Genomic DNA, 115,343 nt, shown 5'->3' with positions numbered 1-115,343 from the left:
CCGCTGGTAATGACATTTTGGATGCTTTGGAGGACGTCTGGATGGTTATGACCCAGAGCCAGCGTACCCGCACCAGCCAGGCAATCAAGATATTGATTATTCTCAACATCAGTGATCCAAACGCCTTGGGCTTTCGCAATTGCCAACGGCAATTTACGGGGGTAACTCCTGACATTCGATTCAAATTCAGCTTGTCGCGCCAAATATGTTTCGTTATTTACATTTTCTAAATTCACACCGAAATTATCAATACGGACTTTATCCGTCATCATATCTCTCCTACAACTGGGGGTAACAATGACGCCCTAGTTGAATTATTGAATTGAACAATTAACTACCGTGAGAAAAACGGGCCCAATATATGGCTTTTTACCCCCCGGCTCAATAGTTATTTGGCCGGGGGAGATTTATGGTTTTTTTAATAAAAATCAATAAATTGCTTGTTTTGTGGCCAATAATGGCACGATTTAAGGGCGATTGCGGGCTTGACACGGCACAAAAAACCTCCTCAAGAAAAGTAAGGGTACCGGCCCAATACGTTTATTTTGAAGGTAATTTTCAAACAAAGGCCAGGAACATGCGGAAGGAATTTTGAAACAATGTCTTAATATAAATAAGGCATTGCTTAGACATTAACGGACTTTAGCGGAAAAGGGTGTGCCATTGGCGCATTACCAGGGAATTTCGCCATGACGATCAAAAAATCCTCCCGTTGGGCCATCGTTTGCGATGGAGGCCAGGGCCACGATCGCATCAGTACCCTCGGTTATCGTCTGGCAACCCAGAGGGTTGAGATCGGTTTGGGTAAAGCCCGGGTTAACGGCGTTAATCTTGATTCTCGGTAACGCCTTGGCGTATTGCGTTACCAGCATGTTGAGCGCCGCTTTTGAAGAGGGATAGGCCAGTTGCAATATTCTGGACTCGAAGGTGCCGCTTTTGCCGGTCATGGTATGAAACGAGCCCAGCGAGCTGGACACCATCACCACTCTGGGGTTGGCGGCGGCTTGCAGCAGGGGGAGAAAGGCCTGCATCATGCGAACTACGCCAAAAACCTGGGTTTGGTAGATTTCCGTCAGGGCTACGGCGCAGGTTTCCCTTGGGTGTCCCCAGGGGCCAGAAACGCCGGCGTTATTGATCAGAACATCAAGGCGATCGTGCACCTTGCTGAAATCCGCCGCCGCCTGACGCACTGACTCCTCGGAAATCACATCGATTATCAGCAATTCTGCATGCAGGCCCTGCTGCGCCAGCTCTTGAATGGCCTGTTCGCCGCGCAGGGGATCCCGCGCGCCGAGGACTACGTGCCACCCGCACCCGGCAAGACGCCGGGCGGTTTCATGACCCAGGCCCCTGTTGGCACCCGTAATCAATACGGTGGTTGTCATGGTTATGCCTTGCTCGACAAAATCATGTCTGCGGCTTTTTCACCGATCATAATGCTGGGAGCATTGGTGTTGCCGGTAGGAATGACCGGCATCACCGAGGCGTCGATCACGCGCAGACCAGACAGACCGTGCACACGCAATTGCGGATCAACCACTGCCATGTTGTCGGTCCCCATACGCGCCGTACCGACCTGATGGTGGTAGGAAGCCGTCATTCGGCGAATGTAATCGCGCATTTTATCGCGGTTATTCACACCCTCCATGCCCATCTCTTTGCCGCGCCACGGTGCCAATGCGGTTTGCTTCATCACTTCACGCAACAGCAGGGCCTTGTCGGTCATGACCTCAAGATCTTCGTTTTCAGAATAGACTCGCGGATCCATCAGTGGGGCTTGCAGCGGGTCACGTGAGTTGAGCCAGAGACGGCCACGACTTTTCGGTGCGACCAGACCCGGAGTGACAGTGTAACCCTGAGCGACGCCCGGCATGAACGGCATGGTGAACAGCAGGGACTGGGTGTCCGGCGCTGAAAGCTCCGGGGCTGACTTATGGAAAATCTGCGCTTCGATGCCGGAGGCCAGACCGACGGCCACCGGCTGCGGCGAAGACCAAACCATAGGACACACCAGATGATCGTGCAGGTTTTCACCCACGCCTGGCAGGTTGACCAGGGTCTTAATGCCCATTTTCTCCAGCTGCTCGGCCGGGCCGATACCGGAGTGCAGCAGAATGGAAGGGCTCATCAGTGAACCGGCGCACAGCAGCACCTCATGACGGGCCTCGATGCGATAATCGGTGCCACGATGTACAAAGTGCACGCCGGTAATGTGATCGCCCTGGTTAAGCAGCTTCAATACCCGAGCTTCGGTGATCACCGACAGGTTATCCGCTCCGCGGATGGCATCGCCGTAACAGACCCAGGCGCTGGCCCGTTTGCCGTCTGGCGTCATGGTGTACTGCGGGAAACTGACGCCGGTGGAATCCTGGCCGTTGTTGTAATCCTGCACCAGCCGCAATCCGGCCTGTTGTCCGGCCTCAACAAAGGCGTGGGCCAATGGTGTCATGGCGGGACGAGATACCTGCAGCAGCCCTCCGGTAGCATGCAGGTTAGACAAGCCATCGATATTGCAGTTTTCCGCTTTGCGGAAATAAGGCAGCACGTCCTTCCAGCTCCAGCCGGTGGCCCCCATCGCCGCCCAGTTGTCGTAATCGGAGGGCAGGCCACGAACGTACATCATGCCGTTAATAGCGCTGGAACCGCCCAGGGTCTTGCCGCGCGGCCAGTAAATATCCTGTTTGCCGGCGTAAATCTGCGGTTGAGTCGAAAACCCCCAGTCAACGGCGGAATGCCACAGCGCCATGGCCTCCGGCGGGTTATGAATGGCCGGCATATCGTCGCGTGGCCCGGCTTCCAGCAGCAGGACCTTTAATCCTGCATCAACCAGCCGACGGGTCACCACCGAGCCGGCCGAACCGGCGCCGATTATAATGTAGTCGTATTTTTTGTCGTCGCTTCCGGTCCCGGTGCTGCGAGGGGCCGGCTGGCGGGCATAGCCGGAGAAAGGCAGTGCGGCTGCAGCGCTCATTGCCAGACTGGCGGCAATGAACCGACGGCGGCCGGCGTCGGTCTGTAGTTTATCTTGTTTCATGACGATCCCTTTTTATTGGTTTGGACGCGCGGGCTTAGTGAGCGTCGACGTCTTTCAGAGCAATCCAGGTGGCTTTCATTTCGCCGTATTGCCGCATCGCATGTAACGACAGGTCGCGGCCGATGCCTGACTGTTTGAAACCGCCGAAAGGCGAGAGAATATCGCGGGTCAGGAAGTGATTGACCCAGACGGTTCCTGCCTCCAGTTGGCGGGCAACGCGGTGAACTTTGGCGATATCCGGCGTCCAGAAGCCGGCGGTTAAGCCGTATTCGCTGTCATTTGCCAATCGGATGGCGTCTGCTTCGTCTTCAAACGCGATGACCGAAGCGACCGGGCCGAAGATTTCGTTTTGCGAGGCGGTCATGGTCGGGGTGGCGTTGTCGATAACCGTTGGCCAGAAGAAATGCCCACCCGGTACGATGCTGTCGTCCGCATGGCCACCACAGACGATGCTGGCGCCTTCATCACGCGCGGAGTCGACATAACGCAGGACATTGGCCTGATGCCTGGCATCAATCATTGGCCCCATCATGGTTGCGGGATCGAGTGGATGCCCCGGCTGCCAGCGGTTCACTTCTTCAATCAGCAGCGCGACAAACTGCTCCTTGATGGATGACTGCACCAGCAGGCGGGTCCCTGAGGCACAGACCGCCCCCTGGTTGGCGCAAAAGCCCAAGGCGGCAAAACGCGCTGCGCGTGCCAGATCTGGCGTATCGGCAAAAATGATATGCGCGTTCTTACCGCCGCCTTCGAGGTAGGTGCGTTTCATGTTGGACTGGCCGGCATAAATCAGCAGCTGTTTGGCCACCTGGGTGGAGCCGGTAAAGGCCATCACCCGCACGGTGGGGTGCAGCGCCAGTGCCTGTCCGACCTGAGCGCCGCCGGTCACCACGTTGAATACGCCATCGGGAATACCGGCCTGTTGCGCCAGCTGCGCCAGGCGGATGCCGGTTAACGGTGCTTTTTCAGAAGGTTTGAACACCACCGAGTTACCCATCGCCAGCGCCGGCGCAATCTTCCAGCAGGCAATCATCAGCGGGTTGTTCCACGGCGTCATCACCGCTACCACACCCAAGGCCTGGTAGGTGATCATGCCGTGGAAGCTGTCGCTGGTAGGGGCGATTTCGCCGGCAATCTTGTCGATCGCCTCGGCGTAATAACGCAGTGCGATCTGCACGTCCTGCATATCCATATCCAGCGACTCATGGATGGTTTTGCCGGTGTCCAGGCTTTCCAGCAGCGCCAGTTCCTCTTGATGCTGACCGACCAAATCGGCCAGGCGCAGCAGGGCGTTTTTGCGCTGTACCGGCGATTTGTCGCGCCAAATTCCGGATGCAAATGTTCGGGCCGCCGCCGCAACGGCTCGATCCACGGTGGCGGCATCGCAGTCGGCAACCGCCGCTAGCAGCCGACCGTCGATCGGGCTGATATCGGCAAAAGTGGCACCGTCGGCAGAGTCCTGATACTGACCGTCGATATAGGCACGCCCTTCGATCTGCAGTGCGTTTGCCTGCTGCTGCCATTGTTTAAAGGTTTTCGTCTGGCTACTCATAGGGAGTCCTTGTTTCAGTCTGTGGGGATCCTCTTTCGAGGGATAAAGCTAAACTAGCTGTGGTCAGGCTGAACAACCAGAGGGCTTGCCGTATCACACTGGTGACGAACAGGCACCAATGGATGACGTATATTGTGCTAATGACGAGCGTGCTGAAAGGACGTGAATGTGGACATGATGAATGCATTACGCATATTCAATGCGGTGGTAAAAGGCGGCAATTTTACGGCGGCTTCAGAGGCGCTTGACCTTTCCCGACCACGCGTGAGCAAGAGTATTGCCGAGTTGGAACAGCATTTTGGCGTGCGTTTGCTGCACCGTACCACGCGGTCGATGACGCTGACGGAGGCCGGGCGGGAATGTTACGAATACAGCCAGCGAATTGCCGGCGAATGCCAGGCGTTGGAAGCCTATATGGGCAACCAGGGGCAGCCCGCAGGCACCTTGCGTATCAGTGCGCCACACCCCTATTGTCGGGCTGAACTGGCAACCATAGTGGCCGGTTATCAGCGTCGTTATCCGCGGGTGTCGGTGGAGTTCTGCCTCAGCGACCAGTTGATCAACCTGATCGATCAGGGATTGATGTGGCGATCCGCGTGGCCAATCTGTCGGATTCGTCTCTGGTGGCGCGCAAGCTGTGTGAAATACCCCGAATACTATGTGCGTCTCCCGATTATTTAAAGCACCACGGGACCCCGGACAACCCACAGGCACTGCGGGAGCACAATTGTCTGGTCTACTCACTGTTGCCCCGTGCGGAACAATGGGAATACCTGGATGAGGAGGGGCGTCTGATCGAGGTGCCGGTATGCGGATCGCTGCGCGCCAACAGTGGCGATGCCTTGTTGGCCAGCGCGCTGGAGGGCAGAGGCATTATTCTTGAGCCGGAGTTCGTGGTGAGAGAGGCGTTGGCCAGCGGCGCGTTGATCAGGTTAATGAGGGATTACACCTGGAGCCATCGATCGCTGTACGTGGTCTATGTTAACCGGCGTTATCTGCCGGTTAACATTCGCAGTTTTGTCGATTTTGTCGCGGAGTATTATCGGCAATCCAGATTACCGCCGGGGCAGAAACTCACGGACACCCCGCCGGCGGCCTGAACGCAGGGCTACTCTGCGTCGAACTTAAAGCGCGCGGCTTCGACTATCAGCTCCCGCGCCAGCGTTTCATTCGCCAACGCGTCCAGCAACAGCAGGTTAAGGCGAGTCAAAAATAGCGCCAGAGGTTCGCCGGTAAACGGCTCGGCGGCCAGATAGAACTGGCTGTACAGCTCATCGAGCTGCTGTTCGGTCAATTTAGCCTTCATCTTTTGCTCCTTGGTTATCGTTCTGCCAGCCGCTGGCCCGCAAGATGGCCTGTTCGATTGCAGCAGAGTCCACATCATCGCTCTGCGTCCAGCGCCAGCAGACGTGCCCGTCCGGTCGGATCAAATAAAGCGCGCCGGCGGGCCCGCTGTAGGCCGCGTGCACCTGCCCATCAGGATCTTCCACCCATCCGGCAGCGCCAGCCTGCGGTTGTCCAGGCCGCCCCAAAGTGACCACGCGCAGCAACGGATGGTCGCTGATTTCCACAGCGCTGGTGGCGTCCTGCGCCGGGAAGCGCAGCAGGGTGAAGAGTCGCGTATCCAGCAATCGGGTCAGGTGGGTTGGCTCACCATTCAGTAACAGAGGGAACTCCGGCAATACCGCGCCGAGCTTGGGGCCTACAGCCGCGGGGGCCGTCACCGACGGGGTATTCAAAGGCGAATCCGCGTAACAAATGCTGTGGGTCTGACGGGGATTGATCAGCGTGGAAAACTGCGGGTGGCGAGCCGCCAGCGACAGCACCGCATTACGCAGCGTGCTGCCGGCCGGGGTCGCCGGGCACATAAACTCGGCGCTGCGGCTGGCTTGTCCGGCATTTTCACGCCAGGCCTTCTGACGTTCGCTGGAATAACTGGCCAATAGCGACGGTGGCGCCAACCCTTTCAGCACGTAGGCCAGCTTCCAGCCGAGGTTATAGGCATCGTCCAGCCCGCCGTTAAGCCCACGTACGCCGAAAATCGGCACTACGTGCGCCGCATCGCCGACGAACAGCACCCGGTCGTGATGATAGTTGTCCAGCGACAGCGCTTTGGCGTTGTACATGCTGATCCAAATCGGGCGCCATTTCCCTTTTTCACCGACCATATCGAGAAAACTCTCGACGACCGGCAGCACGTTTTCCGGCTTCAGTCCTTCTTCGTCGCTGACGCCGTCTTCCAGCAGGTAATCAATGCGCCAGATGTTGTCCGGTTGGCGGTGCATCCACATTGGGCCAGGGCGCAGGGCGGTTTCGAACCACACGCGCCGTTCTGCCGGGGTCTCGCTTTCCAATTCAATATCTATGATGGCGAAGCGTCCATGATGCACGTCCCCCTGCAGATGCAGGCCCATTTGTTCCCGCACCCGGCTGCGGCCGCCGTCGCAGGCAATCACCCAGTCGGCTTCTGACTGGTAATCGACCCCTACAGCATTCAGTGACAATGTCACGCCTTCGTCATGATGCACCAGGGTCTGGAGCTCGGTACCCCAACGCAGTTCGATCAAATCCTCATGGCGCAGCACCTCGTCCAGCAAAAATTGCTCGATATAATACTGCTGTAGGTTGATCATCGCCGGAAACTGCTGGTTATCATCCACCAGCATGTCGAACTGCATCACCATCTCGCCCTGATAAAAGCTGCGTCCACGGGTCCAGGCGAGACCCTTGCCGACAAAGGTGTCTGCCAGCCCCAGTTTGTCGAGGATCTCCAGGCTGCGGCGGGAGATGCACGCCGCCCGGCTGCCGGTGCATACCTGGGTATCATTCTCTACTATCAACGAAGCGATGCCTTGTTTCGCCAATGCCAGCGCCAGCGATAAGCCCACCGGTCCACCGCCGACAATCACCACCCGATGCCGACGCTGTTCGCGGTTATCGTGCAGCGACGGTAGCTTGACCGCATATTGTTGATAGCGGAATTCACCAATCACGTTTTCTTGTTGCATAAAGATTCTCCTTGTCGTTGCCGGTTACTCCGCCACAGGGGCGATCAACTCAGAAAAGGGATGCCGGATCTGGCCCGCCTGCATCGGCATTACCCAATCGGGAAGTTGCTGCGTGATTTCCACGTCCATCAACACCGCTTTTTCAATAAAATGCGCCAGATGCTCCATCGCTTCGGGCCGGGCATCGTGCAACACCATCACCGTCCAGGGCTGATTGGCGATATCTTCCAGCGCACGCGCCACCCAGGCGTCGGTCGGCAGTTCCCAATCCCGCGGTACCGAGTTCCACAACACCAGACTGAATCCTTGCTGTTGCAGCACCTCAACCGCCTCTTGATTCAACACGTGCGGTCCGAGGATCCCTTTACCGGCATAGGGGCGAAACAGCGGCGGCGACTCGGCGTATTGACCCAGTCGGGCCTGGCCTTCGGTAATTTCGTGACGGGCAAAACCCGGTGCCCCCAGCCCCAGCGGCAGAGAGTGGGTCAGGGTATGAATGCCGACCCGGTGACCGGCGTCTTTCACCGATTTAACCAGAGCTTCACCGCCAGGCGCGGAGATCTTTTCGCCGATAGGGAAGAAGTTGGCCAGAATGCGGAACTCCTGCAGCGTCTTCAGCACCAGCGGGGTTCCCTGGGGATGGGGACCGTTATCAAAGGTCAAAGTGAGTTTTTTATGCATGTTCCTGCTCCTGAGAAGTGGCCAGCATCAAATCAACTGCGCGCTCTGCCACCATGATAGTCGGTGCATTGGTATTGCCTGCCGGGATGCGCGGGAAAATCGACGCATCAGCGATACGCACTCCCGCCAGGCCACGCAGGCGAAGTTCCAGATCCACCACGGAAGTCGCGGGATCTGCCCCCATGCGGCAGGTACCGGTAGGGTGATACTCCGTTTTGCCATGCTCACGCACGAACGACGCCAACTGTTCATCGCTGTTCGAATTCGGCGCGGGCAACAGAACCCGATCAATCAGTGACGCCAACGCCGGGGCCTGGAACAGCTGCAAGCCAAGACGTACCGCTCTGACCTGCGCAGCGACATCTTCCGCTGTCCCCATATAGTTGAGGCTGATGCGCGGTAACGAACGTGGATTGCCGTCGCGCAACCGGACTTCACCCCAGGCCTGTGGCCGCAGGTGCGCCAACTTGAGGGATAGGGCATGTTGGTTTTGCGCCTGTTTTCCCTTATCGTCGACGTTATCCGACGCCGCCAGCCCCATCAGTTGCACATCTGGCCGATCGTCGTCGCCGGTGGCGAAAAAACCGCCGCACTCCAGCAGGTTGGAGGCGCAGATACCGCGTTTGAACAGCAGCCATTCCAGACCGTTCGCCAACGCCTTCAGGCCTTTGTCTTGCCCGAGCAGGCTAATCGGCTTTCGCAGGCTGGCAATCAGCGAAAAATGCAGATGATCCTGCAGGCGTTGGCCGACCAGAGGGCTGTCGACCTGGAGTTTGACGCCGACTTCGCGCAGATCCTCTGCTGGACCGATGCCGGACAGCATTAACAGTTTTGGGGTCCCGATGGCGCCGGCGCATAACACCACTTCCCGGCTGGCCAGCGCCTGTTGGCGTTTCCCCTCGGCGTCGGTAAATACCACGCCGGTGGCACGATCCTGCTCCAGCAACAGGCGCTCAACCAGGACGCCGGTCATCACCTGGAGATTCGCGTGTTGGCGCACCGGTGCCAGATAGGCTACTGAGGTGCTGCAACGGTGCCCCTGATAGGTGGTAGTTTGATAGAAGCCTATGCCTTGCTGGCTGGCGCCGTTAAAGTCATTGAGATAGGGATAACCCAGCTCCTGACCGGCTTTGACGATGGCGTAGCTGAGCGGATGGCGATAACCGGAGTCGCTGACTTTCAGGTGGCCGCTATCGCCATGATAGTCGTCGTGCAGGCTCTGGTTGCATTCCGACCGGATAAAATAGGGCAGCACATCGCGATAGCCCCAGCCGGTACAGCCGTCCTGGGTTTCCCAATCGTCATAATCCCTGGCATTGCCACGCACGTAGAGCTGTCCATTCACCGAGCTGCCACCGCCCAAAACACGGCCCTGCGGTACGTTCATCGACCGATTGTCCATATGGGGTTCGGCATCGCTTTGATAGGGCCAGACCAGCTTGCCGACAATTTCCGGAAATCCGGCCGGCATGCGGATGAAGATCCCTTTGTCTTCTGGCCCGGCCTCCAGCAGCAAAATGCGCGCCGAGGTTCTTTCCGCCAACAAACCGGCAACCACGCAGCCGGCAGAACCACCGCCGACCACAATGTAGTCGTACCTTTCATTCTCTTTCATGCTCTCTCCGTGCAGATGAGGGTGGAAAATTTGCGATGGAAGAAAAAATATATTTTTTAATATAAAGAATATTTTTTGTTGATGTCACTATTTTTTGTCGATAGCATGACATTTATGCAACATCGCACGGCTCAGTCATGAGCTGCCTCGCTAGAAGGAGAGAACGGTTATGGATGTGAGACTGGCTGATAAACGCGCCCTGGTATGCGCTTCCAGCAGTGGTTTGGGTTATGCCTGTGCCGCAGCCCTGCTTAGAGAAGGGGTCAGCGTCTGGATTAATGGCCGCGACGAAGAGCGCCTGCTGGCCGCGCAGCAGCGGCTTAAGGCTGAGACCGGCGGGCGCGTTTTTACTGTCGCCGGTGACATAACCACCCTACAAGGGCGCGAAGCCTTACTGGCTGCCTGCCCGGATGCCGATATTTTGGTCAATAATAACGCCGGGCCACCGCCGGGGAATTTCTTTGAGTTTGACGAGCAGACCTGGCTGTCGGCGCTGCAAGGGAATTTGCTGGCACCGCTGATGTTGATCCGCGCCTTGATACCGGGGATGCGCGAGCGGAAATTTGGCCGCATCATCAATATCACCTCAGCCATGGTCAGTACGCCGCGTGCGCACATGACGCTTTCCGCTGCGTCCCGCGCCGGTCTGACGGCCGCCTGTAAAGGGTTGTCCCGCGAATGCATTGTCGATAACGTCACCATTAACAATTTGCTGCCGGAACGTTTTGATACGCCTCGCCAGCAGCAGATGGCGCAGGTGGCGATGAAACAGAGCGGCATTACCTTCGAACAGGCGCGCCAACGACAGATTGACTCGATCCCCGCCGGTCGCATGGGCCAGCCTGCCGAATTCGGCGCGGCCTGTGTTTACCTGTGCAGCGACCTGAGCGGATTTATTACCGGGCAAAACATGCACCTGGACGGCGGCGCCTATCCAGCGTTGTTATAACCGTACAGCGAGATAAAACAGCGAATGAACAGCAAACAAACAGAAAACCTGCAATTGCAGAACGGAACTTTCAAAAGCCTGAGCGGCGCCGCCGTGGCGCTGATCCGCCGTCGGATTATCAACGGTGAATACTCGCCGGGCAGCAAACTGGTGATCGGCAATATCGCCGGTGAATTGGACATCAGCCCAGGGCTGGTGCGTGAGGCGCTGTCGCGGTTGGTGACGGAAGGGCTGGTGACCGCCCACGAGCAACGCGGTTTTCGTGCCAGTGAGGTATCACTCAGCGAACTGAAAGACATTACCGCCAATCGACAACTGATCGAAACCCATGCTTTGCGGTTAGCGATTGCCAACGGTGATGCCGAATGGGAAGCGGGGATTATCGCCGCCTTTCACCGACTGACGCGCTGCCCGCGCATGGATGACGAAGATCACTCGGCAAACTGGAGCCAGCTCCATTACAGCTTTCATCGCAGCCTGCTGATGGCCTGCAATTCACCGTGGATGCTGCGCTTTTCCGACTTGCTGTTCGATCAGTCGGAGCGCTATCGCCGCCTGCGGTTCGGTTATGAGCTGGAAGGGATGGATGCGCCACGTGATGTCGACGGTGAGCATCAGGCTATCATGGATGCGGTGCTGGCGCGCGACGCCGACCGCGCCGTCGAGCTGCTTAGCCAGCATTATCAAAGCACCGTGCAGCGAATTATCAACCAGGCCGACAGCACCATATTCAACGGCACGGCTGCGTCCCCGGAGGCCAAATGAAGATCGTCAGTTTTATCAGCCAGGGGCGTGCAGGTTATGGCCTGCTGCGCGGAGTCGACGAGATTGTCGACTGCAGCCAGTCATTGCCCTATCCGGACGTGCGCGGCGCGTTAGCCGCCGGCAGTTTTAACGTGTTCCTGCCGTTTGTGAATGCGCCCGCCACCCTGAAAGCCAGCGAGGTCAGTTGGTTGCCGCCAGTGCCCAACCCGGACAAAATTATTTGCGTGGGGCTGAATTACCGCCTGCACCTGTTGGAAACCGGCCGTGCTGAGCCCGATCGGCCAACGCTGTTTTTGCGGCTGCCTTCTTCACAGGTCGGGCATCAGCAGCCGCTGCTGGCACCGCCGGAGTCGTCTCAATTTGACTATGAAGGTGAGCTGGCCGTGGTGATTGGTAAAGGGGGGCGCCGCATTGCCCAACGCGATGCCATGCAGCATATCGCCGGTTACGCCTGCTACAACGACGGCAGCGTGCGCGACTGGCAGCGGCACAGCTCGCAATTCACTCCCGGTAAAAACTTCCGCCACACCGCGGCATTTGGTCCCTGGCTGGTCAGTGCCGACGACATTCCCGACCCGCGTGCGCTAACGCTGGAAACCCGTCTGAACGGACAGGTGATGCAACAAGCCTCTGTCGATGACCTGATTTTCTCGATTCCGGCGCTAATCGAGTATTGCTCGGCATTTACCGATCTGCTGCCCGGCGATGTGCTGGTGACCGGTACGCCCGGTGGCGTTGGCGCATTCCGACAGCCACCGGTCTGGATGAAAGCGGGGGATCGGGTAGAGGTTGAGATTGCCGGTATCGGCACCCTGAGTAACCCGGTGATTGACGACGCCTGAGGGCGTTAAAGGACTCTTTTCCGACAAACGAGGTGGATTACGATGGCTGATATCAAAGTGCTTCCACAGGTTTCCGCCTTTCTGGCGCAGGAACATGGGCAGTTTATCGATGGACAACTGATCCCGGCGGCGGGCGGACAACGCTTGTCGGTAGTCAATCCGGCCAATGGCCAGACGATCGCCAACGTGGCTGGTGCCACGGCCGACGAAGTGGAGCAGGCGATGCAATCGGCTGACCGGGCGCTGAAGGGCGAATGGGGAAAAAGCCTGCCGGCCCAGCGTCAACAGATACTGTTACGCTTTGCCGATCTGCTGGAGGCCCACAGAGAGGAGATTGCCCAGTTGGAAACCCTGACCAACGGTAAGCTGATCGGTTCCTCCAGGCTGTTCGAGGTTGACCATACCTGCGTTTTCATCCGGTATTACGCCGGTTGGGCCACCAAACTGCATGGTGAAACCCTTGCGCCGTCAATCCCTTCGTTTAACGGCGAGCGATATACCGCGATGACTTACCGCGAGCCGGTGGGCGTGGTGGCGGCCATTATTCCCTGGAATTTCCCGGTGATGATCGCCATTTGGAAAATTGCAGCCGCCTTGTGCACCGGGTGTTGCATCGTGGTCAAACCCAGTGAGTTTGCACCTTTGACCCTGCTGCGTTTGGCGCAGTTGGCCCATCAGGCCGGGGTGCCTGCGGGCGTGTTCAACGTGGTCAATGGCGAACGCCAGGTGGGGCAGTGGCTGATCGAGCATCCACGGGTCAATAAAGTCAGTTTCACCGGTTCGGTTCCGGCCGGTATCGCGATCGGCCAGGCGGCGATAAAAGCCGATTTGACCCGCATCACCCTGGAGTTGGGCGGAAAAAACCCGGCGGCGTTTCTTGCCGACGTCGATACCCAGCGGGCGGTGGACGGCATTATGCTCGCCGGGCTGGTGCATCAGGGGCAGGTTTGTTCCTCTGCCGAGCGGTTTTATATTCATGCGTCGCGCTTCGACGAGATTGTCGAGCAGGTTATCGCCCGGGTCGAGGCGCTGCAAATAGGTTCGCCGATGGACGAAGCCACGCAGTACGGTCCGTTGGCTAACCAGGCGCATTTTAACCGCATCAAGGCGATGTTTGATCAGGCGCACAGCCATGACCAGGTACTGAGTGGGGGTACGGTGCTGGACGGAGAGGGGTTCTATGTGACCCCGACGGTGATCCGTGCCACCGGTCAGGACGATCCGCTGATGCGTGAAGAAGCCTTCGCCGGGGTGCTGAGCTTTATGCCGTTTGAGGATGAAGAGCAACTCTTGCATTTGATGAATGATTCGTCCTATGGCCTGTCCGCCAGTATCTGGACCAATGACTTCAGCAAGGCGATGGATTTGATGCGGCGGATTGAGGCCGGGATGGTATGGGTAAATTCGCACACCATTATGGATCCGGCGGTGCCGTTCGGCGGGATGAAAGCCTCCGGTATTGGCCGCGAGTTCGGCAGCGCGTTTATCGAGTCCTATACCGAACTTAAATCCGTCATCATGTGCTACTGAATCCCACGGAAACGGGGCCACGGCCCCGGTAAGGAATCACAATGACCACATTGCCCCTCACCGAATACGATCCGCCATTTTCTATTACCCGCGCCAGCCATCTGGTGCTGACCTCGCGTGATCTGGCCGCCAGTGAGCTGTTTTACACCCAGGTGATCGGCATGGTGCTGACCCATCGGGAAGAGGACCGGCTCTATTTGCGGGGGCTGGAAGAGGCTTGCCACCACAGTCTGGTTATCAAGCTCAGCAAGGCGGAGCCCCAGTGCGAACGCGTTGGCCTGCGTGTTTTTCGTGAAAAAGATCTGGAGTTGGCCAAGCTGTTTTTGGACCGGCAAGGGTTGGAGAATTGTTGGGCGGAGGTGCCGTTTCAGGGGCGTACTCTGCATTTCACCGATCCGACAGGTACGCTGATCGAACTGTGCGCCTCAATGCCCGTGGTGCCGCGTTTGCACCATCAGGTGCATCTGTACCGTGGCGGCAGCGCCCAGCGGCTGGATCACTTCCAGTTGCACACTCCCCACGTACAGCGGGCAGCCGAATTTTACATGACGAAGCTGGGATTCCGTGCGACAGACATCTATTTCAATGAGGGTGGAATGGGGGCCGCATTCTTACAACGCAAAGGCAATACGCAGGATCTGGTGTACTTGCATGGCCCCGGCCCGCGTCTGCATCACTTCGGTTATACCATCCCCGATTCGCAAGAGATCCTGCGCGCCTGCGACACTGCCGGCAATCTGGGCTTTGGTAGCAGCATTGAACGCGGGCCGGGCAGGCACGGGATGGGCCATGTCCTCTATGTTTATCTGCGGGATCCGGACGGGCATCGTATCGAGCTGCACAACACCCCTTATCAGATAATCGACATTGAGCTGGAAACCAATATTCTTGCACCCGATCAGCGCCAGCAGTTACTGCCCTGGGGGCTGCCGCCGCAGCGCAAATGGGTCACCGAAGCCAGTGCCTTTGCCAACACGCCGGTAGAGCCGACCACCGAGGGCTATCCGCTGGTGCTGGAAGAGTACTTATCCCGCCAATAGGGCTTGATGCCCGAACCATGCCAGGGCAACCCTTGGATAACCTTGTGCCCGGAAACTCTCCGGGCAATAACATCGGCCTTTACTTCCGTTTTTTTTCAACCAATATGGTCCGGCTGAAATGACAGTCGGAGCCGCCATGGCTCCGTTTATCCACAACGTCGTGGTTGTGGCACAAGGCATCGATACGGATATCCCGCCACGATGCCGAATGACGAACTGGAGAGGTTATGGCTAATCCCTATCGCGAACTTCTGACCACGCCCGGCGTCGGGGGGTTAGTGATTGCGAGCTCGGTTGCCCGTTTACCGCAGGCGATGATCGGCATCGGTATTATCACCATGTTGGTACAGCAGAGCGGTCACTATTGGTTGGCTGGTGCGGTAGCCGGTATATTTACGCTGGCGAACGCACTCATGGGTCCGCAGGTATCGAAGCTGGTTGATCGGCTAGGCCAGAACAGGGTGCTTCCATGGGTCACCGCGTTTAGCATTACCATGCTGCTGGCGTTGATAACCGCTGCGCATATGCGTGCCCCAGTCCCGTTGCTGTGTATTCTCGCCATGCTGGCCGGCACTATGCCAAGCATGCCGGCAATGATAAGAGCGAGATGGACACAGCTTTTCCGGGGCAAGCCGCAACTCCACACCGCCTTCTCGCTGGATACGGTGCTGACAGAGCTGACCTTCGTTATTGGCCCCCCTTTATCTATTGGCTTGAGCACCGGTATTGCCGCCGAAGCCGGGCCCCTCGCCGCGATAGTGTTGCTGGTGATTGGCGTCACGGCTTTTCTTCTGCAACGACAGACGGCGCCCAAAGTCATCAAAAACACGACTGAACACCGCGGCTCGACCCTGCGTATCCCAGGCCTCGGCACCATCGTGCTGGCACTTTTAGCCATGGGGGTGATTGGCGGATCTATCGATGTGGCGGTAGTCGCTTTCGCCAACGCACAAGGGTGGCCGACGGCCGCCAGTTTGATTCTTGCTGCCTACGCGCTCGGTTCCATGGTTGCCGGTCTGGCTTTTGGCGCGATCAGGGTTAGCTTGCCGATAGAGCGTCAGTTCTTTATTGGGGTGCTGCTAACGGCGGCAACGTCGGTGTTGCCGCTCCTGTCTGCGGACGTTTACATTCTGATGGCGACCATTTTCGTGGCCGGTATGTCCTTTGCACCCACCATGGTTGTCGTGATGAACCTTGGCACTATCCTGGTACCGCCGTCCAGGCTCACCGAAGGGCTGACATGGATGACCACCGGCATCAGCATTGGCGTGGCGCTGGGTGCCGCGCTGGCGGGGCTGGTCATCGACGCTTATGGTGCACGCGCCGGCTTCGGCATCGCCATTGCTGCAGGCGTTGTGATGACGATTATCGTGCTTCTCGGTCGACGCACGCTCCACGCTGCCTCGATGCCCCAGGGGGGAGCAACCTGCTCTTAATGCGGCGGCAGCCAGGGATGACCGGGCTGCCGTAAGCGGACTAGACGCTTAACGAGTCATAATTTTTGCGGCGGTAATTGAGCGCGGACAGGATCCACAGCACCACAAACAGCACGATAGCGGCGTATCCGACGCTGCCCAGGTTGTCATTGAGCACCTCAACACCCCGACACAGCCCGCCCTGTAGCCCCAGCTTATCGGCCAGCAGCCCCAGGCCTTCCAGCCCGCCGATCACCACAGCGATAACCACGCTGGTGGCGGTGATGGTCATGTTGTAATACAGCTTGCGAATCGGTTTATTGAACGCCCAACCGTAAGCGCCAACCATCACAAAATTATCCAGTGAGTCAATCAACGCCATGCCGCTGGCAAACAGCAGCGGGAACACCATGATTGACCAGACCGACATGCCGGATGTAGCACCGGTCGCGGAGATCCCGAGCAGGCCTACCTCGGTAGCCGTATCAAAGCCCAAGCCAAATAAAAAACCGACTAAATACATATGCCAGCTTTTATTTACCAGATTAAAAGCAAAGCGATACAGCCGCGTCATTACGCCGCCGCTGCCGCTCACCAGCAGGGCTACGTCCTGTTCGACCAGGGTTTCTCCGCGCTTCACCCGACGGAAAATGCGGTAAACGTCGCGGAAGATCAGCCAGTTCAACAACGCCATCACCAGTAAGAACAGCGAGGAGATCAGCGTGCCCAAAGTGGCGCCATACTGATGCAACCAGCCGATGCGATCGCCAAATGCCAATGAGGTGGCGGCAATCGCGATGCAGGCCAGTACCACAATGCTGGAATGCCCCAGGGAGAAGAAGGCCCCGACGGAAACCGGGCGTTGGCCTTGTTGCATCAATTTGCGGGTGACGTTATCGATGGCGGCGATGTGGTCGGCATCCACCGCATGGCGCAGTCCGTAACCGTAAGCCAGCAGCGCGGCGGCAATCAGTGCCGGGTGATGATGAAAGGCAGCAAAGGCCGCCCCCCACGCCAGCAGGTTTAGCGCCACTAACGTCAACAACAGCCAAAAGGCGCGGGTATGGGTATGGAAAAACTCGCGGTTTAACATGTTACGTCCTGTTGGGTTTTGAACGGGAGACGCGCCATGGGGATATGCTGCGCACAGGCGACCAATGCCTGACCGAATGCCAACCCTCCATCGCCCGCTGGCAGCCGTTGTGGCAGCAGCACGTGCAGCGGGGCCAGATGATGCTGCAGCCGTTGGCGTAACAGGCGGTTGTGCAGTACGCCACCGCTTAACGCCACGTGCCGGAGGTTATGCTCTGCGGCAAAATGTTTGGCCAGGCCGGCAAATCCCTGCGCCAGGGCATCATGAAACGCCCAGGCCCGTTGAGCGGCCGGCGCTTGCCAGGCCAGCCACTGCCGCCAGAACACGCCCAAATCGAGCTGCTCTGCGCAACGTGGCAACGTCACCGGGTGAGAGCAAGGGCCACTTTGGTGGGCCAGCGCCTCAAAAATACTGGCGGCTTCGCCTTCCCAACTTTGCCGTTCGGGCGCACATCCCAACGCGGCGGCGGCCGCGTCAAACAGACGGCCACAGGAGGAGGCGAGCGGCGCATTGATGCCGGCGTTAATGGCTTGGAGCAGGGGGCGCCAGGCGCGCGTCAATAGCCGTTCGGCCTGTGGGCTGTTTTGCCAGTCAGACACGAAGCGTGCAAAATGCGCCAACTGATTGCGCCAGGGTTGTTGCGCGGCCAGATCGCCGCCGGGCAGTGCCACCGCAGGCAATCCCCCCAGATGACGACAGCGGCGGTAATCGACCCACAGGCATTCGCCGCCCCACAGCGCGCCGTCCTGTCCGTACCCCAGCCCATCCAGCGCCAGGCCGATAACCGCTCCGCCTTCCAGTGGCCAATGGTGTTCGGCCAGGCACGCGGCCAAATGCGCATGATGGTGCAGCACCGGGGTCACCGGCAGCCTCTGTCGGGCGGCCCATTGGTGGCTGACGTAACCCGGATGAGCGTCGCTGGCTAAGCGCTGTGGCTGGCAATGGTACAACGCCATAAAATGCGCCATGGCCTGCTGCCACTGTTGCTGAATATCCTCCTGTTGCAGGTCGCCAAAATGTGAACTGAGTACGGCTTTATTTCCCTGCAGCAGGCAAAAGGTATTTTTGCGATCCCCGCCCACGGCCAATAGCGGAGGCTGTGAAGGGAAGCCCGGAGGCAATGGCAGGGCATCCGGAACAAATCCGCGCGCCCGACGTAGCATTTCATGGCCTTCAGGCAGCAGACGCACCAGCGAATCATCGGCGCGCTGCAAGATTTCGCGATCGTGCAGCAACCACAGGTCGGCAATGCCGGCCAAATCAGCCAAAGCCTGGCTATTGGTTAATGCCGGAGCTCGGCCGGTGGCATTGCCGGAGGTCATCACCAGGGGCCGTTGTATCTCCTGCATCAGTAAATGGTGAAGGGGATTGGCGGGTAACATCAGGCCCACTTCGTTCAACTGCGGGGCGATAGCCTCAGACAGCGGCGAGTGGGACGAGTGGGGCACCAGCACGATAGGCGCTGCAGCGGACGCCAGCAAAGCCTGTGCGCGCGCCAGATCAATACCACGGGTGCAGCACGTCAGCCAGTCGATATTCGGCAGCATCACCGCCAGAGGTTTGCCGGGACGCCGTTTGCGAAGCCGCAGGCGTTGTACGGCCTCCGTCTGGGTAGCATCGCAAGCCAGGTGAAAACCGCCCAGCCCTTTGATGGCCACAATCTGCCCGGCAGCTAATGCGGCTACCGCCTGCTGCAGAGCTTCTTCCCCCTGATGCTGCGGTTGTCCCTCAACGGTGAAACTGAACAACCGAGGGCCGCAGTCGCTACAGGCGACCGGTTGGGCATGAAAGCGCCGATCGTGCGCCGAACGGTACTCTTGGGCGCAGGGCGAACAGAGCGGGAACGGTGCCATGCTGGTTGCCGGGCGATCGTAAGGCATGGCACGAATAATGGTGAAGCGTGGGCCGCAGTGCGTGCAGTTGATAAAAGGGTAGCGGTAACGCCGATCCTGCGGATCGTTCATTTCCTGCAGACATTTTGGGCAGGTCGCGGCATCGGGAACAATCTGGGTCGTCATAGCACCGCGTTGGCTGGCGCGGATGCGAAAATCATCGGGCTTTTTCAGCCAGGTAAAGGGCCGTTGCTGAATGTTGTCGATCTGCGCCAACGGTGGCGCCTGCTGGCACAACAGATGCAGCAACAGCTCAAGGTCGACAGGGTTCACCAGCCGAATCTCCACCCCGGCGCTGTCGTTCCAGACTTCGCCACGTAGATTGAGCTGGTTGGCCAGTTGCCAAACAAAAGGCCGAAAGCCGACGCCCTGTACTTTGCCGCTGATACGCAGCAGCAGCCCCGGATAGGACATGGTTTATTATCCTCTTTGGGTTTTTATAAATTATCAGGAGGCACAACCCTGCGTAGCCTCCTGTCAATTTATTCCCTGGTATTCCCTAAATAATTGGAGTTGCATCAAGGCGGCAAGAGCGGGGATCCCCAGGAGCTTACTTAAGTAAGTGACTGGGGTGAGCGCTTGCAGCCAACACAGATGCAGCTTCAAGTATGACGGGATTACATCACGTCTTCTGCGGCGCGGCGCAGGCGAGCTTTCATATCGCTGTAGCTTTGCTGCGCATAGTTCTCCGCCCAGTGCTGGTCGGTAATCGCCGCCAGTTTTACCGCACAGTATTTGGTTTCCGGCGTTTTGGAGATCGGATCCAGGTTTTCCTGCGTCAGTTCGTTACAGGCGCCAATCCACCACTGGTAGGTCATATACACCGCACCCAGGTTAATACGCTCGTTATAGTTGGCTCGGCTGATCACTTTGCCGCGGCGAGAGGCAACCCACACCAGTTGCTGGTCGGCAATGCCCAACGCGGCGGCATCCTGAGGGTTGATCTGCACGAAGCCGGGCTCATCCGCCAGCGTTTGCAAGGCGGCACAGTTGCCGGTCATCGAACGACAGGAGTAATGCCCAACCTCACGCACGGTACAGAGCACCAGTGGGTAATCTGCATCCGGGATCTCGGCCGGCGCACGCCAGGTGGTGGCGAACAGTTGACCTTTACCGGACGGCGTTGTGAACTGGTTACCCTGATACAGGTACGGCGTCCCCTGGCTTTCCAGCGAAGTGCATGGCCATTGCACGTGACCGAGCTCGCCCATTTTTTCGTAAGTGGCGCCGTAAAACAGCGGGCAGAGTTCACGCATTTCGTCCCAGATCTGCTGGTTATCCTCATAGTGCATCGGATAGCCCATTTCGCTGGCCAACAGGCTGATGATTTCCCAGTCGCGCTTGACGTTGTACTGCGGCTCAATGGCTTTTTCGAAACGCTGGAACCCGCGATCGGCGCAGGAGAAAACGCCGCCATGTTCGCCCCAGGAGGTGGCAGGCAAGATCACATCCGCCTGTTCGGCGGTTTTGGTCATAAAGATGTCTTGCACCACCACAAATTCCAGCGCTTCGAACGCGCTGCGCACCAGGCTCAGATCGGCCTCGGTCTGCAAGGGATCTTCCCCCATGATGTAGTAGGCTTTCACTTTGCCTTCATGCACCAGGTGCGGGATTTCGGTGATGCGATAGCCGACGTTGGGATCCATTTTTGTGGCGTCGATTCCCCAGGCTGCGGCGAATTTGGCGCGCACGGCCGCATCGGTAACCGCTTGATAGCCAGGGAATTCATTGGGCAGCACGCCCATATCGCAGGCACCCTGTACGTTGTTCTGCCCGCGTACCGGGCCGACACCCACGTTGGCGCGACCCAAATTGCCGGTGAGCAGCGCCAAACTGGCGAGGCCTTTGACCACGTCAACCGCCTGGCCGAATTGGGTCACGCCCATGCCCCACATGATGGTGGCCGAAGGGGCGCTGGCATAGGTGCGCATGGCCTGGCGGATCTGCTGTGCGGTCACGCCGGTCAGGTGTTCCACCGCTTCTGGCGCATAATCCGCCAGTTGCTGCCGGTAGGCCTCGAATCCCTCGGTGTATTTGGCCACGTAATCGCGGTCATAAAGATTCTCTTCAATCAGCACGTAGGCGAACGCATTCACCAGCGCCATGTTGCAGCCGTTCTTGATCTGCAGATGCTGGTCGGCAATACGTGCAGTTTCTATCCGGCGCGGGTCGCACACGACGATCTGCGCGCCTTTCTCTTTAGCCTTCAGCACCCGGCGCGCCACGATGGGGTGCGAGTCGGCACAGTTGTAACCGATGATCAGCAGACACTTGGAGTTTTCGATATCGCCAATCGAGTTACTCATGGCACCGTTACCGAGCGTGGCCTGCAAACCCGCGACCGAAGGCCCGTGGCAGACGCGGGCACAGCAGTCGACGTTATTGGTGCCGATCACCGCGCGGGCGAACTTCTGCATCACATAGTTGGTTTCATTGCCGGTCCCGCGAGAGGAACCGGTGTGCATGATGGCGCTGGCACCGTGCTGGTCTTTAATCTGCTGCAGCCGCTGTGCGGTATAGCTGATCGCTTCATCCCAACTGACGGCCTCAAACTTGCCGCCTTTCTGCCGCCGAATCAGCGGCTGGCTCAGGCGCGGGGTCAGCAGTTTGGTGTCGTTCAGGAAGTCCCAGCCGTAATAGCCTTTCAGACACAGTTCACCCTGATTGGTCACGCCGTCAGCCGCCTCGGCGCGAATGATTTTGCCGTTATCGACCACCAGTTTCATTTTGCAGCCTGCACCGCAGTAAGGGCAGACGGTTGTGATTTTTTTCATCGGTTCAGTTCCTAAAACAGTGACGACATTGTGTCGAGCGCGGCGCGGCGGCGCTTCTCGGCGTTCATTTCCTGCAGCATGTTGCGATCGACGCAGTGCAACGCATTGGTTGGGCAGGTTTCCATGCAGGCCGGGCCGCTGTCGCGACCGATGCACAGGTCACATTTATGGGCTTCGGCTTTCTCGGTGGTGGCGCTCATCATGGCGCCATTCTGGCGGACCACCGGACGGGTGATCACTTCCATGGCGCCATAGGGACAGGCCACGACGCAGGTTTTGCAGCCGATGCAGCGTTCCTGCATCACCAGGACCATGCCGTTGGTGCGACTGATGGCACCGTTCGGACAGACGTTGGAGCAGGGGGCGTCCTCGCACTGGCGGCAAAGCACGGCGGTGCTAACGTTGACGCCTTTAATCACATGCAGGCGCGGGGCAAAGCTGGTGGCGTTCAACGCCGAAATATCCTGGCTTTCGCTGTGCGCCATCACGCAGGCAATTTCACAGGTACGGCAGCCGATGCATTTTTTGGGATCGGCGATGATAAACCGGTTCATCAATAACTCCTGGGTTACCCTTCATCCGGGTATGGCAAAAGAGAGGTCGTGGCTCTGGTTAGGCATAAAACATGCCAATATTGAAAATGCTTAAAAAGCAGAGGGTTATCTTTTTATGGCCCCGGGGTCGACAGCAGGTCGACAGAAATGACGATGCCGCGTCAGACATTCGTCACCTCCAGCTGCGGATAACCGCCATTGTCATCCCAGTGAAGCAAGCGTTGATGGAGCACCGTCACCGCCTGTTTCACCGCCGCGCTGATCGGGTAATAAAACGCCACCACTTCGGGCTGAATGCCGATAAAGGTAATTTCCGCTATGTCTTCGCGCAGTTGGTCGATCAGAAAGTTAAGCGGCAGGTTATGCGTCGTCATGATGAACATGGCGGCAATGTCTTTTTCGTCGATCACCCGTGTTTCACCCGGCGCGAGCCCCATGTCGGTGGCGTCGACGATCACCAGGCGATCAGGGCGTAGCTCGCGGATATGCCCGATGTCATTTTCCGGTGCCGCGCCGCCGTCAATCACCTGCCAACCCGCGGGGGGATGACCGGCACAGAGTTCAGCCAGCAGCGGCCCGGCACCGTCATCTCCCATCATGCAGTTGCCCACACACAATAAAACGTCAGTCATCATGCCTCCGGACCATCAGGTAAATGGCGGGTTCGTTTTCAATCGATTGAAGCAGGGCGATCAGCTGTTGGCTCCAGCTTTGCTGTTCAGTGTTCATACGCGGCGCCGCGTGGCTCAACGCCGTGGCCAACAGGTGGGTATGGCTGTTGTCGATACAGATTTCGCCAAACCGATCGACCCCTTCCAGTTTGCGCCGTGCGGTGCTGCCCGCAGGCAACTGCGCTATCCAGGCGCGAAACCCCGCCAGCGGGCAGCTGAGTTTGGCTTCCAGGCAGTCGATCACCCCCAGATGATGGCCGATCGCCAGGCTGTAATAGATCACCTCCTGGGCCTTCGGCGGGGCCTTTTTCTCCTGCACAAACTTGCGGCTAAGGGAGTAAAACACCACCTGTCCTTGGGAATCGGTCATAGCCGCAGCTCCCCACGCAGCACCCGTTGATAAATGCCCTGCAGGTTGCCGACAATTTCATTCAGGCGCAGGTCATCTTGCTGGAGCAGATAAGCGGCGATGCGCTGTTCGACCGGTTCTGGTGTCTCTGCTGCCAGCAGTTGCATGAACTGGTCGGCGATTTGGCGACCGTAGCGGTAACCGGCCATACGCCGGGCTTCGCGATCCAGCAGCACTCGCAGCGGCTGGGGCAGTTGCGGGTGCAACAGGCGCGTAGCTTCACCGTGGGTTTCATCATGCTGGTGGCCTTTGATTTTCTGATCCAGCAGGCCCAGCGCCATGGCGAAACCGTAAATGGTCGCCGCCGGCGTCGGCGGGCAGCCGGGAATATAGACATCGACCGGAACGATGCGATCGGTGCCGCCCCACACGCAGTAAAGATCGTGGAAGATACCGCCGCTGTTGCCACAGGCACCGTAGGAGATGCTGATTTTAGGATCGGGTGAGGCCTGCCAGGCGCGGATCGCCGGAATGCGCATGGCGCGGGTCACTGCACCGGTGAACAACAAAATATCGGCATGTCTGGGGGAAGGAACCACTTTGATGCCGAAACGTTCCGCGTCGAACAGCGGTGAAATGGCAGCGAAAATCTCAATTTCGCAACCATTACAGCCGCCGCAGTCCACCCGATAGACATAGGCCGAGCGGCGGATATCCTGCAGCAGGGTGGTTTTCAGCTTGGCGATGCTGTCGTCGAGGGTGATTGGCACCGGCAGGCCATTTTCATCACGTGGTCCAATCAATGGCGAATTCATGAGATGACCTCCCGGGTCAAATGGCGGCCGATATCAATGCGATCGGCCTGGGTCAGATTCTGCTGCTGTTTGCAGGCCGGGCAGGTTTCAAACTGCGCACGGCGGGTTGCCGCCTCCGAGCTGCTCAACCCGAGCAACGCCATCGCATAATCAATTTCCTTTTGCGCCGCATAGGGTTTGCCGCACTGTCGGCAATGACAAATGGCGAAGTCGGCTTGTTCGTACAGATCCTCTTTACGCCACACTGCCAGTTCGAACTGCTGCGAAAGCCGAATGGCGGTGGTTGGGCACACTTCCTCGCAGCGGGCGCAAAAGATGCAGCGGCCAAGAAACAGCTGCCAGCGCAAGGTGCCGCTGTTGAGATCGGGGGTCATGCTCAACGCGTTGGACGGACAGGCGTTGGCACAGGCACCACAGGCTATGCACTGCTGTGGGCTGTATTCGGGCTTGCCGCGAAAGTTCGGATCAATGGCCAACGGCTGGGCCGGATAGGCGACAGTGGCCGGGCCGGTCTTCAGCACTTTTTTAATCAGTTTCAGCATGATGGGCTCCGGTTAGAACGGCTTGTTTTTCCGCTCGATGCCGTAACGTTCGATCTCTTTGTACGGCACGATGATGGACTGGCGCTTGCGTACGTCGACGATGGTCATGCGATCGGTGCAGGAGTAGCAGGGATCGAGACTGCCGATAATCAGCGGGGCGTCGGATACCGTATTGCCGCGCAGCATGTAACGCAGGGTGGGCCAATTGGCATAGGTGGCGGCACGGCAGCGCCAACGGAACAGTTTCTGGTTGTCGCCGGTCATGCTCCAGTGGATATCATCGCCGCGCGGCGCTTCGGCAAAGCCCAGGGCAAAGCGGTGCGGAATATAGGTGAAGCCGTCCACCGCCAGCGGTCCGCCCGGCAAGCTTTGCAAACCGAACTCGATGATGCCGAGCGAGTTGAACACTTCGTGAATACGCACCTTGAGGCGGGAATAGACGTCGCAGCCGCTTTCCACGCATAACTCCACCGGCAGTTTGGCGTAGCCGGCAAACGGATGGTCGATGCGGGTATCGCGACGGTGGCCGCTGCCGCGGATCATCGGCCCCACGTTGCTGTAATCGCGGGCCACCTGGGGCTCGAGACGCCCAACCCCGACGCTGCGTTGTTCGGTGTTGGGCGTACTGAGCAAGATATCGACCAGGTCCACCAGTTCGCTGCGCATTTGCGCGGCCAGCTTCAGGGTTTGCAGCATGTCCTCTTTCAAAATATCTCGGCGGATACCGCCAATCAGGTTCAAACCATAGGTTTTGCGCGCGCCGGTCAGTATTTCTGCCATCTTCATCGACTGCTCGCGTACGCGGAAGAACTGCATAAAACCGGAATCGAAGCCGACGAAATGGCAGGCCAGACCAAGATTCAACAGGTGGCTGTGCAGGCGCTCCACCTCCAGCAGGATCGAGCGGATCATCTGGGCGCGTTCCGGCACCTGAATGCCCATCGCATTTTCGACCGAGCTGGTGTAGGCCACGCTGTGGGTAAAGCCGCAAATGCCGCACACCCGGTCCGACAGAAAGGTGACTTCGTTATAGCCCATACGGGTTTCGGCCAGTTTTTCCATCCCGCGGTGCACGTAGAACAAGCGGTAGTCGGCGTCGATGATGTCTTCTCCATCGACAAACAGGCGAAAGTGCCCGGGTTCGTCCGAGGTGATGTGCAACGGGCCAATCGGCACCACATTGGCTTTGGCTCCGGCCAGGCTCTCGAACGGATAGGTTTCCACATCGGTGGTGGGTGCGGGGCGTTGACGATAGTCCATCGCGTCTTTGCGTAGCGGGTAAAGATCGTCCGGCCAGTCGTCAGGTAGCACCAGCCGCCGCTCATCCGGCAATCCCACCGGGCGCAGACCGTACATGTCACGCACTTCGCGTTCGCCCCAAACGGCGGCGGGCACGCGCGGCGTGACGGAAGGGAACTCCAGCGTTTGGGCATCCACTTCGGCGCGCACCGTGATCCAGCATTTGGTGCCTTGCTCCATCGACAGAACGTAATACAGCGCGTAATGGCCGCACAGCGTGCGCTCGTCGTTGCCAAACAGCACCGATAACCAACCGCCTTGCTGGTAATACAGCCATTCCACCACGTCCGGCAGCGAATTGAGCTTGACGGTGACCGTCAACTGATCGGCGGTTTGCCATTCGGCTGCCAGCATGGCCGCAGGGAATTGTTGCTGCAACGCCGCCAGATAGTGCTGGCCTTGATGTTCGTTAGTCATTATTGATTGCCTTTGTCATTATTCAGCCGACGACCAGCCAGGAAACCAGCGCCAGAAAAGCCAGTCCAAAACCGGCCCAGGTGGTACGGGCCGTTTTCAGGAAGCGCAAACGTGCCACGCTATTTTCGATAATCGCGATCAGCGTCAGCGCGCACAGCAGCTTGAGCAGCGCCAGGACCAGCGCCGCCGACAGGTGAAGGACGGTGAATTGTGCCGCTTGCCCCCAGGGCAGAAACACGCCGAGGAACAGCTGCAGCACCACCAATTGTTTGAGGCTGATGCCCCATTTCAGAATGCCGAGCTCGGCACCGGAATATTCCGTCAGTGGCCCTTCCTGCAGCTCTTGCTCGGCCTCCGCCAGGTCAAAAGGCAGTTTGCCCATCTCGATATAGGTGGCGAACGCACAGGCCAGTGCGGCCAACAGCAGCGGCAACCAAGCGGGGTGTGGCAACGCCAGCAGGCTCTGCACCATGGCGCTCAACTGAGTCGAACCGGCCACCAGGGCGGTCACCCACAGCCCCAACAGCAGGATGGGTTCGACCAGAATGCCCAACACCGCTTCGCGGCTGGCGCCTATGGCAGTAAAGGGACTGCCGGTGTCCAGACCGGCAATGGCGAAAACAAAGCGCACCACGGCGAACAGATAGATCAGGGTGATCACATCACCGATGGCAGGCAGCGGCGAGGCGACAGTCAACATGGGCAACGCACAGGCGATGGTCAGCAGGGTGCCGGTCAGCAAGTACGGCATGGCGTGAAAGGCCAGACCGGAAGCCGCCGGTGCCACATTCTGACGCTTCAACAATTTGGCGATATCGCGGTATTCCTGCAGCACTCCGGGGCCGCGACGGTTATGCATCCGCGCGCGCAGCACGCGGCTGACACCGGCAAACAGTGGGGCGACGGCCAGTAACAGCAAGGCCTGCGCCAGACCGAGTAACACATTGGGATAGGTCATTGTCATCTCCTCAGGCAAAAGCCACCACCAACAGCACCGCAAGCTCCACTGCGGCCAGGCCGCGGCAGAAGGCAACGAAGGCGTTACAATGTAACAGGTTGATCAAGGATCCCGGCAGCCAGCGGCGCAGTTGATAGAGCGGGGCGAACATCACCCGAAGTGGTTGGGCAAAACCGGTGGCGGTGATCACCATCGCCTCCTCATGACCATATCCGCAGGTCCAGGCGCTACCCTGTACCCGGCGAGGTTGACGAAGGGTCTGATAACGTGCAGCAATCAATAGCGGCAGCAGCGGCATTGCCAGTAACAAAATGGCGATCAACGGGGTAGAAACCAAAGTGTCGGAAACGGAGAGGGATTGTTCGGACGTCATGCCGATCAGCCGGGCAAACAGCGGGATGATCCAGGGCGCACCCAGGCCGCAAACCAGACACAGCAACGCGGGCAGCGCATGGCTCAGCGTCAGGCAGAGGTTAGCCTGCACAGCCTGGGCCGCCGCAGCGCAGCGTGGGGCTCCCAAACAGGCGACGCCAAACACCTTGCTGACGCACATCACTGCCAGCGCACCGGTCAGGGCCAGCGCCACCGCCAGCAACGGCCCGAACAGATGGCCAATAAAGCCAGGGGCCGCACTGAAATGGAACAGTCCCTGATAGATCAGCCATTCACTGGCGAAACCGTTCAATGGCGGCAGTGCGGCCATGGCCACCAGGCCGATCAGCAGAGAAATGGCGGTCCAGGGCATCAGCCGTGCCAGCCCGCCCATTTTCTCCATGTCCTTCAGCCCGGTTTGTTGTTCGATGGTACCCGCGGCCAACAGCAATGCGCTTTTGAACAGGCTGTGGTTCAACAAATGGAACAGGCCGCCGATCAGGGCGAACGCCGTCAGTAATGGCTGTTGCAGCGCCATACCGACCATGGCACCGCCAATGCCCAGCAGGATGATGCCGATATTCTCCAGCGTGTGGTAAGCCAGCAAGCGCCGCAGATCGTGCTCCATCAGCGCATACAACCCGCCAAAAAATGCGGTGCCGGCGGCCAGCAGCAGGACCAGCAATCCCCACCACAGCGGGGGCGTACCCAGCAGATCCAGTCCTATCTTCAGGATCCCCAGCAGGCCGACCTTCATCAGTGCGCCGGAAAACAACGTGGCGGCAGAGGCCGGCGCGCTGCTGTGGGACTGAGGCACCCAGGCATGCAGCGGCATCACCCCGGCAAAAATGCCAAACCCGGCCAACGCCAGCAGGAAGACGCCGTTACGCAGTGCATCCGGTAATGGCGTAGCGCGGATCACGCTGAATTGCAGGCTGTGGCTGTGGGTATAAATCAGTGCGAAAGCGATAACCAACAGCAGGGTGCCCAGGCGCATCAGCAAAAACTGGCTGTGCCCGGCCCGCAGACTTTTCGCGTTCGGGGCGTGGACAATCAAGAAATAGCCGCACAGCGCCGCCAGTTCTAACAGCAACAGCAAGGCCAGTGCATTATCGGCGATCGCGGCGGCGCCGAGCGCTGCCAGCATCAGATTGATCAGCCCGCCCAACCGGCCACCTGCACTGGCGTTCAGCTTCGCGACGCTTCCGATGTGATACAGCGCGGCGCAGATCCCACACAAAGCCATCACCAGCAATAACAACGCATTAATGCCGCTGATTTCCACCGCATAACGCAACCAGGGCAAACGGGCGCTGTGCAACGGTGCTAACAGCAGTTGTCCGGCGGCCAACAAGGTGGCGATGGCACACAGCAAGGTGCCGCCACCCAGCAAGGCATTGACACGCGGCCAGGGGGCCAGCAGCCAGCTCAGCAACGCGAACAGGAGATACCCGACGAATGCCAGAGTCAGCAACGACAATGGGTCGGGCGCAATGGGGTAAAACATCAATTCGGCTCCTTGCGGGATTCTGGGGCGGTAGCGAACGGCAGCTCGGCGCTGAGCGCCTGCATGGCGTTGCGCCTTTTCTGTTCGCTGGCGTTACGCACGTCGTGGTCGCTGACCAAGCGAATGGCCTGGGTAGGACAGGTACGGATACAGGCCGGGCCTAAGGGGGTGAAAGCGCAAAGGTCGCACTTGACCGCCACGGCGCGGACACCGGGCACACAATCCAGGAAGGCGCCGATCGGCCGCGGCGCTTTGGCGGCAGGCAGGGCCAGCGGTGTGTTGCAGTCTGAGGGGATCGCTAACGGGGTACTGCCGCCGAAGCCTATGGCGCCGAACGGGCAAGCAATACCGCAGAGTTTGCAACTGACGCACAGGCTCTCGTTCAGGACGATGGCATCATCCTGATGGCGAATGGCGTTTACCGGACAGACCTGCGCGCAGGGCGCATCCTCACATTGATGGCACATCACCGGTGCCGAATCGCGGGCGTTACGAATCACCTGCAAGCGGGGTAATGCCTGCAAACCCCGTTGCCGATGTTCCGCAGAACAACTGGCCATGCAGGTATTGCAGCCAATACACAATTTGGGGTCCGCAATAATAAAGCGGTTCATGCACACTCCTTGCTTCGTCATTTATGACGAAATCGTCAGTAAAAAATGACGTTTCGACAGTTTTCTGTCAGTGAGTAACGCCGACAGTCAGACGGACAGGGTTATTTTTTTCAGTGCGTCATGAATGGCGTGGCCGTCATGCAGCGAATCAAACAGGCATTGGTAAATAACGGCGATCTTATCCAGATAATGTTCAAATACCGCCGGCATATCGCGATTGTTTATTACACCGTCAATATTGCCGTCTTCATCCAGCGAGGCATGGGCGAAGGGGGCGAAATTCTCGGCTTCATGCGGCGATGCCAAATTAATGCGATAGCAGATATCACGGCTGTAAAACCCCTCACTTAATTGAATGCTCACCGTGAAGTGGTTGAACAGTACAAAACGCAGATCATCGTCCTGACCGTAAGTAAACTGATGATTAATCTTCTTTTTAGTGGTGGTAACCGCTTTGATTAAGGTGCTGTGGTAGGTTTGCCACTGCGCCATCAGGCGGTTGCTTTTGTTGGCGATATAATCGGCCTGGCTGGTTACTTCACTGATAGTACTCATTGTCGTCACTCAAAATTGATGGTCATTGTCGAATCGCTTCGGGTGAACGACTTAAAGCATAAAGCGTGCCAGTCTCTGGTGATTTTCATTATTTCCTTTCAATTCAATCATCAGGACTGGAATTAATCTTTAAATTGGATTGTGGTCTGCCAGCTAATTACTGTCGACGTCATGACACTCGACAAATATGCCGAATGGGTTTTGGCACCATATTTGCAACGCAAGGTGACGAAACGTTTTATCACCCTGAGTGGAGGCCGGATGCACGAAATAACCTTGTGCCAACATGCGATGGAAATAATGCAGCAACAGGCTCGTCAACATCGTGCGAAACGTATTACCGCGGTGTGGTTCGAAATTGGCGCATTTTCCTGCGTGGAGGCGGAATCGCTGCGGTTCTGTTTTGACATGGTATGTCGCGACACCCTGGCCGAAGGCTGTGAGCTGCATCTGACTGAACAACGCGCCTTGTCCTGGTGTTATGACTGCCAGGCTGACGTCGAGCTGTTAATCCCGCAGGTTTTGGTCTGCCCGCACTGCGCCGGAAGAAACCTGCGGGTGCAGGCCGATGATGGGTTGCAAATAAAACGTCTGGAAATTGAATAACTGAAAGGAGAAAGAACATGTGCAGCACTTGCGGTTGTGCCCATGGGGAAATGACGATTGAAGGGCAAGCAAAGGTACCGTTTCGCCCGCAGCGGCCTCTGCAGGGGGACCTGCATTATGGACTGGGATTGGCGGGCACCCATGCGCCGGGCATCAGCCAGCGGCGAATGCTGGAAATAGAAACCCGGGTGTTGGATAAAAACGATCGTCTGGCCGAACGTAATCGCCAGTATTTTGCCGAGCAACACATCCTGGCGTTGAATTTGGTTTCCAGCCCCGGTTCTGGCAAAACCACCTTGCTGACCGAAACCCTGCTGCGGCTGCGCGGGATGCGTGAGTGCGCGGTGGTGGAAGGAGACCAGCAAACCACCAACGATGCCGAACGTATCCGCGCCACCGGCGTGCCGGCGATCCAGGTCAATACCGGCAAAGGCTGTCACCTGGATGCGCAAATGGTTCACGAAGCCGCCCAGCGTCTGGAGCTCAAGCCCAGCAGCCTGCTGTTTATCGAAAATGTCGGCAACCTGGTTTGCCCAGCCAGCTTCGATCTGGGGGAGCGGCACAAGGTGGCGGTGCTGTCGGTCACCGAAGGGGAAGACAAGCCCCTCAAGTACCCGCATATGTTCGCCGCCGCACGTCTGATGCTGCTGAACAAGGTCGATCTGCTGCCGTACTTGAAGTTTGATCTGGCCGCCTGTATCGCCAATGCCCGTCAGGTTAATCCCGACATCGAGATAATTACCCTTTCTGCGACTCAGGGGGAAGGGATGGATCAGTGGTTGGCCTGGCTGGAGCGGCAGCTATGTGCATAGGGATCCCCGGGCAGATCGTGGCGTTGGATCAACACCAGCCTCAGCACGCCTGGGCCGACGTCTGCGGCGTGCAGCGAGAAGTGAATATCGCATTGGTTTGCCGGGAGGGTGAACCCAAAGAAGCGATGCTGGGGTGTTGGGTATTGATTCACGTGGGCTTTGCGATGAGCCGCCTCGATCAACAAGAGGCCGAGGATATGCTGGCAGCACTGCAGGCGATGGGGGAAGTGGAACAGGACGTGGCGCTGTTTTTGGCGGGGGAGGATAACCATGGATTACGTAGATGAATTTCGCGATCCGCAGCGGGTAAAGAAACTGCTGCAACATATCTGGCACCGCGCCGCACAGTTGCCGTTTACCGCCGAACGACCGCTGCAAATCATGGAGGTGTGTGGTGGCCATACCCATGCGATATTCCGCTTTGGCCTGGACAAGCTGCTGCCGGCGCAAATCGAATTCATTCATGGCCCCGGCTGCCCGGTTTGCGTTTTACCTATGGGGCGCATCGACGCCTGCTGCGAAATCGCCGGGCACCCCGAAGTGATTTTTTGCACCTTCGGCGATGCGCTGCGGGTGCCAGGACAGCAGGGGTCTTTACTGCAGGCGCGCGAGCGCGGGGCCGACGTTCGCGTGGTCTACTCACCGCTGGATGCCCTGATGCTGGCGCGACAAAATCCGCAACGGCAGGTGGTGTTCTTCGCGTTGGGTTTTGAAACCACCATGCCGGTCACGGCGATTACCCTGCAACAGGCGCGGCAGGAAGGCCTGGGCAACTTCAGCGTATTTTGTCAGCACATCAGCCTGATCCCCACCTTGCGCAGCCTGCTGCAACAGCCGGATGTACGCATTGACGGTTTTCTGGCACCCGGCCACGTCAGCATGGTGATAGGCACCGAGCCCTATCATTTTATCAGCAGGCAATACCACAAACCCCTGGTGGTGACCGGCTTTGAGCCACTGGATATCTTGCAAGGGGTGCTGATGCTGGTCGAGCAGTTTCTTGGCCGACAAAGCCAAACCGAAAATCAATACCGGCGGGTGGTACCGGAACAGGGCAACCGGCTGGCACAGCAGGCGATGAGCGAAGTTTTTGTCCTGGGAGGCGGCAGCGAATGGCGCGGGCTGGGCACCATTGCCGACTCAGGCATTGCCCTCACGCCAGGCTACCAGGCTTTTGATGCCGAACGTCGTTTTCGTCCGCAGCGGCGGCAAGTGGCTGACGATCCGCGATCCCGCTGCGGAGACGTGCTCACCGGGCGATGCAAACCGCGCGACTGTCCGCTGTTTGGTCGCGGTTGTACGCCACAAAACGCATTTGGCGCGCTGATGGTCTCGTCCGAAGGGGCCTGCGCCGCCTGGTATCAATATCGCCGTGAAACAGAAGAGACGCCGGCATGAATAACGTGATTACTATGGCTCATGGCAGCGGTGGTGCTGCCATGCAGCAATTGCTGGACGATCTTTTCCTGCCGGCCTTTGCCAACCCGCAGTTGGATCAGCGTGAAGATCAGGCCCGGTTGGATTTGGCCGAGTTAACGCAGCAGGGCGATCGGCTGGCGTTTACCACCGACAGTTACGTGATTGACCCGATTTTCTTTCCGGGCGGAGACATAGGCAAGCTGGCCATCTGCGGTACGGCCAACGATCTGGCGGTGAGCGGCGCGTTGCCGCGCTATCTTTCCTGCGGCTTTATTCTCGAAGAAGGCTTGCCGCTGCCCGAGTTACAACGCGTGGTCGCCTCGATGGCCGCCACCGCGCAGCAGGCCGGTATTCGCATTGCCACCGGGGATACCAAGGTAGTGCAGCGTGGCGCAGCCGACAAAGTGTTTATCAATACCGCCGGTATCGGGGTGATCCCGTCCGGTCTGAACTGGGCGGCGCAAAATATCCGCGTCGGCGATGCCGTGATTGTCAGCGGCACCCTCGGGGATCACGGGGCAACTATTCTCAACCTGCGCGAAAAGTTGGGTATGTCTCTGGACGTGATCAGCGACTGTGCGGTGTTAACGCCGTTAATTGAGCCATTACGTGCCATTGACGGTGTGCGGGCGATGCGTGATGCGACCCGTGGCGGGGTGAATGCCATTTTGCATGAGTTCTCCCGTGCGGCCGGCGTGGGCATCGAGGTGCAAGAAAGCCTGTTGCCGATCGCCCCGGCAGTGCGTGGCATTTGTGAATTGCTGGGGTTGGACGCCATTAATTTTGCCAACGAGGGAAAACTGGTGGTCGTGGCCGCACCGCAAGCCGCACAGAACGTGCTCTGTGCCTTGCGTGCTCACCCATTGGGCGCGGATGCGGCGCTGATTGGCACAGTGACGGAGGGGCGACAGGTAAGGCTGCAGGGTGCTTATGGCATCAGCCGCCTGTTGGATTTGCCGCATGCCGAGCCTTTGCCGCGGATTTGTTGATCCCGTCGGGGGAGAACGTCGCGGCCCAGCGTTACACTTTGCGATGTGACTCACAAATCTTCATCGCGACTCAGGCAAGTGATAAACAATGTCGAATGCACAATTAGAAAAACAAGAACTACTGGAAATTACCCGCACGCTGCTGAGCCAGCGCAGTTTCACCGATCTGTTGCTGCAACTGCGTCAGATACTGCAACGCCTGCAATTGGCGGATCAGGTCACGCTGGTGCTGTTTGACCCTGACAGCGAACGAGTCAGCTTTTATGGCCTGGATGCGCATCGACAGCCGGTGAGCTATCAGGATGAGACCCTGCTGGCAAATGGCCCGGTAAGTCGGCTGCGACAAAGCCCGCTGCCACAGCGCTGGCAGAGCGATGATCTGCACGCGCGCTATCCGCAAATCGGGGCTCTGGCGCTGTATTTACCCTTTAATCAGTATTGCCTGATGCCGCTGCATGCAGGCGGTACCCTGATAGGCGGTTGTGAAGTGTTACGTTGTCACTCTGCGCCGTTCGCCGACGCCAGCCTGGTGCAGTTGCAGACACTGATGGAGTTGGTGGCATTGGCGGCAGAGCAGCTCCAGCTGCGGGAGGAGGCGGAACTCCGTCAACGGCAATTGCGCCATGAACGAGATGATTATCGTATTTTGGTCGACGTGACCAACGCGGTGCTGTCGAAACTCGATTTGGATGATTTGATCGGTGAGATCTCAAAGGAAATTCACCGTTTCTTCAAAATCGACGCGATCAGCATTGTGCTTTGCGTCGATAAAACCGAACAGGTCACCATTTATTCCACCCACTATTTGCAAGAGGACGTGGTTGAGCGTCAGCAGTACAGCGTAGCGCTGGCGGGCACCTTGTCGGAACAGGTGATGCAAAGCGGTGAAATGCTGCTGTTGAATCTGAAGCATTCCGACCGGCTGGCAGCCTATGAGCGCCAGCTGTTCGATCTCTGGCATGAGCAAATTCAAACGCTGTGCGTACTGCCGTTAGTTTTCGGCAACAAAACCCTGGGCGTACTCAAGCTGGCGCAATGTCAGCCGGACAACTTCAACGCTGCCAACCTGCGGGTGTTGCAGCAGATCGCCGAGCGTATCGCGATTGCGGTGGATAACGCGCTGGCCTATCAGGAAATTAACCGGCTCAAAGAGAGCCTGGTGCATGAGAACCTGTATCTGACCGAGCAGATTAACGGCAATAACCCGGACTTCGGCGAGATTGTCGGCCGCAGCGTGGTAATGTCCGCCGTGCTCAAACAGGTGGAAATGGTAGCGAAAAGCGACTGTTCGGTGCTGATCCTCGGCGAAACCGGCACCGGTAAAGAGCTGATAGCCCGTGCCATCCACAACCTCAGCGAACGATGCGATCAGCGCATGGTGAAAATGAACTGCGCAGTCATGCCGGCCGGGTTGCTGGAAAGCGATCTGTTTGGTCACGAAAAAGGGGCATTTACCGGGGCGACCAATCAACGAATGGGGCGTTTTGAACTGGCGGACAAGGGAACGCTGTTTCTGGATGAGGTAGGCGAAATTCCCGTAGAGCTGCAACCGAAACTGCTGCGGGTACTGCAGGAGAGGGAGTTCGAGCGCGTTGGCGGTAACAAGGTGATTTCGGTGGATGTGCGCCTGATTGCCGCGACCAACCGGGATCTGCAACAGATGGTGGCCGACCGCGAGTTTCGCAGCGATCTCTTCTATCGGCTTAACGTCTTCCCGATCGTTATTCCGCCATTGCGCGAGAGGCCGGAAGACATCCCGCAGTTAGTGAAGTTTCTGACCTATAAAATTGCGCGCCGCATGAAACGTACCATCGACAGTATCCCAGCGGAAACCTTGCGCCTGCTGAGCCAAATGCCCTGGCCGGGAAACGTGCGCGAGCTTGAGAACGTCATCGAACGTGCGGTACTGCTGACGCGTGGTACGGTGCTGAACCTGCAACTGCCTGAGTTGCAATACCCGGTCCCTTCGATGGCGCTCCCGGTTCCCAAAGCGGAGCCCAGTCAGCCAGGGGAAGATGAGCGACAGCAGATTATCAGGGTGCTGAAGGAAACCAACGGCGTGGTTGCCGGCCCACGCGGGGCCGCTCAGCGCCTGGGACTGAAACGCACCACGTTGCTTTCACGCATGAAGAAATGGGGGATTTTGGTTAAGTGAAGCGCCGCGTGGGTTAGGGGCAGCTAATGAGGAATATCCCTCATTGCGGCTTTAGGCTGAGTTACCTAAGCTAAAGCTGCAATGCAAATCGCACATAAGGAGATCATCATGACTAACTTACCATCCGAAGATCGTAATCCTGCCCCTGATGCCGCTGAAGAAAATGCGTTCTTTCCGTCACCTTACTCTTTGAGTAAATACACGTCGGCAAAGACGGATTTTGACGGCGCCCACTATCCTGCGCCATATAAAGGCGGCAAGTGGAAGGTGTTGATGATTGCGTCTCAGGAACGCTATCTCATGATGCAAAACGGAAAGTTTTTCTCTACCGGGAACCATCCTGTGGAGATGTTATTGCCCATGCACCACATGGATCTTGCCGGGTTCGAAATCGACGTTGCAACGCCATCCGGCGACCCGGTAAAGCTTGAGATGTGGGCATTCCCTGGTGAGGATGCGGCGGTCAAGGCCACCTATGAAAAATATCGCCGTCAGCTCAAGCAACCGAAAAAGCTGACTGAGGTAGTGAAGAATTTGGATGCGGGTAATTATATCGGTGTCTTTATCCCGGGCGGTCATGGGGTACTTAACGACATTCCCTTCAGCGAAGACGTGAAAAAAGCGCTGTTCTGGGCGCATGACAACGACCGTTACGTGATTTCACTGTGCCACGGGCCTGCCGGATTGTTGGCGGCGGGTTTGGGTGAGGACAAGGAAAACTTCTTGTATCGCGGTTACGAGATCTGTGTGTTCCCGGACTCGCTAGATACCGGCGCCAATATCGATATCGGTTATATTCCGGGCCCAATGCCCTGGCTGGTCGGTGAACGCCTTCGCGAACTGGGCGTCAAGATCCTCAACAGCGACATCACCGGGAAAGTCCACAAAGACCGTCGTTTGTTGACCGGCGACAGCCCGTTGGCCTCCAACAATCTGGGTAAGTTGGCCGCAGAGACATTGCTTGCCGACGTTGCGGTTCGATGAACGGCGTCAGTGACGCGACATAGGTTTAAGAACGGCGTTCTGTTTTGCCCTGGCATCTGCAAGGGTGAAATAAATCTGACGACGAAAAAACGATATTATTCAGAGGGGGAGTGATTAAGGCTCAACCCACGCCAGCAGGCGCGGGTTGAGCGGATTCAACAAGATTTATGACGTTGCGTCACCGATATCCATCGGCTTTTGTTTACGAAGCAGGTGCAGCAGCAATGATACGCGGCGCTCTGTCCGTTCCGGCGTGTCCGGTGGCAAGTTATAGCGCAGAGTGTAACGCTCGTTTTTTTCATTGAAGAAATCGATGACCAGTACGGGGACCGAAGCACCCACCACTTTTCGATAGTTCAATGAGATACCTGACAACCTTCTATTCATTGAAACATCCATTATTCATCACCCTACAGCCAGGGGACGACGGGTTGACATGGCGATGCGGCCGATGCCAAAACTGAGCGCCGCGCCCAACAGCAGGATCAGCAATGAACCCCATGCCGCGCGTGATACCTGTTTGGCCGCCACTTCCGCCGCTTCGCGGGCTTTTTGCTCGGCCTGCGCCTTCAGCTGGTCGACCTTTTGTACCGCCTGCTGATAAGCCTGGGCATAGTTGTCTACGATCTGGGTCGCTTCTGCACGGCTCTTGCCTGTACGGGCTGCGACGATATTCACCAGCGCATCCTTATCAGCCGCATTCAGGGCAGGTTCACCGGATTGCTTGACGCGTTCAAACCATTGCTTGAGCTCTGCAGCCGCCTGTGTTGGGTCAGTGGCTGCATCAGTAGCGGTTTGCTTACCATCCGCAGCGACGCTATCGCTCTTTTGTTCCAACTTGGACGGGTCCAGCTCAGCCTTGCCGCTTTGCTTGAGGGTGGTGGTTAACTGGTTTTCCAAATTACCCCAGTCCAGGCTGATGCCATTTTTGTCTAACTGCTGTTTGACGTTTTCGCCAATGCCCGGCGCTGCGGCGGCAATACCGTTGCCGGCCAAAGAGAGCCCCTTGCCGACGGCGCTACCGGCCAGACCGACCACGCCGCTCGCCACAGAAATCACCAGCCAGGTCGTCAGTAATGTGGTCACTGCCCAGCTCAGCAGACCGTGCAAACCGCCACGGTTTGGCGAAGTTCTGCCGGCGACAAATGCACCAGCCGCCAGCGAGACCAGGGTAGTGACAAACAACCAGATCCCGGTGCCCGTGCCAAAGCCACTCAGAGGATTGCCCTCATGCAACGGATCCACGGCCGAAGCGCCGATGGCCGTGCCCAGCACGCTCAGTATCAGATAGGTCACCAACGCCATGGCACTCCCGGCCAATACCGAACCCCATGAAACGTGAAACGCAAAGCGATTGGATTCATAGACAGTGGTCATTGTTATTCCTTATATTGACTAAACAAGTGGTTGTACGCACAGCACAGGGCCGCGCCGACAGAATCAGTCTGCCGCTTGGCACCACTGACCGTCCCGGTTCATTTGCACCGACAAAGCTAGTGCATTCACACCCCGCGAATGCACCTGTTACGCACTATGCTGTTGGGAACAGCGCCACTATCAGGCACTTCGATCGCCGTCAGGCGGCCAAGCCACTTCGTCTTTTGGAGAAAACATGAGTCAGTCCATCCTTGCCAACGAAACTAACCGTAGCCAGCTACAGCAGATCATCTCAGGGTTGTCGGAAGGGGTGATCCTGGCCGAGGTCGACCAGACCATTCTGTGGGCTAACGAGGCAGCGCTGAGCATGCATGGGTTGAGCAAGTTGAGTGAGCTGGGTGCCAATGGCGGTGAATATGCTGAGCGCTTTGCCTTGCGTTATCGCAACAATCACCCTTTGACGCCGGAACAGTATCCGATTAACCGGGCTGCCAACGGCGAGACCTTCAGCGACGTACTGGTCGAAGTTCGGCCCGCCAGCGAATCGGAGTACCTGTGGGTTCACCGTTTACGCAGCCTGGTGATCACCGACAGTAAAGGGCAAGCCGAATTGCTGGTTTTGATCCTGAGTGATGCCACCGAGTGGGCCAGTGCCGAGCAGCGTTTTGAAAAGACGTTCAACGCCAACCCGGCACCGGCAGTGATCTGCAGCCTGAGCGACCTGCGCTACATAAAGGTCAACCAGGGGTTCCTCGATATGACGGGCTATACACGCGATCAGGTGATGGGCACTTCGGTGTATGCGCTGGACGTGCTGGAACAGGCGGAACGCAAGGAACAAGCGGTGCAATTGCTGAGTGAAGGGGCGACCATTCCACAGATGCAGGCCGAACTGAAGCTGCCGGCCGGCGGAACCAAGCTGGTGATCGTCGCCGGCCAGCCGCTGGACATCAATGAAGAAGATTGCATGCTGTTTACTTTTACCGACCTCGAACCCCGTCGCAAGGCGGAGTCGGCGCTGCGCGAGAGTGAAGAGCGGTTTGCCAAGTCCTTTCGTTTAAGTCCGGTGCCCACGCTGGTGTGCACCGCGGACAAGCAGCGGGTGCTGGACATCAATGAGGCCTTTATAAAAACCACCGGATACGCCGCCGAGGAGTTAATCGGCAAGACGGTCGAAGAGATCAATGTTATCGATGGGCAAGGGGAATGCCGGCGGTTATTTGCCACGTTGGAAAAAAGCGGTAACGTCGAGAATCAAGACCTTAAAATACGCAAAAAGAGCAATGAAACCATCGACTGCGTGGTTTCAGCGGATGCCGTGAGCATTCAGGATGCCCGTTGTTATCTCCTGGTACTGATGGACATTACCGAACGCAAACGCTCTGAGCTTGATCTGGTGGCTGCCATCGAGGAAGTCATGCAAGACGCTTCCTGGTTTAGCCAGACATTGCTCGAAAAACTGGCCAATGTGAAAAGTATCAATAAGCCTAACCTGGCGGGGTTTTCCTTCACCGATCTTACCGCACGTGAACGCGACGTATTGGGGTTAATTTGCGAGGGGCTGCCGGACAAAAAGATCGCCGCACGCCTTAATCTTGCCCCGAATACGGTGCGTAATCATGTGGCGACGGTCTATTCCAAACTCGACGTCCATAGCCGCGCCGAAGCCATCGTCTGGGCCAGAGAGCGGGGGCTGTTTGCCGGTGAACGGTCATCTAAAAATGGAAAGTAGGGTGCAAATGCACTGGTCAATCCCCTGCAAATTGACCTTATGAGCGGTTCATCAACGGCTTACTATCGAGAGACAAGGCAGGCATTTGCACTATGCAAACGTCGAAACAAACCTCACTCAGGAGTGCAGAATGAACAGCGATAAAATCAACGGCGTGATGGATAAAGTGGTAGGCAAGGCGCAGGAAGTGGCCGGTGATGTTACCGGCGATGAGCGTTTGCAGGCTGAGGGATCTACCCGCTACGTTGCCGGCACACTACAAGAAAAATATGGCGATGCTGTTAGCTGCGTCAGCGATCTGGTCAAGAAGAAACCTCTCACTACGGTAGCAATTTTTGCCGGCGTGAGCCTGTTGGCAGGCCTGCTGCTACGTCGCCGCTGAGGCTGTGGATTGACTGATTACCGCAAATAAACCCCAGCCTGACTCGCCCGCATCCTGCGGGCGAATGCTTTCCCCGCGCCGCTGCACATTGTATTTTGTGACAAAAAAGCCTCTTTTACTCCCCTTCGTTTTTTGCGTCTGAGCCATAGGTTCTATATATTTATTAACAGGCTCTGAATAAAGATGCGAATATCAGCCCGCATTGTGCATCAGTGGCCAGTATAATCAGTTTGCAAAGATGTTGACGGAACATGTGCTTTCGGGAGCAGAGTAAAGGTCAGTGAGGAACCTATTGCCTCTTGATGTTGCAACCGAGCAGACAACGACTCACAGGTTACGAGGAACTATCATGCATAAAAGAACACTGGCGTCATTGCACTACGATAAAATGCCTTACGATGGGGTGTATTACCATATTTTGAAACGCGAGGCTCATGGGCACACGGCGCTGTTGAAACTTGATGCTGGCAGTCACCAGTCAGCCCGCCTGCATCCGGGCTGGGTCAAACTGATGGTCCTGTCCGGTGAGCTTAAGATCGGCGACCAAACCCTGCAGTCCCATGAAATGTTTATGATCCCGGCCAATACCGCCTATACCGTGGATGCTCTCACAGAGGTTTACTGTCTCGCGATTTCCGAACTGGATGGCGTGGAGTTGGCGCGCTAATTCTTGTTCTGCCAGCCTGCCGAACACTGAGCGCAGGCGATAATCCCACTCTATTTTTCAGACCTGTCTATCACGGGCCAACCTTGTTGGCCTGTCAGGCAGTGCCAATAAGGAGGGCGCTTTGAGCCATTCCACAGCGTTGTTAACCAAAATCCAGTCTCTGGAAACGATGTTGCATCAGCCACTGCTGCGAAACGACTCGGTTACGGTGGAAAAACTGCTGCATGATGATTTTGAAGAGATCGGCCGTTCGGGAAAGCGCTACAACAAAAGGCATACCATTGCGGCATTGCAGGAAGAAACTGGCCAGGCGCCTATTTATGCCGAAAATTTCAAGCTGTCCACTATTGCAGAAGGAGTGGTGTTACTAACCTACAGAAGTTTTCAACGCGGTGCCGACGGCAACGTGACCCGCAATACTTTCCGCTCTTCAATCTGGCTGCGATCGTCGAGCGAGAACGATGACCATTGGCAGATGCGGTTCCATCAGGGAACGCCAACGGCAGAGTGAATCCATGTAGGAGGGCGTGAGAGCCCCGTTGCCTTTGCCAAATCTCCAATCTTCATACCGTTCGAAAACCCCTATTGACCTTAAAGTTAACTTTAAACCTATACTTTCTAAACGGTCAACGCAGGACCGAAGGCAAATCCGCGTTCGGGTGCAAGGTCCGGAACCGGCCTTTCCTGCGCGTGGCCGAGAAAAGCATCACCCTTTGACTAATTGCTGAATGGGAGAATTGATATGGGTTACGTAACCACTAGCGATGGCGTTGACATTTTCTACAAGGACTGGGGACCAAAAGATGGAAAAGTCATCTTTTTCCATCATGGCTGGCCGCTGTCTAGCGATGATTGGGATGCCCAGATGCTGTTCTTCGTAAACCAAGGATTCCGCGTTGTTGCGCACGATCGGCGTGGCCATGGTCGTTCCAGTCAAGTATCGGAAGGGCATGATATGGATCACTATGCGGATGACGTTGCTGCGGTAGTGAAACATTTGAGCGTGCAAGGTGCCATGCATGTGGGTCACTCAACGGGCGGGGGCGAGGTGGTGCGTTACATCACGCGTCATGGTGAGGATAAGGTATCGAAAGCCGTACTGATCAGTGCTGTGCCGCCGTTGATGGTGAAAACCGACAGTAATCCGCAGGGGACACCCAAATCGGTATTTGATGATTTCCAGGCGCAACTGGCCGCCAATCGGGCGCAGTTCTATTACGATGTTCCCGCGGGACCTTTCTACGGCTACAACCGGCCCGGCGCCAAGCCGTTGGATGCGGTCATCTGGAACTGGTGGCGGCAAGGCATGATGGGCGGCGCCAAGGCTCATTATGACGGCGTCGTCGCGTTCTCACAGACGGATTTCACCGATGATCTCAAGCGTATTTCCATCCCGGTGTTGGTGATCCACGGCGATGACGATCAAGTGGTTCCATACCAAGATTCAGGCGTGCTCTCGGCCAAGTTGGTCAAAAACGGCAAGCTTATTACCTACAAAGGTGCGCCGCACGGCATACCTACGACCCATGCCGATCGGGTCAACAGCGATCTACTGGCCTTTGTAAATAGCTGACGCGGGAAACACGGTTCTCGTGAAAAAAACAGGCTCCTTTTTGAGGGGCCTGTCGCCAGATATCCCTTTGGCAGCGCCTACGAGTGACCTGGGAAAAAGGTTGGATTGCAGTGACAATGTCACAATTATTGCGTTATGTTAAATAGGGCTTGAGAGGGGTTGAGTTCAAATGATAGTGATAACTTAATGTAAAACATGATGTTATTTGCTTTTTGTTAGAATGACGATTTACCGGATACTGAACTGAGTCGAAAATTGCTCCTGAATTTTTAGCGACGTCTGAGAAAGCATAGACAGCGCAGCGACAAATTATCCTGGTAAACAGATCACCGGTGAGCGGATATCCGCGGGTTTTACTCATGGCATAGTCGCTCATCATCAACGAGGAAGAGGATCTGTTTTATGTCAGGGCTACTGATTTGTGCTTTAATGCTGCCCAACTCAGGGTGAATATGCAGATATATTGGTCGATTTAATGCCAGTTAAACAGTGCATTTTGGTGAAATCTGCAAGGGAAATGCTGCCAGGCTTTCTCAGATTTCACGTAGCGCGATCAAAATAAAACAGGGAAAAGGATGATGTTTAAGAAAGGCAGACCGAAAATGCTTTTTCGCAGGGAGAACACTACTGCAAGGGGAGCAATCCGCCATGGTGGTGAGTACCGCTGGCAGCGCCATAAGAAACACGCGATTGATGAGAACTTGCCGATGCGAGAAGGCATGCACGGCAGAATGCAACAAGGTATTGATTACACGCCGTTGTTCAAATTTTTGCTGCGTAACGTTGGGCAACCGTGGATTGATGTGCATCGTGAAGCAATAAGTCGACTGGATAAGGAAGAGCCGATTTTTTATTTGGTTGCATTACAGCGTAAAAATTGGAGCAGCTACGTACGTTATGGCGAATCGAGTTACTACAGCGGGCTTTGCATCGATGAGCAAGGATTGCTGCAGAAGGTTAATCCTGAATTCACTGCAGAAGACGTCCCGGTTCGATGCCGTTGTTGTACGTATACCTTTAATGGTGAACGAGTACCTGTAACTGAAAAGAACTGGTTAAAACCTTACGAAAAGGAAAACTGGGAATGATGATGAAAGAACAGGTTCTACAGAAAGAAAACCCTTGGGGGCGGGTAGTCAGGTTAAGGACTCAGTTATCTCAATATGCAATTTAACATAATATACATTACGCGCACCTAGGTAGCTCTACGTAGAATCTGAGCTTTTGGGCTTTAATGGCTTATTCATATCCCGTTATGCCGATGCTTTACGCTTAATGCCATGCTGATTCAAACACTCAATGTTTCATCCGGAATCTCTTGGCCATGAAAACCAAATTCACACTGAGTTCTTCTCACCGGTTTTGCACTGTGCATTAATGCATTCCCTTGAGCCGATGTTTTCCAGAATAGATAACCTTCTTCACGCACAGGATTATGGCAGTTCTCATCTTGCTGATCGTACATCGCAAACTGTGGCCTGGTGTTTTGGGATGAAATGACATCCATGGCCGGTGCACTAATATGAAACAGGATCAGCGTTTGAACTCATACTGCGTATACAGCAATTCTGGGATAGAAACATCAACTCGCACCTCACTCATCGTGACATTGTCACCTTAACCAAACTGCTTTTATCTGGGCATATGCCCTGTAACCCCGATTCATTCAGCTTGCGCTTGGTGTCCTGCAGCGTTTCCCGCTGATTACTCAGCGTCGCCATCATGCGATCAATCTCCTCAAGCCGCGCATCAAGCTTCTGCATAAGACTGTCCTGGTACGCCATTCCTTCCAGCGACAGCACGCCGCGGATCGTATCCAGTGCAAAACCCAGATTTTGTCCGATCTGGATAAGATGCAAACGCTCCAGCGAGGTCTCGCTATAAACACGATATCCGTTGGCGCTGCGCGATGCCTTAGGCAGTAATCCCTGTTGCTCATAGTAACGTATTGCCGATGCGGCGAGACCTGAACGCTCTGCCAATTCCCCTATTTTCATTTCGCTTGACCTTAAAGTTAACTTTAATCTTAGTATACACGGGTTCTCTTGTTGATTAAGGATCCGCCATGATGTTCACCCCGCTTACCCTGCCTAACGGCAGCGTCCTTCCCAACCGCCTGGCAAAAGCCGCGATGGAAGAAAATATGGCCGACGTCGGCCAAGTGCCTGGCCCGGCATTGTATCGTTTATACCAGAGCTGGGCGCAAGGTGGTGTTGGCCTGATTATTACCGGTAACGTCATGATCGACAGTCGTGCAATGACGGGGCCCGGTGGCGTGGCTCTTGAGGCTAATACCCCACTAGCCCCCTTTACGGCTTGGGCCAAATCTGCACGCCAGAACGGTGCGCAGGTTTGGATGCAGATTAACCATCCTGGCCGCCAGGTCATGGCAAGTATGGGGGGCGAAGCCTGGGCACCGTCGGCCGTTCCCGTGGAAATGGGTAAGCACAGCAAGTTATTCGCACAACCGACGGCCATGAGCCAGGCGCAGATCGATGAGGTGATCGAACGTTTTGCTACCACCGCTTATGCTGCCGAACAGGCAGGATTTACTGGCGTACAAATCCACGCAGCACACGGCTATCTGCTCTCGCAATTTTTGTCTCCCTTGACCAATAGACGTCACGATCAATGGGGTGGCAGCCTGGCTAATCGTGCTCGCTTACTGTTAGAGGTCGTGGGAGCCGTGCGTGAACGTGTCTCGCCAAGCTTTTGCGTTTCGATCAAGCTTAACTCGGCCGATTTTCAGCGCGGTGGCTTCTCTGAAGAAGATGCGCAACAAGTGATTTTGTTGCTGAATGAATTGCCTATCGACCTGATTGAACTGTCAGGAGGCAGCTACGAAAGCCCAGCGATGCAAGGTAACGCCGCGGATGGACGCACATTGGCGCGCGAAGCCTATTTTTTGGAGTTTGCCCGCGATCTTGCCGCCGTCGCCCACATGCCGGTGATGACAACGGGAGGTATCGCCCGTAAGTCCGTGGCGCAACAGGTGCTGGATAGCGGCGTCGCCGTGGCGGGTATAGCAACAGCCATGGCACAGGTTCCTGACCTGCCGCTCCAGTGGAAAGCCGGTAATGAACCTTATGCACTGCCAAAACCGGTAACATGGGAAAATAAAACCATGGCAGGCTTGGCACGAATGGCTTTGGTCACTCGCCGCTTACGCGCACTGGGTGAAGGGCGTACTCGTGCCAGCCGTTATTCCCCCCTGTTTACATTAATCATCAACCAGTTACGTACCAAGCGCATCACCTGTCGTTATCGTGAATGGCGCCAGCAGCGGGCCTAAGCTATCTCGTTACGTGCGCCCTGTCCGCAAAAATAAACTGCATAAAATTCGATAGCTTCGCCCTGCTTATCGGGTGAAGCGTTGAATTACCCTCTCTGTGAGGCGGCAATGGCAATCGTAAGCCATGGAAAGTACTCGCTCACGATTGCCGCAAAAGGACTGGCTTAAATAATGTATGAAAGTAAAAAGGTCATCCCCAAAGCCAGCACCGAAGCGATAAAGGTTGCCGTGGTGTAGTACTTGAACGTTTCATTGAGCGTTGCGCCGCAATACTGTTTCACCAGCCAGAACAATGAATCGGTCACTATGGTGCAGCCAATAGCGCCAGAGCCTATGGCAATGGTCACGATCTCCGGGCTGACGTCAGGATAGAGCGCTAACATTGGTGCGACAATGGCCGTTGCTCCCATCATGGCAACGGTGGCGGAGCCCACTGCCGCATGAAGAATAAGCGCGACTAACCATGCCAACAAGATCGGATGCATATGCAGGTTGGAAAGCATTAACGCCAGGGTGTCCGCTAAGCCGCTGCTCTTCAATATGCTGTTGAAGGCCCCGCCCGCGCCGATGATCAACAAGATATTGGCTATAGAAGCAAAACCCGTTTCCGTGTGGCGCAACAGCGTACTCATCCCCATATGACGGCGGATGCCCAGAACGTAATAGGCCACAAACACGGCAATGAACATGGCGATAATCGGGTTGCCGATAAACTCCATCAGGCCGAACAGACGCCCTTCTTTAGCCAGGTTCAACTCTGCTACCGTCTTCACCAACATCAGCACAATCGGCAATAGCACCGTAAACAACGTTGCCCGCAGCGAAGGCAACTCATGTTCTTCTCGTACGGTCAGATTGGAGAATTCTGGCGGTACCGGCTTAAACGGCAAGCGTTTCCCCAGCACTTTCAAGAACAACGGCCCGCCGACCAGAGACGCCGTTAAACCGACGAGAAGTCCGTAAACAATCACCGTTCCTACGTCTGCACCCAGCTTATTGGTCACAAACAGCGCCGCAGGATGTGGAGGAACGACGCAATGCACTGCCATCAATGCAGTACAAAGCGGTATGGCCAGTTTAAGCAGCGAGGTGCCGGTTTTTCTGGCGATGGAAAAAGCCAATGGAATCAATAACACCACGCCCACTTCGACAAACAGTGTGATGCCGCAAACCAAGCCTACCAATACCATAATGACATCGACGGAAAGCCAGCGGCAACGCTGCAGCGCGATACCAATGCGTTCTGCAGCACCGGAAACCTCCATCATCTTGCCAAGAATGGTGCCCAGCCCAATCACCGCAGCCAGGAATCCTAGCGTGCTGCCAATGCCATTTTCTATGGCATTGACCATATCAATCGGGCCCATCCCCATCATGCCACCGACAAAAAAGCTCGCTAACAACAACGCTAAAAAAGGATGAAACTTGAACTTTACGATGGTCAAAATGATGAGTGCAATACTGGCGATCAGCGTTCCGGCAACCCAAATGTGTGAATCCATGGCCCATATCCCCTGTCATTCAATTGTCTTTATTGGACAGGAAAACGACGATCGGTGACAAACGATAAAAATCTCACCTCACATGAGTAAAACAGAATCAAACGAGTGACTTGCGCCAAGAAATGGTGCAATTTAGCGACATGCATCAACTTTACTCACCAAACTGATGCGTAGAATGCAGGTTTTTATACTTTCAGGGGGAAATATGTCGGGGAACCATCTGCTAACGGGTCAGCACCGATCGCTTAATGGCTGGCAGCTCTCACGGCTGTTTACATTTGAAGTGGCGGCTCGACACGAGTCTTTCGCCATGGCGGCGGATGAACTGTCGGTGAGCCCCAGTGCGGTAAGCCATACCATTAATCAACTGGAAGCGAATCTCGGCTTAAAGTTGTTTATTCGTTCTCATCGGAAAGTTGAACTCACCGTTGAAGGTGAACGGGTTTTTTGGGCGTTAAAAACATCATTGGGTACCCTGAACCAGGAAATATTGGATATCAAGAACCAGGCGCTGTCAGGCTCCCTGACGGTTTACTCCCGGCCGTCGATCGCCCAGTGTTGGATCGTGCCGGCCCTGGCCGATTTTTCTCGCCGTTATCCCGCCATCAACCTGACTATTCTGACTGGCAATGAAAACGTCAATTTCCAGCGGGCAGGCATTGATCTGGCCGTTTATTTTGATGCGACTCCCTCATCACAGCTTCATTACCAATACCTGATGGATGAGGCAATTATTCCCGTATGCAGCCCGGAATATGCAGCCCAATTTGAGCTGGTCAATTTTCCCGGCAACCTCTCACACTGCACCCTGCTCCACGATCGTCAGGCCTGGAGCTATGATTCTGGTACGGATGAATGGCATAGCTGGGCTCAACATTTCGGTGTCAATCTGGATACCTCGCCGGGAATAGGATTCGATCGCTCCGATCTGGCCGTCACTGCGGCAGTGAACCACGTTGGCGTTGCCATGGGCCGTAAGCGACTTATCCGCAAGCAACTCAGTACCGGCGAGCTGGTTGCGCCATTGCCCAAAATGGAGCTGAAATGCGATCAGCACTATTATGTATCAACGCTTTCCGACCGCCAGTGGCCAAAAATTGATGCCTTCATCGTTTGGTTAAAAGAGTTGGTAGACAAATCTGAATAGGTTTCACCACGCCCAAAAAATCAGTATCCCGATTGCCGATAATTGCCGTTATCGCATCGGGACTGCCTGGTAGCTGGCGGGGTTATAATTATATCATCATCAAGTTAATACTATAATATTGCCAAACCAAATACCGTTTACAGTTTGGATCAGCGTACCTCTCAGAAAACTCGAACTCATTAATATAAATAGCACGTTTTCCAAAGTTGATAACTGTTATTTGTGCTGCCAGATTCTGCATCGCCAATGACGGTCATAATAAAGCACTATAATCCAACAAGTAATAACTTAGGTCACTATAATTAATGTCATTATGGTTATATATGACAACACCCTATCTTTACATCCATTTAATTTAACACCATAAATAAGGGAAATAATGGAACTACATACACGTAACAAAAGGCGAATTCTAACCCTAGCCGCTTTAGCAGGATTGAGTATAACCGCAATGTCTGCTAATGCTTTTGCGCAGGAGCTTTCACCTGTAGTTCAAATGAGCAAGGGGACTATCGAAGGCGTCAAAAATGACGGGTATCTTCAATTCAAAGGTATTCCTTATGCGAAGGCTCCTGTAGGCAGTTTGCGTTGGATGCCGCCGGTTGAAGAAGAAAAATGGTCGGGCACGTTAAAAGCGAACCATTTTGCCAATACATGTGCCACCAAGCTCACTTTGGGTGGGTTTGGGCCAGTAAGCGCTGCTGAAGATTGCCTCTATCTTAATGTTTATACCCCTGCGGTTTTGCCAGAAAACAACAGTAAACTGCCGGTCATGGTGTGGATACCCGGTGGTGGATTAGGTTCTGGTTCGGGTAATGAATACGATGCCAGCAAACTTGTCAGTAAGAATGTTATTGTCGTCACCATGAATTACCGCCTGGGTATGTTTGGGTATTTCTCACATCCGGCATTGAACCACGAGGGGCATAAGGCGATTAATTACGGTACCTTAGATCAGCAAGCTGCCCTAAAGTGGGTAAATAAGAACATCCAATCATTTGGTGGCGATAATCATAATGTCACGTTATTTGGTGAGTCTGCCGGCGGGCATAGCGTATTGGCACAAATGGCTTCGCCAGGTGCCAAGGGGTTATTTAACCGCGCTATTGTTTCCAGTGGTTCATTTTCCCTAAAGCAGCCAACAGTGGCTGAAGCAACTAAAATCGGTGAACTGGTTGCCAAGAATGTCGGCTGTTCGGAAGGTACGGAAGAAAAAATGGCAGAATGTTTACGGGCAGTACCCACCGAAACCATTCTGGATAAGGGCGTTAACTATATGACCACCGCACAGGTTGTGACCGATGGTGAGGTGATGCCTGAATCATTGGAGGCCGCTTTTAGCTCCGGCCGCTACAACGTTGTGCCCATTATTAATGGATTTAATACCAACGAGGGCACCTTCTTTGCTGCCATGATGGAGCTGGATTCAGGTAAACCAATAGACAACATCGGTTTTTACGAGGGTCTGAAAGCTTTCTTTGGCGAGAGTGACGCAAACACGCTAATAAAGCGAGCTGCAATCCCTGCCAAGCAGGTCAATCTTGGCCAAGACTACGCAGATTTCTTTGGCCGTGCCAAATTTATCTGTCGCACGCCGATGATGAATAACCTTTTAGCTAAAAACACGCCGGTCTACAGCTATGAGTTTGCGGATAAAACGGCTCCTCAGTTTGCCAAACCTGTGTCGTTCCCGTACGCAGCCGCGCATACCAGTGATTTACAGTATATCTTCCGTGATTTCCATGGCACTACCGGCGAGTTGCATAAACTCAATCCTGCACAAGAGAAACTTTCAATCTTGATGGTGGATTACTGGACCAACTTTGCCAAAACCGGCAATCCAAATGCTAAAGGCCTGCCTGTATGGGGTGCCTACCACCCACAAACCGAATCGACCCTTTTTCTACATACCCAAAATACCAAAATGATCGAGGGAATTTCAAAAACCTTCAATTGTGATGAGTTCGCAGGGGTACTCTGAGTCATCTTTAAGGGCCAGTGATAGAATCATTAAGACCGCACCATGAATCCTCGGTGTGGTCTTTTTTTTAAGGCGATTGTCACTGACCACATTCCCCTATCCCTCACCACTGAGCAACAATAGTTTGAGTGTCTATCTCCGTAGCAGGATATATCATCACGCTTAGTGCCTGTATTATTTTTCGACAGGCGTGCGATATATCCAAACAGTTAAAATGGTTGATAACGTGAACCAAACGGCAATTTCTTTTATCAATAACCCAACCATGTAGAAAATGTTTTAACATTTGCAGCATAAAACAGTACAATTCCGTCCGTTAATTTTGCACTGTTTTAGGATATATGTGTCGTTAATTCGGACTGCCACATCGCGAAGCCATCTCCCGGCCTGTCTGGGGATTTTTGCGATCCTGATGTTGTTCATCGCCCCGGTGATCTCTCGATCGCTGGAGCATGCGCGCGTGGGGCAATCTGAAACGGTCGCAATGACAGACTGCGGCATGGATATGTCTGTGCATGGCCATCATCCGCCGCCGGAGCCTGGCGCACAAAGTATGACGATGACCATGCAGACCGGCAGCCATAATATGGCGATGATGATGGATGACAGCGCCTGCGGTTACTGTGTATTGCTGATCCATGTCCCCTTGTTAGATCTGGCCAGTTCACCGCTATTCTGGTCTGGTTCGCTGTTGTCGCGCGCCCCTCCGCTGCATTATATCTTCCCGCTATTCGCCCATGTGATCCACTCCGAGTCCCAACCTCGCGCTCCACCAGCATCACTTCCGCTGATTTAAAAATAAATAGACTGCAGCCAAATTATTCCTGTTGAGACTATTCAACCGGGCGGGTTATTTACGCCTGTCGGAATTCCCCACTGCACTCAATAAACATCGCAACCCTGTTGGCATTATTATCACGCCAAACCGGGCCAAAGCTTATTAACGGCGGCATGATGCTCCGGGTTTCACTGCGCCTAAATAACCGGCTGTTGCGATGTAAAAGTATTTTTAGCGTCAAAATTGACATTAAGAAACGATGATGTTCGGAAAAACCAACAATTATAAGAAGCGCCCTCTCTCCCTGCATATTACTGCGGCTATGCCGCTGTTTGTCCTGGCGGGCTTCAATGCTCATGCTGCACAACAGCACCAGCATGAAGTAGCGGTAAAGGCCAATGATGGCGACGTGATCACCGTCACCGCACCGCTCTATTCGCCGATGACGATAGTGACCTCACCGAAAACCCCTCGCCAGCCAGTGCCTGCCAGCGACGGCTCGGATTATCTGAAAACTATCCCGGGTTTCTCACAGATCCGTAATGGCGGCACCAATGGCGACCCGGTGTTTCGCGGCATGTTTGGATCCAGGCTGAAAATTTTGACCGACGGTGGCGAAATGTTGGGTGCCTGTCCTTCACGAATGGACGCGCCGACTTCCTATATTTCACCAGAAAGTTATGACCTGTTGACGATTACCAAGGGGCCGCAAACGGTGCTTTGGGGCGCAGGATCCTCTGCCGGTACGGTGCGCTTTGAACGAGAACGTCCGCAGTTTGATAAACCAGGCATCAAAGGCAACGCCAGCATGCTGGCCGGTTCCAACGGCCGTTGGGATGAAAACATTGATGCCAGCCTGGGCAGTGAACAAGGTTATCTGCGCCTGATGGGCAATAAATCACGCTCTCATGATTATCAGGACGGCAATGGCGATCGCGTGCCCTCTCGCTGGGACAAATGGAATGGCGATCTGGCACTGGGTTGGACTCCGGACACCGATACCCTGCTGGAAGTGACCATGGGCCGGGGTAATGGTGAAGCGCGCTATGCCGGGCGCAGCATGGATGGTTCGCAGTTCAAGCGCGAAAGTCTGGGCATGCGGGTAGAAAAATCCAATATTGGCGAGGTGTTCGACAAGCTGGAAGCCCAGGTGTATTACAACTACGCCAACCATATTATGGATAACACCACCCTGCGTTCACCCGGCCAAGGCGGCATGGCGATGGGACACATGGGCATGGGGATGCCTATGCACGCCGGCATGACCATGCAGTTGGATCGTCGCACCGTCGGCGGTCGAGTGATGGGTACCTGGCTGTGGCAAGATTTTAAGTTGGAAAGCGGTATGGATACGCAAACCAACACGCATCGCAACAAACGGGGTAACGCCTGGCAAGAGGATGCGCAGTTCCATAACTACGGTGCCTTTGGTGAACTGACCTGGAGCGCGACCGAACAGAGCAAGATCATCAGCGGTGCTCGCCTCGATCGTACCCTGGTGGATAACTACAAAACCGGCAACGATACTGAGCGTTCCGATACGCTGCCTAGCGGTTTTAGCCGTATTGAGCACACATTGGCCGGCATGCCGTTGATGCTGTACGCAGGGATCGGCTATACCGAACGTTTCCCCGACTATTGGGAGCTGTTCTCCCCGACATTTGGGCCTGGCGGCAACAAGAGTGCGTTTGACAGCGTGAAGAGTGAAAAAACCACGCAGATCGATATCGGTGCTCAATATACCGATAAGCGATTTAACAGCTGGGTGTCGGCTTATGTTGGCCATGTGAATGACTTTATCTTGTTCAAATACGATCCGCATCACGCCCGTATCAGCCAGGCCGATAACGTTAACGCCACCATCATGGGCGGTGAAATGGGTATGGGTTACCAGTTGACCGAACACTGGAAGACCGATGCCAGCCTGGCTTATGCCTGGGGGAAAAACACCAGCGACAACCAGCCGTTGCCGCAAATCCCACCGTTGGAGGCTCGCTTTGGTTTAACCTACGAACGAGGCGACTGGAGCAGCACCGGCCTGTGGCGTGTGGTCAGCAGCCAGCACCGCGTAGCCATCAATCAGGGCAACGTGGTCGGCAAAGACTTTGCCGACAGCCCGGGTTTTGGCGTGCTGTCCGCCAATGTAGCTTACAAGGTGAACTCACACGTCAAGCTCAGCACCGGCCTGGATAACATTCTCAATAAAACCTACAGCGAACACCTGAATCTGGCAGGTAACAGTACCTTCGGCTATTCGTCGAATACGTCGGTCAATGAACCGGGCCGCACCCTGTGGGCCAAGGTGAATGTCACCTTCTAACCAGGTGCTATGGGGCGGTGTATGCATGCCACCGCCCCATGTTTGTTATTGCTCCGCGCGCTGATTTTGTTATTCACGGGCAAGTTGCTGAAATACTGCCGCCCACATGCCTGAAACCGTGCAGATATCTTTATGCAACCGACGAGATAATATGCTCTCGCAGCCATTGATGCGCCGGATCGCGATGGGCACGCTCATGCCATAGCATGGTCATCTCGAAGCCCGGCAGCTCGACGGGCGGCTCCACCACCTGCAACGCGCTATTATTGCGTACCAGACGTGACGGCAGCATGGCCACCAGCTCTGAGGTTGCCAGCACCGACATCACAAACAGAAAATGCGGTACGGAAAGCACCACTCGCCGGGTCAAACCGGCTTCTGCCAACACTTTGTCGGTGATGCCGAAAAAACCCCCGCCGTCCGGCGAAACCATCACATGTTCCAGCTCACAAAACTCAGCCAGTGAAGGTGGTTTTTGCAAGCCTGGGTGTCCGGCGCGTCCCACCAGCACGTAGCGTTCGCTAAACAAAATTCGTTGTCGCAAATGGGCTGGAGCCCCTTCACGGGTATGAAAGGCCAAATCTATCTCACCCTGCTCCGCCTGCCTGGCGATGCGTGAAGGCACTGTCTCGATCACTGCCAGTCTGCTGTTCGGTGCCGCAGACCGCAGGCCCATCAACGCCGGCTGAACAATGGTTGACTCGCCATAGTCAAAAGCCGCTACGCGCCAGGTATTTTCAGCCACTTTGGGATCAAAGGGCGATGAAGGTGACACCGCTTGTTCCAGTGCTTCAAGTGCCTGCCGCAGCGGTTCACGTAACTCGTCGCCGCGTGTGGTGGGCCGCATTCCTCTTGGCCCCGGCAACAGCAGCGGATCGTTAAAGATGTCTCTGAGTTTGGCGAGATGCACACTGACCGCAGGTTGTGAGAAGTTTAAACGTTGTGCCGCCCGGGTAACGTTGTGCTCTGAAAGCAAGGCGTCCAGCGTGACCAGCAGGTTAAGATCCAGACGTCTGATATTATTCATGCTAATACCTGTAATATTAGAAATTCATTTCTAATATACCTTGCAGCAGCCTAACCTGCCTCCATCAATCAATGGAGGTTCCACAATGAACGTTTTAATCGTCTACGCCCACCCTGAACCGCAGTCATTAAATGGTTCACTCAGGGATTTTTCAGTACAGCGGCTCAAAGCTGCCGGCCATGAGGTGCAAGTTTCCGATCTGTATGCCATGCAATGGAAAGCGACGCTCGACGCCAATGACAGCACGGCCCAATCCGGTGATCGTTTCAATCCGTCGCTCGATTCCCAGCAGGCTTTTGCTCAGGGTTTACAGAGCAAAGACATTGAACTGGAACAGGAAAAGCTGCTGTGGGCCGATACGGTGATCTTGCAGTTCCCGCTGTGGTGGTTTTCGATGCCGGCGATCCTTAAAGGCTGGGTTGAACGCGTCTATGCCTACGGATTTGCCTATGGCGTCGGCGAGCACTCTGACGTCCGTTGGGGGGATCGTTATGGTGAAGGCACCCTCGCCGGTAAACGCGCGATGCTGATTGTCACTACCGGCGGATGGGAATCGCACTATGCGCAACGCGGCATCAATGGCCCGATCGATGACATTCTGTTCCCTATCCAACATGGCATCCTGCATTATCCCGGTTTCGAGGTGCTGCCTCCCTTTGTTCTTTATCGTACCGGCCGGGTTGATCAAGCGCGCTTTGCCGAGGCTTGTAACGCACTGGGGCAACGCCTCGATGAATTGGAGCAAACCTCGCCTATTCCCTTCCGTAGGCAGAATGCGGGCGAGTACGAGATCCCGGCATTGACGCTGAAACCCGATATTGCTCCCGGGCGTAAGGGCTTTAGCGCGCATATTGAATAATTAATGGAACCTTCTTCCAACCCACGGTATTGGCCGACGCCAATGAACAGATGCGGTTGGCGCATGAAGAAACTTTCGGGCCGCTGGCAGCCTGCTTCCGATTCCATACCGAAGAGGAAGTGATTCGCCGGGCTAACGACACGCCTTTCGGATTGGCCGCCTACCTCTACACTCGCGATCTGGCGCGTGCATTCCGTGTCACGCGCCAGTTGGAAAGCGGTATGGTGGGCATCAATGAGGGCATTATCTCGACTGAAGTGGCGCCTTTTGGCGGCGTCAAAGAGTCTGGCCTGGGCCGTGAGGGCGCGGATGTGGGGCTCGAGGAGTATCTCGAGACCCAGTATGTCAATTTGGGGCAACTGGGCGGCGAATAAATAGCTGTTCGGTCATCAATTGCCCCCACTGTGTGCCCGGCTGCTCTTCTGCAAGCACGAAACCGACGCTTTCATAAAGATGCCGGGCCGCATTCAGCCCTTTGAAGGTCCACAGATGGATTTCGTCAATCGCATGCTCATCGCAAAAACTGACCGCCCGGTTCAGCAACTGGCGGCCAATACCGCTGCCACGCAGGCTGTCATCGATAATAAATGCGCGCAAGTGAGCACGGTTGTCTCCCAAGCTTTCGCCATCAATCGAAACAGAGCCGACAATGCGATCGCCCTTCAGCGCGGACCAGGTCTGGTTTAATGGATTCGACAAACGCCCGGCCAGATCGGCCAATGCCGCGCCCACCGTAGCTTCGAAGAAGGCGCCGAAACCCACGGTGCGGGAATAGTATTGCATGTGCATTTCCAGCGTTCTGGCGGTGAACCCCGGCAAATAGCCGCTGACAATCTCGATGGGCGCTGCAGCAACCGGCGTTTCTCCCAGGCGATGTGCTCGCAACGCTGTGGCATAGCTCTGCAGTCCATTGGCAATGCTGACGCTGGCGTCTGCCGGTAACTGCTCCAGCGCGGTAAGCACTTGACGATCGGCAAAACGATTGATGGCCGCCAGGGTTTCTCGTCCTTGCGCCGTCAGCCGCAGGATCTTCTCTCTGGCATCTCGCGGGCTGGTCTGCGTTTCCAGCTCCCCGGCTTTGATCAGCTTGTTCAACATGCGGCTGACGCTGGATTTCTCCAGGTTAAGTACGTTGCAAAGCTCGGCGGCGGTATCAACCTGGCAATCGCCTATTTCAATCAACGCATGCACCGCCGATGGCGGCAGTTCGGTTCCTGCCAGGGTATTGCCCATAAAGCCGAGCTCACGCACCAAATGGCGCGACGCATCCCTGATCGGGTGTAAATACGGACTTGGTTGGGTGATTGACATGATCGGCACTCTGATATGGTTGTATTGTGCAACCATATCAAAGTTATTGAGCAATGCAAAGGGGCATGAGTCTTACAGGACAGCGGCCCGTCATCAGGCACGCTCAGCTTTTTTAGGCGCTCTCGCCCTTTTTTAACTCTTTCAGGTATTTGTAAACCGTGGCGCGGCCGAGGGATAACACGTTGGCGATATAGTCGGCGGCGCTTTTGGCTTTAAACGCCCCTTCGTTATACAGGTCAATCACCAACTGCTTTTTCTGTTCACGGCTCAATGAACCCAATGAAGCGTTTTGCTGGCGGATCCACTCGTGCAGGAAGGTATTGATCTTCTCCTGCCAGTCGTCTTTGAATAACTGCTGTGGCTGAGGCTGCAAACGGGTGACCGACAGGAACATATCCAGCGCATTTCTGGCGTCTTCAAATGTCGCGGTGCTCAAGTTAATGCACAGCAGGTAGCGGGGAACGCCCTGTTCGTCTTTCGCGGCAATGCTCACCGAACGCATTTTCTTGCCGTCCCAGTTGAGTTTTTCGTACGGCCCGGTCACCTGACCTTCGCTGTCGATGTCAAAATCCTCCAAACCGGCATCGTCACCCGGTTTGCGTTTCGACAGATTATTGGCGAGGTAAGCCACCTTATTGGTAGAGAGATCGTGTATCACCACTTCCACATTGGGAAAAAACAGCGCTGCAATGCCGTCGGCAACCGACTGCAGTAATTCTAATTGGGACGTGGTTTTCAGCACTCTGCTGTTACTCCATAGCGATAAGGCATGATGATATTGGCCAGTTTTCATCATTGGGTCAGCCGCTTAGCATACCTCAGTTGCCCCGCAATGCCGAGCAGGAGAACGGCTAACCGCCCTCCCGAGACTGGCTTATTCCGCCTCGCGCCGGCTTTGGTAAAACACATAGCCTTCCTGAGCCACGCTGTCTTTGATTCTAAAGCGCCAAACGATTGCCAGGGTGATAAACCACAGCGGCATGCTGCACAACGCTATCAGGGTATCGCGATCAAAGATCATCAGCACCAGCGTGAAGGCAAAGAATGCCAATGTCAGCCAGGTCATTATCACCCCGCCCGGCATTTTGAACAGCGAACGTGCATGCAGGTCGGGCCGCTGTTTGCGGTAAACCAGATAGGCCGCCAGGATCATGCCCCAGCTGTAAACCACCAGTATCGCCGCCACGGTAGACACGATAGTAAATAGCGTCATGACGTTCGGCATCAGGATCAGCAACATCGTCCCCACTACCATGCAAAAGCACGAGAACATCAGGCTGCGGATCGGAATGGCGGTAGTGCGCGAAAGTATCTTGAACTGCCCATGGGCATGCTTCTCCATCGACAAGCCATACAGCATGCGGGTACTGGAATAGACGCCACTGTTGGCTGAGGACATCGCCGAAGTCAGCGCCACAAAGTTGATGACCGCGGCGGCAGCAGGTAATCCCGCCTGATCGAACAGCATCACAAACGGGCTGCTGTCCGGTGAAATATGGCTCCATGAGGTTACGGCGATGATCGCCAGCATGGAGAACACATAAAAGATGATGATCCGCACCGGGATAACGTTAATCGCCTTCGGCAGTACCTTGTGTGGATCCTTGGTTTCAGCCGACATGGTGCCCAACAGCTCAATACCGGTGCAGGAAAAGATGGCGATCTGAAAGCCGGCAAAGAAACCAAGAATGCCGTGCGGCATGAAAATAGCAGGATCGGTGATGTTGTTCACCGAGGCTTTAACCCCGTCTGGCGAAGTCCAGCCAATAAACACCATCCAGGCCCCGGTGACGATCAACGCGATAATGGCGATCACCTTGATGATGGCAAACCAAAACTCCGCTTCGCCAAACATCTTCACCGACAGCATATTGAACAGGCACAACAGCCCTAAGGTCAGTAAAGCCGGTAGCCAGGGCGAAACCTCGGGGTACCAGTACTGTATGTAGCCGCCGCAGACCACCACGTCGGCAATGCACGTCACCACCCAGCTCAGCCAATAGGACCACCCCAGAAAGAAGCTGGCTTTCGGCCCTAGGTATTCGGAAACGAAATCGGCAAATGAGCGGTAGTCGAGCTTGGTCAGCAACAGCTCCCCCATCGCTCGCATCACCATAAACATAAAGAAGCCGACAATCACATAGGTCAACACAATAGAGGTGCCGGAAAGCGCGATGGTTTTGCCCGATCCCATAAATAAGCCAGTCCCAATGGCGCCGCCGATGGAAATCAGTTGAATATGGCGCTCGCTGAGTCCGCGTTGCAATGTTTGGGCGCAGTCAGGCCCCTCGGTTGAAGAAGCCTTCAACCGATGTTGCTTACTTTTTGTCATGGTGTTACCTGTCCGTCATTAAAGCGATTAAGCAGCGGACAGCCGCTGCTGCAGGAGTGAAACGCATTGCGCGTTGTACCGGCAAAAAAATTCAGGCAAAACGATACCGTCCCTTTGTTAAAGGGAAGTTAAAAAATGTACGCATCAGAAAACGGCTGTTCGAGCTGCGCGCTAGCCCACATTTAGCATGCGAAGCATGAGCGTGGAGGGTGATTCATTTATTATCAGTCGGTTATGATTATTTTTGTTCAAGAATAAAACGCTGACAACGTCGATTTAACATGAATTTAACTCTGGCGTCAGGAAACGGCATTGTCAACACGACACTTAAATAAAATGAAACTTTTTGATCACATTCAAGCTTCTGAAAAATAGATAAAAACGGGTTTTATGCATTTTTTATGCATAAACCATGAGTAGCTCCCGCAACCACCGTACAAAAGTAATTAACTATTCATTTTTACGCCGCCAAACCGGCTTGAAAGCGGCCTGTGGCCCGATGAGTGGGGGCTAACAAGCCGCGTTTTTAATGGTAAATTTAGCGTCGCAAAAGTGTTATGCACTTAGTAATCCACGGTTAAACAAAATAAATACCTATATATAAAAAGGTTGGTTATGGAAAAGCTATCCTACGCTTCAGAAAGCAGCACAACGGCCTGGGCCACCTATCTGCAACAAATCGACCGCGTTGCACCTTATCTCGGTGAGCTGTCGCGTTGGGTTGATACCCTGCGTCACCCTAAGCGTGCGCTGATCGTTGATATTCCTCTGCAGATGGACGACGGTTCAATCCGCCACTTCGAAGGTTTCCGCGTTCAGCACAACCTGTCGCGCGGCCCGGGTAAAGGCGGCATCCGTTACCACCCAGATGTTGATCTCGATGAGGTTATGGCGCTGTCAGCCTGGATGACCATCAAATGTGCGGCAGTTAACCTGCCTTACGGTGGCGCCAAGGGGGGGATCCGCGTCGATCCTTTCAAACTGTCTGAAGGCGAGCTGGAAAGATTGACCCGCCGCTACACCAGCGAAATCGGCTTTATCATCGGGCCACAGAAAGATATTCCCGCACCGGACGTCGGCACCAACTCCAAAGTGATGGCCTGGATGATGGATACCTATTCCATGAACCACGGCACTACCATCACCGGCGTCGTCACCGGTAAGCCTATCCACCTGGGCGGCTCTCTGGGCCGTGAAAAAGCGACCGGCCGTGGCGTGTTCGTGACCGGTTGTGAAGTGGCCAAACGTTTGGGCGTACAGCTCGAAGGTGCCAAAGTGGCGGTACAGGGCTTTGGTAACGTGGGCAGCGAAGCGGCTCGTCTGTTCGTCGGCATCGGCGCACGCGTAGTCGTGATCCAGGACCACTCAGCGACCCTGTCCAACCCAGACGGCATCGACCTGAACGCATTGACCGAATGGCAAGCCAAGAACAAGCAGATCGCTGGCTTCCCTGGCGCTAAAGAAATCGAAAGCGAAGCTTTCTGGTCCGTCGACATGGACATCCTGATCCCAGCCGCCCTGGAAGGTCAGATCACCCGTCAACGTGCAGAAATCCTCAGCGCCAAGCTGGTACTGGAAGGGGCTAACGGCCCAACCTACCCAGATGCGGACGACGTTCTGCGTTCACGCAACATCACCGTAGTGCCTGACGTTATCTGTAACGCCGGCGGCGTGACCGTCAGTTACTTCGAGTGGGTGCAGGACATGGCCAGCTACTTCTGGAGCGAAAGCGAAATCAACGAGCGTATGGACAAGATCATGACCGACGCTATGGTTCACGTTTGGAACAAGTCCGAAGAGAAGAAATGCAGCCTGCGCACCGCGGCCTATATCGTCGCCTGTGAGCGTATCCTGACCGCACGTAAAGAGCGTGGCATTTACCCAGGTTAATGCGTTATCCATCCCGGCTTGCACTGCAGGCCGGGATCATTTCAAAATATCCCCTTCTATCGCAGCAACCTTTTCAACACCTTTCCGGTGCTGGTCATCGGTAACCGCTCGACAAACTCCACGATACGCGGATATTTAAACGCCGCCAGTCGCTCTTTGGTCCAGGTAATCAAGGCTTCTTCCGTTACCGCCTCGTCCAGATCTTTCAACACCACTACCGCTTTAATTTCCTCTCCCAGCGACGGATGCGGCACCCCGATCACCGCCACAAACGAAACCGCCGGGTGGCGAATCATCAGTTCCTCCACTTCACGCGGATAAACGTTAAAGCCGCCCCGAATAATCACGTCTTTGGACCTGTCGACGATAAAATAAAAGCCATCGGCGTCGCGCCGTGCCAGATCGCCGGTTCTAAACCAGCCGTTTTCCAGAACCTCGGCCGTGGCCTCCGGGCGATTAAGATAACCTTTCATCACGTTGTGACCGCGCACCGCTAACTCACCGACCTGATCGATCTCCGTTATCGTTTTGCCGGTGACATCAACCAGCCGGACTTCAACGCCCCAGATCGGTTGGCCGATAGACCCCACTTTGTTGACGCGTCCTGGGTGATTGAAGGTAGCGACCGGGCTGGTTTCCGACAGCCCGTACCCCTCCAGAATGTTAACGCCGAAACGACGGGCAAAATCTTCAATGATTTGCACCGGCAAACTGGCCCCGCCGGAGACCGCCATGCGTAAATTTTTGCGCAACAGCGCCAGATCTACGCTGTCGTCCAGCGCATTCAGCAGTGCCCAATACATGGTAGGTACGCCGGCGAAAAAAGTGATGGCGTGCTTTTGCATCAGCGAGATAGCCAGCTTTGCATCAAAACGGGGCACCAGCACCAGCGTTGCTCCCAAGGCGAAGCCGGCATTCATCTGGACGGTTGAGCCGAAAGTATGGAACAGCGGCAGCGTTACCAAATGGCGATCGGGGCGTTCAACCGAGCTATTGAATAACTGCACCGAACCCAGCGCATTCAGCACCAGGTTGGAATGGGTCAACTCCGCCCCTTTGGCACGGCCGGTGGTTCCGCTGGTGTAGAGGATCACTGCGGTGTCGGACTCTAGGGTGCTGGCGCTGTCAAAATCGGTAGGTTGCTGGCGAATGGCCTGGCTGAAGCGGTCACCGCTCAGCGGCAGGCTGTCACCGATAATAATAAAGTCGCGGCACGATTGCATGGCATCGAACGCGATTTTTGCCTCTTCCCCCAAGGTTAATCCATGGCCCCCTTCAAAACAAAAGAAGGCCACCGCCTGCGAATCCTGCAGGTAGTATTCAAACTCCCCCGCCTTCAGCAAGGTATTTAACGGCACCACCACCGCACCCGCTTTGAGAATGCCGAAGTAAATCGCCGGAAACTCCCAACGGTTTGGGCAGGCCAACGCCACCCGCGCCCCCGGTTTCACGCCCCGAACCCTCAGCAGATGGGCAACCTGATTGGCGAGCTGATCGAGTTCGCCATAGCTAAGCTGGAACTCGTCCTGAACCAGCGCCAGACGATCGGGGAAAGTACGCGCACTCTCTTCAAGCAATGTGGCCAAATTAAGCATATGGGGGTCTCATGAGCAGAAACCGGGAAGCCCGGTGAGTCGATAATTGAGATACTGCGCCACCTCATTGAGGTTGATCTCCCTGAACCGCCTCCGGCGGTAAAATCAGTATAGATGCACCTACGCCAGAAGCAGGTTCGCGTTCCACACACCGGTAGGCTATATGTTAGGGATTATTCCTCCCGGAGATCCCCGTATGAGCAAGAAAAAGATCCTGATGCTGGTTGGTGATTACGCTGAAGATTATGAAACCATGGTGCCCTTTCAGGCATTGCAGATGATTGGCCATCAGGTGGATGCCGTCTGCCCGGACAAGGCCAAGGGTGATTACATCATGACGGCAATCCATGATTTCGACGGCGCGCAGACCTACAGTGAAAAACCTGGCCACCGTTTCACCCTGAATGCCGACTTTGCCGCGGCAAAAGAAGAAGACTACGACGCGCTGTTGATCCCCGGCGGCAGAGCGCCCGAGTATCTGCGCCTGAACCCGCAGGTGATCAAGCTGGTGCAGGCTTTTGACGCCGCACGCAAACCCATCGCCGCGGTGTGTCACGGCCCGCAGCTGTTGGCCGCCGCCGGGGTGTTGAAAGGCAGAACCTGCAGCGCCTATCCGGCCTGCGCCCCGGAAGTGCAGCTGGCCGGTGGCCACTTTGCGGATATCGGTATCGATCAGGCCCATATTGACGGCAATCTGGTGACCGCCCCTGCCTGGCCGGCGCATCCGCAATGGCTGGCGAAATTTGCCGAGTTACTGGCACAATAACTCCGTTTCAGGCCCGCAATTTCTTTGCGGGCCTGAAACGGCATTCGGCGCGATCAGTTAACTCATCCAATATTGGGAATATCACGATATCATTTTAATTGTTCAATCAGAAAGTGGATGTCGTAAAGCCAGCGTTTGGCCCGTGCGGATCGCACCAGCATATAAACATACAATGGCCGGATCCTTTCCATTTCAAGATCCCAGTGATTCGCGCGACGATTTGATGAGGAGAACAATAACGCCGACTTTGACTCCTGACGAAAATACAGCTCATGATTGTAATTGCTGCTGTCGATGAGAAAGGCGTCGAAATAGCCACGCATCAGCGTTTCCGACATTGGCAAGGAGAGGTGCAGCTCTTTGTTTATTTCCGTATTGAGAGTAACGGCAACCCCCTTTTTAAGCAGGCTGGGCGAATTATAGCGATCAATCACTGAAATGACCTGTTGCTGAATATCACTTTCCATTTCAACCTCAATATATTTGGCCGCGGGGATGATGCGATATTATTCAGACCCTGCTGATTGTGGCGAGTTCTCCATCGTCTGGTCATTTTCCCTTTCTTTACACTTCCACCACAGAATGAATATAAAAAAACGCAGCGCGCTATCACCACACTGCGTAATTTAATTATTGCCTGGGCTAAATCTTATTGGGTTAAAGATCTATTGTTGGCAACCACGCCATCGCCCTGCTTTTCTGCCGCGATACCCCCGCCCAGCACTTTATACAGAGTAATCAGGTTCTGATATTCGGTTTGGCGAGCAGCAATCAGCGACTGCTGGGCGGTATATAGCGTTCGCTGCGCGTCCAACATCACCAGATAGGTATCCACCCCATGGCGGTAACGCAGCTCCGCCAGGCGATAATATTCCTGCGAGGCCGCCACATAGCCGGTTTGCGCCGCTAACTGTTCCTGAATTGTGCCCTTGCGTGCCAACGCATCGGCCGTTTCCTGGAATGCCGTCTGCACCGCTTTTTCATAGGTGGCGACGTAGAGGTCTTTCTGCGCCTTGGTGTAATTCAACTGCGCCGTATTATAGCCACCGGTAAAGATCGGCAGGCTGATGCTCGGTGCGAACGACCAAACGCCCGCCCCCTGACTAAACAGGGATGACAGTTCTCCACTGCCCACCCCGCCGCTGGCGGTCAGGCTGATAGACGGGAAGAACGCCGCTCTGGCGGAACCGATATTGGCATTGGCGGCCTTCAGGTTATGCTCGGCCTCCAGCACGTCCGGGCGGTTCAGCAGCACCTGCGACGACACATTGGCCGGTATATCTTTCATGATGCCAGACAACGCTTCGATCCCATCAGGCAACAGGCTCGCCGGAACGCTTTGCCCGACCACCAGATCCAGCGCATTTTTCGCCTGCGCCGCGCTGGTGGAGTAGCTGGCCACGTCCGAACGCGCCTGCTGATAGACCGTCTCCGCCGACGCCACGTCAACCATCGACAAAATACCGTTTTGCTGATTCTTGCGCGTTACCGCCAACGACTGTTTGGCACTTTCCATGGTGCCTTTGGCGGCGGCCAGATTGCTGCGTGCGGCCGCCACATTTACCCAGTCGGTCACGGTGTCGGCAATCAGCGCCAAACGGGTACTTTTCGCCGCTTCGGACTCCGCCAAATAGCTCTCGAATTTAGCGCGAGTCAGGCTGCGATTTTTGCCAAACAGATCCAGCTCGAAAGAACTGGTGCTTGCCGTCGCTTCGTAACTTTGGCTGATCGCCGTGGCATTGCCATTACCGGTCAATGCCCGGCCACGACTGCCGTCCACTCCGGCATTGATGGTAGGAAACAGATCGGCACGTTGCTCACCGTAGAGCGCCCGGGCAGATTCGATGTTGGCAATGGCCTCGCGCAAATCGCGACTGCTGCTCAGCCCCATCTCCACCACCTGCCGTAACCGGCTATCGACCACATAGTCACGCCATGGGATGTCCGGATAGCTTAATGACAATTTACCCGAGGGCGCAGTATAAGCGGCCCCTTGCGGCAGCGTTGAGGGCACCGGTGCCTGCGGGCGTTGATAATCCGGATCCAGCGAGATACACCCCGCCAGCACCAGCGGAAAGGTCAAAGTGATTAAACGTTGCAGCACGTTATTCTCCTGCCTGCGGCGCAGTGTTTTCTGTTGGTTTGGCGGAGGTTGTTTTGCGTGAAAACATCCGGCGTACCAATACGTAGAACAAAGGAACGAAGAAGATTGCCAGTAATGTCGCCGTAATGGTGCCGCCGATGATCCCGGTACCTATGGCGATCCGGCTGTTGGCCCCCGCGCCGCTGGAAACCGCCAAGGGCAAGACGCCGGCGCTGAATGCCAGAGAGGTCATCAGAATAGGACGCAGGCGCATACGGGAAGCCTCAACGGCGGCGGCGATCAAGGCTTCGCCGCGCTGGTAATTTTCTTCGGCGAATTCAACGATCAGAATGGCGTTCTTGGCCGACAGGCCGATGATGGTTAATAGCGCCACCTGGAAATAAATGTCGTTTTCCAGCCCGCGCAGCGTGATGGCCAGCAGGGATCCCACCACGCCCATCGGCACCACCATCATCACGGCAAACGGGATTGACCAGCTCTCATACAGCGCCGCCAGGCACAGGAACACCACTACCAACGAAATGGCATACAACGATGCCGCCTGTCCGCTGGTCAGGCGTTCCTGATATGACAACCCGCTCCAGGAGAAGCTGCTGGCGGAAGAGAACTGTGATGCCAGTTTTTCCATCTCGTCCATTGCCGTGCCTGAACTGGTACCGGGTGCGCCCTCGCCGGTGATTTCAAACGAGGACAGCCCGTTATAACGCGACAGGTTTTCCGGCCCGTAAATCCAATGTGAAGAGGCAAAGGCAGAGAACGGCGTCATGCTGGTCGTGCTGCTGGAGGTGCCGCGAACAAACCACTTATCGAGATCCTCCGGCTTTGACCGATACTCGACGTCACCCTGCATATAGACCTTTTTCACCCGGTTGCGGTCGATAAAGTCGTTGATGTAGGTGCTGCCGAACGCGCTGGTGAGCGTGCTGCTGACGTCGCCGGCGCTCAGGCCCAACGCCTGCAGTTTGTCGTTGTCGATGTCTACCTGCAGCTGTGGCGTATCCGGCAGGGTGTTGGCGCGCACCGCGCTCAGACTCGGATTTTTCCCGGCAGCGGCGATGATCTGGTCACGCATCACTTGCAACTCCGCACGGGTGGTAGCCCCTTTAGCCTGCAGTTCGAAGGTGAAACCGTCGGACTGGCCGAAACCGTCGATCGCCGGTGGGCTCATCGAGAACACTTGGGCATCGCGAATAGTGGCAAAGTGCGCCATTGCGCGTTTGGCAATGGCATCGGCGGTGTTGGCACTGCCAGGCCGCTGGCTCCAATCCTTGAGACTGACGAAGGCCATACCGGCGTTTTGCCCGCTGCCGCTGAAACCAAAACCGTTGATGGTGAAAATGGTGCTGACGTTGGCCTTCTCGTCGGTGAGGAAGTAATCTTTTACCGCGTCGCTGACCGCCGATGTCCTGGCATCGGTCGCGCCGGCAGGCAAGGTGTATTGCACCATTACCACGCCCTGATCTTCATTGGGCAAGAAGCCGGTCGGCAGCCGCATATACATCACGGCGGCGGCGATCAATAACAGACCATACAGCAGCAGATAGCGCATTGGGCTGTGTATCACCCGGGCGACCTTATCGGCGTATTTCTCCTGCAGGCGGTTATAGCCACGGTTAAATTTACCCAGCAGGCCCTTATCGGTCAGATCGTCATGAGCTGGTTTGAGTAAAGTGGCACACAATGCCGGTGCCAGCGTCAGCGCCAGGATCACCGACAGCACCATCGACGCCACGATGGTAACGGAGAACTGACGGTAGATAACCCCGGTGGAGCCGCCAAAGAACGCCATCGGCAGGAACACCGCCGACAGCACCATGGCGATACCGACCAGAGCCCCGGTGATCTCCTTCATCGATTTTTCCGTAGCCTCACGCGGCGGCAGCTTCTCTTCCCGCATCACGCGCTCGACGTTTTCCACCACCACAATGGCATCATCCACCAATAGACCGATCGCCAGCACCATGCCAAACAGCGTCAGGGTATTGATCGAATAGCCGAAGGCGGCAAGCACGCCAAAGGTGCCCAATAGTACCACCGGCACGGTAATGGTCGGGATCAGCGTAGTACGCAGGTTTTGCAGGAACACAAACATCACGATCACTACCAACACCACCGCCTCTATCAGCGTTTTCACCACCTCTTCGATCGAGATATTAATAAAATCGGTGCTGTCTTTCGGGTAGGCCACCTTGTAACCGTTCGGCATTGAAGTCTGATATTCCGCCACTTTGGCTTTGACCAGCTTGGCGGTGTTGAGCGCATTGGCACCGGCGGCCAGCTTGACCGCAATCCCGGAGGCTGGATGGCCATTCAACCGGGCGCTGGAAGAGTAATCCTCGTTGCCCAACTCTACCCGCGCAACGTCGCCCAGGCGCACCAGTGCGCCGCTGCTGTCACTCTTGAGAATGATGTTGCGAAACTGCTCCGGCGTTTGCAGGCGCGACTGCGCTTTTACCGTGGCGGTCAACTGCTGATCGGCACCGGACGGTAAATCGCCGACCTTACCGGCGGAAACCTGGGTATTTTGCGCTTCTATCGCCGTTGATACGTCGGAAGGCATCAGTGAAAAGGACGCTAGCTTGGTCGGGTCAAGCCAGATGCGCATGGCGTATTCCGATCCGAATACCTGCACATCGCCAACCCCTTCGATGCGCGACAGCGGATCCTGAATGTTGCTCACCAGATAGTCGGAAATGTCCGCCATGCTGGCCTTGTCGGTTTCGTCATACAGACCGACGATCAGCAAGAAGCTGCTCTGAGATTTTTTGACCGTAACCCCTTGCGCGGTGACCTCGGTAGGCAAGCGACTTTCCGCCTGCTGCACCTTGTTTTGCACCTGCACCTGCGCGATATCCGGATCGGTGCCCTGGTCGAAAGTCACATTAATACTCACAGAACCGTCGGAGCTGCTGGTGGCTGAAAAGTAAAGCAGCCCGTCCAGCCCGGTAAGCTGCTGTTCGATGACCTGAGTAACGCTGTTTTCCAGCGTCTCGGCATCGGCACCCGGATAGGTGGCGGAGATGGAAATCTGCGGTGGGGAGACGTCCGGATATTGCGAAATGGGCAGCGAGTTGATCGACATCAGCCCACACAGCATGATGATGATCGCAATCACCCAGGCGAAAACCGGTCGCCGAATAAAGAACTGCGCCATGGTTACTGCTCCCCGCCGTTAGCCGTCGGTGGTTTCACATCAACCGCTTTGACCTCAACGCCCGCAGCCACCTTATTGGTGCCTTCAACGATCAGACGGTCACCGGCATTCAGGCCCTTGCTGACCAGCCAGTTGCTGCCGATAACCTGCTCGGTAATGACCGTGCGTTGCTCCACTTTGTTTTGCGCGTTAACAACCAGCGCCGTGGCTTCGCCCTTGGCGTTACGGGTGATCCCCTGCTGAGGCGCCAAAATCCCCTTGGGATCGACGCCGTTGTCTACCGTGGCGTGAACATACATGCCGGGCAGCAATTCGTGCTCGGGATTAGGGAACACCGCACGCAGGGTGACGGAGCCGGTCGACTCGTCTACCGCCACTTCCGTCAGCTCCAGTTTACCGGGGTGGGTATATGGCGTGCCGTCCTCGAGTTTGATGGCTACCGGCGTGACATCGTCACGTTTCAGCGATGCCTGCTGTTTACGCAGTTTGAGCAATTGACTGCTGGACTGAGTGAGATCGACATAAATCGGATCGAGCGCGCGAATGGTTGCCAGGGCGTCGGTCTGACTGGCGGTCACCAAAGCACCCGGCGTAACGGAGGAAATGCCGATACGGCCGGAGATAGGCGCGCGCACCTGAGTGTACGCGAGATTGATTTTGGCCGACTCCAAAGAGGCCTGATACTGTGCGACGGCGGCAACCGCCTCCAGATAGGTTGCCATGGCATCATCCGCATCCTGTTTGGAAACGCCATTCTCTTTTACCAGTGCGGCGTAACGCTGCGCCTTCAGGCGGCTGGACTTCACGGTGGCCTCAGCGCTTTTCAACTGAGCGGCAGCCTGATCGTAGCTGGCCTGATAGGTTGCGGGGTCGATCTGATACAGCACCTGTCCGGCCTTGACCTCGGCACCTTCGGTAAACAGGCGTTTTTTGATAATGCCGTCCACCTGAGGACGAACGTCCGAGGTCATGGTGGCGTTCACGCGGCCGGTCAAATCGCTGCTCAGCGTTACCGGTTGAGCCTGCAGCGTCGCGACACCCACTTCTTGCACGCTACCGGCGCCGGCGGGTGCTCCACCGCTCTGGCCATCACAAGCGGCCAGCAATAACGACAGGCTGACAAGTAAAACCTTTTTCCTTTGCATCGACTATCTATCCTATTGAGAACGTTTATTCTCAATATATAGAAAGCGCCGTTTTTAGTCTGACAGGGTTGCGTAAGGATTGCGTAAAATTGCATCGCAGAGCATGAGGAGAACCGGTGCGCGCCTGCTTTACGCACCGGTTTTGGCGGTTTTACTTATGGCGAAGCGGCACGTCTTTCAGCAACCAGGTCAATGCAAAGGCCAGCGCCATGACCCCGGCGGCAATCTGATACACCGAGTGAATGGCCCCGCCAAAGGCTTGCAAATAGTCGTTCTGCAACGTCAACGGCAGATGATGCACCGCCGCCGCGCCCAAAGAACGCGGTAACGCCGTTCCTTCAGGCAGCAAGCTGGCCAACCGACTGTGCAGCACATTGGTAAAAATCGCGCCAAACACGGCTACCCCGATGGATCCGCCGATAGAGCGAAACAGCGTAGCGCTCGAAGTGGCAACGCCCATGTGTTTTGGCTCGACGCTGTTTTGCGCCGCCAGGATCATCACCTGCATCACCATACCCAATCCCAACCCCAGCAGGCTGATGTAGAGATACAGCAGATGTACCGGCGTCGAGTTTTTCAGCGTCCCCAGCAGAATCATGCCTACCAGGGCACAGCAGGTGCCTATAATCGGGAAAATACGGTATTTGCCGCGCTTACTGATTAACCGACCGCTAACGATGGAGCTGATCATGATCCCGCCCATCAGCGGCAGCAGCTGCATCCCGGCCTGGGTCGGCGTGGAATTCTTCACCACCTGCAAATACAGCGGCAGGAAAGTCACCGAACCAAACAGCGACATACCGACGATAAAGCCGACCAAGGCGCACAGCAAAAAGGTCCTGTTGCGGAATAAGTCGAGCGGAATGATAGGCTCGCTCGCCAGGCGTTCTTCGTAGATAAACCCGCCCAATGACACCAAACCAAAGGCCAAAATGCACCACAGCTGCCCGTCAGACCAGGCCATGACCGTACCGCCCTGACTGGTAAACAAAATAATGCAGGTCAGCGCGGCAGCCAGATAGCTGGCCCCCAGGAAATCGATTTCATGCTTGACCCGATTGACCCTGGATTGGAACACCGCGCCAATCACCAACAGCGCGAAAATCCCCAGCGGCAGGTTGATATAGAAAATCCAGCGCCATGAGAAATGCTGCACCAGCACCCCACCAATCAACGGGCCCACCACCGTCGCCAGGCCGAATACGCCGCCAAACAGGCCCTGATAGCGTCCGCGTTCGGCCGGCGGGATCACATCGCCCACCACCGCCATGGTGACGACCAGCAAACCGCCACCGCCCAACCCCTGCAGGGCACGCATCAGGATAAGCTGGGTCATGTTTTGCGCCAATCCGCACAGCACCGAGCCGAGCAGGAAGACCACAATGGCAATCTGCAGCACGATTTTACGCCCGAACAGATCGCCGAACTTGCCATACAGCGGCACCACTATCGTCGATGCCAGCAAATAGGCGGTGACTACCCACGACAGATTTTCCAGGCCACCGAACTCGCCAACAATGGTCGGTAATGCAGTAGAGACAATGGTTTGATCGAGCGCCGCCAGCAACATGACCAGCAGCAATGCGGAGAACAACAGCCGGATCGAGGGCGCCTGCCCAGACGCCCTGCCGCTGTCTTCACTGCCTGCCAGATGACTGATCCCCATTTAGATGAGCTCACTTGTAATTAATTAATCGAGTAATTAATATATGAGTGATTCTTTTCTCCGGTCAATGGATCTCACCGCGATGACAGCACAAAACGTTCAAGCCCCGCGCCGCCCTGGTCGGCCGAGCGGCGGCACCAAGGGCACAGAAAAACGCGAGCACCTGCTGGACACGGCGCTTAATTTATTTGCTCGTCAGGGCATTGCCGATACTTCGCTCAATGCCATTGCCCGTGAAGCCGGCGTCACCCCCGCCATGCTCCACTACTATTTTCACAACCGCGAACAGCTGCTGGACGTGCTGATCGAAGAGCGTTTCCTGCCGGTACGGCTGGCCGCCGGCAGCGTTTTCGACGCCAATGCGGACGATCCTATTGCCGCCTTCACCCAACTGGCCCAAAGGTTTATCGATATCTCCATCGCGCATCCCTGGTTCGCCCCACTGTGGTTGCGAGAAGTGATGAGTGATAACGGCGTACTGAAGCAACGGATGGATGAGCGTTTTGGTGATGCGCAGCGCAAAGCGGCCCTGAAGTCGATTATGCGCTGGCAGGCAGAAGGCAAGCTGAGTGCCGATCTGGAACCCTCTTTGCTGTTTATCACCCTGTTTGGCATGACGCTGCTGCCGCTGGCCACCGCGCCGAAATGGCACCGCGACAACAACAGCAGCAACGGCCCGCAGCGCGCTGAAGTCATCGCGCGGCATGCCATTGCATTATTAAGCTACGGGCTGGGACCGCAGCGCTAGAACGAGATCCATTTTGGTGCGACTCGCTCCTCCAACGAGCGTCATGTCGCATCGGTATGGCTCCTTGTCCTCTGCTACCGCTAACTGTCTAGCTGGCACCCTTTTTGCTTTGGCTACTCCTGCTAATTTGGCTTGTTAATCAGGGGTAGCTTATGTTTCAAACAATTAGACTGGCTTTGCTCTGCTTCACCTTCAGCTTTACCGGCGTGGCAAACGCCGCCGGGGACTTACCGCACATCGTGATTTTAGCCACCGGCGGCACCATCGCCGGCTCTGCGGCCAGTAATACACAAACCACTGGTTATAAGGCTGGGGCACTGGGAGTGGAAACGCTGATTGCAGCGGTGCCGGAAATGCAGAAAGTCGCCCGCGTAGACGGCGAACAGATTGCCAATATCGGCAGCGAAAACATGACCAGCGATATCCTGCTCAAGCTGTCCAAGCGGGTCAATGAGCTGCTTTCACGCAGTGATGTGGATGGCGTGGTGATCACGCACGGAACCGATACGCTGGACGAATCGCCGTACTTTCTTAATCTGACGGTCAAGAGCAACAAACCTGTGGTGTTTACCGCCGCGATGCGCCCTGCCACGGCCATCAGCGCCGACGGCCCAATGAACCTGCTGGATGCGGTCACCGTTGCCGCCGACAAGCAGTCCGTGGGGCGTGGCGTTATGGTCGTTCTGAACGATCGCATTGGCTCGGCCCGTTTCAGCACCAAAACCAACGCCACCACGCTGGACACCTTCAAGGCCCCGGAGGAAGGCTATCTGGGCGTAATTGTCGGTGGCAAGCCCTACTTTGAAACCCGAGTCGACAAGATCCACACCACTCGCTCGGTATTTGACGTACGTGATGTCAAGGTGCTGCCAAAAGTCGACATTATTTATGGTTATCAGGACGACCCTGAATACATGTACGATGCGGCCATTCAGCATAAAGTGGATGGCATTGTTTACGCTGGCACCGGTGCCGGCTCGGTCTCAGTGCGCAGCTCTGCCGGGATCAAAAAAGCGGAGAAGGCCGGTGTGCTGGTGGTTCGCGCCAGCCGCACCGGCAGCGGTATTGTCCCCGAGGACAGCGGGCAACCTGGCCTGGTGTCCGATTCGCTCAACCCGGCCAAGGCGCGTATTCTGCTGATGCTGTCGCTGACCAAAACCCATAATCCTCGCGTCATTCAGGATTACTTCCACACGTATTGATCCGCGTTCTCTCGACAGGGCCAAGGCTGGCCCTGTTGTAACAAGACTTAAATGGCCGGCAGCTGACTGGTCACGCAGTGGATGCCCCCACCGCCAGCGGCGATAGCGTCGATATTCAACTGAACCACTTCACGCTGCGGGTAAAGCGCCGTCAATAATTCCAAAGCTGCGGCATCCGCCTCAGCATCGCCAAACTCCGGGGCGATAATCGCGCCGTTGATGACAAAGTAATTGATGTAACCGGCGGCAAAATCCGCATTGCCCTTGCTGAAGCGGCTACGGCGTGGATCCAGCGGTGGCGACACCGTATGCACCTGTATCTTGCGGCCATCGGCATCCGTGGCCTGTTTGAGGATCGCCAAATGATCCAGTGTGACCTGATGGTCGTAGGACTCAGGATCGCTGTCCAGATTGGCGATCACCACACCTGGGCTGACGAAACGGGCGTAAAAATCGACGTGAGCGTCGGTAATGTCTTTGCCTTTAATCCCCGGCAGCCAGATGATTTTTCGCAGGCCCAGCATCGCTTTGAGCTCTTGCTCTACCCGCTCACGGCTCCAGCCAGGGTTGCGGTTGCGATTGACCCAACTGCTCTCGGTCATGATGCCGGTGCCATGACCATCCACCTCGATACCACCGCCTTCTCCTGTCAAAGCGCTGCGGCGCAGTGGGTTAACGCCGAAATGTCTGGCCTGGAAAGCGGCCAACTGAGCATCTTTACCGTGCCGTTGCTTATTGCCCCAGCCGTTAAAGTTGAAGTCCACCGCCGCCAATTCACCCGCGTTGTTGGTAACGAAATTGGCAGCGATATCGCGCATCCAAATATCATCGAGCTCGGTAATGACAAAGGTCACATTGTGGCTACCGCATTTTCTCTCCGCTAACTCTCGTTCACGTTCGCGACAAAATACCGTCAGCGGCTGGTAAACCGCGATAGCACGGGCAATGCGCCCCAGAGCATCTTGCACGTCCGCCGTGAACGACCCCCAAATCGCCCGCTGTGCGCCAAAAGCGATAAAGGCGCATTGCTGAGGCTCCCCCTCATCGGGCATGCGCCAGTTCCCGCCAGCCGTTTTCTGAGCCGCGTGGCTGGACAATGATGCCAGCCCCATCGAGGCCGTCAGGCTAATGCCGGCAATCAGGGAAGCCTGTTTGATAAATTCACGACGTGTTGACATGGTTTGCTCCTGTATTGCCGCCAAAATAATAAGCTAAACTATTCAGCAAAAGACGGCGTGATGTCGATAACATCTATGTTATTCCTTTTATTCCGGGTAAAACAAAGGATACATTTAGCGGACACCTGATTAGATAGGCTTATCAATAATGTTAAAGCACTGGCCCCCGATGAACGCCCTGCGCGGTTTTGAAGCCGCCGCCCGGCTGGGCAGTTTCCACCAGGCCGCCGATGAGCTGCACCTCACTCAGTCGGCGATCAGCCAACAAATTCGCAGCCTGGAAGCCTTCCTGGAGCAACCGCTGTTTTTCCGTAGCGGCCGCAGCGTCAGCCTGACCGATGCCGGTCAGGATCTCTACAGCACCGCCCAGGTGATGCTGCAACAGTTGGCCGTTGGCATCCGCCGTCTGGAGCAGTACCGCAAGCCCAACCAGTTGATCGTCAACACCACGCCGGCGTTCGCCCGTCACTGGCTGGTTCCGCGCCTTAAAAGCTTCCACCGGCAGCACCCGGATATCGACCTTTGGCTGTTCACCACCTTCGACCCGCCGGATATGGCGACCGAAACCGTCGATCTGGCGATCCGTGACGATCTCAGTGCGCAAATTGAATGTAGCCTCAAAATGCTGCATCAGGATCGGCTCTATCCGGCTTGCCATCCTGAGCTGCTGAAACAGGACAAGGCACAACGCACCACCCTGCACGGCGAACGCGAGATGGACTGGAGCCATTGGGCCGTTCAGGGCGGCACCAACGTTGGGCAAAGCAGCCACGGCCTGAACTTCTCCGATCCCGGCCTGCTGTTGGATGCGGCCTGCGACGGCCTGGGCATCGCTCTGGTCAGCGAACTGCTGGCGCAACAGGCTCGGGCGCGTGGGGTGTTGCAGCCGATGACGGAGCAAAGCGTACGTGGCCCTCAGTGGGCCTGGCTTATTCATCGCGATAGCGAGAACAACCCGCTCACCCGGCATTTTTGTGAGTGGTTACTAACCCAATTGCCGGCGGTGATTTAACGTTCTACCTCACGCTTCCAAACGCCGGATAAAGCGCGGCAGATTGAGCGGTGCTACTTTCAATCAAGCGCCAGAACAAGCTTAAACAATGGTGCTAAGTGGTTGTTGAGATTGAATTCACCTGTCATCGTTCAATTCGAAAAGGAAAGGCTATGCATACTGGTTTATTGAAAACATTGGCACTCAGCGTGGCGCTGGCCACCCTCAGTCCTTCGGTATTCGCCGCTAATCTGAACGCCGGTGCCGTGGCGGCGCCGGATCAATATGGTGCCAAAGTGGCCGAACAAATTTTGAAGGCCGGCGGTAATGCCGTCGATGCTGCGGTCGCCACCGCCTTTACGCTGGCAGTGACCTACCCGGAGGCCGGCAACATCGGCGGCGGCGGTTTTATGACCCTGTACGTCGACGGCAAGCCCTACTTCCTCGACTACCGGGAAGTCGCCCCCAAAGCGGCCACCAAAACCATGTACCTCAACGAAAAAGGCGAAGTGATCGAGAACCTCAGCCTGGTGGGCACCAAGGCCGCCGGCGTACCCGGCACGGTACTCGGGCTGTGGGAAGCGCATAAACGCTTCGGCAAGTTGCCCTGGGCAGAACTGCTGACCCCGGCTATCGGCTATGCGCAACAAGGCTTTAAGGTGGCCGGCCAGCAATACCAATACCGTGAGGATGCCAATAAGCTGTTCGCCGACAAAACCAACTTCGGCGATTACTTTGGCAGCATGAAACCCGGCGCGGTGTTTAAACAGCCGGAGCTGGCCAAAACGCTGGAACGCATCGCCAACAAAGGCGCTGACGACTTCTATCAGGGGGAAACGGCCAAGCTGCTGATCGCCCAGATGCAGCGCGATGGCGGCCTGATCACCCAGGAGGATCTGACAGACTACCGGGTGAAATGGCGCGAACCGATGAAAATCGCCTGGCGCGGCAATACCCTTTATACCGCCCCGCTGCCGAGCTCCGGCGGCATCGCGCTGGCGCAGTTGCTGGGCATAAAGGAAGATCGTGCTGCCGATTTCAAAGGCGTTGAGCTGAACTCCGCCCGCTATATTCACTTACTGTCGGAAATCGAAAAGCGCGTCTTTGCCGATCGCGCCGATTACCTCGGCGATCCTGACTTTGCCAAGGTGCCGGTTGCTCAATTGGTCGCCCCGGATTATTTGCAAAAGCGGGCTGCGGAGATCAACCCGACCGCCATTTCACCGACCGAGAAGGTGCGGCCTGGGTTGGAACCCCATCAAACCACGCATTTCTCGATTGTTGACGCGCAGGGTAACGCGGTCAGCAATACCTATACGCTAAACTGGGACTTCGGCAGCGGCGTGGTAGTGAAAGGGGCAGGCTTCCTGTTGAATGACGAAATGGACGACTTCAGCGCCAAACCGGGCGTGGCCAATGCCTTTGGCGTGGTCGGTAGCGACGCCAACGCCATTGAACCGGGTAAACGCATGCTTTCGTCCATGAGCCCGACCATTATCACCCGCGACGGCAACGTTAGTCTGGTGATTGGTACCCCTGGCGGTTCTCGCATTTTCACCTCGATTTTCCAGGTGATAAACAATCTCTATGACTACCAGTTACCGCTGCAACAAGCGGTGGCCGCGCAGCGCGTCCATCACCAACTGTTGCCGAAAGACACTATCTTCTACGACGCTTTTGCTCCACTGACCGGCAAAGTGGCTGAACAGTTGAAAGCGATGGGTTACACACTGGAAGATCAGGGCTGGTACATGGGGGACATACAGGCGATCCGCGTCAAGGGTGACACGCCGGAAACCGCCTCCGATCCGCGTGGCCGCGGTGTGGGGCTGGTAGTGAAAAAATAACGATAAAACACCGGGCGGATCCGTTAGAGGTACGCCCGGTGTTTTTGTTTCTATTTGGCGACTGCAGCAGAATTAACCCCGGCGTTCGCCAGCTCGCCATACACTACCTGGCCACGGAAGCCGCGCCGAACCTGCTGGAACAATGCGCGGAAGGCAGGATAATCCTGTGCCTGACAGAGCGCGTCCTTACCGCGAACGGCATTCAGCTGTAGCCGATGATTGACCACCACCTGTTGCCCTTCGAGCTGCCATTCAACCTGGTATTTTCCGGCCGCATTGCTGAACTGCTGGTTCTTGGGGATGGCGATAATCGGCACGTTGGCGGGCAGGTGCAGGCGATAGGTCTCGTCGTACTGCTGCGCGGTGCAGAAGAACGGCGTTTCGTTAGTCGGGGCGGACGTCGTCGAGTAAAGCGTACGGAAAGACTTGCCGCCGGGCGGCGTCGGTACGGCCATACCGCCCACCACGCTGAAATCGACATAATCCTCGGCTTTGAATTTATAACTGTAGGCAAACGGCTTTTTGAGATCGAACGCATCGCCGTGCATCGCGATAACCCCACGGCCATCAATGCCTGAGGACGCCATGATGTTCTCTTCGACTCGCGCCCGGTTCTGCTGATTGATTTGCGAGAAATAGCCTCTCAGGTCGATCTCATCCACCTCACCCAGCTTGCGTTCAGTTTGGCCACGCATATTGCCCGCTTTATCGAAGTAGAAGTCCACGCTGAGCGACGTATTGTTGCGCTGTTCGTCATTGTCCGGGGTACGCGCCAGTTTGGCTTCGCGCGTCAGCAGGACCGGAGCCCCAAGGTCAGCCCCCGGCAGTTGGCCAAAGCGCGCCCAGGGGCTGGTAGAATCCAGATACAGATTGAACTCCGGCACGTAGGTAATCGCGTGGTTAAAACGCCCCAGCAGCGGCACCTTCGGCAATATCGGCCCTTGGTCCATGCCGATCAGCACCGGTGAACTGACGATGCCCTTGGCGGCCAGCAACGCCTCGAGCATCACCACATGATCCTTGCAATCGCCATAGTGGTTATCCAGGATGCTCTGCGCCGAATTCGGCTCCAGACCGCCGTTGCCCAAATAGACCGCCACATAACGAATATTCTGTGCCACCCAGCGATAAATCGCCGCCGTCTGCTCACGACGGTCGCTGATGCCGTCGGTAATTTTATCCGCCAACGCCTGGATCGCCGGGGTCACCTTGGCCGCCTGACTGGCTTTCTGTTGATAGGCTTTGGCCAGCTGTGGCCATTCGCGGTAGGTACTGGCCATGATGGTTGGGCTGAATGTCCAGCTGTTCGCCGACCAGTTTTGCGCTTTTAGCGGTTCACTGCGCCGGTAATGCCAGCGCCAGTGGGCCTGACCGTCGCGGATCTGCGGCTTATCTGCGCCCTCTACTCCTCGGGTAAAGACATGCATCGGCACATTGGCCGGCGCCTGCAAATTGACCTCGGCGTCATCAAACTGGTCAAAGACGCTGAAGGTCTCCCACAGGCCGAAGTAGTCCGGGAAGTACGGGGTATTTTGCGTGCGCAACACCTGATACACCACGCGAGAACCCGGCGCCAGGTTGGAGAAGACGATCACCTTTACCTTGCGATCGGCATACAGTGGCGCAGAGGCGCTGGAGTAGCTTTCCTGGGTATAAATGCGATCGGGCGCGACATCATGGCGCTGTCCATCGGCCGTCAGCGTATAGGCCGAAACCACCTTCAGCGTTTCCATTTTTTCGCTGTAGCTCAGGCGGATTTGGCTGAACTTCTCGACTGCCGCCTTGGTTTTGAGCAGCACCTCATAACTCTCGGTCTTGGTGTTGCTGGCATTGGCATGGACTTGATAATCCGCGCGGTAACGCACAAAGCTGAAATCATTGCTAACGGCGGCATCCTTGGTGGCGACCGACGGCGCTTCCACGGCCAACAGCGTTGCCGGGTGCGTCGCCGCCAGTCCAGCGGCCAACACGAGAGAAGGGATGACAATCTTCATCTTCGTTCCTTGAAGTTTTTTAAACGATAACAGTGACATTGATAAAGTGCTGACCACTGACGCAAGAGCCGCACACTAATACAACTGAGAATCGTTTTCAATAAAATACCGATTCGGCCGGGTGTGACCGACCTAACCCTGCTCTATCAACATGACAGCCGTAGTATCGTTCTCCAAAGCGTCAAAAATATGCTCGCGGTCGGCGGAATAACTGATGTAATCCCCTGCGTTCAATTCTACCGGTTGGTCCGTCGGCCCGACTAGCGCCCTGCCACTGCTGATAATCACATGCTCAATGGTGCCCGGCATATGCGGCCGCGAAATGCGGGCTTCGCCCGGTTGAACCTGTAGACGGTAAATATCGCGCTGTGCCCCTGGCGGGCAGGTCGCCAACAGAGTGGCGGCGTAGTTGGCCTGTTCGGAAACCGTGGTCACCCCTTCATGGGCGCGGATCACCTGTACGTGCTGGCGTGGCTGAGAAATCAACCGGCTGACCGGCACATCCAACGCCATCGCCAACGCCCACAAGGTTTCCAGGCTGGGGTTGCCGCTGCCGGTTTCCAACTGAGAAAGCGTCGATTTTGCAATCCCGGCTCGGCGAGCCAATTCGGTAACCGAGAGGCCCAATCTTTCGCGTTCACGGCGAATGGCGGCCGAAAGCAGGCCGATGGGCGTAGCGTTATTGCTGACAAAGTCGCTCATTGTTCACCATATCGTTCGTTTGTTCGGCTTGACGAACAGTCATCGAGTGTTCATCATAATGTTCAATTGTTCATTTTAATGATAACCGCCAACGGCGGCAAGCGCACTAGCAGGGAGAAGGCAAATGAAGATAAGAACCGGCGGCGTATTACAGATGACCCTCGCCATGGTCATTTCCGGAACCGTGGGCTGGCCGGTAATGCTGCTGGGGCAACCGCCCGCTACGGTGGTTTTCTGGCGCTGCGCGTTTGGCGCGCTAGCGATGCTGATCGCCTGCGCCCTGCTTGGCCTGCTTAAAAAAGACATGTTAACCCGACGTCAGGCTGCCATTGCGGTGCTGGGCGGTGTCGCCCTGGTGTTGAACTGGGTAATGTTGTTCGGCGCTTACAGCCATGCCTCTATTGCGGTGGCGACCGTCACCTACCACGTCCAGCCCTTTATGCTGGTTGGGCTCGGGGTGTTGTTTTTCGGCGAAAAAATGACGGCGACCAAGTTTGGCTGGCTGGTACTGGCCTTCGTCGGCATGTTGCTGATCATTAGCGGTAAACAAGATGGCGGCGATTCCAGTGCCGATTACTTCACTGGCGTGTTGCTGGCGCTGGGCGCTGCCTTTATGTATGCGGTAGCGGCGGCGATCGTCAAGCGTTTGAAAGGGGTGCCGCCGCACCTGATCGTGCTGATTCAGCTCACTCTGGGCGTCGTACTGCTGGCACCGTTCGCCGGCTGGGCCCAACTGCCGTCGACGGCTAACGGCTGGTTGCTGCTGGCGACCCTGGGTCTGGTTCACACCGGGCTGATGTCTTCCCTGCTGTACAGTGCCATCCAGAAAATCCCCACTGCCCTGGTAGGCGCGTTGTCTTTCATCTATCCCGTGGTGGCGATTATCGTCGACTGGGCGGTATTCGGACACCGCCTTAGCCTGATGCAGCTGTCGGGCGCTGCCGCCATCTTGCTTGCGGCAGCGGGCATGAACTTTGGCTGGCGGCTGGTACGGGCGAGAAAACTCGTGGGCGTGGTCGGTGATCAACAACCCTGAGCGCGATTTTTAAAACCGTTCGTTGCCGAATGATAAGCGAAACGCCTATCCCAAAAATATCAAAAGCTCAGCGAATTAACGTATTCGCCCTGGCCGGCAAGAGCTGTTATTTATTTAACCAGACACGGGAGGAGTTAACGATGGCACGCTACGTGTGGAATGACCGACTGAAGCAGAGCATCCGTTTCAGTTACTGGAATGAGCTGTGCGTTATTGACGATAACGGGGCCTTGGTGGCCCCGGTTCTCAAGCTAATAGATCTATTTTTCCGCCGTTTGATCGCGCAAGCGACTGACCTGCGCTTGCAGCTCGGGCCACGGCGCTTTCCCCGCATAGTTTTGCCGTAGATAGTTAAGCAATTCGGCGATCTGCCTGTCGTTCAGGTTATGGCGAAATGCCGGCATATAGCCCAGGTTGCTATTGGCCGGGCGTTGAATGCCGTCCAGCACCACCCGAATGGCATTGTCCGGCTTATCGGCATACAGGTTGGTGTTCAGCGCCAGTGAAGGTCGAACGCCGATCAGCTGAGCCCCCTTTTCCTGAGCATGGCATGCCATACAGGCACCGGAGAAAATACGTGCGCCTTCCGTGGTTAACGGCTCGGTCCGCGACTCGGCCCATTCATTCAAACGTTTGGCTTCCGTCACCTTAGACTCGCTCGGATGATAAGTGCGCAGATAAGTGGCTATGGCCTGCAAGTCTTGCTCCGGCAACCGCGAAAGCCCCTCTTCGATCACCGGTGCCATCGGCCCGGCTGCCACGCCGTGATTTGCCGAATACCCAGTGCGCATAAAGCTGAGCAAATCATCTTGTGTCCACTCCAGCGGTGCCAAAGAGCTGCCGGTTAGCGACGGAGCAGTCCAGTCTTCCGCCACGCCGCCGGTCAGGTGCTCAGCGCCGCCTTTCTCGCCAAACATCAGGTTGCGCGGCGAGTGGCAGGCGCTACAGTGGCCAAGGCCTTCGGTCAGATAGGCCCCGCGATTCCATTCGGCGCTTTGTGTCGGATCGGCCTTCATGGCGCCAGGCTTGAGGAACAGCCAGTTCCAGGTGACGATGCCCTGGCGAATGTTAAACGGAAAACTCAACTCGGTGGCCGGCGGCTGATATTTCACGGCCGGTTGCGACATCAGGTAGGCGTACAAGGCCTGCAGATCTTCATCGCTGGTGCGGGTAAACGCCGTGTAGGGAAAGGCCGGGTAGAGATAGTGCCCTTCGCGATCAACCCCATGACGCATCGCTCGTTCAAAGGCGGCATACGACCATTTCCCAATGCCGGTGTCGTTATCCGGAGTGATATTGGTGCTGTAAATGGTACCGAACGGAATCTCCATCGCCAATCCGCCGGTATTGCGCTCGCCGCCGGGCCGGGTATGGCACACCGCGCAGTCGCCGAGATCGGCCAGCACTTTCCCTTGGGCAATCTGTTGCTGACTAAAAACGTGATGATCCTTTTCCTCAAGCGGCGCTATTTCTGATTGCCAGCTGGCTATCGCCCCAATGACCACGGCGGCAACGACCGTCAGACTGCCCCAGCCGGCGATTTTCTTTATGCTGCTCATAGTGACTTATCCCTTTCTGCGCTGCCGGAAGCCTGTTGTTTTAACGCCTTTACCACTCGCTCAGGGGTAAAAGGCACCTCTCGCAGACGCACGCCCAGCGCGTCGAACAACGCATTGGCGATTGCCGCTGCGCTCGGCACCGAGGCGGATTCTCCTGCCCCCATAGAGGGTTCATCCGGATAGTCCAGCAGTTGGATATCAATCTGCGGTAACTCGTCAAACCGCAGGATCGGGTAACCGCCCCAATCCAGCGACGTCACGGACGCAGAGTCAAAGGTGACGAACTCTTTCAGCACCCGGCTGGCGGACTGAATGATATTGCCGTGCACCTGATGACGAACCCCTGCCGGGTTGATGATGCGGCCGCAGTCATGGGCAACGAAGATTTTATCCAACTTGATCTGACCGCTGTGGCGATTAACGCTGAGATCGCACACCCAGGCCGCCCAGGCGGCACCAAACCCAGGGAATTTACTGTGGAAATAACGCGCATAGGCAAAGCCGCGCCCCGTCACCCATTCAGGATCGCCGGACACCGGGCTGCGGTAGGCCGGGCCATCCTGCCAATTGGCCTGCTTTTTCAACGCTTGAATCAGCGCCACGGCACGCGGATCTTTCAAATATTGCAGGCGGAATGCGATCGGATCCTGCCCGGCTCGCCACGCCAGTTCATCAATCCAGGATTCGTGGGCGAACACGTTGGGTAACGCCGAGACCCCACGCATCCACGAAGCCCGCACAATCGGCGCGGCGTCCTGGCACACTACCCGCATATTGGGATATTCATATTGGGGAATGGCGGTTCTGTCGCCCATCTGCTGCACGTCTGCCCGATTGGGCACTTTACCGGCCAGTACCAGTGACAACGTCACAGCGTTGTTTGAAGGGTAGCTGGTTTTCAGTTCGTAAGCCGCCACCTGATTGTGCTTATCCAACCCGCCGCGGACTCGCATCAGTTGCCCGGTGCCCTTGGGTTCCCAACCTGCCTCTTGTTCACGCATCAACTGCACCCTGACCGGCTTGCCGGTGGCCTGCGATAACAGCGCAGCGTCAGCGGAGACGTCATCGGCACAGTTGCGACCGTAGCAGCCGGAGGCTTCCATGCGATTGATATGGACCTGCTCTGGCCGCCAATCGAGCAAGTGAGCGATGTCCTTACGCAAATCGTGAGGATTTTGCGTGCCAGACCAGATTTCTGCGCGATCGCGACCGACGTCGGCCACCGCACAGGACGGGCCGATCGACGCGTGTTGATGGTAAGGCCAGACGTAATCAGCACTGACCTCGGTATGCAACGAGGCCATAGCGGCATCGACCCCGGCATCATCACGCAGCACGCGATCGGTTTTGGGGTTTTCCACCAGGGCCTTATGCAATCCTGTAAGCGAAAGATCGGGTAAACCGGACCAGGGACGCCAGACGGTTTTCAGTTGCCGCATGGCGGCAATCGCCTGCTCTTCGCGTTCGGCGACGATACCGATGAAATCGTTAATCACCACCAGTTTTACGATGCCATGCAAATGGGCAATGGAGTCATGGTCAACCGACAGCAGGCCGCTACCCAACGGGGCGCTGCTGTCGGCGCCGATATAAGGCGGGCGCACCACTCTGCCATGCAGCATGCCTGGCAGGCGGAGGTCATGCACATAGGTCAGTTGGCCGGTCACCTTGGCCGGGATATCCACCCGCGGCACCGCCTTGCCCACGTAACGGCTCTCCGCCACGCTATTCAGCCTGATGGTTTTATCCAGGGCCACCTGTAAATTTTGCCCGCGGGCCAGTTCACCATAGCTCAGACTGACGTTGGGTTTGTCCCTCGCAAATACCCGGCCATTTTCAGCCTGCAGGCGTTCCACCGGTAACGCAAAGGCCTTTGCGGCCAGTGCCAGCAGCAATTGTCGCACCTGTGCGGCTGCCTGGCGCAGCGGTATAGAGGTCACCTGAATCGTGGCACTGGCGATGGTCGGCCCCTGATCCGGCGTGCGCTGGGTGTCACCCAAAATCACCGTAACGTGCTCGAAAGGTACGCTGATTTCATCGGCAACAATCTGTGCCAATGCGGTGCTAATACCGGTGCCGAGATCCACATGGCCGTTGAATGCGGTGACACGGCCATCGGCGGTCAGGCCGATAAAGCTGTCCACGCGATCGAGCGGCAGATCGCCCCCTACCACTGGCGTCGCTGCCAGGGCATTAAGCGACACAGGCAACAGGCTGCTGACCATTACCAGGCCACCGGCCTGCAACAGGCGGCGGCGCGTGATTTCCAGGCGGCTCATGCTTGCCCCCTTTCCGCCAACAGCTGACGGGCTTTGGCGGCAGCACGCAGGATCTCAATATGGGTGCCGCAGCGGCACAGGTTATAAGCCAGCTCATTTTTGATTTCTTGTTCATCTGCCTGCGGGTTTCGCTCAAACAGAGCAACCAGCGTCATGATCATACCGTTGGTGCAATAACCGCACTGCGCGGCCTGCTCATCGATAAAGCCTTGTTGAACCGGGTGCAGTTGCCCCGCCTCGCTCAGGCCTTCCAGCGTAGTAACGGATTTGTTGAGGGCACCGCTCAGCGGCAGCGAGCAGGAACGGGCGGCGACGCCATCGATCAGTACCGTGCAAGCACCGCACTCCCCGAGGCCACAGCCGTATTTGGGGCCATTCAGGCCCAGATCGTTGCGTAACACGTAGAGTAGCGGCGTTTCGGGTGAAATGGCGCCCAGTGCGACCATCCGGCCGTTTATTTTTATTTCCATGGTGAATACATATCCTTAACCAAACGGATTGCTCCGTAATATCACTGCGATGAATAATTCACAGCATGCTAATTATAATCATTAAAAGACTTTCTAATGTTAAGGGTATATAGTGCCAATTGCTTTAACGAAAAGTGGGTATTTATCATCAATTTCGAGTGGCATTAGAGCAGGACGTATTGATTGCGCACCAGTCGTTGACGGAAGGATCTACAGCGTACGGTCTGCTGGCGAGCAACGAGGAAACCCGTGCCGCGCATGAAACTGAGAGGAAGTAAGTGGCTGATTATTTATCTATTAATTCGACTAACTAAGCCATATTCGGCATTTCACACCCGAAAATATTTTGCTTATCATCATGATCTGTCTCTGAGGTTTGCTTCAGGGCCTGTCTACCGGAATTTTTGTCCTTGTTTTGTTCGTCGTGAACGCTCGGCCGCACCCAGGTGCGGCTTTTCTTTTTGTTGCCTCTCCCGCTTGTTACGCCCCCATGTTACCCATCCGTTAAATGACCAGGATCTGCGCGCTCAGCCTGATTTTCGCTCGCAATACGGCAGTTTTTGCTGCTCTTCCCTGGTGACAGTCACCCTTTTCCTTCCGTCGATCACATTACGGGTAACACAGTTTTTTAACACTCTTCAGCGTGATATCTGTCGCAAAACCGCCTGCCGAAAACCGCTTTTATAGCAATACGAAGTAACGCTAATTATTGACAGGTGAAACCATGACGACCTCTACATCCAATGAAGTGCTGTTGATTGCCCCAGTAATGGATAACCTGCTGGCCCGCCTTGAGGTAACCTTTGTGGTACATCGGTTATATGAACAAGAGGATGCGGCCGCTTTTCTGGCCGAAAAAGGTGCGGCCTTCCGTGCGGTCGTCACTCGGGGGGATATTGGGGTCGAGACGCCAGTGCTTGAACAATTACCCAACCTCGGGCTGATTGCGGTATTCGGCGTAGGCACTGACGCGATTGATCTGAATTACACCCGTAAACACGGCATTGCCGTCACCATCACCTCCGGCGCCTTGACGGAAGACGTGGCGGATATGGCTCTGGGATTGTTGCTGGCTACCGCTCGTCAGCTGTGCCACAACGATCGTTTTGTGCGTGAAGGTCACTGGCTGAAAGAGGCGCCGGGCCTGTCGGTGCAGGTCAGCGGCAAACGGCTTGGCATTTTCGGCATGGGCAATATCGGCCGCGCCATCGCCCAACGCGCCGCCGGTTTCAATATGCGTATCCAATACGCCAGCCGCACGCAGGACAGTTCGCTGCCCTATCGCTATTTCCCAGATCTGCTGGCTTTAGCGCGGGAAAGCGACTTCTTTATCATTGCTATTTCCGGCGGTAAAGACAGCGCTGGCCTGGTGGACAAGGCGGTGTTCGACGCCCTGCCTTCCCATGCCCTGGTGATTAACATTGCTCGCGGCAGCATCGTTAATGAACCCAACCTGATTACCGCCCTGCAAAGTGGCGCCATCGCCGGTGCCGGGCTCGACGTTTATGCCCACGAACCCGAGGTTCCTGCAGAACTGATCGCCATGGAAAACGTGGTGCTGCAACCGCATATCGCCAGCGCCACCCAGGAAACCCGGCAAAAGATGAGCGATATCGTGTTTACCAACGTTGAAGCTTTCTTCAACCGGGCGCCGCTGCCCCACGCCATCGAGTAACTGACGCGTTTTCTTTTCGATTTTATTACCGCCGAATCACAGAACCTCTTCATTGAGAGGTTCTCCCTGCGCCCTATAAAGAGAGATCGCCATGGATAATAAAATACCCAACACCCGCTGGCTGCGGGTTATTGCCCCGATCCTGATCGCCTGCATCATTTCCTTTATGGACCGGGTTAATATCAGTTTTGCGCTGCCTGGCGGTATGGAGAGCGACCTGGGCATTACCAGCCAGATGGCCGGGCTGGCCAGTGGCATCTTTTTTATCGGTTATCTGTTTTTGCAGGTTCCCGGCGGACGCATCGCGGTCAACGGCAGCGGCAAGCGTTTTATTGCCTGGTCCCTGTGTGCCTGGGCGGTGGTGTCAGTTGCGACCGGCTTTGTCACTAACCACTATCAGCTGCTGGTATTACGCTTCGTATTGGGCATCTCTGAAGGCGGTATGTTACCGGTAGTGTTAACCATGATCAGCAACTGGTTCCCGGAAAAAGAACTGGGCCGCGCCAACGCCTTTGTCATGATGTTCGCCCCATTGGGTGGCATGCTCACCGCCCCGATCTCTGGCGCAATCATTAACGCATTCGACTGGCGTTGGTTGTTTATCATCGAAGGCCTGTTGTCGCTGGTGGTATTGGCCGTGTGGTGGCTGCTGATCAGCGACCGCCCACAGGAAGCGCGCTGGCTGCCGGCCCGTGAGCGCGACTATCTGATAACCGAACTAACGCGCGAACGGCAAGAACGCAGCAAACTGCAACCGGTCAGCAAAGCACCACTGAGAGATGTCTTCCGTAACAAGGGCTTGATGAAGCTGGTGCTGCTGAACTTTTTCTATCAAACCGGCGACTACGGCTACACCCTGTGGCTGCCCACCATTTTAAAAAACCTGACCGGCGGTAACATGGCCTCGGTCGGCTTCCTGGCAATCTTGCCATTCGTCGCGACGCTGTTGGGGATCTACCTGATTTCAGTGCTCACCGATAAAACCGGCAAACGCCGCCTGTGGGTGATGGTTTCATTGTTCTGCTTTGCTGCGGCGCTACTGGCTTCAGTGGTGCTGCGTCATAACGTGGTGGCGGCCTACATTGCCCTGGTGGTGTGTGGCTTCTTCCTCAAAGCCGCTACCAGCCCGTTCTGGTCCATGCCTGGGCGTATCGCCTCGGCGGAAGTGGCCGGCGGCGCACGCGGTGTGATTAACGGTTTGGGCAATTTGGGCGGTTTCTGCGGGCCTTACCTGGTGGGCGTGATGATCTACCTCTATGGTCAGAACGTGGCGGTATGCGGTCTGGCAGTCTCACTGATCATCGCCGGCATCATCGCCTGGCGCTTGCCGAAGGAATGTGACCTGACCGGCAGTGAACCGACGCACGACAAACTGCTGGACAACGCCAAACGGGCCTGAATAACAACGAAAACCACGAGCGGGCTACGGCAAAATTTGCTATGTTAGCCCGCTGATTAAGGTCTGTTGTTACTCGCTGGATTAGGTCTATGTTTACCCATAAAGCAATCGCCGAACTCAATGCGCTGGAATTGTTGGTTTATAACTACATCACCAAAAACAAGAACCCGGTGATGTATATGACCATCCGCGAACTTGCCGAGGCCGCCGGGGTATCCACCACTACCGTACTGCGCTTTTGCAAGAAAATGGGCTGCGACGGCTACTCCGAATTTCGCATCCGCTTCAAGCTGTATCTTGAGCAGACCGAAGCACCGCCGATGGATTTTGGCACCAGCGAAATCATCAGCTTTTTTAAAAGCATTAATAACGACGAATTTAATCAACTGTTAGATCAGGCGGTGCAGCATATTGCCGCTGCTGAGCGCATTATTTTCGTCGGCGTCAGCACCTCCGGAGCATTGGGGAAATACGGCGCGCGTTTCTTTTCCAACGTTGGAAAATTCAGCACCCATATCGACGACCCTTATTATCCCATCAATAGCGACATGTATAAAAGCGCGGTCGCAATAATACTTTCGGTGTCTGGAGAGACCGAAGAAATTTTGCGCCTCGCCAGCCAGTTCAGCCTGCACCACTGCAAAATCATCAGCATCACCAACAACGAAACCTCCTCGCTGGCACGCATGGCGGACTTTAACCTCTCATACCACGTTCCCCCGCAGTTGATCGCCGGGCAACACAATATCACCACCCAAATCCCGGTCATTTACATTATCGAAACCATCGGCAAGCGGCTTGGGCATATTAATTACGCAAAATAAAACAGCCTGTTTTTTTAATGTGACACGTCACCTGAGTGGTGATTTGTTATATCGTGACATTCGATTCCAGCTTGCTACTATATTCTCATTCCGGCAGTTCAGTGCTTTCTGATAATAATCCGATGAGAAACCTACGATGAAACAACAACAGTTACCGAAAGATTTTCTGTGGGGCGGCGCCGTGGCGGCGCACCAGGTTGAAGGCGGTTGGGATCAGGGCGGCAAAGGCCCAAGCATCGCCGACGTTCTGTCGGGCGGTTCTCACGGTGTGGATCGCGTTATGACCGACGGCGTGCAGGAAGGCTATCGTTACCCTAATCACCAAGCGGTGGACTTTTACGGCCGTTACAAGCAGGACGTGGCGTTATTCGCCGAAATGGGCTTTAAATGCTTCCGCACCTCTATCGCCTGGACGCGTATCTTCCCGAATGGCGATGAGCTGGAGCCAAACGAAGCCGGTCTGCAGTTTTACGACGATTTGTTTGATGAACTGCTGAAATACAATATCCAGCCGGTGATCACCCTGTCCCACTTTGAAATGCCTTATCACCTGGTGAAGGAATATGGCGGCTGGAAGAACCGGAAGGTGGTCGATTTCTTCGTACGCTTCAGCGAAGTGGTGCTGCGCCGTTATCAGCACAAAGTGAAATACTGGATGACCTTTAACGAGATCAACAACCAGAGCAACTACCAATATCCGCTGTTTGGCTACTGCTGCTCCGGCGTGGTGTATACCCAGGAAGAGAACCCGGAGCAGACGCTTTATCAGGTCTTGCACCATCAGTTTGTTGCCAGCGCCCTCGTAGTGAAACTCGGTCACCAGATTAACCCGGAATTCCAAATTGGCTGCATGCTGGCCTGCGTCCCCTTCTACCCGTACTCCTGCAAACCGGACGACGTCATGTACAGCGTCGAAGCCATGCACTCGCGCTATCTGTACACCGACGTACAAGTGCGCGGCTACTATCCGTCGTACCTGCTGCGTGACTGGGAGCGCAAAGGCTTCCAGATTGAGATGCAACCGCAGGACGAACAAACCCTGCGCGAAGGTTGCGCGGACTACATCGGTTTCAGCTACTACATGAGTAACGCCCTGCAGGCCGATGCGGTGAGCAGCAACAACGAGATGTTCAGTTTCCCCGGTAACGTCCCGAACCCGCATGTCAAAGCCTCCGACTGGGGCTGGCAAATTGACCCGGTCGGGCTGCGTTATTCGCTGAACGTGCTGTACGAGCGTTACCAGAAACCGCTGTTTATCGTTGAGAACGGCTTTGGCGCATTCGACAAGGTAGAGGCTGACGGCCAGATCAACGATGATTACCGCATCGACTATCTGCGCGCGCACATCGAACAGATGAAAAAAGCGATCATCGAAGACGGCGTGGACCTGATTGGTTATACCCCGTGGGGCTGCATTGACTGCGTGTCCTTCACCACCGGTGAATACGGCAAGCGTTACGGCTTTATCTACGTCGACAAACACGATGATGGCACCGGCACCCTCGAGCGTTCGCGCAAAAAGAGTTTCGACTGGTACCGCAGCGTGATCGCCAGCAACGGCGAACAGCTTTAATTCCGGTATTTTCATCAGGGCGGTTTTACCGCCCTTTTTCATGCCCACGCTATAACCTCATGCGGTATCGGTAAAACATTACCGTCACCGCATAACAGCGGCGTAGCCTGTACGGCTAGGGGGTCATAAACTTCTCATAGTTCTGCGGGGTAACCAGTTGGAAAGGAATAAAGTTCACATCTTTGATAGCTTCCCCCTTTGCCGCTTGCTCCGCCATATCGACCGCACCGTAGGCCTGTGATTTAGCATCCTGGAACACCGTGACCGTCAGCATGCCCTTTTTTATCGCCTGCAGGCCATTTGGTCCGCCATCGGTTCCACCAATCAGAATATCTTTACCGACGCTCTTGCCATTACTTTTAATCGCCATAGCTGCGCCAATCGCCATTTCATCAGCATTAGAGGAAAGAATATCGATTTTGTCGCCTGACAATATCCAGTTGTTCATCAGATTCATGCCATCTTCACGCATCCATTTGGCCGTGTCCTCCAGAATGACGTGCATGTTGGGATTCTTGGCAATAATCTCTTTCGCCCCTTGGGTTCTAAAACGAGTGGCATCGTTACTCAATAACCCTTTCATAATGGCGACATTGACGCTTTTACGATCCTTGACCAGCTCAGCCAGGTATTGCATCTGTAACCTGCCGGCTTCAATCTCGTCGCTGCCGATATAACTGATGCCATTGCCCATGGTGGAGTCCGAGGGCATACGGTTAAGATAAATCAGCGGTATTTTGGCCTTTCTGGCGGCCTCGGTAATATTTTTGGTGCCCTGGGTGTCGACCGGATTAACAATAATCACGTCCACTTTCCCATTGATGAAACTCTGCACCTGACTCAGTTGCTTATCTACCGCCCCCTGGGCATCTTCAAACTGTAATTTTAGATCCGGGTGTGTTTTTGCTCTTTCGATAATGTAGCCACGTAACCTCGAGAGAAAAACATCATCCATTTGGGCTATGCTGACACCAACCTGCACAGCAAATACCGAAGGGCTGAGCGAGAGCAATGAAAGACAGAGTAAGATAATTTTCTTCATAATCGTTTTCCCATTAATGGTGAATAGCGTGTAATTTCAGTACGAAGGGTTAATTATTTACTGCTATGACATTGCGTTGGCCTGTACGGCATAGCTAACGCAGGTGACGCCGCCCGTACGTCAGAACAACCCAAAAGGGGCTGCCATACGAACGGACTCGTCAAAGTGCGATCCAGTTTCGTTCCGCGGATGAGCGTACCGCAGCGTCCACCAGACGCTGTATTTCAACCGCCTCTTTAAAATCTGGCCCTTGTGAGTCTCCCTGCTGAATTGACTGAATGAACTCAAGCATTTCAATGGTTTTTAGATCGTTGAACCCCAGTTGGTGCCCCGGAGCCGGACAAAAAAGCCCGTAAGGCGCGTGCTCCGGCCCGGCAACCAGCGTTTTAAAGCCATTCAGGCCGCTAGTGTCGTCATAACGGAAATACTGGATTTCGTTAAAACGTTCCTGATTAAAGCTCAGGGCCCCCTGGGTACCGGTGACTTCAAACCCCAGCTGCATTTTATGGCCCGTGGCGACCCAGTTGGCCTCGATATGGCCACCGCAACCGCGGGCAAACCTCAAGGTCAGACGCGCAATGTCGTCAACCTCTACCGGTTTCAGCACCCTCGAACCCGCGCTTTCCGGCCGAGCTTTAATCACCGTATCGAGATCGGCGAACACTTCGCTTACCGGGCCGAGCAAAAATCTGGCCATACCCAGAATATGGCTGCCCAAATCCGCCACCGCGCCGGCCCCTCCGGCCGGATCTAATCTCCACGACCAGGGGATTGCAGGATCCGCCATGAAATCCTCCGCGTGGATCCCCCTAAAGCCGGTAATCTCGCCTAAATCGCCGTTGGCTATCATCTGGCGAGCCAACTTCAGCAACGGGTTTTTAATGTAATTGAACCCCACCTGGGTGAAGACACCGGCTTTCTCTGCCGCAAGGCGCATTCGCTCAGCGGTCTCGCTGTCCGGTGCCAAGGGCTTTTCACAGTGCACATGTTTCCCCGCCGCGATGGCGGCAAGGGCCTGTTCGGCGTGAAACCTGTTTGGTGAGGTTATCGAAATAACATCAATATCCGGATCGTCGATCAGATCTTGCCAGCGTTGGGTCCAGCGCATAAAACCAAACTGCTGCGCGGCGCTTTCAGCCGCAACGGCGTCAATATCCGCCACGCTGATTAATACCGGCTGAATATCACCGGAAAGCGTGGCAGCGGCACGCCAGGCTCTGGCGTGCGATTTCCCCATAAAGCCGGTGCCAATAAGTCCAATACCGATTTTTTGCATCGCCATTCTCCTCAATCCAGCGCCACAGCCGCATGAGAGTCTGCGGAAAGCTGAGCGGCATCCGCCAACCTCAGGGCCATGCAACCGTCATGCACCGTGATCGGCATAGGTGTGCCCTGCTTAATTGCCGAGATAAAAGCGTCTATTTCCAGCCGGTAGGCATCGCTATAGCGCTCCATGAAGAAGTTAAGCAATGGCCCACGCGCTTCGGTTTCTTGCTTGCTATAACGTCTAACCGGAGTCGCCCGCAGGTTGTCATTCAACAACATCCCCCCGGAACCGAACACCTCCATACGTTGGTCATAGCCATAGATTGCCTGGCGACTGCAGTTGATCTGACACTGTTTGCCTGAGGCGGTGCGCAATTGCACCATCACAGTGTCATAATCGCCCAACGCCTCCAGTTCGGGGGCGAACAGACGGCTGCCGGTTGCAAACACCTCCACCGGCTCTTCGCCCAGGATCCAGCGGGCAAGGTCAAAATCGTGGATCACCATGTCACGGAAAATTCCTCCCGAGTTTTTCAAATAGCCCATGGGCGCCAATCCAGGATCTCGACTGGTAATGATCACCTGATGAAGGTCGCCAATATCGCCACTGCGGATACGTTGGTTAATCTCACTAAACCCCAGATCAAACCGGCGATTGAAGCCCAGCATGACCTGACTGGCATGCTCGCCCAGTGCCCTTTGCGCCGCATACGCCTTGTTGATATCCAAATCCACCGGCTTTTCGCACAGCACCGCCTTGCCGGCTTTAGCCGCGGCCAGCATCAGATCAATATGGGTATGCGTGGGTGTGCCTATGATGACGGCATCAATATCAGGGTTTTGAATGGCTTCAAGCGGGTCAGCTAACGCAACGCCCCCCCAGGCCGCGGTCAACGCTTTGGCATTTTCGATAACAGGGTCTGCAACAGCGGTAAGAAAAGCATCGTTATGACGAGCCACATTCGCCGCATGTACCTGACCGATACGCCCGGCGCCGAGAATCGCAATTCTGATCATGACAGTCTCCATAAGAAGTCAGTTATTTATGGCCATGAAGCTTCAGGGCCTGCTGATTAACCACCAGTCCGCTCTCGAGCTGACCATTGAAAAAATCGAGGATATTGGAAGCGGCCGACACTGACATTCGCATCGCCGCCTCTGCAGTGAGCCCGGCAGAGTGTGGCGTGAGGATCAGCCGTTCAGTTTGCGCTAACAGTGTCGAGCCCAGGTTTGCCGGCTCCTGTTTCAGCACGTCTAAACCGGCGCCGCCGAGATGTCCGCTTTGCAAGGCTTCCGCGAGCGCCTCTTCATCGACAATTCCCCCTCGTGCGGTGTTGATCAACAGTGCGCCCGGTTTCATCATCGCCAACTGCTGTCGGCCAATCAGCGGTTTCTCGTCACTGAGTGGAAGGTGAACAGTGACCGCATCGGCGGTCTTCAGCCCTGTGCTGATGTCACCCATTCGTTCAACGCCGAGCTGGGTAAACACCTCGTCTGGAAGATAAGGATCGTAGGCAGTAACCCGCATGCGGAAACTTTTAGCCAACCGGGCCACCTCCCTGCCAATACGGCCGAAACCCAGGATGAAAAGCGTCCTTCCGGCCATTTCCATCGCGGAAAACCCGTTGCGTCTGTTCCATTCACCTTCACGAATACTGCGGTCGAAGTAACAGAGACGCTTAGCCAAAGCCAACAGCAAGGAGAAGGTATGTTCAGCCACCGACAGTGAATTGACATCGCCGATAATGGTCAGTGGGATCTGTCGTTCGGTCAAAGCCGCCACGTCCACCGAGTCATAGCCCACGCCATGGCGCGAGACGATCCTGAGTCTCCGAGCCGTCTGGATTTCTTTCGCGCTCAAGGGTTGGGTGCGAATCAACAATGCATCGGCCTCGGCAAGATAAGGCGCGTAACTTTCCACGCTCACTTCCGCCACCAGCTGTACCGTAAAGCCAGGTGCGTTGCGTAAGATGGCCAAACCGGCATCGTGGATTTTTCCGGCCACCAGTACATGCGGCATTTCAGTACCCTCCCCGAACGGCGTGCTCTGCGTCTTTGACTTCGCCATTCAACTGACGAAACTGCGCCACGCTGGCTGAAGCCGCGGACCGCAGCAGTTGTACGTCGTTGGATACCGTCACCAGGTCAAAGCCCCATTCAGCGGCTTGCGCGGCATAGGCGGCAGTGCCGTTATGCAACCCTGCCTTCTTGCCTGCACGATGCGCAGTGGCCAGGATATGCTTTATGGCTTCGATGATTTCGGGCTCGTCTCGGTCAAACCCGGTACGGTATTTTCGACCGGTCAAGCCAAGCGTCAGATCCGCCGGGCCGATGTAAACGCCGTCCAGACCTGGCGTAGCCACAATGGATTCGATATTTTCAACGGCCTCGGCCGTCTCGATCATAGCAAGACAGACCACCTGCTCATCGGCGAATTGACCATAGTCAGCGCCGGCAGAAATCACCGCACGGGTCGGGCCGAAACTCCGGCTGCCAGTGGGGGGATAACGCACGCAGGAAACCAGGGTGCGGGCCTGCTCGGCAGTGTTTACCATCGGGCAGATAATGCCCCAGGCCCCGGCATCCAGCGCCTTCATGATCATGCCCGGTTCGAGCCAGGGCACCCTGACCAGCGGGGCTATACCGCTGGCGCGCATCGCCTGCAGCATATGGGTTGCCTGTTCGTAACCGACAAACCCATGCTGGAGGTCTATCGTGAGCGCATCGTACCCCTGCTCAGCCATAATCTCGGCGGTAAAGGCGCTGGCAACGCTCAGCCAGCCGTTCAACACCGTTTGCCCCTCATCCCAACGCTTTTTGACGTTATTGCGTTTCATTGCGGCTCCTTAAACCACGATCTGTGCAAGTTTGGTGTTCATGTAGTCGTGGATACCTTCTGAACCCCCTTCACGTCCCATACCGCTGGCCTTGATTCCCCCGAACGGCACTTCAGCCGCTGCCAGCGCATAGCTGTTGATCCCCACCATGCCGGACTCGAAGCGAGAAACGGCTTCGCGGATCCGAGCCGGATCTCGCGTAAAGGCGTAGGCCGAGAGAGCAAAATTGGAATTGTTAACCCTGTCCCATAAGGCTTCGCTGTCGCTAAAAGAAGTGATTGCCGCAATGGGGCCGAAATTCTCCTCAGCCATTGCGAGCGCATCGTCGGGTAAATCGGCAATCACCGTGGGCGCATAAAAATAGCCCCCGCCAAGTTCAAGACGATGCCCGCCAGTCACCACTCTTCCGCCTTTGGCGCGCGCGTCGGTAACAATGTCTTCGATCGCGTGAAGCCGTTTCATGTTGATAAGCGGCCCCATGGTGGTGCCTTCATCGAGCCCATAACCCACATTCAGCTGGCTGGCTCGCCGAGCAAAGCCTTCCACAAAGGCCTGATAGCAGTGTTCATGAACATAAAAACGATCGCCGGTTACACACACCTGACCACTGTTGGCAAATTTCGTGGCAACTGAGAGATCTAGCGCTTTATCGATATCGGCGTCGTTAAAAATGACTACTGGCGCATTGCCGCCCAACTCCATGCTGAGCCGCTTGATGGTTGATGCAGAATCGCGGATCATCTGCCGACCGATTTGCGTAGAGCCAGTCAGGGAAACCTTCCTGACCGTTGGCGATGACATTAAAGGCCCATAGGTGGTTGCGGTCGGCCCCACCACCAGGTTGGCGACGCCGGCCGGCAGCCCAGCCTGACGCAAACATTCGAAGATCAGCATCGCGGAACCCGGTACTTCACTCGAAGGACGCAATACCACCGTACAGCCTGCGGCAAGTGCGGGGGCCAGTTTGCGAGCCACCAATACCACCGGGAAATTCCAGGCGGTGAACGACGCCACCACGCCGATCGGCTCATGCAGGACTTCGCAGCGGCCTGCGGGAACGCGACTTTCGACAATTCGCCCATAGATGCGCCGCGCCTCTTCCGCATGCCAAATAAACTGATCGACAGACAGCTCCCATTCACGTTTTGCCTGCGCCAAGGGTTTGCCACTTTCTTTCGAAACCATCACTGCAGCTTCTTGCGTTATCGCCACCATGGCACGCGCTACCGCCTGAAGCAGATCCGCGCGTTGCCAGGCCGGTGTGTTTTTCCAGCCGGGAAATGCTCGATCGGCACAGTCCAACGCAACCAGCGTATCTACCGCAGACGCCGCCTTAATCTGACCCAACTCGCAGCCCTTGCCCGGGTCGATCACCGTTATCCTTTCGGTGCCGCGGCCGGTACACCACTCACCGTTGATAAACTGTCCAAAATTGTCATACATGATGGGTTGTCCCTCAGCATTTTGCTTCGGCAGAGTGCCGCTAAAGCATCAATATTTGCAATACTAGACACACAGCAATAAAAGTTGCAACAACATCACCTTGGGCAAAAAATCATTATTAAAATCAATTTAAACTCAAATATATCAATACATTAAAAATTATTTTGGTTTGAAAATTTCAATTAACACCCACAATTGAAATAAATATTTTAGAGATGAATCACAAATCTCACGAAGAATTTTTCCCAGCCCAAGGCAAATGAGATAGAAATAATTGCATGTGAGTTTTACTTGCAATTTTTATTGCTGTAGCGTGCTGGAAAATGACTGGCTAATGCCTGGAAAGGAAATTCTGATGGTGAAAAAAACAGACCCAACTCTGGCCGCGCTCAAACCGCTACCTCATGACAATTACGAGCAGGTCGTCAACGAAATCACCCGACGCTATCCGCAGTTGTCGGAACGCTATCAGCAGGCGGCACGCTACATAACCCAGAACCCCAATACGGTTGCTCTGGAGTCGATCAACGCCGTGGCGGCCAAATGCGGGTTACATCCATCGGTGTTGGTGCGTTTTGCCCAGGCTTTTGGTTATAGCGGTTTTAAACAGATGCAGAGCGTTTTCCAGACGCGGTTGGCTACGGCAGCGCCCGGTTACAACGAGCGGATTACCGCACTGGAAAATGATCTGCGAAAAAATGATGAAAAAGGCAGCTTGGGTTTCCTGCAAAGTCTGGTCATTCGTGATATCGCAACGCTGCAGGAGTTATTGAATAACATCACCGAACAGGATCTCGATGAGACCGCCCATCTGCTGAAGGAGGCTGAAACTGTCTATATTGCCGGCCAGTTGCGCTCGGAACCTGTCGCGTCGCTGATGCGGTACCTTTTAACCATGCTCAATCGTCGCGTGATACTGCTGGATGCTGCCGGGGGACTGGCCCCGCAAATGGCCAACAATATGCGGGAAAATGATGTGCTTATTGCCATAGCATTTCGCCATTACGCGAAAGAAGTGATCGCCATTGCGGATGATGCCGGTGCGCGTGGCATCCCTATTGTGGCCATTACTGACAGTCAGCTTTCACCACTGGCTAAAAGTGCAAAAGTACTGTTTACCATACCGGAAGAAGAATACAGTTTTTCGCGATCTCTGGCGGCGCCGGTGTGTCTGGCGCAGAGCATTGCGATGGCATTGGCTGCGGCATTACAGCCGGAAAAAGCCCAGCCCTGCATTGAAACCATTACCGAGCGTGAAAAACGCAGTGAGGGGAACCGCAAGCGTCATCGCAGTTGAATCACGTTTAAAACAGACTTCTGCCCTGTCGGGATGGGAGTCTTGTCGTTTGAATTTGCAATTTTTATTGCCAATTAAAATAAACAGCAATTTAAAATGCAAAAAAAATAATCATGCTGCTTTCAGGCGTTCAATCCGAATGGGGGAAGATATGGCCAAGATTCGTTGTACAGCGGCTCAGGCAGTCGTTCGTTATCTGAGCAACCAGTTTACGGAAATCGAGGGTGAACGCGTCCCGCTTTTTCCCGGCGTGTATGGGATTTTTGGCCATGGCAACGTCACCTGTCTGGGTGAAGCGCTGGAAGCAGTACAGGATATTTTGCCAACCTGGCGCGGCCAAAATGAACAATCGATGGGTTTTGCGGCTATTGGTTTTGCCAAGGCGATGGTTCGCAGGCAGATCATGGTGGTTACCGCGTCGATCGGGCCGGGTACCGCCAACCTGCTAACCGCTGCCGGCGTCGCGCACACCAGTCGTTTGCCCATGCTGATGATTTGCGGCGACAGCTTTGCGCGGCGGCATCCGGATCCGGTAATGCAACAGATCGAGCATTTCAACGATCCGACACAAACCATCAACGATGCTTTCAAAACGGTAAGCCGCTATTGGGACCGCATCACCTATCCTGAACAAATCATGTCCTCGCTGCCGCAGGCCGTGGCCACCATGCTGGATCCGGGCGACTGCGGCCCGGCCTTTATCGGCATGTGTCAGGACGTGCAGGAAATGGCCTGGGATTACCCGGAAGCCTTTTTTGCCCCGCAGTTGCATCTGATGCCTCGTCCACGGCCCGATCGCCTTCAGCTTGCTCACGCAGCACAATGCCTGATGAACGCCAAACGCCCATTGATTATCTCTGGTGGAGGCGTGCGCTACTCTCAGGCCGAAGCTGAACTGGAGGCTTTCGCGGTTCGCCACGGCATACCCGTCGTGGAAACCATTGCCGGTAAAGGCGCTTTTACGCATGACCACCCTATCCATATGGGGCCGATTGGTATTCTTGGCTCCACCTCAGCCAATGAGTTGGCTTCCCGAGCCGATGTCGTGGTCGCCATAGGAACCCGGTTGATGGATTTCGTCACCGGCTCATGGACGGTATTCGATCAACAGGCACAGTTCATTTCACTCAATGCTGCGCGCTTTGATGCGCATAAACACCGCGCTATTCCGCTGGTGTGCGATGCCCGTGAAGGGATTATCGAGCTAAACCATGCACTGGGCGAATGGGTGGCCGCGCCCGCCTGGTTGGCTAAGGGACGAGCGGCTTTTGCTGACTGGAACGCACTGATTGCAAAAACCCAAGAACCTGGAGTCACCGCCGATGTCCCCAGCTACGCCCAGGTGATCGGCGTGGTGAATGCAGTGGCGGCGCCGGAAGATTACATCATCAGTGCCGCCGGCGGGCTGCCTGGCGAGTTGGTGAAAGGCTGGCGTGTCAAAGATCCCGGCACCTTCGATTGCGAGTTCGGTTTTTCCTGTATGGGTTATGAGCTCTCTGCAGGCTGGGGAGCCGCCATGGCGGGCAAAAAACAGGATGTCTTCGTCATGATTGGGGACGGCACCTACATGATGATGAACTCAGATATCTATTCGAGCGTACTGTCCGGTCATAAATTTATTTTACTGGTGTGCGACAACGGCGGTTATGCGGTGATCAACCGTTTGCAGAACGCCAAAGGCGGTGCTTCCTTCAATAACCTGTTGAAGGATTGCCGCGTGAAAGAGCCTTTCCCGGTGGATTTCGTCGCCAATGCCGAGTCGATGGGGGCTTATGCCCGCAAGGTGACCTCGCTCGAACAGCTTGAAGACGCCCTTAAATGGGCCAAAGGCAACGATCGTACCACGGTAATTTCCATTGCCACCGACGCCCACCACTGGACGCCCGGAGATGCATGGTGGGATGTCGGCGTGCCGGAAGTGAGCGAGCGCGAGAGCGTTAACCAGGCGCATCGCGAACATCTCGAAGGACGCAAAAATCAGCGTATCGGCATTTAAAGAAGGGGCAGAACATGGTTCTTAAAGCAAAGCTTGGCATCGCGCCTATCGCTTGGTCGAATGACGATCTCCCTCAGCTAGGAGGTGAAACCTCGTTGGCAACCTGCCTGTTTGAAAGCCACCTTGCGGGGTTTCAGGGCGTTGAAACGGGGGGCAAATTCCCAAAAACCAGTGAGGAGCTCAAACCTACCCTGAAATACTTCCAGCTTGAACTGGTCTCGGGATGGTATTCGGGCACGCTGCTTGATAACAGCCTGAACGAAGAAATCAGCCGCTCGCTGCCACAAATGCAACTTTTCCGCGACTGCGGTGCCGCCTGCCTGGTTTACGGAGAGACTGCCGGTACCATCCAGAACCGGCAGAACGTCCCCCTGGCTGAACGACGTCAGTTGTCCGACGCAGAAATCAGCGAGTACGGCGACAAACTGTCTCGGTTTGCCGCCTTCTGCAAGGATTTCGGCGTGCCACTCGCCTTCCATCATCATATGGGCACGGCAATTGAAGATGAACAGGATATTGACCGCTTAATGGCGGCAACCAGTAAAGACGTTGGTCTGTTATTTGATACCGGACATTTGGTGTTCGCTGGCGTGGACCCTGTCAGGGTGCTGGAAAAACATGGCGATCGCATCATCCATGTGCATACCAAAGATGTCCGTTCGGACGCGCTAAACGGTATCGACCGCCATAAAGACTCTTTTCTGGATGCCGTATTGAAGGGGGTTTATACCGTACCGGGTGATGGATCCATCGACTTCACCGCCGTCATTAATAAGCTTGCCGCTATAGGTTATCAGGGGTGGTTTGTGGTTGAAGCCGAACAGGATCCGGCCAAAGCGCCGCCCCTTGAGTATGCCCGTCTCGGCTATAACACCCTGTGCAAAGCGCTCAGCGCGGCAGGCTATCGCTATACAGAAGGAGATATATGATGGATCAGTTAGTCGGAAAAGTGGCCGTCATCACCGGTGGCACGCAGGGGTTGGGGGCCGCAATCGCGCGCCATTTTAGCCAGCAAGGGGCCACCGGGGTGATTATTTGCGGAAGAAACCAGGCAAAAGGCGCAGAAATCGCTGAGAGGTTAAATGCAGAAACTGACACCCCAGTGATTTTTGTACGCGCCGATTTATCTTCCGTGGAAGACTGTCGCCAGGTTATCGCTAAAACAGATGAATTATTTGGCCGCGTCGATGTTCTGGTCAACGCCGGGGGCATGACCGATCGCGGCACCATCATCGATACGGCACCCGAGCTGTTCGACAAGATGTTTGCCACCAATGTTCGCGGGCCGTTTTATCTGATGCAAGAGTCGATAAAAATTATGCGTCGTGAAAATACGGCGGGCAGCATTGTTAACATCTGTTCCATGTCAGCGTTGGCCGGGCAGCCTTTTATCTCCGCCTACTGTTCGTCGAAAGGCGCATTGGCTACGTTGACACGCAACACCGCCTACGCCCTGTTACGCAACCGGATCCGCGTCAATGGTCTGAACATCGGGTGGATGGCATCCGAAGGGGAAGACCGCATAATGAAGCAATATCATGGTGCCGAGGATAACTGGCTGGAAAAAGCCGCCGCCGAGCAGCCTTTTGGTCGTTTGATTCAGCCAGAAGAAGTGGCACGTACCGTCGCTTTCCTGGCCAGCGATGAATCCGGCCTGATGACCGGTTCTATCGTTAACTTCGATCAGTCAGTCTGGGGGGGGTACGATCAGACGCCCTCTCCCTCCGCCCCGCTCTGATTCCTGCTTGCCACGCACATAAAAAGACACCCTGCACTACTCGCAGGGTGTCGGGTCAAAACTGTATTAGCGACTTCCAAGGCGACAACATTTGCCCAAAAAATCACCAAGCCATTTATTTTCCTTAGGCTGCATTCTATTAATGCAGGGTATTACTTCAGATTAAGCATCTTCCCAAGCAAAATGTCTGTGGGTTCGAGAATATCCGTATCAATCCCTGCAGAGGGGGTGAAGGTCAACTCACCAAAGATGACTTTGCCATTGGAGATATAGAAATCGACACGAACAAACTCGAAGGGCGCCGACAATTTTCTCGCGTATTCAAAAAGATCGTCGTAACCCTCGGGTTTAACAAAAGCGTCGATCTCTTCTGGGCTAAGGGCCAGGCAGTCTTGGCTGTAGCACAGGAACTTGAAGTCTTTGTCAAAAAAGTAATATTTCGGCATGCCTTTATCCCTACCGACACAGAGTAACGTGCAGTAAGGTACGCCATTGAAACAGTATATTTTATAGTCTTCCGGGCCATGGCCACCCGCAGACTCTATATATCTTTCACCTATTATCTTTTTATTTATCTTTTTATAGTTTAATTCTGCATAGACTTTCCAGTAGTCCTCTCGCATCCAGTTATCTATGATTTTAGAGGCTCGCCCAATGTCCAACTTACTTTTGTCCTGGCAAATCAGGTTGTAACCAGAACCATGGTTACCCTTGATCACAAACTTTTCGGGTAACGTATCCCAGGGGATCTCATGTACAGAGTCGCAGGCGAAGTACAGCTCGTTTAGAATTTCTTCACATCCCTGCGCCTTCAAATACTCTCGCACTGCGTATTTATCGGCACACTGCGTAACCAGCGCGTTGTTACTGTAATCGTTAAGTTTTAGATAATTTATTTTCTCGTTCCACGTTACCGGTGGATTGAGATTCAATTTTTTCCCGAATGCCTTTTTGTAGATAAATTTTGTCTTGAAGGTCGGCGTAAATGTCGCCAGTTGATTCATGATAAATTTATTAATATTTCTTCTCATACACCCTGTCTCATCATTTGACGACAAAATTAAAACGGTGACTGAATGGCACCAAAGGAAGCTGAAGCTATAGGTTGTTGTTGCTCACTGCGCCATTGGATCATCGCTGGGGGCGTGCTCAAATCAAATTGGTCATGGCCTAATGCGCGATTGAGGATCCGGGCTGAACGCCAGGCCATCAGACTGAGTTGAGGATCAGCAATACCGTGGTGGTGCATGCTGGCGTTAACGGCAAACAAGCAGTTCTCAGCTTCACCTTCGCGCTCAAAGGTGAAATCAGAGGCAATACGGTATTGCCCATCGGCGGTGGTTGATAGACCATGAGCCAGAGATTCAAGAAACGCCGGGCGCACCTGTTGGTAACCGGTAGCAAAAATCACCACGTCTGCATCAACGATTTCGTGGCCTTGATCAAGGTGATGCTGCGTCTCTAACCGATAGAAATTATCTTTGGCTGTGAGGGCGGTCACTGAACGGCTGGGCAACAGTTTCACCCATCGTTTCTCGCGAAGGACATCGAAGTGGTGATACATGGCACGATAGATAGCTAACAGAGACTCGCTGGTGATGCCATCAGATGTCATCTTTTGCTCGTGCAACATGTGTTGCTTGGCTGAGTTGTTTAGCGTGCAGAATTTCTCGACATATTCTGGCGTAAAATACTCGTTGGCAAATGCCGCTTCATCAAGCGCGTTGTAGTTATTGCGGCGGGAAATCCAACTCAGCTGTTCTGGTTGGCCCCATTGCCCCTGAAAAATATTCAGGAACAGATCGGCCCCGCTTTGCCCCCCACCCACGATCGCCACACGTTTTCCAGTCAGGTCAGGCTGGCGTAACATCATTTCGCTGGCGTGGAAGCATTGATCATTTTGCTGAGTCACACAGTCTGGCAGCTTAATTTGTTTGCCGATGCCTACACACAGGTGTTTGGCGTAAAATACGTCGTTTTGAGTGGTAACGGCAAACTGTCGCTGACGGTCATCAAACTCCACCCGCTGAACCTCTTGGTTGAACACCAGTGAGTCCAGCCCCGTTGCAGCCCAGTTGAGATAATCGGCAAACTCTTCACGAGAGGCGGTACGCTGTTCGCTGGTCAGAAAACGGTAGAACTTTTTCCGCTTCACCAGATAGTTGAGAAAACTGTAAGGATTGGTGGGTGAAACCGCCGTCACCAGATCCTTCAAAAAGTGGGTCTGCATACTGCTATCTGCCAGGATCATGCCCGGATGCCAAGAAAAGTGCGGTTTGCGCTCGAGGAATTTGCAATTAAACCCTTCGATCTCGCTACCAAGCGCAGCAATACTTAGGTTGGACGGACCGATGCCAATACCGATAAAGTCCAAACGCTGGTTCATTGAGTGTGCTCCTGAGTGAATAAATCTTTTTCCAGAAATATAATATTGGTCTGGTAAAATAACGTAACGAAATTTGATCCCGGCATTGACGTTAAAATAAATCGTGCAGCAGTGGCATCTATGCAATAACGCCAGACTTATTGCCATTGAGCTCTAACGTCTCACAATGAATAGCTCTAAGATCAAAAGATTAAAACAACCGCATCAACTGCCATTATTATTCTCATGAAAACCCGAACGTATCTCTTTTGGACAGTCGTTCTTCAGTTAAAATAAAACCATATTCTGCAGAGTTATAAAATGACATTGCTTTGAGAGAGATTTTCAAGACAATAACATCCAGTGAATTAACAGAGTAATCCATAACATGTCCCTATGTTAACTTGCCTATTAAACATGACATCTTCCTTAATTAGACATTACGTAACAAGAGTAGCTTCAAAGCGGATGACTGGCATGTGAAAAAAAATAATATTAAAACCAAAATCGACGTTGTTAATGTAAAATTAAAAGTGAAATCGTAAAAAATCATAAAATTTCATCTTGGTTTAACCAGGGTTGGAGATCGTGTTTATCAAGTGAAACCCGCCGCCAAGCGGCTCTGAGCCTGATAACTGTCCTTACCCCGTACCTTTTCCCTGCAAATCAACTCTAGTTCTAACCTTAGACAGTCTTTTGGCAATGGAGGCTTTTCTATCTACAGAAAATTCAGATATTTCACCGATTATAGCGTGCTTAACTATGACGACTCAGCCCCGTTTTCCGCTTACGTAGGCACTTTGGCATAAATGGGCACGCTCTTAACATTGAGTCGCGTTAAAACCAACGCTGTTTTCTTTCGGATCTTTTCTTTCTTGATCAATGCCAAGGAAAGCTAATATTGAAATCAGGACCTATTGGCAGAGGAAAAGGAAAAAACCATCTGAGCAAATATCATCCTGTTATGGGTAGTTAATGTTCTTAGGCTACCTTAGGATTTTTATGTAAAAGACCCCTGCTTTCGAAACAATCCGCTCACCATTAACTGCAGAGACGAAAAAAAATCAACACGATTTCATGGCATTCTTTCTCAGCACGTTTATTCCCTTCACCCTATTTTTTGAACTACCGCTTAAGCATTCAAAAACCCTAGTGAATAATTATTGCTCACGCCCCAGTATCGGCCTTTGTGTCATTATTATTACTGAGCATGCTGCATCGGCGTTTAGGATGACAATGTTCACAAAGCGATAACCTGCCAGATTGTATTACCAGCTGACCCCGGTTAATCTTAACCGGTGTCCTCCAAATTATAAGTGACTGATGTTTTGATGAATGATGAGATACCCGCAACCAAACGCAAAAATGACCCCGTTGGCCTGAAGCAACGTATTTTCGCTGCGGCATTAAGTGAGTTTGCCGAAGCCGGTCTTAAGGGTGGACGCATGGAGAACATTGCCGAGCATGCCGCCACCACCAAACGCATGGTGGTTTATCATTTCAAGAATAAAGAATCGCTCTACATAGAGGTATTGGAACACGTCTATCAGCATATTCGCGCTCATGAGTCGGGCTTGGATTTGCATGCTTTGCCCCCGGTAGAGGCCATGACCCGACTGGTAGAAGAAAGCTTTAACTACCATGCGGAACACCCCGACTTCATACGTGTGATCTGTATGGAAAACATGATGCGCGGCCAATACATTCGTCAGTCGTCACGCATCAAGGCGCTGAATCAAAGCGCCCTGACCTTGCTGGAGGATATTTTACAACGCGGTAAACAAGGGCAGCAATTCACTCCGGACGCCTGCGCCACGGACGTGCATCGCTTGATCAGCAGTTTGTGCTTCCACTATGTTGCCAACAGGTACACCTTTAATACGTTGTTTGAAAGTCAGGAACCGCCGGAAGATCAGGTGATCCGCAACCGTCGGTTGGCCGTCGTGGCAACGCTGCGCTATGTGGCGCTTTAACTAACAACCTGAGAAAGCTGTGATGACCAAAACCTGGCTGAGAAGCGTTTACCACGCCTGATGTTTTACTGTCCGCCCCCGTGGTGACCTTTGCCAGGGGGCCTAAAGTTATGGCGTCGCTGGCCATTTGAGCCATTTACCCGGATACGCGTGACGACGCCCTGCAGCGCATTACTCTGGTTTTGCTACTGCCCGTTTAAAGCGCTTGTGCCGCTTGAGCCAAATATTTCGCCATCTCAACTTCCGGCACCATGCCGCCACCGGTTGCCCACACCAGGTGGGTAGCATGGTTCATCTGCTCCTCATTCAACCCCTGGCTCGCCAACCACTCCGCATCGGCCGCTACGCGCCATGGCCCCGGCATGCCGGCTAATGCCGAAGGCTCAAGCTGAATATGTTCATGTCGATCCAACAGGCCTAACAGCGCAAACATCTCAGCATCGCTCAGGGTATAGAACCCCGCAAGCAGACGTTCCATCGCACGGCCGACAAAACCGGAGGCGCGCCCCACCGCCAATCCATCCGCGGCAGTCTGGTTGTCGATACCCAGATCCTGGACCGAGATACCGTCGTGCAGCCCGGTATGCACACCAAGCAGCATGCATGGCGAATGTGTCGGCTCGGCAAAGATACAGCGTACGTGGTCGCCGAAGGCCAGTTTCAAGCCAAATGCCACTCCGCCAGGACCGCCGCCGACGCCACAGGGCAGATAAACAAACAAAGGATGCTGAGCATCGACCCGAATGCCGCTCTCGGCAAACTGACGTTTCAGCCGCCCACCGGCCACGGCATAGCCCAGGAACAGCGTTTGCGAGTTTTCGTCATCGATGAAGAAGCAGCGTGGATCGCTCGCCGCCTGCAAACGACCCTGTTCAACGGCGACCCCATAATCTTGTTCATATTCCACCACGTTGACGCCGTTATCGCGCAGCTTTTGCTTTTTCCATTCGCGGGCATCCGCCGACATGTGCACGCTGACGCTAAAGCCGAGGCGAGCGCTGATAATGCCGATCGACATCCCGAGGTTGCCTGTCGACCCTACGGCAATGCGATAGCCGCCGAAAAACTCGCGGAACTCCGGCGAAAACAGCTTGGCGTAGTCATCCGTCAACTGCAGCAGCCCGGCTTCCAGAGCCAGCTTTTCCGCATGCGCCAGCACCTCGTAAATACCGCCGCGAGCCTTGATCGAACCGGAGATCGGCAGATGGCTGTCTTTTTTAAGCAGTAACCGCCCGCCCAGCGTCAGGCCATAGCGTTGATTCAATGCCGTTTGCATCGCAGGCAGAGCGACAACCTCAGACTCGATTACCCCTTTAGTGGCTTGAGTTTCGGGGAAGGCTACGCTCAGGTAAGGCGCAAAACGCGTCAGCCGCTGTTCTGCCTCAGCTACGTCTTCAGCGCCCAGCCCGACGTGGGGCAGCCCGACCTGCAAAGTCGTCGCTTGCGGGTTGAACCAGGTCACCGGCTTAAGGTCGATCAGCTCCTGCACCAGCGGGAATTGCGTCACTAATTGCTGAATCTGTGTCTTTTCCATTGTTTTTCTCTGCGCTGCAAAAAGGTTAGCCCTAGAGTGCAGCGATTCGCCTGAGCTGACAAATGATAAAAAATCAGCCTTAGATGAGCAGTATTGATGCAATAAGGTGATTTACGTCAATTTATAAACTTTTGGTAGGTTTTGAATGACAAGCAATCATCTAAAGCGCCCCGCAGGCGTACCTTCTGCGGGGCATTTGCCAAGGCCATATTACTCACGAGCCGCCGCTTCCAGCCCGGCGATATCCAGCTTGACCATCCGTAGCATCGCTTCGGTGACCCTTTTCACCTTCAGGCTATCGGGGTCAGCCATCAGCTCCGTCAACCGTCTGGGCACAATCTGCCAGCTCAATCCCCAGCGGTCGCGCAGCCAACCGCACTGTTCAACGCTGCCACCGTCGCTCAGGGCTTCCCACAGCCGATCCACTTCCGCCTGATCCGCACACTCGACCATGATGGAAAAGCTGTGATTGAATGGATCCAGGGGCCCGGCTTCAATCGCCGCATAGCGCTGGTCGCCGAGAACAAAAGTCGCCAGTTTGACGCTGCCAGCCGGGCCGCTGGGAGTATCGGCGGGCAAGCTAGAATGCCAGGTCAGGGAGGAGCCGGGGATCAAATCTATGTAGCACCGCAGCGCCGCATCCATATCTTTTTCAAACCATAAGTGTTGGGTGATTTTCACGATATCCCCCTCCGCTACTGATCCAGGATCGGTTCGAAACCGCCGAAAATCATGCGTTTGCCGTCAAATGGCATTTGGTCACCCAAGGCTTTCATGCGCGGATCGGCCATCATCTTCTGGTTGGCATCGTCACGCACCGCCTTGGAGGGGTACTCAATCCAGCTGAACACCACCACTTCATCGGCTTCGGCCTTCACCGCACCGCGAAAATCGGTAAGTTTGCCGTCGGGGACATCATTGCCCCAACACTCAACAACGCGTGTGGCACCGAATTCCTTAAACAGAGGAGCTGCCGCAGCAGCCAGTTTTAGATACGCCTCCTTATTGGCGGCCGGTACCGCCACTACAAAGCCATCAACATATTTCATAGAAGATTCCTCTTGTCGATTCGACAGTCGGGGTGGCGCCGGCGGAGTTGCCGGCGCCCTCTACCATTTTAGACCCCATTAGTGGGGTCAACCATTCAGGCTGCTGGTGGCTTCAGAGGTCGGTATAAGCGCGGGAGAGTAATTCTGGCGTGGCGACCCGATTGCGGCCGCTGTTTTTAGCTTTGTAGACCGCCAGATCGGCGATTTTCAGCAGGTTGTCCAGGTTTTGGCCTGACCCACCAATGCAGGTGACCATGCCGATACTGACGGTAATTTGCAACGAGGTTCCGGCGGGCATGGTGATGGATTCGATTTCCACACGACGGCGCAGCCGCTCGGCCAGTGACAGTGCGTCCTGCTGCTGGGCTATCGGCGCAACAATGGCAAACTCTTCCCCACCCATGCGACCAAACAGGTCCTGATCGCGCAGATCAGCGGTAATGGCTCGCGTGAAGGACAGCAGCGCCGCGTCACCGCCGGCGTGGCCAAAACGATCGTTGATCGACTTAAAGTAGTCGATATCCAGCATCATGATGCAAACGTGTTCCCCTTTCTGGCTGACCAGCTTGGTACCGCGCTGCATAAACGCGCTGCGGGTTAATACGTGGGTCAATGCATCGTGATTTGCCACATGTTCCAGCCTGCGCAACAATGCATTGCGGGCATAGTTCATGCTGGCAACGGCGATCGGGCCCAACGCCAACAAAGCCACGCCAAGCCGCATCGACACCGTATTCTGCAACAGCTTCATGTCGAGATTGGTCGCAATCAGCCCCATGTCGATGGCGAAATGGCACCACAATACATAGGCCAGCACCGCGATCATGGTGCTGAACAAGGAGAAGGTCATTGCCAGCCACAACAGGATCGGCATCGGGAAAATCACCGCACCGGGGCCGCCGATCAGGACGCTGCAAATGCACACCAGCAGCAGCAGGATTAACACCGCCATTTTTCTACAGATGCTGTACCACTGGCTGCGGCGGAACACCGCCTGGTTAAGGCTATGCAGGTAGCCTTTCCAGTCGGTGGGGAAAGTCAGGATAAACGGCATCAGGGTAATGTAATGGGTAAACTCCGAAGATAGCCACAGCGCCATGGCGGGCAGGAATTGGCGGTCGAAAAGCAGCACCGAAGCCCCGGCACCGACTAACCCCGTGGCGGTCGCGCTCGTCAGGCAGATGGCGAACAGAAAAATGCTGGACGAGGTGCGTTCCAGCGTTCTGACCTGCGGCGACAAACGCATAAACAGGAAAAACCCGACCGCGACACCGGTAATGTTGGCGCCATTGAGCAATGCGGCTTTCACGACCGTGCTGCCGGTGATCAGATCCGCCGCCATATACCCCAGAATCGCCATCAGCCAACCCCAGGGGCTGGCCAGCGCCGGATAACGCACCAGCAGCGCCAGCAGCACCGCATTGGCCGGCCAAAACGAGGACAGCAGCCCGGTGGGCCGGCTCACAATGCCAAACAGGCACAGGCCGAACACCAGCAGGAATACGATTAATGCGTGCTGTAATTTTGTGGCACCAGGTAACTCAGTGGTGTGCATCTTGCTTCCAGAAGCTTGCAAAAAATACGAAAAATCCTGTCTGCATGACGGCGTCCAACCCACTGGCCGGCATGCCTGACGTTGCACGCAAAATGTGCTGTCAGACAGATATTATTGCCAGTTTTCACCGGACTGGCATCAGCTAATTGAAAATTTAAAAATATTATTATGTTTCAAGCTGTCACGCGGTGATCTGGAGAGGAGAGTGGATTCAAATGCGGAGGGCTTGCAACGCTACGGCCAATGACGGGCATTTCTGAGGGATATCTCCCCGGATGCCGCCAACCGGCTCCGGGAAGGTCAATCAGGATTAAATACTTTCCGTTGCTTCTGCCTGCTGATAGATCCTGGCTTCATAAGGGCGCAGCGTTAACCACTTGCCATTGTCCTGATAATTGCCCAGTAACCACTGCCACGGACCGCCTGGCATGGCCTGCGGGTTGACCTGCTGTGGTTCACCACTCAAATTACAAAGCACCAACCTCTGCTGCGTACCCAGGGTGCGGCTATAAGCGTAAATATGCGGATGTTCCGCCAGTTGTAACTGATAGCGACCTTCGATCCACACTGGATCCTGCTTGCGCAGACGGATTAGCGCCCGATAGAAATTCAGTACTGAATCGGCTTCTTCGCGCTGACGCGCCACGTTGATCTGTGGATAGTTGGCATTGACCGCAAACCAGGGCGCGGCTGAGCTGAAACCGGCGTTGGCGCTGTCGTCCCACTGCATTGGCGTGCGCGAGTTATCGCGTCCGCTGCGGCCGAGAAACGCCAGGATCTGCGCCTCGTCCATGCCCTGCTCGCGCAGCTTGGCAAAACGGTTTCTGGCGGCAATATCGTTAAAATCGGCCAGGCTATCGAAGCGGGTGTTGGTCATCCCCAGCTCCTGCCCCTGATAGATAAACGGTGTTCCCTGCATCAGGAAATACATCGCGGCGATGGCAGTGGCGCTTTCGCGCCAATACTGCTTATCGTCGCCCCATTTCGACACCACGCGCGGGATATCGTGGTTTTCAACATACAGAGCATTCCACCCCTTGCCCTCCAGCAGCGTCTGCCAGCGGGTAAAGATGTCTTTCAGGCCCAGTACGTCTGCTCCGGCATGCGGCGACTGCTGGTGGTTGTTTTCCCACAGCTTGACGTGCTCGAACTGGAAGATCATGTTCAAGCGTCCGTGCTGCTCGCCCACCCAGTCTTCACCCTGCTCCGCCGAAGCCCCGTTCATTTCGCCCACCGTCATGATGTCATAGCGATTAAACACCTGTTCGCACAGGTCATCGACATACTCCAGCAGGCCCTCATAGTTCAGATGCCGCTCGAAAGACGGCACGTAACGCAACCCAAGCGGATTGGGCATATCGGTCAGCCCCGGCTGCTTTTTCATATGGCAGATAGCGTCGATGCGGAAACCGTCAATGCCCTTGTCCAGCCACCAGCGCATCATGTCGTACAGCGCCGCACGCACCTGCGGGTTTTCCCAGTTCAGATCCGGTTGACGCTCCGAGAACAGATGAAGGAAGTATTGCTCGCTGCCGGGGTCATATTTCCAGGCCGAGCCGTTGAAAATGCTCTCCCAGTTGTTGGGTTCCGCGCCATTTTTACCGTCACGCCAGATATACCAATCGCGTTTGGCGCTGGCTTGAGATGATCGAGACTCAATAAACCACGGATGTTCGTCAGACGTGTGGTTAACCACCAGATCGAGTATCAGCCGCATTCCCCGGGCGTGTACTTCAGCCAGCAGGCGGTCAAAGTCGTCCATGGTGCCAAATTCGGTCATTATGGCCTGATAATCACTGATATCGTAGCCATTGTCGTCGTTCGGCGAGCGGTACATCGGACAGATCCAAATCACGTCGATACCCAGCCACTGCAAGTAATCCAATTTGGCAGTAATACCATTCAGGTCACCTATACCGTCACCATTGGAGTCCATAAAGCTGCGCGGGTAGATTTGATACACCACCGCCTGCTTCCACCACTGTACTGTCTGCCCACCGCTCATGGCTGTGCTTCCTTAATAAATTAATGCGCCTGCGCCGAGGACAAAATGCGCTGAAACGCCCGACCTTGACGGTCAAACAGATAACAACACTCTACCGGCAGCCGCACGCCGACGGTATCGCCGGCCTGGATGCTGGAGCGCTCGGGATTGCGCAGCACCCAGGGTTCACCGGCGTTGCCGTTGTCCAGATAGAGGTAGGTTTCATTCCCCATGTGTTCGACAAACATCACCTCGCCCTGAAACTCGCACTCCGCGCGTTCGCCCCCCCGAATATGCTCCGGGCGGATACCGACGTTGACGCTCTGGCCTTCCGCCTCGGTCGGCGTGGCGATCGGCAGTATCAGCGCCTTGCCGTTGTCCAGCTCGACCACGCTTTGCTGCTCACCGGCACGCCGCAAAATCGCCGGGATCAGGTTCATCTTCGGTGAACCGATAAACTGCGCGACAAATTCATTGGCCGGTTGGTCATAGAGTTCCAGCGGCGTGCCGACCTGCTCGACATGGCCTTGGTTCAGCACCACGATGCGATCCGCCAAGGTCATGGCTTCAACCTGATCGTGGGTAACATAAATGATGGTCGACCCCAGCCGCTTATGCAGCGACGCCACTTCCATACGCATTTGCACCCGCAGTGACGCATCGAGGTTGGACAGCGGTTCGTCGAATAAAAACAGCTTAGGCTCGCGCACGATGGCCCGACCAATCGCCACCCGTTGCCGCTGCCCGCCCGAAAGATCCTTCGGGCGGCGTTCCAATAGCGGCTCGAGCTGCAAAATGCGTGCGCTCTCGCGCACCCGGCTGTCGATTTCAGCCGCGGAATGGCCCGCCAGCTCCAGTGCAAACGCCATGTTTTTATAGACGCTCATATGCGGATAGAGCGCGTAAGACTGGAACACCATGCCAATACCGCGTTCAGCCGGGGTATCGTCGTTAACGTAGTTGCCATCGATATACATGCCGCCGCTGCTGATCTCCTCCAGCCCGGCGATCATCCGCAACAGGGTTGATTTACCGCAGCCGGAAGGCCCGACGATCACCACAAATTCCCCACTGTTGATGTGCAGATCCAGCGATTTAATCACCTCTGCGTTAGCGCCATAGCGTTTTTGCAGTTTTTCAAGCGTAAGTTGCGCCATATTCCCCCCGTTCTCACCCCAGTTGGCAGTCAGCGGGGCGCCAATGTGCGCCCCGCTATCCGGCTTATTTCAGATAATCAAGCCACGGGCTCTGGCGAGAGATCATCACGTCGACCAGCTCAGGGATCGCACGGCATTTGTCGTTGACCGAATCCACCAGCAGCGCCTGGATCACCAGATCGCGCGAGCCTTCAATCACCGCATCGGCGGTTAAAACGTGGA

At 55.4% G+C, this 115,343-nt stretch carries 97 protein-coding genes and 3 pseudogenes (2 of these 100 running past the window's edge); 43 read left to right on the top strand and 57 right to left on the bottom strand.

Annotated elements, in window-relative coordinates; translation table 11 throughout:
* From NR114_RS05695 to NR114_RS05680, 4 genes are all read right to left on the bottom strand, one after another.
* On the bottom strand, window positions 1-269 hold the start of the coding sequence (locus NR114_RS05695) for a diaminobutyrate--2-oxoglutarate transaminase (RefSeq protein ID WP_020826882.1). 1,123 nt of this gene lie to the left of the window's left edge; only the first 269 of its 1,392 coding nucleotides appear in the window; its start codon is at window positions 267-269; its stop codon lies off the left edge, out of view.
* Between the two features lie 402 nt (window positions 270-671).
* Entirely contained in the window at window positions 672-1,385 is a 714-nt protein-coding gene (locus tag NR114_RS05690; protein WP_234529680.1) for an SDR family NAD(P)-dependent oxidoreductase, read from the bottom strand.
* A gap of 2 nt (window positions 1,386-1,387) precedes the next feature.
* Entirely contained in the window at window positions 1,388-3,034 is a 1,647-nt protein-coding gene (locus NR114_RS05685) for a GMC family oxidoreductase (RefSeq protein ID WP_020826885.1), read from the bottom strand.
* A 34-nt stretch (window positions 3,035-3,068) separates the two neighbouring features.
* On the bottom strand, window positions 3,069-4,586 hold the full coding sequence (locus NR114_RS05680) for an aldehyde dehydrogenase family protein (protein ID WP_256813743.1): 1,518 nt from the start codon (window positions 4,584-4,586) through the stop codon (window positions 3,069-3,071).
* Between the two features lie 174 nt (window positions 4,587-4,760).
* Here NR114_RS05680 and NR114_RS24275 point away from each other — a divergent pair.
* Window positions 4,761-5,686, top strand: a pseudogene (locus NR114_RS24275) (LysR family transcriptional regulator).
* Window positions 5,687-5,694: 8 nt separating this feature from the next.
* Here NR114_RS24275 and NR114_RS05665 read toward each other — a convergent pair.
* The 4 genes from NR114_RS05665 to NR114_RS05650 are packed head-to-tail and all read right to left on the bottom strand — an operon-like array spanning window position 5,695 to window position 9,890.
* Window positions 5,695-5,892: a hypothetical protein gene (locus tag NR114_RS05665; protein ID WP_256813741.1), complete on the bottom strand. Its 198-nt coding sequence runs from the start codon at window positions 5,890-5,892 to the stop codon at window positions 5,695-5,697.
* The gene (locus tag NR114_RS05660) at window positions 5,882-7,594 is read right to left on the bottom strand and encodes an FAD-dependent monooxygenase (RefSeq protein WP_256813740.1); all 1,713 of its coding nucleotides are present in this window, start codon (window positions 7,592-7,594) and stop codon (window positions 5,882-5,884) included. The genes NR114_RS05665 and NR114_RS05660 overlap by 11 nt, the downstream gene beginning before the upstream one ends.
* 24 nt (window positions 7,595-7,618) lie before the next feature.
* Entirely contained in the window at window positions 7,619-8,275 is a 657-nt protein-coding gene (locus tag NR114_RS05655) for a polysaccharide deacetylase family protein (protein WP_020826890.1), read from the bottom strand.
* A complete protein-coding gene (locus NR114_RS05650; RefSeq protein ID WP_256813738.1) occupies window positions 8,268-9,890 on the bottom strand; it encodes a GMC family oxidoreductase in 1,623 nt (540 codons plus the stop codon). Before NR114_RS05650 ends, NR114_RS05655 begins: the two co-directional genes overlap by 8 nt.
* 169 nt (window positions 9,891-10,059) lie before the next feature.
* On the opposite strand from NR114_RS05650, the gene NR114_RS05645 reads away from it, so the two are divergent.
* The 6 genes from NR114_RS05645 (at window position 10,060) to NR114_RS05620 (ending at window position 16,452) form a co-directional block, all read left to right on the top strand.
* Window positions 10,060-10,839: an SDR family oxidoreductase gene (locus NR114_RS05645; RefSeq protein WP_020826892.1), complete on the top strand. Its 780-nt coding sequence runs from the start codon at window positions 10,060-10,062 to the stop codon at window positions 10,837-10,839.
* Between the two features lie 24 nt (window positions 10,840-10,863).
* Window positions 10,864-11,604, top strand: coding sequence for a GntR family transcriptional regulator (locus NR114_RS05640; protein ID WP_187962896.1), 741 nt, complete (start codon window positions 10,864-10,866; stop codon window positions 11,602-11,604).
* Window positions 11,601-12,446, top strand: a complete 846-nt coding sequence (locus NR114_RS05635) for a fumarylacetoacetate hydrolase family protein (RefSeq protein WP_256813737.1) — start codon at window positions 11,601-11,603, stop codon at window positions 12,444-12,446. Before NR114_RS05640 ends, NR114_RS05635 begins: the two co-directional genes overlap by 4 nt.
* Before the next feature lie 42 nt (window positions 12,447-12,488).
* Window positions 12,489-13,976: an aldehyde dehydrogenase family protein gene (locus NR114_RS05630; protein WP_256813736.1), complete on the top strand. Its 1,488-nt coding sequence runs from the start codon at window positions 12,489-12,491 to the stop codon at window positions 13,974-13,976.
* Window positions 13,977-14,017: 41 nt separating this feature from the next.
* Window positions 14,018-15,016: a VOC family protein gene (locus NR114_RS05625; RefSeq protein WP_048758928.1), complete on the top strand. Its 999-nt coding sequence runs from the start codon at window positions 14,018-14,020 to the stop codon at window positions 15,014-15,016.
* 227 nt (window positions 15,017-15,243) lie between these two features.
* Window positions 15,244-16,452 carry an MFS transporter gene (locus NR114_RS05620; protein ID WP_256813735.1) on the top strand — a complete coding sequence of 403 codons (1,209 nt, stop codon included), beginning with the start codon at window positions 15,244-15,246 and terminating at the stop codon, window positions 16,450-16,452.
* A gap of 40 nt (window positions 16,453-16,492) precedes the next feature.
* Here NR114_RS05620 and NR114_RS05615 read toward each other — a convergent pair whose 3' ends face one another.
* The 13 genes from NR114_RS05615 to hycA form a co-directional block, all read right to left on the bottom strand.
* Complete coding sequence (locus NR114_RS05615) at window positions 16,493-17,524, bottom strand: HoxN/HupN/NixA family nickel/cobalt transporter (protein WP_256813734.1); 1,032 nt, start codon at window positions 17,522-17,524, stop codon at window positions 16,493-16,495.
* Window positions 17,518-19,830 carry a carbamoyltransferase HypF gene (gene hypF / locus NR114_RS05610; protein ID WP_234529672.1) on the bottom strand — a complete coding sequence of 771 codons (2,313 nt, stop codon included), beginning with the start codon at window positions 19,828-19,830 and terminating at the stop codon, window positions 17,518-17,520. Before hypF ends, NR114_RS05615 begins: the two co-directional genes overlap by 7 nt.
* 203 nt (window positions 19,831-20,033) lie before the next feature.
* Window positions 20,034-22,190 carry a formate dehydrogenase subunit alpha gene (gene fdhF, locus NR114_RS05605; RefSeq protein ID WP_048758919.1) on the bottom strand — a complete coding sequence of 719 codons (2,157 nt, stop codon included), beginning with the start codon at window positions 22,188-22,190 and terminating at the stop codon, window positions 20,034-20,036.
* 11 nt (window positions 22,191-22,201) lie between these two features.
* Window positions 22,202-22,744, bottom strand: a complete 543-nt coding sequence (gene hydN, locus NR114_RS05600) for an electron transport protein HydN (RefSeq protein ID WP_046373547.1) — start codon at window positions 22,742-22,744, stop codon at window positions 22,202-22,204.
* A 161-nt stretch (window positions 22,745-22,905) separates the two neighbouring features.
* Window positions 22,906-23,376, bottom strand: coding sequence for a hydrogenase maturation peptidase HycI (hycI, locus tag NR114_RS05595; protein ID WP_048758917.1), 471 nt, complete (start codon window positions 23,374-23,376; stop codon window positions 22,906-22,908).
* The gene (locus NR114_RS05590; RefSeq protein ID WP_020826903.1) at window positions 23,369-23,785 is read right to left on the bottom strand and encodes a formate hydrogenlyase maturation HycH family protein; all 417 of its coding nucleotides are present in this window, start codon (window positions 23,783-23,785) and stop codon (window positions 23,369-23,371) included. The genes hycI and NR114_RS05590 overlap by 8 nt, the downstream gene beginning before the upstream one ends.
* Window positions 23,782-24,579 carry an NADH-quinone oxidoreductase subunit B family protein gene (locus tag NR114_RS05585; protein ID WP_046373545.1) on the bottom strand — a complete coding sequence of 266 codons (798 nt, stop codon included), beginning with the start codon at window positions 24,577-24,579 and terminating at the stop codon, window positions 23,782-23,784. Before NR114_RS05585 ends, NR114_RS05590 begins: the two co-directional genes overlap by 4 nt.
* The gene (locus NR114_RS05580; RefSeq protein WP_174574229.1) at window positions 24,576-25,121 is read right to left on the bottom strand and encodes a formate hydrogenlyase complex iron-sulfur subunit; all 546 of its coding nucleotides are present in this window, start codon (window positions 25,119-25,121) and stop codon (window positions 24,576-24,578) included. Before NR114_RS05580 ends, NR114_RS05585 begins: the two co-directional genes overlap by 4 nt.
* A gap of 12 nt (window positions 25,122-25,133) precedes the next feature.
* Window positions 25,134-26,837 (bottom strand): NADH-quinone oxidoreductase subunit C, encoded by a 1,704-nt coding sequence (locus NR114_RS05575; protein ID WP_234529670.1) that lies wholly within the window; start codon window positions 26,835-26,837, stop codon window positions 25,134-25,136.
* 22 nt (window positions 26,838-26,859) lie between these two features.
* Window positions 26,860-27,795 carry a respiratory chain complex I subunit 1 family protein gene (locus NR114_RS05570; protein ID WP_306217631.1) on the bottom strand — a complete coding sequence of 312 codons (936 nt, stop codon included), beginning with the start codon at window positions 27,793-27,795 and terminating at the stop codon, window positions 26,860-26,862.
* 10 nt (window positions 27,796-27,805) lie between these two features.
* The gene (locus tag NR114_RS05565; RefSeq protein ID WP_256813733.1) at window positions 27,806-29,674 is read right to left on the bottom strand and encodes a proton-conducting transporter membrane subunit; all 1,869 of its coding nucleotides are present in this window, start codon (window positions 29,672-29,674) and stop codon (window positions 27,806-27,808) included.
* Entirely contained in the window at window positions 29,674-30,288 is a 615-nt protein-coding gene (locus NR114_RS05560; RefSeq protein WP_020826909.1) for a 4Fe-4S dicluster domain-containing protein, read from the bottom strand. The genes NR114_RS05565 and NR114_RS05560 overlap by 1 nt, the downstream gene beginning before the upstream one ends.
* 87 nt (window positions 30,289-30,375) lie before the next feature.
* Window positions 30,376-30,843 carry a formate hydrogenlyase regulator HycA gene (gene hycA, locus NR114_RS05555; protein WP_020826910.1) on the bottom strand — a complete coding sequence of 156 codons (468 nt, stop codon included), beginning with the start codon at window positions 30,841-30,843 and terminating at the stop codon, window positions 30,376-30,378.
* A 261-nt stretch (window positions 30,844-31,104) separates the two neighbouring features.
* Between hycA and hypA the strand changes: the two genes are divergently transcribed.
* The 7 genes from hypA to hchA all read left to right on the top strand — a co-directional run bounded on the left by hypA (window position 31,105) and on the right by hchA (window position 37,808).
* The gene (gene hypA / locus NR114_RS05550; protein WP_046373540.1) at window positions 31,105-31,449 is read left to right on the top strand and encodes a hydrogenase maturation nickel metallochaperone HypA; all 345 of its coding nucleotides are present in this window, start codon (window positions 31,105-31,107) and stop codon (window positions 31,447-31,449) included.
* 17 nt (window positions 31,450-31,466) lie between these two features.
* Window positions 31,467-32,261, top strand: coding sequence for a hydrogenase nickel incorporation protein HypB (gene hypB / locus NR114_RS05545; protein WP_115058810.1), 795 nt, complete (start codon window positions 31,467-31,469; stop codon window positions 32,259-32,261).
* A complete protein-coding gene (hypC, locus tag NR114_RS05540; RefSeq protein ID WP_020826913.1) occupies window positions 32,252-32,548 on the top strand; it encodes a HypC/HybG/HupF family hydrogenase formation chaperone in 297 nt (98 codons plus the stop codon). Before hypB ends, hypC begins: the two co-directional genes overlap by 10 nt.
* Window positions 32,532-33,659, top strand: a complete 1,128-nt coding sequence (gene hypD, locus NR114_RS05535; protein WP_234529667.1) for a hydrogenase formation protein HypD — start codon at window positions 32,532-32,534, stop codon at window positions 33,657-33,659. The genes hypC and hypD overlap by 17 nt, the downstream gene beginning before the upstream one ends.
* Complete coding sequence (hypE, locus tag NR114_RS05530; RefSeq protein ID WP_217331260.1) at window positions 33,656-34,669, top strand: hydrogenase expression/formation protein HypE; 1,014 nt, start codon at window positions 33,656-33,658, stop codon at window positions 34,667-34,669. Before hypD ends, hypE begins: the two co-directional genes overlap by 4 nt.
* An 88-nt stretch (window positions 34,670-34,757) precedes the next feature.
* A complete protein-coding gene (gene flhA / locus NR114_RS05525) occupies window positions 34,758-36,824 on the top strand; it encodes a formate hydrogenlyase transcriptional activator FlhA (protein WP_256813730.1) in 2,067 nt (688 codons plus the stop codon).
* A gap of 108 nt (window positions 36,825-36,932) precedes the next feature.
* A complete protein-coding gene (gene hchA / locus NR114_RS05520; RefSeq protein ID WP_234529666.1) occupies window positions 36,933-37,808 on the top strand; it encodes a glyoxalase III HchA in 876 nt (291 codons plus the stop codon).
* Window positions 37,809-37,973: 165 nt separating this feature from the next.
* On the opposite strand, the gene NR114_RS05515 is transcribed toward hchA, so the two are convergent.
* Window positions 37,974-38,195, bottom strand: a complete 222-nt coding sequence (locus NR114_RS05515) for a hypothetical protein (protein ID WP_041414564.1) — start codon at window positions 38,193-38,195, stop codon at window positions 37,974-37,976.
* 18 nt (window positions 38,196-38,213) lie between these two features.
* Window positions 38,214-39,185 (bottom strand): hypothetical protein, encoded by a 972-nt coding sequence (locus tag NR114_RS05510; protein ID WP_234529665.1) that lies wholly within the window; start codon window positions 39,183-39,185, stop codon window positions 38,214-38,216.
* 235 nt (window positions 39,186-39,420) lie between these two features.
* Between NR114_RS05510 and NR114_RS05505 the strand changes: the two genes are divergently transcribed.
* The 6 genes from NR114_RS05505 to NR114_RS05480 all read left to right on the top strand — a co-directional run bounded on the left by NR114_RS05505 (window position 39,421) and on the right by NR114_RS05480 (window position 44,627).
* Window positions 39,421-40,917 (top strand): helix-turn-helix transcriptional regulator, encoded by a 1,497-nt coding sequence (locus NR114_RS05505; protein ID WP_142815196.1) that lies wholly within the window; start codon window positions 39,421-39,423, stop codon window positions 40,915-40,917.
* 130 nt (window positions 40,918-41,047) lie between these two features.
* A complete protein-coding gene (locus NR114_RS05500) occupies window positions 41,048-41,299 on the top strand; it encodes a CsbD family protein (protein WP_234529664.1) in 252 nt (83 codons plus the stop codon).
* Between the two features lie 349 nt (window positions 41,300-41,648).
* Window positions 41,649-41,966, top strand: coding sequence for a hypothetical protein (locus tag NR114_RS05495; protein ID WP_020826922.1), 318 nt, complete (start codon window positions 41,649-41,651; stop codon window positions 41,964-41,966).
* A 121-nt stretch (window positions 41,967-42,087) separates the two neighbouring features.
* On the top strand, window positions 42,088-42,477 hold the full coding sequence (locus tag NR114_RS05490) for a DUF4440 domain-containing protein (protein WP_256813727.1): 390 nt from the start codon (window positions 42,088-42,090) through the stop codon (window positions 42,475-42,477).
* A gap of 231 nt (window positions 42,478-42,708) precedes the next feature.
* Complete coding sequence (locus NR114_RS05485; protein ID WP_020826925.1) at window positions 42,709-43,539, top strand: alpha/beta fold hydrolase; 831 nt, start codon at window positions 42,709-42,711, stop codon at window positions 43,537-43,539.
* 575 nt (window positions 43,540-44,114) lie between these two features.
* Window positions 44,115-44,627 carry a hypothetical protein gene (locus NR114_RS05480; RefSeq protein ID WP_116690454.1) on the top strand — a complete coding sequence of 171 codons (513 nt, stop codon included), beginning with the start codon at window positions 44,115-44,117 and terminating at the stop codon, window positions 44,625-44,627.
* Window positions 44,628-44,827: 200 nt separating this feature from the next.
* On the opposite strand, the gene NR114_RS05475 is transcribed toward NR114_RS05480, so the two are convergent.
* Window positions 44,828-45,004: a hypothetical protein gene (locus NR114_RS05475; protein WP_234529662.1), complete on the bottom strand. Its 177-nt coding sequence runs from the start codon at window positions 45,002-45,004 to the stop codon at window positions 44,828-44,830.
* Between the two features lie 133 nt (window positions 45,005-45,137).
* On the bottom strand, window positions 45,138-45,536 hold the full coding sequence (locus NR114_RS05470) for a MerR family transcriptional regulator (protein ID WP_020826929.1): 399 nt from the start codon (window positions 45,534-45,536) through the stop codon (window positions 45,138-45,140).
* 68 nt (window positions 45,537-45,604) lie between these two features.
* Between NR114_RS05470 and NR114_RS05465 the strand changes: the two genes are divergently transcribed.
* Complete coding sequence (locus NR114_RS05465) at window positions 45,605-46,831, top strand: NADH:flavin oxidoreductase/NADH oxidase family protein (protein WP_234529661.1); 1,227 nt, start codon at window positions 45,605-45,607, stop codon at window positions 46,829-46,831.
* A gap of 164 nt (window positions 46,832-46,995) precedes the next feature.
* Here NR114_RS05465 and dsdX read toward each other — a convergent pair whose 3' ends face one another.
* Window positions 46,996-48,333: a D-serine transporter DsdX gene (dsdX, locus tag NR114_RS05460; RefSeq protein ID WP_234529660.1), complete on the bottom strand. Its 1,338-nt coding sequence runs from the start codon at window positions 48,331-48,333 to the stop codon at window positions 46,996-46,998.
* 205 nt (window positions 48,334-48,538) lie between these two features.
* Here dsdX and dsdC point away from each other — a divergent pair, with 205 nt between their 5' ends.
* The 4 genes from dsdC to NR114_RS05440 all read left to right on the top strand — a co-directional run bounded on the left by dsdC (window position 48,539) and on the right by NR114_RS05440 (window position 54,559).
* Complete coding sequence (gene dsdC, locus NR114_RS05455) at window positions 48,539-49,480, top strand: DNA-binding transcriptional regulator DsdC (protein WP_129940620.1); 942 nt, start codon at window positions 48,539-48,541, stop codon at window positions 49,478-49,480.
* A 451-nt stretch (window positions 49,481-49,931) separates the two neighbouring features.
* Window positions 49,932-51,461 carry a carboxylesterase/lipase family protein gene (locus NR114_RS05450; RefSeq protein ID WP_256813724.1) on the top strand — a complete coding sequence of 510 codons (1,530 nt, stop codon included), beginning with the start codon at window positions 49,932-49,934 and terminating at the stop codon, window positions 51,459-51,461.
* A 343-nt stretch (window positions 51,462-51,804) separates the two neighbouring features.
* Window positions 51,805-52,257 carry a DUF2946 domain-containing protein gene (locus NR114_RS05445; RefSeq protein WP_149573254.1) on the top strand — a complete coding sequence of 151 codons (453 nt, stop codon included), beginning with the start codon at window positions 51,805-51,807 and terminating at the stop codon, window positions 52,255-52,257.
* Window positions 52,258-52,498: 241 nt separating this feature from the next.
* The gene (locus tag NR114_RS05440; RefSeq protein WP_234529658.1) at window positions 52,499-54,559 is read left to right on the top strand and encodes a TonB-dependent copper receptor; all 2,061 of its coding nucleotides are present in this window, start codon (window positions 52,499-52,501) and stop codon (window positions 54,557-54,559) included.
* A gap of 130 nt (window positions 54,560-54,689) precedes the next feature.
* On the opposite strand, the gene NR114_RS05435 is transcribed toward NR114_RS05440, so the two are convergent.
* Complete coding sequence (locus tag NR114_RS05435) at window positions 54,690-55,586, bottom strand: LysR family transcriptional regulator (RefSeq protein ID WP_234529657.1); 897 nt, start codon at window positions 55,584-55,586, stop codon at window positions 54,690-54,692.
* An 85-nt stretch (window positions 55,587-55,671) separates the two neighbouring features.
* On the opposite strand from NR114_RS05435, the gene NR114_RS05430 reads away from it, so the two are divergent.
* Window positions 55,672-56,445 carry an NAD(P)H-dependent oxidoreductase gene (locus tag NR114_RS05430; protein ID WP_234529656.1) on the top strand — a complete coding sequence of 258 codons (774 nt, stop codon included), beginning with the start codon at window positions 55,672-55,674 and terminating at the stop codon, window positions 56,443-56,445.
* Window positions 56,445-56,819: pseudogene (locus tag NR114_RS05425) on the top strand (aldehyde dehydrogenase family protein); the annotation flags it as partial. The gene NR114_RS05430 and the pseudogene NR114_RS05425, both read left to right, overlap by 1 nt.
* On the opposite strand, the gene NR114_RS05420 reads toward NR114_RS05425, so the two are convergent.
* The 3 genes from NR114_RS05420 to NR114_RS05410 form a co-directional block, all read right to left on the bottom strand.
* On the bottom strand, window positions 56,791-57,756 hold the full coding sequence (locus tag NR114_RS05420; protein ID WP_234529655.1) for a helix-turn-helix domain-containing GNAT family N-acetyltransferase: 966 nt from the start codon (window positions 57,754-57,756) through the stop codon (window positions 56,791-56,793). The pseudogene NR114_RS05425 and the gene NR114_RS05420 sit on opposite strands and share 29 nt — an antisense overlap.
* A gap of 112 nt (window positions 57,757-57,868) precedes the next feature.
* Window positions 57,869-58,498 carry a transcriptional regulator gene (locus NR114_RS05415; RefSeq protein WP_020826941.1) on the bottom strand — a complete coding sequence of 210 codons (630 nt, stop codon included), beginning with the start codon at window positions 58,496-58,498 and terminating at the stop codon, window positions 57,869-57,871.
* A gap of 132 nt (window positions 58,499-58,630) precedes the next feature.
* The gene (locus NR114_RS05410) at window positions 58,631-60,088 is read right to left on the bottom strand and encodes an amino acid permease (protein ID WP_115058797.1); all 1,458 of its coding nucleotides are present in this window, start codon (window positions 60,086-60,088) and stop codon (window positions 58,631-58,633) included.
* Between the two features lie 615 nt (window positions 60,089-60,703).
* Between NR114_RS05410 and NR114_RS05405 the strand changes: the two genes are divergently transcribed.
* Window positions 60,704-61,978, top strand: a complete 1,275-nt coding sequence (locus NR114_RS05405; protein ID WP_020826943.1) for a Glu/Leu/Phe/Val dehydrogenase — start codon at window positions 60,704-60,706, stop codon at window positions 61,976-61,978.
* Between the two features lie 56 nt (window positions 61,979-62,034).
* Here NR114_RS05405 and NR114_RS05400 read toward each other — a convergent pair whose 3' ends face one another.
* Window positions 62,035-63,573, bottom strand: coding sequence for a long-chain fatty acid--CoA ligase (locus NR114_RS05400; protein ID WP_234529654.1), 1,539 nt, complete (start codon window positions 63,571-63,573; stop codon window positions 62,035-62,037).
* 196 nt (window positions 63,574-63,769) lie between these two features.
* Between NR114_RS05400 and NR114_RS05395 the strand changes: the two genes are divergently transcribed.
* Window positions 63,770-64,339 (top strand): DJ-1/PfpI family protein, encoded by a 570-nt coding sequence (locus tag NR114_RS05395; protein ID WP_115058795.1) that lies wholly within the window; start codon window positions 63,770-63,772, stop codon window positions 64,337-64,339.
* Between the two features lie 89 nt (window positions 64,340-64,428).
* Here the strand turns inward: NR114_RS05395 and NR114_RS05390 are convergent, their stop codons facing one another.
* The 5 genes from NR114_RS05390 to NR114_RS05370 all read right to left on the bottom strand — a co-directional run bounded on the left by NR114_RS05390 (window position 64,429) and on the right by NR114_RS05370 (window position 72,408).
* Complete coding sequence (locus NR114_RS05390) at window positions 64,429-64,806, bottom strand: DUF1493 family protein (RefSeq protein ID WP_020826946.1); 378 nt, start codon at window positions 64,804-64,806, stop codon at window positions 64,429-64,431.
* Window positions 64,807-64,988: 182 nt separating this feature from the next.
* Entirely contained in the window at window positions 64,989-66,443 is a 1,455-nt protein-coding gene (locus NR114_RS05385) for an efflux transporter outer membrane subunit (RefSeq protein WP_234529653.1), read from the bottom strand.
* A gap of 1 nt (window position 66,444) precedes the next feature.
* Window positions 66,445-69,597 (bottom strand): efflux RND transporter permease subunit, encoded by a 3,153-nt coding sequence (locus tag NR114_RS05380; protein ID WP_020826948.1) that lies wholly within the window; start codon window positions 69,595-69,597, stop codon window positions 66,445-66,447.
* 2 nt (window positions 69,598-69,599) lie between these two features.
* Window positions 69,600-70,742 (bottom strand): efflux RND transporter periplasmic adaptor subunit, encoded by a 1,143-nt coding sequence (locus NR114_RS05375; RefSeq protein ID WP_234529652.1) that lies wholly within the window; start codon window positions 70,740-70,742, stop codon window positions 69,600-69,602.
* Window positions 70,743-70,893: 151 nt separating this feature from the next.
* Window positions 70,894-72,408, bottom strand: a complete 1,515-nt coding sequence (locus NR114_RS05370; protein ID WP_048758860.1) for an MDR family MFS transporter — start codon at window positions 72,406-72,408, stop codon at window positions 70,894-70,896.
* An 82-nt stretch (window positions 72,409-72,490) separates the two neighbouring features.
* On the opposite strand from NR114_RS05370, the gene NR114_RS05365 reads away from it, so the two are divergent.
* Both NR114_RS05365 and fraE read left to right on the top strand, forming a co-directional pair.
* On the top strand, window positions 72,491-73,156 hold the full coding sequence (locus NR114_RS05365) for a TetR/AcrR family transcriptional regulator (protein ID WP_234529651.1): 666 nt from the start codon (window positions 72,491-72,493) through the stop codon (window positions 73,154-73,156).
* 152 nt (window positions 73,157-73,308) lie between these two features.
* Window positions 73,309-74,358 carry a fructose-asparagine asparaginase gene (gene fraE, locus NR114_RS05360; RefSeq protein ID WP_234529650.1) on the top strand — a complete coding sequence of 350 codons (1,050 nt, stop codon included), beginning with the start codon at window positions 73,309-73,311 and terminating at the stop codon, window positions 74,356-74,358.
* 47 nt (window positions 74,359-74,405) lie between these two features.
* Here the strand turns inward: fraE and NR114_RS05355 are convergent, their stop codons facing one another.
* Entirely contained in the window at window positions 74,406-75,536 is a 1,131-nt protein-coding gene (locus tag NR114_RS05355; protein ID WP_234529649.1) for an agmatine/peptidylarginine deiminase, read from the bottom strand.
* 148 nt (window positions 75,537-75,684) lie between these two features.
* Between NR114_RS05355 and NR114_RS05350 the strand changes: the two genes are divergently transcribed.
* Window positions 75,685-76,548 (top strand): LysR family transcriptional regulator, encoded by an 864-nt coding sequence (locus tag NR114_RS05350; RefSeq protein ID WP_234529648.1) that lies wholly within the window; start codon window positions 75,685-75,687, stop codon window positions 76,546-76,548.
* Window positions 76,549-76,700: 152 nt separating this feature from the next.
* Complete coding sequence (gene ggt, locus NR114_RS05345; protein WP_234529647.1) at window positions 76,701-78,374, top strand: gamma-glutamyltransferase; 1,674 nt, start codon at window positions 76,701-76,703, stop codon at window positions 78,372-78,374.
* A 50-nt stretch (window positions 78,375-78,424) separates the two neighbouring features.
* Here the strand turns inward: ggt and NR114_RS05340 are convergent, their stop codons facing one another.
* Both NR114_RS05340 and NR114_RS05335 read right to left on the bottom strand, forming a co-directional pair.
* Window positions 78,425-80,368, bottom strand: coding sequence for a DUF3857 domain-containing protein (locus tag NR114_RS05340; RefSeq protein ID WP_122079394.1), 1,944 nt, complete (start codon window positions 80,366-80,368; stop codon window positions 78,425-78,427).
* Between the two features lie 132 nt (window positions 80,369-80,500).
* On the bottom strand, window positions 80,501-81,070 hold the full coding sequence (locus NR114_RS05335) for a helix-turn-helix domain-containing protein (RefSeq protein WP_020826957.1): 570 nt from the start codon (window positions 81,068-81,070) through the stop codon (window positions 80,501-80,503).
* A gap of 124 nt (window positions 81,071-81,194) precedes the next feature.
* On the opposite strand from NR114_RS05335, the gene NR114_RS05330 reads away from it, so the two are divergent.
* On the top strand, window positions 81,195-82,106 hold the full coding sequence (locus NR114_RS05330; RefSeq protein WP_234529646.1) for a DMT family transporter: 912 nt from the start codon (window positions 81,195-81,197) through the stop codon (window positions 82,104-82,106).
* A gap of 260 nt (window positions 82,107-82,366) precedes the next feature.
* On the opposite strand, the gene NR114_RS05325 is transcribed toward NR114_RS05330, so the two are convergent.
* The 3 genes from NR114_RS05325 to NR114_RS05315 are packed head-to-tail and all read right to left on the bottom strand — an operon-like array spanning window position 82,367 to window position 86,414.
* On the bottom strand, window positions 82,367-83,665 hold the full coding sequence (locus NR114_RS05325) for a cytochrome c (protein WP_197820952.1): 1,299 nt from the start codon (window positions 83,663-83,665) through the stop codon (window positions 82,367-82,369).
* Complete coding sequence (locus NR114_RS05320; protein WP_256813717.1) at window positions 83,662-85,944, bottom strand: molybdopterin cofactor-binding domain-containing protein; 2,283 nt, start codon at window positions 85,942-85,944, stop codon at window positions 83,662-83,664. The genes NR114_RS05325 and NR114_RS05320 overlap by 4 nt, the downstream gene beginning before the upstream one ends.
* Window positions 85,941-86,414 carry a (2Fe-2S)-binding protein gene (locus NR114_RS05315; RefSeq protein ID WP_046373499.1) on the bottom strand — a complete coding sequence of 158 codons (474 nt, stop codon included), beginning with the start codon at window positions 86,412-86,414 and terminating at the stop codon, window positions 85,941-85,943. Before NR114_RS05315 ends, NR114_RS05320 begins: the two co-directional genes overlap by 4 nt.
* Window positions 86,415-87,138: 724 nt before the next feature.
* On the opposite strand from NR114_RS05315, the gene NR114_RS05310 reads away from it, so the two are divergent.
* The 4 genes from NR114_RS05310 (at window position 87,139) to NR114_RS05295 (ending at window position 91,885) form a co-directional block, all read left to right on the top strand.
* Window positions 87,139-88,089, top strand: a complete 951-nt coding sequence (locus tag NR114_RS05310; protein ID WP_234529643.1) for a 2-hydroxyacid dehydrogenase — start codon at window positions 87,139-87,141, stop codon at window positions 88,087-88,089.
* Between the two features lie 91 nt (window positions 88,090-88,180).
* Entirely contained in the window at window positions 88,181-89,488 is a 1,308-nt protein-coding gene (locus tag NR114_RS05305; protein WP_046373497.1) for an MFS transporter, read from the top strand.
* An 89-nt stretch (window positions 89,489-89,577) separates the two neighbouring features.
* Window positions 89,578-90,312, top strand: a complete 735-nt coding sequence (locus NR114_RS05300) for a MurR/RpiR family transcriptional regulator (protein ID WP_020826964.1) — start codon at window positions 89,578-89,580, stop codon at window positions 90,310-90,312.
* 136 nt (window positions 90,313-90,448) lie between these two features.
* On the top strand, window positions 90,449-91,885 hold the full coding sequence (locus tag NR114_RS05295) for a 6-phospho-beta-glucosidase (protein WP_234529228.1): 1,437 nt from the start codon (window positions 90,449-90,451) through the stop codon (window positions 91,883-91,885).
* A gap of 115 nt (window positions 91,886-92,000) precedes the next feature.
* On the opposite strand, the gene NR114_RS05290 is transcribed toward NR114_RS05295, so the two are convergent.
* The 6 genes from NR114_RS05290 to NR114_RS05265 form a co-directional block, all read right to left on the bottom strand.
* Window positions 92,001-92,927 (bottom strand): substrate-binding domain-containing protein, encoded by a 927-nt coding sequence (locus NR114_RS05290; RefSeq protein WP_020826966.1) that lies wholly within the window; start codon window positions 92,925-92,927, stop codon window positions 92,001-92,003.
* A 160-nt stretch (window positions 92,928-93,087) separates the two neighbouring features.
* Entirely contained in the window at window positions 93,088-94,209 is a 1,122-nt protein-coding gene (locus NR114_RS05285; RefSeq protein ID WP_234529227.1) for a Gfo/Idh/MocA family protein, read from the bottom strand.
* Between the two features lie 5 nt (window positions 94,210-94,214).
* The gene (gene iolG / locus NR114_RS05280; RefSeq protein ID WP_115058778.1) at window positions 94,215-95,210 is read right to left on the bottom strand and encodes an inositol 2-dehydrogenase; all 996 of its coding nucleotides are present in this window, start codon (window positions 95,208-95,210) and stop codon (window positions 94,215-94,217) included.
* A 22-nt stretch (window positions 95,211-95,232) separates the two neighbouring features.
* Window positions 95,233-96,213 (bottom strand): hydroxyacid dehydrogenase, encoded by a 981-nt coding sequence (locus NR114_RS05275; RefSeq protein WP_234529226.1) that lies wholly within the window; start codon window positions 96,211-96,213, stop codon window positions 95,233-95,235.
* 1 nt (window position 96,214) lies between these two features.
* Window positions 96,215-97,030, bottom strand: coding sequence for an HpcH/HpaI aldolase/citrate lyase family protein (locus tag NR114_RS05270; RefSeq protein WP_046373492.1), 816 nt, complete (start codon window positions 97,028-97,030; stop codon window positions 96,215-96,217).
* Between the two features lie 9 nt (window positions 97,031-97,039).
* Window positions 97,040-98,473 (bottom strand): NAD-dependent succinate-semialdehyde dehydrogenase, encoded by a 1,434-nt coding sequence (locus tag NR114_RS05265; RefSeq protein ID WP_234529225.1) that lies wholly within the window; start codon window positions 98,471-98,473, stop codon window positions 97,040-97,042.
* Between the two features lie 355 nt (window positions 98,474-98,828).
* Between NR114_RS05265 and NR114_RS05260 the strand changes: the two genes are divergently transcribed.
* From NR114_RS05260 to NR114_RS05245, 4 genes are all read left to right on the top strand, one after another.
* Window positions 98,829-99,770 (top strand): MurR/RpiR family transcriptional regulator, encoded by a 942-nt coding sequence (locus NR114_RS05260; RefSeq protein ID WP_142815170.1) that lies wholly within the window; start codon window positions 98,829-98,831, stop codon window positions 99,768-99,770.
* A 151-nt stretch (window positions 99,771-99,921) separates the two neighbouring features.
* Window positions 99,922-101,766: a 3D-(3,5/4)-trihydroxycyclohexane-1,2-dione acylhydrolase (decyclizing) gene (iolD, locus tag NR114_RS05255; protein WP_129982817.1), complete on the top strand. Its 1,845-nt coding sequence runs from the start codon at window positions 99,922-99,924 to the stop codon at window positions 101,764-101,766.
* Between the two features lie 14 nt (window positions 101,767-101,780).
* Window positions 101,781-102,695, top strand: a complete 915-nt coding sequence (gene iolE, locus NR114_RS05250) for a myo-inosose-2 dehydratase (protein ID WP_234529224.1) — start codon at window positions 101,781-101,783, stop codon at window positions 102,693-102,695.
* Complete coding sequence (locus tag NR114_RS05245; protein ID WP_234529223.1) at window positions 102,692-103,504, top strand: SDR family oxidoreductase; 813 nt, start codon at window positions 102,692-102,694, stop codon at window positions 103,502-103,504. The genes iolE and NR114_RS05245 overlap by 4 nt, the downstream gene beginning before the upstream one ends.
* A gap of 152 nt (window positions 103,505-103,656) precedes the next feature.
* On the opposite strand, the gene NR114_RS05240 is transcribed toward NR114_RS05245, so the two are convergent.
* Window positions 103,657-104,535: an ATP-grasp fold amidoligase family protein gene (locus NR114_RS05240; RefSeq protein ID WP_020826976.1), complete on the bottom strand. Its 879-nt coding sequence runs from the start codon at window positions 104,533-104,535 to the stop codon at window positions 103,657-103,659.
* A 29-nt stretch (window positions 104,536-104,564) separates the two neighbouring features.
* Window positions 104,565-105,890 carry a lysine N(6)-hydroxylase/L-ornithine N(5)-oxygenase family protein gene (locus tag NR114_RS05235; protein ID WP_234529231.1) on the bottom strand — a complete coding sequence of 442 codons (1,326 nt, stop codon included), beginning with the start codon at window positions 105,888-105,890 and terminating at the stop codon, window positions 104,565-104,567.
* Between the two features lie 1,310 nt (window positions 105,891-107,200).
* Between NR114_RS05235 and NR114_RS05230 the strand changes: the two genes are divergently transcribed.
* Entirely contained in the window at window positions 107,201-107,842 is a 642-nt protein-coding gene (locus tag NR114_RS05230; protein WP_020826978.1) for a TetR family transcriptional regulator, read from the top strand.
* Between the two features lie 196 nt (window positions 107,843-108,038).
* Here NR114_RS05230 and NR114_RS05225 read toward each other — a convergent pair whose 3' ends face one another.
* From NR114_RS05225 to NR114_RS05190, 7 genes and pseudogenes are all read right to left on the bottom strand, one after another.
* Window positions 108,039-109,376, bottom strand: coding sequence for a D-serine ammonia-lyase (locus tag NR114_RS05225; protein WP_234529222.1), 1,338 nt, complete (start codon window positions 109,374-109,376; stop codon window positions 108,039-108,041).
* Between the two features lie 210 nt (window positions 109,377-109,586).
* On the bottom strand, window positions 109,587-110,057 hold the full coding sequence (locus NR114_RS05220; protein WP_234529221.1) for a VOC family protein: 471 nt from the start codon (window positions 110,055-110,057) through the stop codon (window positions 109,587-109,589).
* Window positions 110,058-110,071: 14 nt separating this feature from the next.
* Window positions 110,072-110,425, bottom strand: a complete 354-nt coding sequence (locus NR114_RS05215; protein ID WP_046373486.1) for a DUF1428 domain-containing protein — start codon at window positions 110,423-110,425, stop codon at window positions 110,072-110,074.
* Between the two features lie 112 nt (window positions 110,426-110,537).
* On the bottom strand, window positions 110,538-111,980 hold the full coding sequence (locus NR114_RS05210) for a sensor domain-containing diguanylate cyclase (protein ID WP_234529220.1): 1,443 nt from the start codon (window positions 111,978-111,980) through the stop codon (window positions 110,538-110,540).
* 310 nt (window positions 111,981-112,290) lie between these two features.
* A complete protein-coding gene (locus NR114_RS05205) occupies window positions 112,291-113,985 on the bottom strand; it encodes an alpha-glucosidase (RefSeq protein ID WP_234529219.1) in 1,695 nt (564 codons plus the stop codon).
* A 20-nt stretch (window positions 113,986-114,005) separates the two neighbouring features.
* The gene (locus tag NR114_RS05200) at window positions 114,006-115,121 is read right to left on the bottom strand and encodes an ABC transporter ATP-binding protein (RefSeq protein WP_128865231.1); all 1,116 of its coding nucleotides are present in this window, start codon (window positions 115,119-115,121) and stop codon (window positions 114,006-114,008) included.
* A gap of 64 nt (window positions 115,122-115,185) precedes the next feature.
* A pseudogene (locus NR114_RS05190) lies at window positions 115,186-115,343 on the bottom strand (alpha-glucosidase); it runs 1,211 nt beyond the window's last position.

The organism is Serratia sp. Ser99, from assembly GCF_024519545.1.
In the GTDB taxonomy this organism is placed as follows: domain Bacteria; phylum Pseudomonadota; class Gammaproteobacteria; order Enterobacterales; family Enterobacteriaceae; genus Serratia; species Serratia liquefaciens.
Note: the sequence above shows the minus strand (reverse complement) of the source record. Positions and strands in the feature narration are given on the sequence as shown.

What these genes read in the sequence shown, in the direction of transcription:
- NR114_RS05690 (WP_234529680.1), bottom strand. Translation starts at nt 1,385, where the DNA reads ATGACAACCACCGTATTGATTACGGGTGCCAACAGGGGCCTGGGTCAT.
- NR114_RS05655 (WP_020826890.1), bottom strand. Translation starts at nt 8,275, where the DNA reads ATGCATAAAAAACTCACTTTGACCTTTGATAACGGTCCCCATCCCCAG.
- hypE (WP_217331260.1), top strand. Translation starts at nt 33,656, where the DNA reads ATGAATAACGTGATTACTATGGCTCATGGCAGCGGTGGTGCTGCCATG.
- NR114_RS05450 (WP_256813724.1), top strand. Translation starts at nt 49,932, where the DNA reads ATGTCTGCTAATGCTTTTGCGCAGGAGCTTTCACCTGTAGTTCAAATG.
- NR114_RS05270 (WP_046373492.1), bottom strand. Translation starts at nt 97,030, where the DNA reads ATGAAACGCAATAACGTCAAAAAGCGTTGGGATGAGGGGCAAACGGTG.
- NR114_RS05295 (WP_234529228.1), top strand. Translation starts at nt 90,449, where the DNA reads ATGAAACAACAACAGTTACCGAAAGATTTTCTGTGGGGCGGCGCCGTG.
- NR114_RS05320 (WP_256813717.1), bottom strand. Translation starts at nt 85,944, where the DNA reads ATGAGCCGCCTGGAAATCACGCGCCGCCGCCTGTTGCAGGCCGGTGGC.
- NR114_RS05285 (WP_234529227.1), bottom strand. Translation starts at nt 94,209, where the DNA reads ATGGCGATGCAAAAAATCGGTATTGGACTTATTGGCACCGGCTTTATG.
- NR114_RS05435 (WP_234529657.1), bottom strand. Translation starts at nt 55,586, where the DNA reads ATGAATAATATCAGACGTCTGGATCTTAACCTGCTGGTCACGCTGGAC.
- hypA (WP_046373540.1), top strand. Translation starts at nt 31,105, where the DNA reads ATGCACGAAATAACCTTGTGCCAACATGCGATGGAAATAATGCAGCAA.
- NR114_RS05630 (WP_256813736.1), top strand. Translation starts at nt 12,489, where the DNA reads ATGGCTGATATCAAAGTGCTTCCACAGGTTTCCGCCTTTCTGGCGCAG.
- NR114_RS05265 (WP_234529225.1), bottom strand. Translation starts at nt 98,473, where the DNA reads ATGTATGACAATTTTGGACAGTTTATCAACGGTGAGTGGTGTACCGGC.
- NR114_RS05505 (WP_142815196.1), top strand. Translation starts at nt 39,421, where the DNA reads ATGAGTCAGTCCATCCTTGCCAACGAAACTAACCGTAGCCAGCTACAG.
- NR114_RS05650 (WP_256813738.1), bottom strand. Translation starts at nt 9,890, where the DNA reads ATGAAAGAGAATGAAAGGTACGACTACATTGTGGTCGGCGGTGGTTCT.
- hypD (WP_234529667.1), top strand. Translation starts at nt 32,532, where the DNA reads ATGGATTACGTAGATGAATTTCGCGATCCGCAGCGGGTAAAGAAACTG.
- NR114_RS05475 (WP_234529662.1), bottom strand. Translation starts at nt 45,004, where the DNA reads ATGTACGATCAGCAAGATGAGAACTGCCATAATCCTGTGCGTGAAGAA.
- NR114_RS05565 (WP_256813733.1), bottom strand. Translation starts at nt 29,674, where the DNA reads ATGTTTTACCCCATTGCGCCCGACCCATTGTCGTTGCTGACTCTGGCA.
- NR114_RS05260 (WP_142815170.1), top strand. Translation starts at nt 98,829, where the DNA reads ATGGTGAAAAAAACAGACCCAACTCTGGCCGCGCTCAAACCGCTACCT.
- NR114_RS05420 (WP_234529655.1), bottom strand. Translation starts at nt 57,756, where the DNA reads ATGTCAATCACCCAACCAAGTCCGTATTTACACCCGATCAGGGATGCG.
- NR114_RS05370 (WP_048758860.1), bottom strand. Translation starts at nt 72,408, where the DNA reads ATGGGGATCAGTCATCTGGCAGGCAGTGAAGACAGCGGCAGGGCGTCT.
- NR114_RS05375 (WP_234529652.1), bottom strand. Translation starts at nt 70,742, where the DNA reads ATGCAAAGGAAAAAGGTTTTACTTGTCAGCCTGTCGTTATTGCTGGCC.
- NR114_RS05210 (WP_234529220.1), bottom strand. Translation starts at nt 111,980, where the DNA reads ATGCACACCACTGAGTTACCTGGTGCCACAAAATTACAGCACGCATTA.
- NR114_RS05570 (WP_306217631.1), bottom strand. Translation starts at nt 27,795, where the DNA reads ATGACCTATCCCAATGTGTTACTCGGTCTGGCGCAGGCCTTGCTGTTA.
- NR114_RS05665 (WP_256813741.1), bottom strand. Translation starts at nt 5,892, where the DNA reads ATGAAGGCTAAATTGACCGAACAGCAGCTCGATGAGCTGTACAGCCAG.
- NR114_RS05275 (WP_234529226.1), bottom strand. Translation starts at nt 96,213, where the DNA reads ATGCCGCATGTACTGGTGGCCGGAAAAATCCACGATGCCGGTTTGGCC.
- NR114_RS05575 (WP_234529670.1), bottom strand. Translation starts at nt 26,837, where the DNA reads ATGACTAACGAACATCAAGGCCAGCACTATCTGGCGGCGTTGCAGCAA.
- NR114_RS05585 (WP_046373545.1), bottom strand. Translation starts at nt 24,579, where the DNA reads ATGAATTCGCCATTGATTGGACCACGTGATGAAAATGGCCTGCCGGTG.
- NR114_RS05230 (WP_020826978.1), top strand. Translation starts at nt 107,201, where the DNA reads ATGAATGATGAGATACCCGCAACCAAACGCAAAAATGACCCCGTTGGC.
- NR114_RS05205 (WP_234529219.1), bottom strand. Translation starts at nt 113,985, where the DNA reads ATGAGCGGTGGGCAGACAGTACAGTGGTGGAAGCAGGCGGTGGTGTAT.
- hycA (WP_020826910.1), bottom strand. Translation starts at nt 30,843, where the DNA reads ATGAGTACTATCAGTGAAGTAACCAGCCAGGCCGATTATATCGCCAAC.
- NR114_RS05355 (WP_234529649.1), bottom strand. Translation starts at nt 75,536, where the DNA reads ATGTCAACACGTCGTGAATTTATCAAACAGGCTTCCCTGATTGCCGGC.
- hchA (WP_234529666.1), top strand. Translation starts at nt 36,933, where the DNA reads ATGACTAACTTACCATCCGAAGATCGTAATCCTGCCCCTGATGCCGCT.
- NR114_RS05470 (WP_020826929.1), bottom strand. Translation starts at nt 45,536, where the DNA reads ATGAAAATAGGGGAATTGGCAGAGCGTTCAGGTCTCGCCGCATCGGCA.
- NR114_RS05350 (WP_234529648.1), top strand. Translation starts at nt 75,685, where the DNA reads ATGTTAAAGCACTGGCCCCCGATGAACGCCCTGCGCGGTTTTGAAGCC.
- NR114_RS05405 (WP_020826943.1), top strand. Translation starts at nt 60,704, where the DNA reads ATGGAAAAGCTATCCTACGCTTCAGAAAGCAGCACAACGGCCTGGGCC.
- NR114_RS05440 (WP_234529658.1), top strand. Translation starts at nt 52,499, where the DNA reads ATGATGTTCGGAAAAACCAACAATTATAAGAAGCGCCCTCTCTCCCTG.
- hypB (WP_115058810.1), top strand. Translation starts at nt 31,467, where the DNA reads ATGTGCAGCACTTGCGGTTGTGCCCATGGGGAAATGACGATTGAAGGG.
- NR114_RS05620 (WP_256813735.1), top strand. Translation starts at nt 15,244, where the DNA reads ATGGCTAATCCCTATCGCGAACTTCTGACCACGCCCGGCGTCGGGGGG.
- NR114_RS05325 (WP_197820952.1), bottom strand. Translation starts at nt 83,665, where the DNA reads ATGAGCAGCATAAAGAAAATCGCCGGCTGGGGCAGTCTGACGGTCGTT.
- NR114_RS05340 (WP_122079394.1), bottom strand. Translation starts at nt 80,368, where the DNA reads ATGAAGATTGTCATCCCTTCTCTCGTGTTGGCCGCTGGACTGGCGGCG.
- NR114_RS05680 (WP_256813743.1), bottom strand. Translation starts at nt 4,586, where the DNA reads ATGAGTAGCCAGACGAAAACCTTTAAACAATGGCAGCAGCAGGCAAAC.
- NR114_RS05240 (WP_020826976.1), bottom strand. Translation starts at nt 104,535, where the DNA reads ATGAGAAGAAATATTAATAAATTTATCATGAATCAACTGGCGACATTT.
- NR114_RS05335 (WP_020826957.1), bottom strand. Translation starts at nt 81,070, where the DNA reads ATGAGCGACTTTGTCAGCAATAACGCTACGCCCATCGGCCTGCTTTCG.
- NR114_RS05500 (WP_234529664.1), top strand. Translation starts at nt 41,048, where the DNA reads ATGAACAGCGATAAAATCAACGGCGTGATGGATAAAGTGGTAGGCAAG.
- NR114_RS05305 (WP_046373497.1), top strand. Translation starts at nt 88,181, where the DNA reads ATGGATAATAAAATACCCAACACCCGCTGGCTGCGGGTTATTGCCCCG.
- iolE (WP_234529224.1), top strand. Translation starts at nt 101,781, where the DNA reads ATGGTTCTTAAAGCAAAGCTTGGCATCGCGCCTATCGCTTGGTCGAAT.
- NR114_RS05365 (WP_234529651.1), top strand. Translation starts at nt 72,491, where the DNA reads ATGACAGCACAAAACGTTCAAGCCCCGCGCCGCCCTGGTCGGCCGAGC.
- NR114_RS05300 (WP_020826964.1), top strand. Translation starts at nt 89,578, where the DNA reads ATGTTTACCCATAAAGCAATCGCCGAACTCAATGCGCTGGAATTGTTG.
- NR114_RS05580 (WP_174574229.1), bottom strand. Translation starts at nt 25,121, where the DNA reads ATGCTGAAACTGATTAAAAAAGTGCTGAAGACCGGCCCGGCCACTGTC.
- iolG (WP_115058778.1), bottom strand. Translation starts at nt 95,210, where the DNA reads ATGATCAGAATTGCGATTCTCGGCGCCGGGCGTATCGGTCAGGTACAT.
- NR114_RS05485 (WP_020826925.1), top strand. Translation starts at nt 42,709, where the DNA reads ATGGGTTACGTAACCACTAGCGATGGCGTTGACATTTTCTACAAGGAC.
- hypC (WP_020826913.1), top strand. Translation starts at nt 32,252, where the DNA reads ATGTGCATAGGGATCCCCGGGCAGATCGTGGCGTTGGATCAACACCAG.
- fdhF (WP_048758919.1), bottom strand. Translation starts at nt 22,190, where the DNA reads ATGAAAAAAATCACAACCGTCTGCCCTTACTGCGGTGCAGGCTGCAAA.
- NR114_RS05465 (WP_234529661.1), top strand. Translation starts at nt 45,605, where the DNA reads ATGATGTTCACCCCGCTTACCCTGCCTAACGGCAGCGTCCTTCCCAAC.
- NR114_RS05625 (WP_048758928.1), top strand. Translation starts at nt 14,018, where the DNA reads ATGACCACATTGCCCCTCACCGAATACGATCCGCCATTTTCTATTACC.
- hypF (WP_234529672.1), bottom strand. Translation starts at nt 19,830, where the DNA reads ATGTCCTATCCGGGGCTGCTGCTGCGTATCAGCGGCAAAGTACAGGGC.
- NR114_RS05200 (WP_128865231.1), bottom strand. Translation starts at nt 115,121, where the DNA reads ATGGCGCAACTTACGCTTGAAAAACTGCAAAAACGCTATGGCGCTAAC.
- NR114_RS05645 (WP_020826892.1), top strand. Translation starts at nt 10,060, where the DNA reads ATGGATGTGAGACTGGCTGATAAACGCGCCCTGGTATGCGCTTCCAGC.
- fraE (WP_234529650.1), top strand. Translation starts at nt 73,309, where the DNA reads ATGTTTCAAACAATTAGACTGGCTTTGCTCTGCTTCACCTTCAGCTTT.
- NR114_RS05480 (WP_116690454.1), top strand. Translation starts at nt 44,115, where the DNA reads ATGATGTTTAAGAAAGGCAGACCGAAAATGCTTTTTCGCAGGGAGAAC.
- NR114_RS05660 (WP_256813740.1), bottom strand. Translation starts at nt 7,594, where the DNA reads ATGCAACAAGAAAACGTGATTGGTGAATTCCGCTATCAACAATATGCG.
- NR114_RS05310 (WP_234529643.1), top strand. Translation starts at nt 87,139, where the DNA reads ATGACGACCTCTACATCCAATGAAGTGCTGTTGATTGCCCCAGTAATG.
- NR114_RS05330 (WP_234529646.1), top strand. Translation starts at nt 81,195, where the DNA reads ATGAAGATAAGAACCGGCGGCGTATTACAGATGACCCTCGCCATGGTC.
- NR114_RS05290 (WP_020826966.1), bottom strand. Translation starts at nt 92,927, where the DNA reads ATGAAGAAAATTATCTTACTCTGTCTTTCATTGCTCTCGCTCAGCCCT.
- NR114_RS05560 (WP_020826909.1), bottom strand. Translation starts at nt 30,288, where the DNA reads ATGAACCGCTTTATTATTGCGGACCCCAAATTGTGTATTGGCTGCAAT.
- NR114_RS05590 (WP_020826903.1), bottom strand. Translation starts at nt 23,785, where the DNA reads ATGACCGATTCCCAAGGACAGGTGGTGTTTTACTCCCTTAGCCGCAAG.
- dsdC (WP_129940620.1), top strand. Translation starts at nt 48,539, where the DNA reads ATGTCGGGGAACCATCTGCTAACGGGTCAGCACCGATCGCTTAATGGC.
- dsdX (WP_234529660.1), bottom strand. Translation starts at nt 48,333, where the DNA reads ATGGATTCACACATTTGGGTTGCCGGAACGCTGATCGCCAGTATTGCA.
- NR114_RS05245 (WP_234529223.1), top strand. Translation starts at nt 102,692, where the DNA reads ATGATGGATCAGTTAGTCGGAAAAGTGGCCGTCATCACCGGTGGCACG.
- NR114_RS05615 (WP_256813734.1), bottom strand. Translation starts at nt 17,524, where the DNA reads ATGTTAAACCGCGAGTTTTTCCATACCCATACCCGCGCCTTTTGGCTG.
- NR114_RS05410 (WP_115058797.1), bottom strand. Translation starts at nt 60,088, where the DNA reads ATGACAAAAAGTAAGCAACATCGGTTGAAGGCTTCTTCAACCGAGGGG.
- NR114_RS05380 (WP_020826948.1), bottom strand. Translation starts at nt 69,597, where the DNA reads ATGGCGCAGTTCTTTATTCGGCGACCGGTTTTCGCCTGGGTGATTGCG.
- NR114_RS05225 (WP_234529222.1), bottom strand. Translation starts at nt 109,376, where the DNA reads ATGGAAAAGACACAGATTCAGCAATTAGTGACGCAATTCCCGCTGGTG.
- NR114_RS05390 (WP_020826946.1), bottom strand. Translation starts at nt 64,806, where the DNA reads ATGGAAAGTGATATTCAGCAACAGGTCATTTCAGTGATTGATCGCTAT.
- NR114_RS05430 (WP_234529656.1), top strand. Translation starts at nt 55,672, where the DNA reads ATGAACGTTTTAATCGTCTACGCCCACCCTGAACCGCAGTCATTAAAT.
- NR114_RS05510 (WP_234529665.1), bottom strand. Translation starts at nt 39,185, where the DNA reads ATGACCACTGTCTATGAATCCAATCGCTTTGCGTTTCACGTTTCATGG.
- NR114_RS05395 (WP_115058795.1), top strand. Translation starts at nt 63,770, where the DNA reads ATGAGCAAGAAAAAGATCCTGATGCTGGTTGGTGATTACGCTGAAGAT.
- NR114_RS05515 (WP_041414564.1), bottom strand. Translation starts at nt 38,195, where the DNA reads ATGAATAGAAGGTTGTCAGGTATCTCATTGAACTATCGAAAAGTGGTG.
- hydN (WP_046373547.1), bottom strand. Translation starts at nt 22,744, where the DNA reads ATGAACCGGTTTATCATCGCCGATCCCAAAAAATGCATCGGCTGCCGT.
- NR114_RS05235 (WP_234529231.1), bottom strand. Translation starts at nt 105,890, where the DNA reads ATGAACCAGCGTTTGGACTTTATCGGTATTGGCATCGGTCCGTCCAAC.
- NR114_RS05495 (WP_020826922.1), top strand. Translation starts at nt 41,649, where the DNA reads ATGCATAAAAGAACACTGGCGTCATTGCACTACGATAAAATGCCTTAC.
- NR114_RS05400 (WP_234529654.1), bottom strand. Translation starts at nt 63,573, where the DNA reads ATGCTTAATTTGGCCACATTGCTTGAAGAGAGTGCGCGTACTTTCCCC.
- flhA (WP_256813730.1), top strand. Translation starts at nt 34,758, where the DNA reads ATGTCGAATGCACAATTAGAAAAACAAGAACTACTGGAAATTACCCGC.
- hycI (WP_048758917.1), bottom strand. Translation starts at nt 23,376, where the DNA reads ATGACTGACGTTTTATTGTGTGTGGGCAACTGCATGATGGGAGATGAC.
- ggt (WP_234529647.1), top strand. Translation starts at nt 76,701, where the DNA reads ATGCATACTGGTTTATTGAAAACATTGGCACTCAGCGTGGCGCTGGCC.
- NR114_RS05215 (WP_046373486.1), bottom strand. Translation starts at nt 110,425, where the DNA reads ATGAAATATGTTGATGGCTTTGTAGTGGCGGTACCGGCCGCCAATAAG.
- NR114_RS05315 (WP_046373499.1), bottom strand. Translation starts at nt 86,414, where the DNA reads ATGGAAATAAAAATAAACGGCCGGATGGTCGCACTGGGCGCCATTTCA.
- NR114_RS05640 (WP_187962896.1), top strand. Translation starts at nt 10,864, where the DNA reads ATGAACAGCAAACAAACAGAAAACCTGCAATTGCAGAACGGAACTTTC.
- iolD (WP_129982817.1), top strand. Translation starts at nt 99,922, where the DNA reads ATGGCCAAGATTCGTTGTACAGCGGCTCAGGCAGTCGTTCGTTATCTG.
- NR114_RS05635 (WP_256813737.1), top strand. Translation starts at nt 11,601, where the DNA reads ATGAAGATCGTCAGTTTTATCAGCCAGGGGCGTGCAGGTTATGGCCTG.
- NR114_RS05685 (WP_020826885.1), bottom strand. Translation starts at nt 3,034, where the DNA reads ATGAAACAAGATAAACTACAGACCGACGCCGGCCGCCGTCGGTTCATT.